We start from the raw sequence: 113,044 nt of genomic DNA on the forward strand, positions 1-113,044 counted from the left end.
CACCGTGGATGCTGTACGGGCCTTTCTGTTCGATCAGGCGGATGCCCTGGTCCTTGACGTTGCCGGCAACGATGCCGGAGAACGCCCGGCGCAGGTTGGCTGCCAGTTCGTGGGGCGCCAAGGCATGGCTCAGTTGCAGGCTGGCCATGTTCTCGTGGGTCGGATCGAAGGGGCGCTGGAAGCCCTCGTCGATTTTCAGCAGCCAGTTGAAGTGGAAGGCGTCGTTGCGTTCGCGGCGGAACTGCTTGACGGTCTTCAGCCCTTCGGTCATCTGCCGGGCCACTTCTGCCGGGTTGTCGATGATGATCTGGTAGTGCTTCTGCGCTGCTTCGCCCAGGGTCGCCAGGACAAAGGCGTTGAGCTGCTCCAGGTAGGGCGCTGCGCTCTTGGGACCGGTAAGGATCACCGGGAACGGCAGTTCGTGGTTGTCCGGGTGCATCAGGATGCCCAGCAGGTAGAGGAATTCCTCTGCAGTGCCGGCGCCTCCCGGGAAGATGATGATGCCGTGGCCGACACGGACAAAGGCCTCCAGGCGCTTCTCGATGTCCGGCAGGATCACCAGTTCGTTGACGATGGGGTTCGGCGCTTCGGCGGCGATGATCCCCGGCTCGGTCAGGCCTAGGTAGCGACCGCCGCTCATGCGCTGCTTGGCGTGGGCGATGGTGGCGCCTTTCATCGGGCCCTTCATCACGCCCGGGCCGCAGCCGGTGCAGATGTCCAGCTTGCGCAGGCCCAGCTCGTGGCCGACCTTCTTGGTGTACTTGTATTCCTCGGTATTGATCGAGTGGCCACCCCAGCACACCACCATCTTCGGCTCCACGCCGGGGCGCAGGGTGCGGGCGTTGCGCAGCAGGTGGAAGACGTAGTCGGTGATGCCCTGGGAGCTGTCCAGGTCGATGCGCTGGCTGTCCAGTTCGTTCTCGGTGTAGACGATGTCGCGCAGGGCGCTGAAGAGCATTTCCCGGGTGCTGGCAATCATCTCGCCATCGACGAAGGCGTCGGCCGGTGCGTTCAGCAACTCCAGGCGCACGCCCCGGTCTTGCTGGTGAATGCGCACTTCGAAATCGTGGTAGGCGTCAAGGATGGTCTTGGCGTTGTCGACGTGGGCGCCGGTGTTGAGGATCGCCAGGGCGCACTGGCGGAACAGCGTGTAGATGCTGCCGGAACCGGCGGCGCTGAGTTGTTGCACTTCACGTTGCGAGAGGGTCTCCAGGCTGCCTTTCGGGCTCACCGAAGCATTGATCACTTGTCTTTGCGGCATTAATCCATTTCCTGAAATCGGCGCCACCGCGCCATGTGCGGTCAGTGGCGAAAAAACGGCGGGGCAGTGAACAGAGCCACCGGTACGGGGCTTGGTTTCCAGCGGCAGGGCAAGAAAGCAAACGTCGTCGCGAGATTGTTCGCTGTCTGAATCTACCTCAAGCGGGCCCGCTGTGGCTGGAAAAATGACGATCCGTCACGGTCGCGGTGATTTTTCATCGAGCCTTAGCAGACGCTGGCCCGTGCCGGATCCATCACCGGCGAGGCTGCGGCCAGGGTCAGGCGTTCCTGCAGGGCCGGATAACCCGTGCTCTGGCCCCAGGCGTGTTCGTCCAGGGTCAGGCCGACGATCTGCAGGAATTCGAAGCGTCCGCTAAGCAACTGCCGGGGCCCGGCAAAAGCCGGCGCGGGGATGAACAGCAATGCCTGCAACAGACTGTCGTTGCCGTCGATGGGTTGCCCGGTACGCATGCGGTCCCATTCGCCCAGAGGCTGCTGCTCGCCGAAACGGCCGGCGGCCAGTAGCAGTTGATAGGCGCAGAATTTACGCAGCAGGTGCAGGGCCCAGGGTGACTGTTCGCGGGATTCCAGCAGCAGTTCCTGGCCCATCCCGGACCAGCCATCGGCTTCGGGTTGCGCATCTTCCCAGGCATTGGACAGCCCTGAAGTGACGTACAGCCAACTGCTGCGCGTGGTAGTAGGCGGTGATTCGAAGACTCCGTGGCTGAGCCAGCGCGGGTCGATTTCGGTCTGACCGAAGACCTCGCTGAACAGCGCCATGTCCAGGGGGTAGATGCCTGGGCCCAGGTCGCCGAACAGCGCCGGGTAGAGTTGTTCTTCACGTTGTGCCCAGGCGGCTTCAAACCATGAAGAGTCGGGGGATTGCAGCATGTGAAAGCGTCCTTGAGCAGAAACGGTGGCTCGGCTTGAGCCGCCAGAAAATCAGGCAAAGGCCTGGCGCAGCAGTTGCGGCAGAATCTGTCCGGCCTTGCCCACCAGGCTGTATTCCTCTGGCTCAGTACAGGCCTGGGGCTGCGGGTTGATGTGCACCACGCAGGCACCTTGCTGCAGCGCCAGTTGGGGGATCTGCGCCGCCGGTTGCACCAGGCCCGAGGTGCCCACCGACAACAGCAGGTCGCATTCGCCTGCCGCTTTGAACGCCTCCTTGAGGATCTGCGGTGGCAGGGCTTCACCGAACCACACCACCCCGGGGCGGATCTTGCCATTGCAGCCGGTGCAGCGGGGGGGCTCCAGGCTGCAACCCTGTTCCGGCAATACGAGTTCTGGCAGTTCCCCGCTGAAGGGGCGATTGCAGGCGAAGCACTTGGGGTGGTGCAGGCTGCCGTGCAGGTGCAGCACCGCGGGGCTGCCGGCGCGCTCGTGCAGGTCATCGACATTCTGGGTGATCAGGGTCAGGCGCGGTACGCGTCGGGCCAGTTCGGCAATCGCCAGGTGGGCCGGGTTGGGTCGGGCCTGGAGCACTTTCATGCGGCGCCATTCGTACCAGCCCCAGACCAGCGCCGGGTCCTCGCGAAAGGCTTGGGGCGTGGCCAGCCGCGCCGGGTCGAAGTTCTCCCACAACCCGGTCAGGGCATCACGAAAGGTCGGGATGGCGCTTTCGGCCGAGACGCCGGCACCAGTGAACACCACCAGGTGGCGGGCCTGGGCCAGGCGTTGGGGAGCGAATTCCATGGAGGACCTGTCTGCGTTGTTGCGCTGATATCGGAGTGGCATTATCGCCAGTCGGTTCGGACCTGTCCTAAAAAAACACAGTGAGCGCATCGGGAATGAATTTATCGTCAAGCCGCCGCTCATAACTCTTGTCAGCGGTCTTGTCCGTAGAGTTCTCAAACCCTCAGGGAGTGTTACCCCATGTGCCCAGCCTCGTCCGTTAACCCAGATGCCACCTCCCGCTTGATTCTGGTGGTGGAGGATGAGCCGACGGTGCTGGAGTTCCTGTGCGAGATCCTGGAGGACGAGGGCTTTGTCACTGAAGCCCGAGAGAGCGCCGATCAGGCCTGGGAGTTCTTGCAGGAGGAGGCGACGCAGGTGGCGCTGCTGCTGACCGATATCACCATGCCCGGCCGGCTCAATGGCGCCAGCCTGAGCAACCTGTGCGGTGAGCACTGGCCGTCGTTGCCCGTTGTGGTCATGTCGGGTTTCGAGACCCCCGAGAGTTCCGGGGTGCGTTATCCGGTGTCCTTCATTCGCAAGCCCTGGACCATCGGGCAGATCCTCGACTGCGTGGAAGGCGCGCTGAAATCGGCCCAGGGTTGAGGCGTTGCGCCTCACCCCGGCCAATCGCCGGTGTTACTCCTTGACGCTCATGAACTCCTTGGCCCAGACGATGTAGTCCTCGGGCTGGGTGTAGGTATGAGCCAGTTCGGTGGCACTCAGGTCCGAGGCCTGGGTGAAGATCTGCCGCTGTTCCCGCAGGCAGTCGTAAGTGGCCTTGATCGCGGCGAAGTAGGCGGCGTGGCCGTCCACTGCGATTTTCACCCCCAGCTCCGCCAGGCGCGCATCATCCCGTAGCGCCGGGTTGCCGTAGGTCACCAGCATCAGCGGCACGTTCAGGTGCTCGGAGATCTGTTCCAGTTGCTCGAAATCACGGATGCCGACCATGCAGATGGCGTCGGCGCCGGCGCGCTCGTATTGCTGGGTGCGGCTGATGATCTCCTGCACCGGGAGGATGCCGGCGTTGGTCCGGGCGATGATCGCCAGTTCCGGATCAACCCGGGCTTCCAGGGCGGCGCGGATCTTGCCGACGCCTTCGGCCACCGAAATCAGGTCGGTGGATTTGCGCCCGAACTGGGCGGGCAGCAGGGTGTCTTCGATGGTCAGCGCGGCAATGCCGGCGCGTTCCAGTTCGACCACGGTGCGCATTACGTTCAGCGCGTTTCCGTAGCCATGGTCGGCGTCGGCGATCACCGGCAACTGGGCCACGCGGCCGATGCGGGTGGCCTGTTCGGCGAATTCGCTGAGGGTGATCAGGGCGAAATCGGGGGCCGCCAGCACTTGCAGCGAGGCCACGGAGCCACCCAGGATGCCCACTTCGAAACCCAGGTCGGCGGCGATACGGGCGGACATCGGGTCGAATACGGAAGCGGTGTGGTAGCAGGAGTTTGAAGCGATCAGTTCACGGAAACCGCGGCGCAAATCTTGATGGGAAAGCCTGGACATAACAGCTCCGAGATAGGATCGAGATATCGACCTCGAGGTCGAGTCAAATTTTGCAATCAGTTCCCTTGGCGAGCCGATGGTTGAAAGGCTCACAGCGAAACGTTAGTTGGGCAGATGAAGGTGAACAAAGGGGGGTAGCAAGGCGTCTTTATCCCACTCGGTTGCGCGAACCGGCAGGTTTATTATGCGAGGCCGACATAGCAGGACGAGGCTATCACGCTCCAAGGCCCGAGTTGATGAGGAATTTGCATAGCATTATGCCGGACCGGCATTGGCAATTTTTTTCTAACTGAATATTACAAGTGCCTGCCGAGGGTGGTTCCGGCGCTGGTTGAAGCTGTTCGGGTACTTGTCGAACACTGGCAAATCAACCAAGCTGCCGCGCCTCGAATGGCTGCTTGGCAGCTGCGCAATGGCTTGGTTCAAGGATGCAGGTAATGACACTCAGGGTGTTGGTGGTCGGTGGTTATGGCAATTTCGGCAGCATCGTCTGCCGCTATCTGATCCATACGCCCGGAGTGCATCTGCTGATTTCCGGGCGTGACCCGCGCAAGCTCGCGGCCAAGGTTCTGGCGCTGCAAGCCGAGGGTGGACAGCCCTGCGAAGGCTGGTGCGGCGATGCCATGGGGCCGCAATGGGCGCCGGCGCTCAAGGCCCTGGACGTGCACTGGGTGATCCATACCGGCGGGCCGTTCCAGGGTCAGTCCTATGCGGTGGCCCAGGGCTGCATCGAGGCCGGAGTCAACTATTGCGACTTGGCCGACTGCCGTCAGTTCGTGCGCGGCATTGGCACTTTAGATGAGGCGGCCCGGGCCGCAGGGGTGACGCTGCTCAGCGGTTGCAGTTCGGTGCCGACTCTGTCGGCGGCGATCATCGATGAGCACCGTGAGCGTTTTTCCCGTATCGATCGGATCGAGCACGGTATTTCCTCGTCGGCGAAAATGCCCGGCCTGTCCACCATCCAGGGCGTGCTGGCCTACGCCGGTCGGCCGATCCTGCAACTCAAGGACGGCCAGCCGCTCCCGGTGATCGGCTGGCAGGGGCTGACCTTGCGTAAATTGCCCAGGTTGGGGACGCGGCTGGTGGCCAACGTCGATGTGCCGGACCTGGACCTGTTCGCCGAGCGTTATGGCGCCCATACCCTGAGCTTCAAGGCCGGTGCCGGGCTGAAGATTGCCGGGCTGGCCAACGCCCTGCTGGCCCAGGCGGTGAAGCTCGGGCTGATCGCCGACCCGGCGCCCTGGGCGGCGCGCCTGCATCGCTGCGGCACCTGGTTCGAAGGTTGCGGTGATGGCCTCAGCGCCATGTACGTCGATGTTCACGGCCTGGGCCAGGATGGCCAGCCGCTGTCGATGTACGCGCAGTTGACCGCCACCCACGACCATGGCCCGGAGATCCCCAGCTGCGCCGCGGTGGCCGTGGTGCACAAGCTGCTCGCCGGCCATGTGCCGGCCCCGGGGGCACGCTCCAGTGCCGGCGAGGTCAGTGTCGAGGAGTACCTGCGGGCGATCGACGACGCGGATCACCTGCAGATGCAGGTGAGTTTCTCGCGCCCGCCGGTTTAACGCCGTCTTACCACAGCAGGGGCTTGGTGAAGTCCTTCCAGAACAGCCAGCGCTGCAGTTCGTGGTGCTCGCCGGTGCCGATCTGCCAGTCCGGTCGTCCGCCATCCAGGGCGATCTTGACGATGATCCCGGCATAAGTCGCGGCCACCAGGGTCTTGCCATCGGGGCTGATGTCCATGGCGGTCAGGGTCGAGCCGATGTAGTGCTGCCAGCGCTCCTCGCCGGTTTCACTGACGGCTCGCAGGTAACCGTAGGCATCGCCGATGATGAATTCGTCGCCCCGTGAAGCAGCGGCATACACCCGAGCGCCTTCCTGCAGCACCGGGGTGCGCGGGTCGTCGCTATAGAAGTCAGTGCTCAGCCCCGGCAGGTCGGCGACCGCCACCCCCAGGCTGGCGCCGCCATAGAAGTGGCAGGCGTTGAGCAGCAGGCGGTCGCCGACCTGGTTGAAGTGAGCGAAGTGCGGGTACTCGCTGGCAGGGCCGATCTGCGCGACCTGCTGCAACCTAGCATCGAACACCAGGTGCATCCCGCTTTGCTCGCCCACGGCGATCCATTGGCCATCGGGCGACACCGCGCCATGTTCCATGCTCAGGCCTATGCTCAGGTCCTCGGCGGCGACGCCTTCGTCCAGGTCCTGCTGGATGTCCTCAAGGCTGCGCAGCAGGCGGGTGGCGCCATCGGCAGCCAGGACGAAGATGCCGTCGGCACTCACCAGTAGCACCCGGCCCCCGTCGGGGAAGGGGATCAGGCTGGTGGGAGAGGGGCGCCCGGTGTCTTCAAGCTCCAGGCCTGCAGGCAGGCCGGCATGAGGGGCGGGCCAGGGAAAGCTTGCCACCTGAGGCCCGTTCCAGCCGTCGGTGACCTGGATGCCATCGGCCCGGCCCCAGGCGAAGTAACGCCGCTGGGGGCACATGCCGAAGCACTCCACTTGCTCCAGGGTCTCGATCCGCGCGTCGTCGATATGCACCACGAAGCCGGCCTCGAAGGGCGCGCCGATGCGTGCCAGCAGGCTGCCGTCCGGCAACAGGGCCAGGGTCGGAATCATCCGTCCCTGGCTTTCCAGGCGCGGCGACAGTGGGAAGTGTGCCGGTGGCCAGTCCTGGCGAAAGGCCTGGCGCTGCACTGCGTCGTAGAGACCTTGGTTGCTCGCTTGCAGAGCCGCCTGCCAGTCTTCCAACAGATGCTCGGTATCGGGCATGTTCGGCTCCTTCAAGCCCTTCCAGCCCTCGCGGGTGCCGGTTTCGACATAGTGGTTGATGTCGCGGGCATAGGTCAGCACGGCTTTTTGCCATTGCTCTTGCGGGGAGAGGTTCGAATTCGACTGGGACATGCGCGCAGGACTCCTTGTGGCGCTGGAAAAGGCGTAACAGACCGGGGATGGACCGGAAAAGCGCGCAGTTTATCCCTTGGGCCCGGTCTTTTTACAAGTTTCCCCTGCGCTACTGTTCAAGGTGCGTAGGTGCTGACCCGATTGCGTCCGGCGTGCTTGGAGGCGTACAGCGCCTGGTCCGCCCACTCGATCAGGCAGCGGTGGTCCCGGGCCGGGCGATCGAGGCAGGCGATGCCCAGGCTGATGGTGAAGGCAATGGCCTGGCCGTTGTGGATCACCTCTTGTTCTTGCACCGATTGGCGCAGGCGTTCGGCCAGGGTGTGGGCGCCGGCCAGATCGGTGTGGGGCAGGAGGATGGCGAACTCTTCGCCGCCGTAACGCCCGGCCACATCGCTGTCGCGCACATGCTCGTGGATCAGTTGCGACACGCGTTTGATCACGGCATCGCCGGCCTGATGCCCGTAGCGATCGTTGATCGACTTGAAGTGGTCGATGTCCAGCATCAGCAGGGCAATGGCGTTGCCGTGGTGGCTGTATTCGAACGCCAGGCGCTGTTCCCAGTGACCACGGTTGAACAACTGGGTCAGGTGATCGACGCGTGACAGGTGCTGCAACTGCTGGTTGGCCTTCTGCAGCGCCAGGCTGTTGATCGCCACGTCGGTGAGGTCGTAGATCACCAGGCAGACATGATGGATCTCGCTGTTGGAGGAGCGCAGTGGCAGCAACGTGGTGTTCTGGTACATGAACTCGCCCTGGCCGGTGATTGGCTGGTAATTGTTGAAGTGCACCAGATACGGCCGCTGCTTCCAGATGGTGAAGGCCGGCGTGCCCAGGGCCACCACACGCCCGACCTTGCGGCTGAACCAGGGCCGCTCCACCTCAGGGAACAGTTCGAAGAACGATTGATCGATGGCCTGCTTGGACGGCACCCCGGAGCGGTTCTCCATAAAGCTGTTCCACACCTGGACCCGGCACTCCAGATCGAGCACCACTATCCCCACATCGATGCTCTGGACCACCGCCAGCAACCAGTGCAGTTCACTGAAATCCATTCGTTTGGGCATGGCTCAATTCATCAGGTAGGCGAGTTTCTGTTCCAGCAAGGCCATGGAGCCCTCAGTGAACAACAGCAACAGGTCGAAGTGGATGTTCTGTTCTTCCAGGCTGTAGCTGATCTCCACCGCTTGGGTCTTGTTCCAGCGTTGCTGGTTGAGCACGATCAATTCGTCGATGGTGGTGTGCTCGCCCAGCACCTGGGGATGGCCCACGGAAAAGAACACATCCAACTGGTCGGCAATGCTGCTCAAGCAGGCACCGATCAACACGCTGGACAGGTCGATCAGCACTTCCATTTCCTGATAGGGGTCGGTGCCCTGTTCCATCAACTGGGCGATGTCGGCCACTTCCGAGTCGTAGAACATCAGCAGTGCTTCGCCGGCAATGCCGCTGCCGATATAGCTCTGGCAGATGGCGGTCAGCTGCCGGGCGCGATTGGCATCGGCCAGGAGCATCTGCAGTTCGCCGGCCTCCAGCACATTGACGTGAGGGATCGGCAGGTGCACGAACACATCCAGGACCTTGGCGATCAGCGCCGCCGCGTAGCCCATGGAGACATTGACGGTTTCTCGGAACGCGTCGCGAAAGGTCACCAGGGGCGGCGGCGACAGGGCGGCAGCAGGGAGCGCCCCCGGGCTGTCCAGCAGCTGCAGTTCGTTGAGCAGTGCACGCAACAGGGCGGCAGCAGGGAGCGCCCCCGGGCTGTCCAGCAGCTGCAGTTCGTTGAGCAGTGCACGCAACTGCTGGGGATCGAAGGGCTTCTTGAGGAAGGCTCGGGCCCCCAGTTCGCGGGTACGACGTACCGCTTCCTCCTGGACGTCCCCGGAGATGACGATGATCTGCGCGTCGATGCCTTCTTCCTGCACCGCGCTCAAAACCTGATAACCGTCCATGACCGGCATGGTCAGGTCCAGCAACGCCACCTTGCCCAGCCCCCGACGCAGGGCTTCCAGGCCTTCGCGGCCGTTGCAGGCCTGGGTCACGGACACCCGCCACTCGCTGGGCAAGGTCCGTAGCACCTGCTTGCGGGCCATGCTCGAGTCATCGCAGACGAGAAGAGGGATCATCGGGATCGGACGCTCATTCGAAAAAATCCGCAGCTGGATAACGTTCAGGAATGTAACGAGTTGCCGCGCAATAAGGGTGTTGTAACGGGCTGTCCGTGCCGCGCCGCACTATAGTTCGGTCGGCAATGGAAGAACAAGTAGGCGTTCATTGAGTTATTTGTTCCAGATCATTGTTCAGTGCATTCAACTGCAGAGCGACTTGCAACTTTCGACTGATATCGGTCTGCGTCCTGATGCGTTGTTCTGTTTGTATTGCTGGGTGAATTCATCGAGATGCTGGAGGGGCGAAAGTCCCGAGATAGAAAGGGTTGTTCATGGTGAATGGGCAATTGCGCCTGTTTTCTGGCGTTTGAAAAATGACACTTTGCAAACAACTTTAAAGTTCTGCCGTTCGATACGGTTGATGTACGAGTTGCTCAGGGAAGATTGTATGAAAAACGCCATATTCTGGTGCCGAGGGAAGGGAGGGTGAAAGTTTCAGGGAACCTCTGCTGCGATATTCCGTACAGCCCGCTTATATGCAACAAAACCTTACCGCGAGATGCATTCCGATGACCGCTGAAAGCTCTGTATCCCTTGTTTTACACCGCCTGTGGACTACGAGGCGCAGGCCCGGCCAGCCGGACAAAAAAATGTCAGATTTTGAGTCCCGGCCTGGACCTTTTCCCGCAATGCGCAATCATTACTGCGTGGAAAACATAAGGAGAGACGCATGTTCATTCGGTCATTGACCTTCGCTACTCTGCTCGCTGTCGCCGGCCCGCTCCTGGCGGCCGACAACGATGGCCCATTGGCTCAGGACCTGGGCAAGTCACGGCCTTTGATCGTGATCGCCCCCAGCACCGTGGACCCGACCCTGGTGAGCCTGAAGAAGTCCCTGGAAGAGCCGGCCACCCGTCAAGCCTTCAACGAACGCAACATGGTCCTTTACACGGTGATCAACACCATCGGCCAGCGCGATGGCAAGGACATCGATCCGCAATCCACCATGGCCCTGATCCGCAGCCTCAAGCTGGGGGCGGGGGCCCAGACCAAGGTGATCCTGGTGGGCAAGGACGGCGAGAAAAAGCTCGAGCACTCAGGGGCCATCGAGCTCAAGGAAGTCTTCGGCGCGGTCGACCAGTTGCCGGCGGCGGAGAAGCAGGCCGCGGCCCCAGCGCCGGCCCCCGAGCCGGAAGCCAAACCGGCCAGTGCCAAGGCCGGCAAGGCGGCCAAGCCTGCGGCGGCGCCCAAGGCGCTGGACGACTGAAATGCATAGCCGGCCAGCCCGGGGCAGGTGCTGAGCGCCGCGGAACTTGCCCAGCGTCATCGCGTCAGCCTTGGCGCGGTTACAGCGTTTCGAGGGTCTGGCGCAGCCCGTCGACGATCATCTCCACTTCCGCCGCATCGATCACCAGAGGTGGCAGCAGGCGGATGGTCGTGCCCCGGGTGACATTGATCAGCAGGCCATGATCACGGGCGGCGATCTGCACCAACTGCCGGGCCGGCTGCCCCAGCTCGATACCCACCATCAGCCCCAGTCCGCGAATTTCCCGCACTGCCGGATGCCCCGCAAGCGCCTCCCGCAGCCGACCTAGCAGCTGGGCGCCGCGCTGCTCGGCGTTGCTCAGCAACTGCTGTTCCTCGATGATGTCCAGCACGGTGCAGGCCGCCCGGCAGGCCAGGGGATTGCCGCCGAACGTACTGCCATGGCTGCCTGGGGTGAACAGTTCGGCGGCCTTGCCCCGGGCCAGGCAGGCACCGATGGGAACGCCGTTGCCCAGGCCCTTGGCCAGGGTCATCACGTCCGGCACCACGCCCTCGTGCTGGCACGCGAACCAGCGCCCGGTACGACCGATGCCGCTCTGGATCTCGTCGAGCATCAGCAGCCAGTTGCGCCGGGTGCACAGCTCACGCACGGCCTTGAGGTAGCCGGGCGCAGCCAGCTGGATGCCGCCTTCACCCTGGATCGGCTCCATCAGCACCGCACTGATGCGCGGACCGTGCTGGGCAGCCAGCGACTCCAGGGCGGCCAGATCGCCGAACGGCACCTTGAGAAAACCTTCCGGTAACTGGCCATAACCCAGGCGCACTGCCGGGCCATCGCTGGCGGAAAGGGTGGCCAGGGTACGGCCGTGGAAAGCGTTGTGCATGACCACCACCAGGGGCTGTTCGATGCCCTTGTGCCAAGCGTGAAGGCGCGCCAGCTTGAGCGCGGTTTCATTGGCCTCGGCCCCGGAATTGTTGAAGAACGCCCGCTCCATGCCACTCAGCTGGGTCAGTTTGGCGGCCAGTTGCTGCTGCCAGTGGATGTCATAGAGATTGGAACTGTGTAGCAGCAGGCCGGCCTGTTCGCGGATGGCGCTGACCAGGCGCGGATGAGAGTGGCCGATACCGGTCACTGCGACTCCGGCGATGGCGTCCAGGTACTCACGCCCGCTCTGGTCCCAGAGGCGGCTGCCCAGGCCCTTGCAGAAGCTCAGGGCAAGGGGCTGGTAGGTGCTCATCAGGCAGGCGGCGGTCATGGCGGGCGACTCCATCTCAGGGGGTGTGCTGCCAGTATCGTTAGCCATTCAGGCTAGATAAACTCGCCATTTCTTTAATCATCTTGAAGTCAGGGTTGATAATGGATCTGTTCCAGGCGATGTCGGTGTACGTCAAGGTGGTGGAAGCGGGAAACATGACCGCCGCTGCCCGGGAATGCGGCATGTCCACCACCATGGTGGGCAATCACCTGCGTGCCCTGGAGCAGCGCCTCGGGGTGCGCCTGCTCAATCGCACGACGCGCCGCCAGCGCCTTACCGAGTTCGGCACCGAGTACTACCAGCGCTGCCTGGCGGTGCTGGGCCTGGTAGCGGACTCCGAGCGCCTGGCGGAGCAGGCCCAGGGCGAGCCCTCCGGCACCTTGCGCATCACCGCGCCGCTGACCTTCGGCACCGAGCGCCTGGCGCCGGCCTTGAGCGAGTTCCAGCAGCGCTGTCCCCTGGTCAAGGTGGAGCTGACCCTGGCCAATCAGCGTTTCGACTTGAGCGACGGCGCCTTCGATGTGGCCGTGCGCCTGGGCAACCTGGATAACTCCTCGCTGATTGCCCGGCCGCTGCAGGATTACACCCTGACCATCTGCGCCGCTCCGGAGTACCTGGAGCGTTGCGGCACCCCGCAGGTTCCCGAGGATCTGCAGCAGCACAACTGCCTGGCATTTGCCTACCCAGCCGGTGACGAGTGGAGCTCCACCGCCACGCAATGGCCGTTGCGCGGGCCCGAGGGGGATGTGCTGGTTCCGGTGTCCGGCTCGCTGCTGACCAACACGTCGTCCGGCCTGCACCGGGCGGCGCGGGGTGGGCTGGGGCTGGTGATGATGCCCGATGCGCTGGTGGAGGAAGACCTGCAGCAGGGCCGTCTGGTGCCGGTGCTGCAGGATTATCAGTTGCCCTTCCGGACGATGCATCTGCTCTATGCCCAGGACCGCTATCGCTTGCCCAAGCTGCGCAGCTTTGTCGACTTCGCCCTGGAGAAGTGGGGGCGTCAGGCTGACTCGCTGGCCAGCAGCATCATCGCTGCCGACAGGGTGTGACCGTCGGTGATCTGGCCGGCAGCGACCATCGCCAGCAACTCCTGGCGGCTGACCCACAGCAGGTGGTCCACCTCGCCATCGGTGGCGGTGGTCTGCTGTTCGGCGATCTCCACCTGACACACCGCCACCGCGCTGGCGATCAGCGAGGTGTTGCTGTGCAGCAAGCCCAGTTGGCGGACTTGCGATGCCTGCCAGCCGGTCTCTTCCAGCAGTTCCCGGGCCGCCGCGTCACAGGCGCTTTCCCCGGCATCGATGGCGCCCCGGGGAAACTCGATGGACTGGCCGCCAATGGCTCGGCGCTTGAGGTCCACCAGCATCAGCCGGCCATCGGCCAGGGTCGGTACGGCCACCACGCCGTTCACCGCCTGGGCTTCCTTGATGATGAAGTAGCCGTTTTCGCGGACCACCTTGAAGTACGGGGTTTCCAGCAGGCACTGGCTTTCGATGACGGAACTCATGGGCGGTATTACTCCAGAAAACAACGATCGAACAGGTACAACTCGGTGGGCTTGAGGGTTTCCACTGTGGCCTGAGGGCGGCCGCCATCCCCGCTTTTCTTGCGTCCGGTTTCCTGCAGGTAGCCGGCTTCGCTCATCTTCAGCAGGCGCTGGCGAATGCTGGTCTTGAGCACTGGCCGTTGCAGCACCAGGGAGAAGATGCTCACCGCCTCCGGGGCGCTGAACTCGTTGCCGAGAAACATCAGCGGCAGGCTGCTGTACAGGGACTTGGAAAACAGCCGCTCCTGCACCTGGGCCACCAGCGCGTTGTGGTCGAAGGGCAGCTTGAAGGCGCCGCTGGCGACCTCGCCCAGAGCAAAGAACCCCTGATGCGCAGCGGGCTCCACCGGCTCGCTGACGATCCCCAGGTAGAAGGTCGAGGACGACCAGCAGCGCGGGTCGCGAAAGGCGTCGCCTACGGTGCCCACCTGTTCCAGCCAGGCCAGGGGCATGTCCACCTTGCTTGAACGGCGCAGGCGTTCCACTGCGTCATTCAGGCTGCGGTCCTCGACATCGCCGTTGACCACGATGCCCGGCAGCGCCCAGTGCCCGGTGAAAGGCTCGCTGTCGCGTTGATGGAGAAGGATTTCCAGCTCGCAGCGCTCGCGGTTGTAGCGCAGCAGGCACAGGTCGATGGTGTGCAAGTAGGCGCTGGGGAGGGTGGTGCGGTCGTGCATATCAACTTCCGTGGACGGCGTAGAGGCCGTAGTTTAGCGGATTCATGCCCGGTGCCAGCCATTGGCTGGGCGGTGTTTCGCCCCGGGCCAGGCACTGGCGCAATACGCTGCTGCGGACCCCGGGCTGTTCCTCGATGCAGAGGATGGAAAAGCGTTGCAGCAATTCCTCGCCGCGGTGGAACCTGGGCAACCGACAAGCGACGTCTTCACCCACCACCAGGGCGATGCGCTTGCCGTCCAGGGCCAGGTCGTCGGCCAGGCGTTGCAGCAGGGTGAAGCTGTAGACCGGACCCGGATCGGCCAGGGCCAGTTGGCGCTCCAGGCGGCTGACCGCCAGCTCGGCCTGGCACTCGGGCTGCAGGTGCGTGGTGATCGTCTGCAACCAGCTGGCCCGTTGCTCGAAATCGGCCATGCGCTTGCCATCCGGATGGCAAAAGCTCGGGACTACTAGTACCCGGCGGGCGTGGCGAGCGGCTTCGAGCATCACCTGGGCGTGTCCGGCGTGGGGCGGGTTGAAGGCGCCGCCATAGAGGGCCAGTTCAAACATCTGCTTCTCCTCGTTAGGTACATGACGTGTACCTTAGCATCGCTTTTGTCGGCGGAGAATCTACTTTTTCAGCTTATTTGTTCGGTTTGATTGAAGTGCGATTGAGAAAAATAAAATCCAGAGAGGGCTTGCCATGAAAGTACATGACATGTACTTTGTGCTCCATGCAGAGGAGAGACCCAGCATGAACAGCCAAACGATGAAGACCGCTTCCTTCGATGTCGATGCACAAAAGAGCTTTACCCCGCTGTGCCCGGACGAGTTGCCCGTGACCGAAGGCGATCGCATCGGCGGCGAGCTGAATTTCATGGCGACCCTGGCCAGCCTGCGCATCGGCAGCAAGGACGCCCACAGTCCCCGAGCCCCCTGGGTGGTGGCCGGGCACGACCAGATGCTCCAGCCCACTGGCCTGGCGCACGCCGACCTGACCTGGGTCAGCCACTGCGTGCCGGGCACCGAGGGTTTTACCCTGCTGGACGAGCTGCCCACGCCTTATGACTACGACTACTTCGTGTGGAAGGGCGTGGAACCGGACCTGCACCCCTATGGCGCCTGCTACCACGACTTGCACGGCAAGCTCTCCACCGGCGCCATCGAGTACCTCAACAGCCAGGGCGTGGAGCAGGTCATCGTCGGCGGCCTGGCCCTGGATTTCTGCGTCAAGACCACCGCCCTGCAACTGGCCGCCGCCGGCTTCAAGGTGATCATTCACCTGCCGGCCTGTCGCGCCATCAGCGCCGAGGGTGCTACCCAGGCGATCGACGATATGCAACGAGCGGGCATCGCGGTTGCCGCGACCCGCGAAGAAACCGCCAGACTGGCCAAGGCTTGAGGAGTCATCATGGAAAGTGCATTCGACCGTAACAACGGCGTGATTCAGAGCCTGCTGGACACCGACTACTACACCTTCACCATGATGCAGGCGGTGCTGCACCAGCACCCCAATGTCGATGTGGAGTACCAGTTCATCGTTCGCTCCAAAGAGTCCCTGGTGCACCTGATCCCCGAGATCCGCCAGGAACTGGAAAAGCTCGCCGGCCTGCAGATGCGCGAAGGCGAACAGCGCTTTTTGTTCAACAAGCGTTTTCGTGAGTACCTGACCCCGGACTTCGAGCAGTTTCTCGGTCTGTTCCGCTTCAACCTGCGCTACATCCACGTGGCGGCGGTCGACGGCCAACTGAGCATTCGCGTCCGCGGCCCGATGTTGCACTGCATCATGTTCGAGCAGCCGGTGCTGGCCATGGTCAGCGAATTGCGCAACCGCGATAAGTACCCCGAAGTGGAGCTTGAGGATGTCACTCGCCGGCTCTATCAGAAGTTTGAATGGCTGGAGAAAAACGCCAGTCGCGACGAGCTTGCCGAGTTCCGCGTCTCGGATTTTTCCACCCGCCGGCGCCTGTCGTTCAAGGCCCAGCGCGAAGTGGTGAAGATCATGCGCAGCGATTTCCCCGGGGTCTTTGTCGGCACCAGCAATGCGCACCTGGCCTACGAGTTCGACCTGCCGCTGATCGGCACCATGGCCCACCAATGGCTGATGGTGCACCAGCAACTGGGGCGGCTGCGCGAGAGCCAGAATGCGGCCCTGGAGAATTGGGTGCACGAGTATCGCGGACGCCTCGGCATCGCCCTGACCGACTGCATCAGCACCGATTTTTTCCTCAAGGATTTCGACCTGTACTTCGCCAAGCTCTACGACGGCCTGCGCCAGGATTCCGGGGACCCGATCCTCTGGGCCGACAAGGTCCTGGCCCGCTACCGTGAGCTGGGCATCGATCCTCGGACCAAGGACCTGATGTTCTCCGATGGCCTGAACTTCGAGAAATGCCTGCCGATCCTGCGCCACGTGCGTGGCCAGGCCCGGTTCGGTTTTGGCATGGGCACCAGCCTGGCCTGCGATGTCGAAGGTGTCGAGCCGCTGAGCATCGTGATGAAGCTGGTGCGAGTCCACGGTGAACCGGTGGTGAAGTTCTCCGACGACCCGATCAAGAACGTCTGCGAAGACCCGTCGTTCCTTCGGTACGCCGCCCAGGTGTTCAACGTCAACCTTGCCAACTCGCCTCTGGAGGCCTGATATGAGCAGTCCAACCCAAGAACGCATTGCCCGGGAACTGGGCATCGACCGGCAACTGGTGCCTGGTGGCGAAGCCCTGGAAATCGCCCGGCGAGTGGCCTTCATCCAGCAAGTGCTGCGCGAGTCCGGCTGCACGACCCTGGTGCTGGGCATCAGTGGCGGAGTCGACTCCCTGACGGCCGGCCGCTTGTGTCAACTGGCGGTGGAGCAACTGCGCGGGGCAGGGCAGGAGGCGCGATTTATCGCCATGCGCCTGCCCTATAAAAGCCAGGCGGATGAAAGCGATGCCCAGGCGTCCCTGGACTTCATTCGCCCGGATAGCATCAGCACCTGCAACATTGCCGACAGCGTCGATGGAATGATGAATCAGCTGCGGATCGAAGGCTTGCAGCCCTCGGCGGCCCTCAGCGATTTCGCCAAGGGCAACGTCAAGGCCCGGGCGCGGATGATCGCTCAGTACGCCGTGGCCAACTTCAGCAACGGCCTGGTGGTGGGCACCGACCACGGCGCTGAAGCCCTGATGGGCTTCTTCACCAAATACGGCGACGGCGCCTGCGACCTGGCCCCGTTGTCGGGCCTGACCAAGACCCAGGTGCGGCTGCTGGCCGATGCCCTCGGCGCTCCCGCCCAACTGGTGCACAAGGCGCCCACGGCGGACCTGGAAGAACTGGCCCCGGGCAAGTTGGACGAAACGGCTTACGGCTGCAGCTACGAAGAAATCGATGCCTACCTGATGGGCGAGCCCGTCACCGACGCGGTGCGTCACCTGATCGAGCGTGCCTACCTGCGCACTGCTCACAAACGCGCCTTGCCACGGACCCCCGCGACAGCCGGCCTCTAGCAACGGACTTGCGTTGTCCGTCGGATCGCCTTCGCCGGCAAGCCGGCTCCTACAGACCGCGCCACCCCGAATACCGTAGGAGCTGGCTTGCCAGCGAAGGGGCCCGTACGATCGCCTTCGCCGGCAAGCCGGCTCCTACAGACCGCGCCACCCTGAATACCGTAGGAGCTGGCTTGCCAGCGAAAGGGCCCGTACGATCGCCTTCGCCGGCAAGCCGGCTCCTACAGATCGCGCTGCCCTGAATACCGTAGGAGCTGGCTTGCCAGCGAAGAGGCCCGCAGAGTCATCGCCATTCGCCGGCGGTCAGAGTCAGCGGTTTTCGCCTCCATGCCACCAGCGGGGGCGCTGGCCCTTGAACGAATGGCGGGTCGGTGCCAGTGCCTTGCGGTTGTTGCTGTCGAAGGCACCCAGCAGCAAGGCAACGGTCGGCTCATCATCGATGGCCCCCAATGAACTGCCGCAATGTGGGCAGAACGCCCTGCTGGAATAGTCCGATGACCTGAAAGTCGCCGGTGCGCCGCCAGGGCCAGTCCAGGTCACCCGTTCCCGGGGGAATTCGACCCACGCCAGCGTCAGCGCGCCGCTGTGGCGCTGGCACAGTTTGCACGAGCAGGTATGGGGATTGGCGGCAGGCCCCCGGGCCTCGAAGCGAATCTGCCCGCACAGGCAGCCGCCCTGGTACAGGCTGGCAGTCATCAGCGTGGGTTCTCCTGAGGAATCAAACGGTCCTTTTCCAAGTCATGCAGCAGCTCATCGAGCATCTCTCTGCGGCTTTCGATCTGCACCGGCGGAACATACCAGGCCGCCACACTATAGCCTTCACGACGGTAGTCGTAGGTCTTGAGCAGTTGGCCGTCCTTGAGCAGGCTGCCGCGCAAGTTGCTCTGGTAGGAGTAGGGCAGGGGGAAGGTCAGCAGGGTGATGGCATTCAGCGCGCCAAGCAACCCCGCGCTCTTGCCGCCTGGCTCGCTGATCAGCAGGCGGTAGCCGCTGCGGCTGTAGCCACCATCGAGAAAGGAGAAGGCTCCGGTTTGACGCAGGGCGGCGATGGTTTCCCGTTGCTCCTGTTCGTCGAAGCGACTTTTCACCGGGCCCAGGTCCAGGGTCAGCGGTACATAGGGATGTTGACTGCGGTAGTCCAGCGGCGCCATTTGGGTGCCACAACCGGTGATGGTCAGTGCGCCGCACAGCAGGGCAGTCAAACCTATGGGGTTCATTGGGCCTGACTCGCGCTTGGCAACAGTTGATCCTGACGCAGGTCGCCGGCAAAGGCGCGGGCGATGCGCTGGATATTCTGCTCTTGCATTTCACCGCCCTGATCCAGCAGCCAAGTGTATTTATGCGTCAGGTTGCGATAGCTGTATTGCTTGAGCACCTTGCCCTCGTGCAGCAGGGTGATGTCGGTGCGGGTATCGATGCCATTGGACAGCGGCATCAGGAACAGGGTGGCGGCACTGAGGAAGATCAGCGGCATCGGCGGGATCTCGCGGTCGGACTTGAATTGAATCCGAGCGCTGTAGTCGCCAGGTTCGCCGGCGCCGGTCTGGACATTCTCGAACACTCCGGTGGCACGCAGGGCGTTGCGCAATTCGGCGGCGCGCAATGGGTCATCGACCATCACATGCAGGGGCATCAAATAGGCTTGGCCATCCGTCAACGGACGGTCCGGCAAGGTGTCGGTTGCCGCGCAGCCCGCGAGCAGCAGAAGGGCGCAAAGGCTCAGGCAGGATTTCATGGATGAATCTCCGCAGTGGCGTTGGCTGGGCTGGTTTGCTTGTCGACGGGAAGGATGAAGGGCTTGGCCTTGTCCAGATCCAGCGGCATCCATTGCAGGTCCGGCAGCCCCGGCACCTGGCGCTGGGCAATCACGGCGTCACGGGGCATTTGATTGCTCCAGGCAAAGAAGCACTGGGTCACTTGGCTGCAGACCGAGCGAAACTCGCCGATGTAATACGCCTTGCCCGCCTCCAGGCGCAGCGGCAGTACGAACTCTTCGCGCGCTTCCTGGGATTGCAGGCGTGAGCCGAGCCCCGGGGTGTAGACCATGGACCAGAACTGGAAGTTGTAGAACTCGTAATCACCCGGTTTGAGCGGCATGACAAATACACTGCCGGCGGCGCGGGGTTCATGGATGTCCTCAGGCGTTGGTCGTGGGTCGCCCTCCCAGAGTGCCGCGGCGCCATTGATTGAGCCGCGTTTGCGAATCAGCAGGCGCAGGTTGGTGGCGGCACCGCCGCCGCCCAGGTACTGCGGGCCAATAGCGCCCACCAGATAGGTCGTGGGTTCGTTGGCTGCGGGTTGCAGAGGGGCGCTGACGATGGCGGCGGGTTGGCTGATGCAGCCAGAAACAATGCTGGTGGCCAGCAGCAAGGACGAAGCCTTGATTACGCGGAACATGGGGAACCCTGAAAATGACTTTGGACAAGGCGCAGGCAGGGAGGCATGAGTGTCTGTACATGGCCTTCCCTGGCGCCGCTCGTGAGCGGCGCGATGGTACGAGAACCTTAGGGCTTTGTGTAGCGCGTTACCCGGAATGACCTGCCCGGCGGCGCTATTGACCGAACCCCGGCGCTGCCTCTTCGACCTTTCTTTTGTACTGCACCTTGGCCTGGTCGGGGTTGCAGGACAGCAGGGCATCGACTTGGACAAAGCCCTTGCGCAGCACCAGCCTTGCTCGCCACTGATTGCCGCACGCACCAAAGAGCCCGGCGCTGAGCAGCCAGCCCAGGGCGAACCAAGGGTAGCCGGCGCCTGTATCGGGGATCAGCAGGGTCAGGCCCAGGGCGGCCAGGGTGAGGACGGTTACCCCGTGCAGGCCGGCGCAGAACGACCAGAGCACGGTGAAAAAGCACGCGGCAAAATTGAAACCCAGGGCCACCGCCTCCAGTTCGCCCTGGGGGTTGCGGTAGAGGCGGTACAGGCGTGTCTGCTGCTCCTTGAGGTGCTGTTTGATCCGTCTCTCACGCTTGGCAACCTGGATTTTCTCCTCGGCGCTGAGGTCGCTGTCATCGAAGATTTCCTGGAAAGTTTCTTCCAGCAGGTAATAGCCGGTGTAGTCGCTGCAGCGGCCGATGAGGTACAGGGCGTCGACGCGATAGCGGCGGTTGAGCTTCAACTGGGTATCACCACTGAAGAAGCTGTTGGCCGAGGTCTGGATGTGCAGGCAATGCTTGCCAAAGCTGTATTCGATATAGGGCTTGCCGGCAGTCTGAACCCGGCGGCGGTCAAAGTAGCCTTCCAGTTGCTCCACCTTCACTCCCGTGACGTCAGCCCTGGGTTGCGCCTGGGCGTTGAGCCACTTGGCGGTGCTCCAGCCACCGACCATCAGGCAGAGGAAGCCGCACAGGATGACCTTGGCGAACAGCGGGCCATCCAGCAGGCCGATGAGGATGAGGCAGGGGAGCAACACAATGCCCGACAGGATGCAGGTGGTTTCAACATCAGCCTTCCAGGCGCGGGTCAGGTCTTGATTGATACGGTCGATTCTTTCCTGGTCGAGGACTCGGATAACGGCGGTCTCGCTGGGCCCAAGCCTCGGGCTTGGGCGGGTCTGGACAAGACGAAGCACAGGGACCGCCCGCGGGTTCGGGGCGGTCCATGCCTTCGAGGGGCGGGCAGACTACTGAACAAAGGGCCGGCTCATCAAGCTTTGCCGGCGCCTGGGTTGGCGCCCGACTCGCGCCGGGCCCTCAGCGCAGTTTCTCCAGCATCTGGTAGTACCACATGCCTGCCGCCAGCATCGGGTTGCCCAACTGGTCGCCAAAGGGCACGCGGATGTGCTGGCAGGCGGCGAAGGTGTCGTAGTGGCCGAGGTGGCCGGTCAGGGCCTCGGCCATGATCTCGCCCATGATGTGGCTGGTGGCCACGCCGTGCCCGGAGTAGCCCTGGCAGTACCAGACGTTGTCCGAGAGCTTGCCCAGTTGCGGGATGCGGTTGATCACGATGCCCATGGCGCAGCTCCACTGGAAGTCGATGGCCACGCCCTTGAGCGCCGGGAAGGTGCGCTCGATGCAGGGACGCAGTTCGCCGGCGATGTCCCGCGAGTCCTTGCCGCTGTAGTTGGCGCCGCCGCCGAACAGCAGGCGGCCGTCGGCGGTCATGCGGTAGTAGTCGAGCACGAAGCGACAGTCGTAGACCGCCAGGTCCTCGGGGTTGAGGCGCTTGGCCAACTCGCCCAACGGCTCGGTGGTGACGATGCCGCCCATGGCCGGGAAGATCTTGCCCTTGAGCTTTTTCGGCTCCAGCTTGTGGTAGACGTCGCCGGCCAGCAGCACCTGCTTGGCGTCGATCCGGCCCTGGGCGGTGATCACCGCCGGGCGTTCGCCGTGGACGATCTCCAGCACTTGGCTGTGCTCGAAGATCAGCGCTCCCAGGCTTTCGGCAGCCCGGGCTTCGCCGATGCACAGGTTCAGCGGGTGCAGGTGCAGGTTGCGGGTGTTCTTGATCGCGCCGTGATAGAGGTCGCTTTCCAGCAGGCCGCGCACCTGGGCCCGGTCCAGCAGGCTGACTTCGTCGCCCATGCCGCGGTGCACCGCTTCTTCGTAGTCGGCCCGCAGGCCCGGCAGGTGGCTGGGCTTGTAGGCCGCGTGCAGGTGGCCGTGCTTGAGGTCGCAGGCGATGGCGTATTTCTCCACCCGCTGCTGGATGATCCGGTGCCCGCGCCAGCGCAGGTTCCAGATGAAGTCATCGACTTCCTTGCCGAGGCTGCGGCCCATCTGTTTGCGCATGGCCTCGTCGCCCGAGAGACTGCCGGTGACCTGGCCACCGTTGCGCCCGGTGGCGCCCCAGCCGATCTTGTGGCTTTCGACGATGGCGACTTTCAGGCCGCGTTCGGCCAGTTCCAGCGCGCTGGCAACGCCGGTGAAGCCGCCGCCGATGATCACCACATCCACCTGATGGGTGCCTTGCAGAGTCGGGTAATGGGTTTCCTGGTTCAGGGTGGCGCTGTAGTAGCTGGGGCAGCGTTCGGCTGCCGGGGTCCGCGGATCGAAGGCGGCTGTCATGGAACAATCCTCGTAGAAAAATCAACCGGGCGGCTGCGTGTAGGGCAGCCGCCAGCGCTTCAGGAGCTGTCGATGATCTGCCGGGCGCAGCTCGGGTCAGGCAAAGTGGTTGCAGGCCGCCTTGCCCATGAGCCCTGCGCCGCAGATCGTTACTGCGGCTCAGGCCTGGGTCAGGTACCAGCGCCAGTCCTGCTCGCCGACTTCGGCCATGAACTGGCGGTACTCGGCACGCTTGACCGCCAGGTACACCCCGAGGAATTCACTGCCCAGGGCGTCCCGGGCCCAGGCCGATTGCTCCAGGGCGATCAGCGAGGTCAGCCAGTCGGTGGGCAGCAGCTCGGTGGCCTGGGCATAGCCGTTGCCTTGCACTGGGTCGCCCGGATCGAGGTGTTCGCGCAGGCCGCGATGCACGCCGGCGAGGATCGCCGCCGCCGCGAGATAGGGGTTGGCGTCGGCGCCGCAGATGCGGTGTTCGATGTGCCGACTGTTGGCCGGGCCACCGGGCACCCGCAGGCTCACGGTGCGGTTGTCGACGCCCCAGGTCGGCGCCAGGGGCGCGTAGCTGTTGGCCTGGAAGCGCCGGTAGGAGTTGGCGTTGGGGCAGAACAGCAGCAGCGATTCCAGCAGGGAAGCGAGCATGCCGCCCACTGCCTGGCGCAGTAGCGGGGTGCCGGCCGGGTCCTCGGAGGCAAACAGGTTGCGGCCCGCGGGGTCGGCAATGCTCACGTGCATGTGCATGCCGGTGCCGGCCAGGTGATCGAAGGGCTTGGCCATGAAGGTGGCCTGCATCCCGTGCTTGTGGGCCACGGCCTTGACCAGGCGCTTGTAGCGCACCGCCTGGTCCATGGCCTCCAGGGCATCGCCGTGTTCCAGGGTGATTTCCACCTGGCCTGGGGCGTACTCGGAGATCGCCGTGCGCGCCGGAATGCCCTGCAGTTTGCAGGCGGCGTAGAGGTCGGCGAGGAAGGGTTCGATCTGCTCCAGCTCCCTCAGACCATAGACCTGGGTGCTGCGCGGACGACCGCCATCGGCGTCAAGTGCCGGTTGCGGGCGGCCATTGCCGTCGCGCTTGGCGTCCAGCAGGTAGAACTCCAGCTCGCAGGCCATCACCGGGTGGTAACCCTCGGCCTTGAGGCTGTCGATGACCTTGATCAGCAGGTGGCGCGGATCGGCGATACTGGCGGGCAGGCCCTCCTGCGGGTGCATGCTGACCTGCACGGCGGCCGTGGGGATCTGCCGCCAGGGCAGGCGCACCAGACTGCCGGCCAACGGGTAGGCACGGCAGTCGATATCGCCCACGTCCCACACCAGCCCGGAATTCTCCACGTCGTCGCCGTTGAGGGTCAGGCCGAGGATGGTGCTGGGCAGGGGGCGACCGCTTTCATACACCGCCAGCAGTTCTTCGCGGTGCAGCAGCTTGCCCCGGGGCACGCCGTTGGCGTCGAGGATGAACAGCTCGATCATGTCGATATCGGGGTGGGCGGCCAGGAAGTCACGGGCTTCGTCGAGGGCTGCAAATTTCATGAGGAGTCTCGCTTGCGCCATCAAGGCGCACAGGTTTTCAGGTCCTGCAACGACGCCGCGCACGGTGCGGTTGCAAGGGTAGAAATCAGGTCTGGGAGCGGCACGCGCAGGAGGGCGCGATCAGGCCAGAAGCGAGTGATCCGGAGGACGTGAGGAGTGGCGCAGACGGGAACGGCACAGGGCCATGGGCAGGTTGACCAGAAGCTTCATGGGCAGGGCCTGTCCAGGAAGTACACACCGATGACGGCAGCGCGGTCCTCATGGACCTCATGGAGCGCAGGAGCGTGGCAGCGGCAGGACAGTGAGAACCGAGCGTCGACAAGCGCACCGCGGCCACTGTGCAGGGGCGCGGGAGCTGATCTGTCGAATCCGTGAAACGGGCTCAGGGGATGCATCGGCCGGGTGATCTCGCTGTCGAGTTCGTTGTGATTATTCTTTATGTGAACCGGGCGCTGGTGGGGCGGATCAATGGGTCCGTCTCCCCAGGGCGGATCAATACTGCAAGAATCCGCCAGCCAATGTAAGGGGGGTAAAAGGCTCAAGTCCCCTGGCGAGCGTCCTTCGAACAGAGGGAGAGGTGCGTGCTAGAGCGGTGCAGTCCTGATGTCAGGAGTGTCTGATTTTTTTTACAGAACCTCAGTAGACCCCGGGCAGCAGGCGCCAGCTGTGGGCGCAATAGTCGTCGTACTCCTGGCCGAAATGGCTGCGCAACAAGGCTTCTTCGGCATGAATTCGCGCGATCAGCGGGATCAGGGTCAGGGCCGCCAGCAGCAGCCCCAGCCCGGAGCGAAAGGCCAGGGCCCAGCCCACGGCGTTCACCAGCAGACCGAGGTAGCTGGGGTTGCGCAGGTGGCGATACAGGCCGTCCACCACCAGCCTGTGCCCGCTCTGGATCGCCACCAGTCCACTGAAGCGTCGGCCGAGGATGAACACGGGCCACAGGCGCAGTACGCCGCCGAGGGTGAACAGCAAGGCACCCAGCCAGCGCAGGCCTTCGTCGCCAAAGGTCCAGAAGTCGATGCGGTCGCTGTAGGCCGGAACGAAGCCGCTCAGCAGGCCGATCACGGCGAAGGCCCCAAGCACCCAGCGGTTGCCCTGGTCCTCCTGCACGCCGCTGCTGAGGTTGACCTCGCTGTACAGCGAGGCCACCACCATCAGCAAGGTGACGATGACGATCAGGTTCAGGGGCGGGTGGGCGAAGAACGCCGTGAAACCGCCGAGGCCCCAGATTGCCAGGCCCAGGTAGGCAAGGGCGCCGAGCACGCTGGAAACGGCCAGTCGAGGAGAGATGTTCATGTTGATCGCCCAGGGTGAGGAGCCTCCCCTGAGTGTAGGAGTCCGCTTGCGGGCGAATGCGCTCGTTCGTCCGCCAGCGCGCCTCAGGCCGATCAGGCGCTCGTCCTTTGCGTCAGGTGGCTCACCAGGAAATCGATGAAGGCCCGGGTCTTCTGTGGCACGCGCCGGGCCGAGGGATAGACCACGTTGACGCTGATGGGCGGCGCCTGCCATTCACACAGCACCGGCACCAGGCGTCCGGCGGCCAACGCATCCTCGACGATGAAATCCGGCAACAGGGCGATGCCCATGCCGGCCTCGGCGGCCTGGGCCAGCAGGTCGCCATTGTTGGCGTGCAACGGTCCGGTGACGTGTACCCGCTGGGTGTCGCTGCCGTGGCTCAATTGCAGGCTGACCCCGCTTTGCAGGTAGCCATAGTTGAGGCACTGGTGGCTGCTCAGCTCCTTGGGGTGGCCAGGCACTCCGGCCCGAGCCAGGTAGCTGGGCGCGGCCACCATGATCCGCGGCGCCGGTGCCAGTTGGCGGGCCACCATGGATGAATCCGGCAGGCTGGCGATGCGCAGGGTGACATCGAAACCGCCGCGCACCGGGTCCACTTGCTGGTCGCTGAGCACCAGTTGCAACTCGATCAGCGGGTGCTGCTCATGGAACAGCGGCACCAGCGGCCCGAGCCGACGCAGACCGAAGGACATCGGTGCATTGACCCGCAACACCCCGCGCAATTCGGCGATGCCGTCCCGGGCCCGCTGCTCGGCTTCGTCCACGGTCGCCAGCACTTCCCGGGCACTTTCGTAGTACTCGGCACCGGCCTCGGTCAAATGCAGGCTGCGGGTGGTGCGCTGCAGCAGTTGCACGCCGATGGCTTCTTCCAGAGCCTGGATCTGTTTGCTGACCTTGGAGCGGGGTACGTCCATTGCCCGGGCAGCGGCGGCAAAACCGTTCTCGTCAACGGTGACGACAAAGGCGCGCATGCATTGGATGCGGTCCATGATTGTCCCTTATTTGGAATCAATGATTCTCGATTTTAGGGAATTGTCGCTGTTTCAGCCATCCCCTAAATTAGCCACCAAGCCGGACGCAAAGGGGCGCAGCAGCGCCATCAGCCGGTCATGTTCGACCCTCACTCTCTGACTGCAAAAGGAACGCGCCATGTCCATTCGTGAATTGCTGAACCCGGCCAACTCGGCCCTGATTCTCATCGACCACCAGCCACAGATGGCTTTCGGCGTGCAGTCGATCGACCGCCAGACCCTGAAGAACAACACCGTGGCCCTGGCCAAGGCGGCAAAGATCTTTAACGTGCCGAGCATTCTCACCTCGGTGGAGACCCAGAGCTTCAGCGGCTACATCTGGCCGGAATTGCTGGCAGTGTTTCCTGATCAGCAGCCTATCGAACGCACCTCCATGAACTCCTGGGAAGACCGCAAGCTGGTGGAGGCGGTGAAGGCCACCGGGCGCAAGAAATTGGTGATGGCGGCACTCTGGACTGAGGTCTGCCTGACCTTCCCGGCCCTGGAAGCCCTGGCCGAAGGCTACGAGGTGTACATCGTCACCGACGCCTCCGGCGGCACCAGCCAGGAAGCCCACGACATGGCTGTGCAGCGGATGATCCAGGCCGGTGCGGTACCGGTGACCTGGCAACAGGTGCTGCTGGAATACCAGCGTGACTGGGCGCACAAGGACACCTACGACGCGGTCATGGGCCTGGTGCTGGAGCACAGCGGCGCCTACGGCATGGGCGTGGACTATGCCTACAGCATGGTGCACAAGGCGCCGCAACGTCAGCTGTAGGAGGTGGCTGGCCGGCCAACGCGATCCTGCGGGGCGCTTCGCTGGCAAGCCGGCTGCTACGGGCCTTAACTGTGAAGCGCGGGTGCAGCCCTGCTGCATCCGGCGCGATCTCCTTCCCGACGCTGGAGCCTTGTGATGAATATCGAACTCACCGACGGTGTGGTGACCTTGCTGGTGCGCCACCGGATCAAGCACGGCCAGGAGCAGGCCTATGAAACCTGGCTGCGGCAGATCATCGCCAAGGCCCGCAGCTACCCGGGGCATCTGGGCATCGACGTGGTCCGTGGCCACAGTGGCGGTCTGGGGCTGTTCACCAGCGTGCTGCGCTTTGCCAGCACCGAGCAGTTGCAGCACTGGCTGGATTCCGCCGACCGCCGCGAGCTGGTGCAACAGGCGCAGCATTTGCTGGCCGATGGCGACCAGACCGAAATCAATGCTGACCGTGAGTTCTGGTTCACCCCTCAGGACGCTGCTGCGCCAACCCCGCCACCGCGCTGGAAGCAGGCCTGCGTGACCTTCCTGGTGATCCTGCCGCTGAGCTTTCTGGTGCCTCAGTTATGGAAGCCGGTGTTTGCCCAACTGCCTTGGCTCGGCGCTTATGTGCCAGCCACGGTGCTGATTACCCTGAGCATCGTGCTGCTGGTGGTCTACGTCTTCATGCCCCGGGTCACGCGTCTGTTTCGCCGCTGGTTGCAACCGCGCAGCGCGGCTTGATTCCCCACGACTTTCATCTGGAGCAATGCCATGCAACCCCAAGCAATTGCCGACCTGATTCTGTTCAACGGCCGCCTGCACACCGTGGACCGGGCCAAGCCCCGGGCCAGCGCGGTAGCGATCAAGGACGGTCGCTTCATCGCCGTGGGCAACGACGCCCAGGCCATGGCCCTGCGCGGCGCCGGCACCCAGGTCATCGACCTGATGGGCCGCACGGTGATCCCCGGGCTCAACGACTCGCACCTGCACCTGATCCGCGGCGGACTCAACTACAACCTGGAACTGCGCTGGGAAGGCGTGCCGTCCCTGGCCGATGCCCTGCGCCTGCTCAAGGAACAGGCCCTGCGCACCCCGGCGCCGCAGTGGGTGCGGGTGGTGGGCGGCTGGAACGAATTCCAGTTCGCCGAGAAACGCATGCCGACCTTGGAAGAACTGAACCAGGCGGCCCCGGACACTCCGGTGTTCGTGCTGCACTTGTATGACCGGGCCTTGCTCAATCGTGCTGCGCTGCGGGTGGTGGGCTACGACCGCAACACCCCGAACCCGCCCGGTGGCGAGATTGTCCGCGATGGCAATGGCAATCCCACTGGCATGCTGATCGCCCGGCCCAACGCGATGATCCTTTACTCGACCCTGGCTAAGGGGCCCAAGCTGCCCCTGGAATACCAGGTCAACTCGACCCGCCAGTTCATGCGCGAGCTCAATCGCCTCGGGGTGACCAGCGCCATCGATGCCGGCGGCGGCTTCCAGAACTACCCGGACGACTATCAGGTGATCAACGAACTGGCGGCCAAACAGCAACTGACCGTGCGCATCGCCTACAACCTGTTCACCCAGAAACCCAAGGAAGAACTGACCGACTTCAAGCACTGGACCGCCAGCGTCACCTACGGCCAGGGCGACGACTTCCTGCGGCACAACGGGGCAGGGGAGATGCTGGTGTTCTCCGCCGCCGACTTCGAGGACTTCCTCGAACCGCGCCCCGATCTGCCGCAGACCATGGAGCAGGAGCTGGAACCGGTGGTGCGCCACCTGGTGGAGCAGCGCTGGCCGTTCCGCCTGCACGCCACCTACGACGAATCCATCTCGCGGATGCTCGATGTGTTCGAAAAGGTCGACCGCGACATCCCCTTCAACGGCCTGCCGTGGTTTTTCGATCACGCAGAAACCATCAGCCCGAAAAACATCGAGCGGGTGCGGGCCCTGGGCGGCGGCATCGCCATCCAGGATCGCATGGCCTTCCAGGGAGAGTATTTTGTCGAGCGCTACGGGGCCAAGGCTGCCGAGATGACCCCGCCGATCCAGCGCATGCTCGCCGAAGGCATTCCGGTGGGCGCCGGCACCGACGCCACCCGAGTCTCCAGCTACAACCCCTGGACCTCGCTGTACTGGATGGTCAGCGGCAAGACCGTCGGCGGCCTGGAGCTGTATCCCCAGGGCTTGAGCCGTGACACCGCGCTGGAGCTCTATACCCACGGCAGCGCCTGGTTCTCTTCGGAACAGGGCAAGAAAGGCCAGATCAAGGTCGGGCAACTGGCGGACCTGGTGGCCCTGTCGGCGGACTACTTCAGTGTCGAGGAAGAGGCGATCAAGTGGATCGAATCCTTGCTCACCGTGGTGGACGGCAAGGTGGTCCACGCCGCCGGCGACTTCGCCAAACTGGCCCCACCGAGCCTGCCAGTGACCCCGGACTGGTCGCCGGTGGTCAAGGTGCCGGGGCATTGGAAACCCGGTGCACCGTTGCAGAACCAGGTGCACCAGTGCAGCGGCCCGTGCGCGGTGCATGCCCATGGACACCAGAAGGCACGGCTGTCGAATGTGCCGGTGAGTGACTTCCAGGGGTTCTGGGGGGCGTTTGGGTGTTCGTGTTTTGCGTTCTGAAGCAAGCCAGTAAAAAGGCGACAGGACGGTAGATCGTCCTGTTGCCTGTTTTTTTGGTCAATCTCCCGGCCGCTCGAGGGATAGAAAGCCTGTCAGTCGATACCGGGAGGCGTGTACGCCTGTTCGATATGGCCGATGTTCTTGTTCAAGATAGGCTTGGAGATTCTGAGGATCAGCGACTCAACGTGTTTGGGGAAATCCATCCAATCGGAGCTGCCAACATCGTAGGCGGAGATGTAGCGAACGATTTCGTAGCGTTTATCGGGCTTCTTCTTGATTCCCGCGGGGAACTGGATGTCCACATCCCGGCGAATAGCCGAGTAGGCTTCTTTCAACAGATTGGTGGCTTTGCCGAGGTAGATGAGGTTGGCCATCGAGTCATAGAAGGCGTAGATGCCTGCCCGCTCTTCGTGGCCCTTGAACAGGGTTTTCAACTGCGCCATCACTGGCTGGTCCTGCTTGAACTCGGCGAACTCCACCACTGACTGGAATTCAGGCGTAAAGGCGCGGTGAATGAAGTACTCGACCGTGATGTGCTGCGGCTGGCATTGGCCAGAACACCAGTCCTCGATCTGCTTGCTGCTGTACCCGGTATGGGCACAGGCAGTTTCTATGTCCCCCGAGTAATACCGTTCAATGATGTAACGCAAAACGCCGCTGCGATCAGTCACAAAAAAATCCTTTTCTCCAGGTTGGACTCGGCTATCGAGTATCCCGCGTGATGGTTGTAGTGGGTCTTCAACAAGGGGCTTGAGCTCCGTGTGCCGACCTTCAGGTCGGTTTGAGCGGGAGCAATGCTACTAATTGGCCATTATTCTGTCCAACCGTCAGATGATGAAGTTCTTGACCTGATCCCGGTGTGCGGGAAAAGTTACTCAGGTTTATTGCAGACAATAAAAAGGGGCGCTGAAAGTTCAGCGCCCCTTGTTGGCTTATATCCGGTTTTAACTTGTCTCAGCAAAACCGATCAATAACCCGAACTTCCGACTTGTCCCGCAGCGACTGCCATTCGGCTTTCAGGGTCTCCAGTACCCGGCCGATGAAGTCCTTGTCGGCGGCGGCTTTCTTGCCGACGTAGCCCTGGCCGCGGCGGTACATCTTCAGGCGGGCCGCCAGGTCCCGGTTGTTCTGGTCGAACTCTGCTTCATGGCTATGGGGCGACAGGCAGTCGATATGCACTTGGCCCGACTTGGCAATCCACAGGATGTGGCTGTCGTGGCTGTCTTTCTGTGCGGCGAACATACGTGCCAATTCATCAATAGTGGGTTGATTATTAAGATTCATTTGTAGCCCCCTTGACCATTTATCGATCTATCTAAGTTGATTCGCTAATTCATCTTGCTACGTCGGTAAGTTGAACCCTGATACCGGAAACAGGGCGACAGAGGGTGTCTGTCGGATACAGATAAGGCCCAGAGCCTGATGCGTGTAGTTGCCTTGATTAACTGCTACGCAATAGCGTCACAACGAAGAGAAGCAGCGTAAACCTGGATGAAGCTGCCGACATTCCCATCATCGGCCACAAGCATCTTGAGGAGTTTTCGCCGGCTTCCCGTCTTGGTATTGGACGGTCAATGCCAGGTCAGTTTCATCAATCTGCCTTGTGGGCAGTACACATCCGGGTCACAGCTCGGCGGTCAGACGAGCTTGCTCATAACACCTTTGCCTCGTCCCCCGATCGGGGGGACGTCTGCATCATGCAAGGGCGAAATCCTCTCGTCAACGGTTTTGTAGTGAAAATTTTCAAGCACTACATCTTGTCTGGCAAAAGCCGCAAAGCCATCATCCAGACACCCTATCGGCGACCAGGACAGGTAGAATCGGCGCCTTGAAACAGCTCTGAGGTTGCAGCGGTGGATGTACAACAAGGCTTCGTCCTGACTCGGCACTGGCGCGATACGCCGGCGGGCACGGAAGTCGAATTCTGGTTGGCCACCGACCAGGGCCCGCGCCGGATCCGCTTGCCGTTGCAGACTTCCGTGGCCTTTGTCCCGGCGGTGCAGCGTCCTCAGGCCGAGCGCTTGCTGGCCGACGACCCGGATGTCGAGCTGCGTCCCCTGCAGTTGCGCGACTTCCACCAGCGCCCGGTGCTGGGCATGTATTGCCCGCAGCACAATCAGTTGATGCGTCTGGACAAGACCCTGCGCCGCGCCGGTGTCGAGGTGTTCGAGGGCGACGTTCGCCCGCCCGAGCGCTACCTGATGGAACGTTTCATTACTGCGCCGGTATCCTTTGGCGGCCAGCCAGGGCCCGACGGCCTGTTACTCGAGGCGCAGATGAAGCCGGCGCCGGATTACCGGCCCGCACTCAAGCTGGCGTCCCTGGACATTGAAACCAGCGAGCGCGGCGAGCTGTACTCCATTGCGCTGGAGGGCTGTGGCCAGCGCCAGGTGTACATGCTCGGCAAGGCCCGGGAGGACGATAGCCCCGTGGACTTCGACCTGGAGTTCTGCGCCAGCCGCGAGCAGTTGCTGGAGAAACTCAACCAGTGGCTAGCCCGGCACGACCCCGACGCGATCATTGGCTGGAATCTGGTGCAGTTCGACCTGCGGGTGCTGCATGAGCATGCCCGGCGCCTGGCGGTGCCCCTGCGCCTGGGGCGTGGTGGCGAGGAGATGCAATGGCGCGAGCACGGCAGCCGCACTCATTACTTCGCCTCGGCCGCCGGACGCTTGATCATCGACGGCATCGAAGCCCTGCGTTCGGCGACCTGGAGCTTCCCGTCCTTCAGCCTGGAAAACGTCGCCCAGACCCTGTTGGGGGAGGGCAAGTCGATCGACAACCCGTACCAGCGCATGGACGAAATCAACCGCATGTTCGCCGAGGACAAGCCGGCCCTGGCCCGCTACAACCTCAAGGACTGCGAGCTGGTGACGCGGATTTTCGCCAAGACCGAGCTGCTGACCTTCCTCCTGGAGCGGGCCACAGTCACTGGCCTGCCCGCTGACCGCAGCGGCGGCTCGGTGGCGGCTTTCACTCACCTGTACATGCCGCTGATGCATCGCCAGGGCTTTGTTGCCCCCAACCTCGGCGAGCTGCCGCCCCAGGCCAGCCCTGGCGGTTTTGTCATGGATTCGCGCCCCGGCCTCTATGAGTCGGTGCTGGTGCTGGACTACAAGAGCCTGTACCCGTCGATCATCCGCAGTTTCCTGATCGACCCGGTGGGGCTGGTGGAAGGCCTGCGCCAGCCGGATGACCAGCACTCGGTCGCGGGCTTTCGCGGTGCGCGCTTCTCCCGCACCCGACATTGCCTGCCAGCGATCGTGACCCGGGTCGCCGAGGGCCGTGAAGTGGCCAAGCGCGAGCACAACGCGCCGCTGTCCCAGGCCCTGAAGATCATCATGAACGCCTTCTACGGCGTGCTCGGATCCAGCGGTTGCCGCTTCTTCGACCCACGCCTGGCTTCATCCATCACCCTGCGTGGCCACGAGATCATGGCGCGTACCCGGCAGTTGATCGAAGCCCAGGGCCATCAAGTGATCTATGGCGATACCGACTCCACGTTCGTCTGGCTCGGCAGCCTGCATGACGAGGAGCAGGCGGCGCTGATCGGGCGCGGCCTGGTGGCCCACGTCAACCAGTGGTGGCGCGAACATCTGCAGCAGCAATATGGCCTGGAAAGCGCCTTGGAGTTGCAGTTCGAAACCCACTACAAACGTTTTCTGATGCCCACCATCCGCGGCGCCGAGGAGGGCAGCAAGAAGCGTTATGCCGGGCTGATGCAGCGCGCCGATGGCCGTCAGGAGATGGTCTACAAGGGCCTGGAGACCGTGCGCACCGACTGGTCGCCCCTGGCCCGGGAATTCCAGCAGGAGCTGTACCAGCGGATCTTCCATCGCCAGCCCTACCAGGACTATGTGCGCGACTACGTGCAACGCACCCTGGCCGGGCAACTGGATGATTGGCTGATCTACCGCAAGCGCCTGCGCCGTCCCCTGGACGACTACGAGCGCAACGTGCCACCCCATGTTCGCGCCGCGCGCCTGGCGGATGAATACAACCGTGAGCAGGGCCGGCCGTTGCAGTACCAGAACGGTGGCTGGATCAGCTACGTGATCACCCTGGCCGGCCCCGAGCCCTTGGAAAACCGCCGCGCGGCCATCGACTACGAGCACTACCTGACCCGGCAGCTGCAGCCGGTGGCAGATGCCATCCTGCCGTTCGTGCAGGACGACTTCAGCACCCTGGTGGGCGGGCAGATGGGCTTGTTCTGAGAGGCCTCAGTCGTCCACGGCCTCGCACAGACCACTGGCACCGTGTTTGTCGCTGTACTTCACGGTCACCGAATCGTCGTCCTCGACGCTGATGGCCAGGTTTGTTTCCGGTGTCTTGACCTGGAAATGCCGGTCATCCACCACACTGCTCTTGACCACTTTGCCGTTGATGTAAATCGGTCCGCCCTGGTCGGCGCTGACGGCCAGATTGCCGGGGCAGGAAACGTTGAACAGCGGTACACCTTCGGCGTGGGCGGCGCCGGTGAAAATCATCAAAGTGCCCAGCAGCAGGATTTTGCGCATCGCGGACTCCTCTTGGAACAGCCGTGGGGCAGAGGCTTGAGTGGCCGATTGCAGCCCCGGATTGGTGCTTAGCCTATCCGCTGCCAGAGCCGTGTGCGAGTGGAATATTTACCCCGGGCCAGAGCGTTTTTCGGGCTTTTGTCGGACAAAAAAAACCGTGGACTCGCGGTTGACGAGTGTGTCAGGTTTCTTGCGCCTCAATGGGCGAGTGATAGGACGATCTCGCAGGCGGGGTCGTTGCTGTTCTATCGGAAATTTTTTGTCTGGAACAAGGACGTAACAATGTCAAACGCACTATCCAAAGCACTCCCTGAAACCATCGGCTACGGGATCGACCCGATCGCCGCACTGAGCACTGCCTACCAGCAGGTACACGCCTTCAGCCATCTGTATGACCGCGGTGGCAGCGAGCTGGTGAACGGCAAGCCATCGTTCACCGCCGACCAGGCCGCCGACTCGATCCTGCGCAAGGGCCTGTCCTGGCATGACCAGAATGGCGACGGCAAGATCGACCTGAGCTACAGCTTCCTCACGGACAAACCGGCCAACTACAATCCGGCCCTGGGCAGCTTCAGCGAGTTCAGCGCGCTGCAGAAGGCTCAGGCCCAGCTGTCCCTGCAGTCCTGGTCGGACGTGGCCAACATCACCTTCACCGAGTCCGCCAAGGGCGGCGACGGCCACCTGAGCTTCGGCAACTACAACGTCAGCACCGGCGGCGCGGCCTTTGCCTACTTGCCGTCCGGCAGCAGCTATGACGGCCAGTCCTGGTACCTGATCAACGACCAGTACCGGGTCAACGAAACACCGGGCAACGGCAACTATGGCCGCCAGACCCTGACCCACGAAATTGGCCACAGCCTGGGCCTGTCCCATCCGGGCGTGTACAACGCCGGCAGCGGCAGCCCCACCTACAACGACGTCACCTACGCCCAGGACACCCGTGGCTACAGCCTGATGAGCTACTGGAGCGAGAGCCACACCGGGCAGGACTTCAGCAAGGACGGCGGCGGTGCCTACGCCTCGGCGCCGTTGCTGGACGATATCGTCGCCGTGCAGAAGCTCTATGGCGCCAACCACGAGACCCGTGCCGACAACACTGTCTATGGCTTCAACTCCAACACCGGGCGGGATTTCTACAGCGCCCAGAGCGCCTCCGACAAGCTGGTGTTTGCGGTCTGGGACGGCGGCGGCAACGATACCCTGGACTTCTCCGGCTTCACCCAGGACCAGAAGATCAACCTCAACGAGGGTGGTTTCTCCGATGTCGGCGGCCTGGTGGGCAACGTCTCCATCGCCCACGGCGTGACCGTGGAAAACGCCATCGGCGGTTCGGGCAATGACCTGCTGATCGGCAACGCTGCGGCGAACATCCTCGAAGGCGGTGCCGGCAACGACATCCTCTACGGCGGTGGCGGTGGCGATACGCTGTGGGGCGGGGCAGGGGCCGACACCTTCGTGTTCGGCGCAGCTTCAGATTCGACCTTCGACGCCCCGGACTGGATCATGGATTTCGCCAGTGGCGAGGACAAGATCGACCTCAGCGGCCTGTTTGCCTCCACCGGCGCCACCCTGAACTTCGTCAGCGGCTTCACTGGCCACGCCGGCGATGCGATCCTCACCTACTTTGTCGAAACCAACCAGACCAGCCTGATGATCGACCTGACCGGTCATGGCGCGGTGGACTTCGCCGTGGGCACCGTGGGCCAGGCGGCTGTCACCGACATCATCGCCTGATTGATCGGAAACAGTGGAGCGGCGCGCGATGCGCCGCTTCCACATCACTCTTCCCCTTGTTTTCCCCGGTCCTGGGCAGGTTTGATCGAGGCAGGCATTGGCTGGCCGTCGATAGTCGTGGATGTCGACTTGACGCGCAGAGCAGCTGATAGCCTTCCGGCAGGGGCCGTATACAGGGCTTTTGCGGTTTTCCTGCACTTTGATTATCTTCGCCGCATGAACCTCCTTACTCCGAACATAGAGCCGTTTTTCAGAGATGCCGGGTGGGCCCCTGGCAGGGCCGTTGTGGTTGATAGTCACGTACCCCGCGCACATCCGGCATTTCGCATCCTGCAAGCATTTGGCGAATTGACCGTAGGGCATACCGGCGCGGGGGCGGAGTGTGCCTCTAGTGACATAGAGTTTGGGTGTCCTGCGTGCCCCGATGAACAAGTACATGGCTGGCAAGAAGCGCTGCACACCCACTTTGTTTGCCTGGGTGATGTACATCATGGTCATGCACAGCTCTGGCTGGATAGCCAAGGCCGTTTGTTCTCGAACGGATTGGTCGCGCCCATAATGCTTTTTGTTGGGCATGATTTTGCTCAAGGCGTCGAGGCCCTGCTCAAAGGGTATCGATTACGCCCCATGCTGTTGCCGTCGCAAGAAGAAGTCATGGTATGGGGCGAGCGTTTTCGGACTGGCGATCCGCTTGTTCTAACGCCCGGTTTTTTTCACGCCCGCGCGCTCTGATGTGGGTGCTGGGCATCGCGCCCAGCCCGTGTGCCTGTGTCGGTTTCGCTCAACGCTCAGGCAAGCCTCCTGGTTTGCGCCCGCGCCAGGCAAATCACAGCGCCAGGACATTGCCTCGGCCACCTGGCTGTCGGTGGCGCTGGCCCACGGGTGATCAGTCGCCGCCCCCGCCGCCACAACCGCCGCCCCCGCAACCGCTGCTGTCGCCCCCGCCGCCATCGCTGCCGCCACTGTCTGCGTCACCGCCAAAACGCGAGCTGTCGCTGTCGGCGCTGCTGCTGGAGGAATCGCTGTCGAAGGAGCTGCTGTGCAGGTCGCTGCCGCAGTGGACCACTGTGGCCGTGCCGCCGTTTTCCGTCAGGCGCCGCAGGGACTGGCAGTCAGCGACGTAGTGAAAGCCCCGAGCGATTTTCAGCTTGGCATCCAGGGCGAACAGCAGCGGCAGGCGGCTGGGCTGGGCAGGGTTGATGTTTTCTTCCAGGCAGGCCAGACGCCAGACCCGACGCAGGCCGTTGTCGCTTTTGCGCGCAGCGTTCTGGCCGAGCACCGCGGCGGGAGTGTGATGGAGGAACTGGCCGAAGGCCTTGTCGCAGAACTGCTGATAATCCCGGGTATGCAGGATGAACTCGTGCCACAGATCGTCCACCACCTGGGACGGCATCGACACGTAGTGCTGGCCGCCCTTGAGGTAGGCCAGGAAGAACTGACGCAAGCCCTGAGCCACCAGTTGGCAGTCCTTGAGGCGCAGGTGCGGATGCTGGGTGCGCAGGGGTTCGAACAGCCGTGGTGGCAAGGTGAAATCGCGGATATAGGCTTCCCGGCGCAACGCGGTGAGGGTGTTCTGACGGCGCCATAACACCAGGATCAAGGCCAGGGCCACCACTGCGGGAAGGATCAACAGCATGTTCGGTCTCCGCCGGAAAAAGTGCCGAGACAGTGGCGCAAAGCAGCGCTTTATTCAAGCCGCCCCCTCGTAGGGGTCGGCTTGCCAGCGCAGAGGCCGGCAAGCCGGGCGCCTGCCTTGCGGATGCCTTCGCCGGCAAGTCCTGCTTGCCAGGCAAAGGCCTCGTCAGACGTGGTCGATATCGATATTCCGGGTCTCACGCAAACACAGCAAACCCACCACCAGGCTGACCCCGGTAATCAGCACCGGGTACCACAGGCCATAAAAGATATCGCCGGTGTAGACCACCAGGGCAAAGGACACCGTCGGCAGGAATCCGCCAAACCAGCCGTTGCCAATGTGGTAGGGCAGGGACATCGAGGTGTAGCGGATACGGGTCGGGAACAGTTCGACCATCAGCGCTGCCAGCGGGCCGTAGCACATGGCGGCAATCAGGATCAGCGCCACGATCAGCAGCACCACCATGGGTTTGTTGACGTTCTGCGTGTCCGCCTGCTGCGGATAGCCGGCCAGGGTCACCGCGCCACGCAGGGCCGCTTCGTCGAAGCCGTTGATCTTCACGTCACCGACGCTGACCTGCACCGGGCTGCCGGCGGGGGCGGCGATGCTGCTGTACGGCAGGCCCTGTTTCACCAGGAAGGTCTTGACCTTGTCGCAGGGGCTGTCGAAGCGCGCCTTGCCCACCGGGTCGAACTGGAAGGTGCAGGTGGCCGGGTCGGCGGTGACGCTGATGGGCGCCTGGCGGCTGGCTTGGTCGATGGCCGGGTTGGCGTAGTGGGCAAGGGCCTTGAAGATCGGGAAGTACAGCACCGTGGCCAGCAACAGGCCGAGCATCAACACCGGCTTGCGGCCGATCTTGTCCGAGAGCCAGCCGAAGAAGATGAACATCGGTGCGCCGATTACCACGCTGATGATCAGCAGGCTGTTGGCCAGGGCCGGGTCCATCTTGAGGAACTGGGTGAGGAAGAACAAAACGTAGAACTGCGCGGCATAGAAGGTCACTGCCTGCCCGGCGTTAATGCTGAACAGGGCGATCAGCACCACCTTGAGGTTTTCCCATTTGCCGAAGGACTCGCGGATCGGCGCCTTGCTGGCGTGGCCTTCTTCTTTCATTTTCAGGAAGGCCGGCGACTCGTGCAGGCTCATGCGGATCCAGGTGGAGATGCCCAGCAGGACGATGGACAGCAGGAACGGCAGGCGCCAGCCCCAGACCTCGAACTGATCGCCGGTGAAATAGCGGCAAGCCAGTACCACCAGCAGCGACAGCAGCAGGCCGAGGGTCGCAGTGGACTGGATCCAGCTGGTGTGGAAACCGCGCTTGCCCTGTGGCGCGTGCTCGGCCACATAGGTGGCGGCACCGCCGTATTCACCCCCCAGGGCCAGGCCCTGGAGCATGCGCAGGGCCACCAGAATGATCGGCGCGGCGATGCCGATGCTGGCGTAGTTGGGCAGCAGGCCCACGGCGAAGGTCGCCACCCCCATGAGGATGATGGTGGCGAGGAAGGTGTACTTGCGGCCGATCATGTCCCCCAGGCGGCCGAACACCAGCGCGCCGAAGGGGCGCACCACGAAGCCGGCGGCAAAGGCCATGAGGGCGAAGATGAACGCCGTGGTGTCGTTGACCCCGGCGAAGAACTGCTTGCTGATCACCGCCGCGAGGGCGCCATAGAGAAAGAAGTCATACCACTCGAACACCGTGCCGAGTGACGAGGCGAAGATCACCTTCTGACTGCCCTTGGCAGCGGAGTCGTCCAGAGGCGCATTGAGAGACTGAGCGTGTTCTGACATAGGGGGCTTCCTTACAGTGATTATTGTTGTTGTTCCACTGCCGGCGCCGTAATCGGCGCCGTTGTTGCGATTCATCGCTAGCGTGCGATGAACCCTCGTTTACCTCCCGACCGTAGGAGCAGGCTTGCCAGCGAAGAGGCCCTTGAGCCAGGTGCCGACCTTGGAGGCGCCTTCGCCGGCAAGCCGACTCATACGGTCATGCCGGGGTGGCGGGTTGCTTGTGCTGGACGGTACTCCTGGGGACTGTGGCAAGAATCAGTTCGGCAGCCTTCTCGGCGATCATCAGGGTCGGCGAGCAGGTGTTGCCGGAGGTAATGCGCGGCATGATCGAGGCATCGGCAATCCGCAGTCCGGGAATGCCATGCACCCGCAATTGCGCATCCACTACCGCCTGGGCGTCGTGGCCCATGCGGCAGGTGCCCACCGGATGGAAGATGGTGGTGCCGATGCGGGCCGCCGCTTCATGCAGTTGTTCCTCACTCTGCAGTTGCGGCCCGGGCAGGTATTCGCTGGGCTTGAAGGGTTGCAGGGCCGGAGCGCCGACGATACGCCGGGTCAGGCGGATGGCATCGGCAGCGACGCGCAGATCCTCGGGATGGCTCAGGTAGTTGGGCTGGATCAGCGGCGCATCCCCGGGCTCCACGGAACGTATCTCTATCCGGCCACGGCTTTGCGGGCGCAGGTCGCAGACCGAGGCCGTGAAGGCCGGGAAGCTGTGCAAGGGCTCACCGAAGCGCTCCAGTGACAGCGGCTGCACGTGGTATTCGAGGTTGGCGCTGGACTGCTCCGGTCCCGAGCGGGCAAAGGCGCCCAACTGACTCGGGGCCATGGACAGCGGGCCGCTGCGGTCATACAGGTAGCGCAGGCCCATGCCCATCTTGCCCCACAGGCTGCCGGCGATCTGGTTCAGGGTGCGGGCGTTTTCCAGCTTGTAGATCAAGCGCAGTTGCAGGTGGTCCTGGAGGTTGCTGCCGACCCCGGGCAGGGCATGGCTGACCCCGATCCCCAAGCGCTGCAGGAGTGGTGCCGGGCCGATGCCCGAGCGCTGCAGGATGCTCGGCGAGCCGACGGAGCCGGCGCACAGAATGATCTCCCGGCGTGCCTTGAAATTCTGCTGGCGGCCCTGGCTGATGGCCCGCACTGCGGTGGCGCGGCCGTCCTCGAGAATCAGCCGCTGCACCTCGACATCGGTCAGCACCACCAGGTTGGGGCGATTGGCGATGGGCTTGAGAAAGGCTTTGGCCGCATTCCAGCGCACCCCGGCCTTCTGGTTGACCTGGAAGTAGCCGCAGCCTTCGTTATCGCCACCGTTGAAATCGTCGATGTTGCGGATGCCGCTCTGCTGCGCAGCCGTACGGAAGGCATCGAGGATCGGCCATGACAGGCGCTGGCGTTCGACCCGCCATTCGCCGGCGGCGCCGTGCAGCTCATTGCCTCCGGCAAAATGGTTTTCGCTTTTCTTGAACAGCGGCAGTACATCCTCCCAGCTCCAGCCGGGGTTGCCGGCGGCGGCCCAGCCATCGTAGTCGGCGGCCTGGCCGCGCATGTAGATCATGCCGTTGATCGAGGAGCAGCCGCCCAGCACCTTGCCCCGTGGATAGCTCAGGCTGCGGCCCTGCAGGCCGGGTTCGGCCTCGGTCTTGAAGCACCAGTCGGTGCGCGGGTTACCGATGCAGAACAGGTAGCCCACGGGAATGTGGATCCAGGGGTAGTTGTCGCGGCCACCGGCTTCCAGCAGCAGCACCCGGTGCTGGGGGTTGGCGGACAGGCGATTGGCCAGCAGACAGCCGGCGGGACCGGCGCCGACCACAATGTAGTCGTAGGCGTCAAAGGCAGGGAGCATCCGTGACCTCATTTTTCTGTTCTTATTGGTCCTCATCCTAGTTGTTAGCTTTCGTCAAAAGAATGTTAGTTTTTACCCACCTGCTGTGCGTTTTCTAACAGCATCCCTCTTCGACATTGACCAGGATTTCCATGTTCGACTGGAACGATCTGCGCTACTTCCTCGAGCTGCAACGCAGCGGGCGCCTGCTCACCGCGGCGCGGCGGCTGAACACTACCCACGCGACGGTGGCCCGGCATATCGAGGCGGTGGAGATGGCCCTGGGCACTGCGCTGTTCGTCCAGCACGCCCAGGGCTACGAACTGACCCCGGCCGGCGAGGCGCTGCTCAAGCACGCCGAAGCCATGGAAAACGTTGCCTTGCTGGTGCAGGAGGAAATCACCCAGTCCAGTGCGCCCCTGGGCAAGATTCGTGTCGGGGTCACCGAGGGCCTGGGGGTCAAGTTTCTCGCCAGCCGCATGTATGGCCTGTTCGAACGTTATCCGGGGCTGGAGGTGGAGCTGGTGGCGGTGCCGCGCTTTGTCAGCATCCTCAATCGCGAGGCGGAGATCAGCATCCATCTGGAGCGTCCCAGCGCCGACATGCTGGTGACCCGCAAACTCACCGACTACCGCCTGGCGCTGTACGCCAGTCAGGCCTACCTGGACCGCGCGCCGCCCCTGCGCAGCCGCGAGGACCTGGGGCGCCACGCCTGGATCGGTTATGTCGACGACCTCTTGTTCAGCCAGGAACTGATGTTCCTCAACAGCTTCTGCCGCAACCCCCAGGTGGTGTTCCACAGCACCAGCGTCATCGCCCAGCAGGAAGCGGCCCGCTCAGGTCTGGGGATCGCCGTGCTGCCGTGCTACATGGCTGCCGCCGATCCGCAACTGGTACCGCTGCTGCCGGCGGAAAGCATCCAGCGCGCCTACTGGATCAGCACCCGCCGTGAGCTGCACAAATCGGTGCGGCTGCGGGTGGTCTGGGACTATCTGGTGGAGCAGTGCGCGGCGCAGCAGCAGGTGTTGCTGGGGCCCGAGATCTAGCCTGGGTCAGAGAATCGGCCCGCAATGGACCGAGCTGCGGATCGGTGCCCCGGGCTTGATATCGACGAAACGCGAGCCGTAGGACTGCGGGTTCAGCGGGCCGCCGTCCAGGCCCATACCCAGGCCGCCGGCGCTGCGGGTTTCGCCTTCCTGCATCAGTGGATCAAGGCAGGCCCGCCAGTCCAGCAGGCGTAAGGTCACGGCCTGGCGGCGTTCCAGGTCGCCGGCCAGCAAGGGGCTGGAGCGGTGCCACAGGTACTTGCTGAACAGCAGGGCGTCGCCGGGATCGAAGGCCTCTTCGATGCGCTGCTGCTCGAAGCTGTCGGTGAGCATCCCGGGTGTGCAGTAGGTGTGGTGCAGGTGAGCGGAAAACTCGGCCACCGTCTCGCCCCGTGCCAGTTTCCCTGCCAGCAGGCGCGAGAACTGGAAGTTCTCCTGGGCCGAGAACAGCGACAGGGGCACCCAGGCCATGCCGCCACCTTGCAGTTGGGGGCGGATCGGCTGCAACGGCATCCACAGGCTGAAGGCCGGGTCCTGGGGGCGGATGTAGCGAAAGTTCAGCGAGTCGTAGTGCCAGGCAAAGCCTGAGCGTCCCACCCCCAGCTCGAAACTCTGGGCCTCGCTCATGATCAGGCGGCAGCCGGTGAGGCGGGTCAGCACCTGGGCGAAGGCCGGTTGCCGGTAGAGGCGTTCGAGGATGCCGACCTGGGTCACCCGATGAGTCAGGCGGCTGAAGCCGTCGCCATGAGCCGAAGTGCCCGAGGGGGCCGGGCGCAGTTGGCTGTTGGCCAGTTCGCGCAGTTGCAGGACAGCCGCTGGCGTCAACAGACTGCGCAGCTTGATGAAGCCACGCTCCTTGAAATGCCGCAGATCGTCCTGATCCAGGCGTAGCGGGTTGACCAGGGCAGGGGCGGTGTCAGGCAGGACCGGTGGCAGGTTCACAGGGGTATTCCATTACCAGGGACAAGGCCCTTGAGTATGGACAGCGCGCGCTGGGTCGGCAGGCTGGATTCGACCTCGAACAACGCCTTTGCGACATCGGGCAGGGAGGGCGGCGCTTTAGCCGTCAGGCCGGATATAGCGGTCCTGGGTCTGGATGAAGGCATCGAAGGCCCGGGAGTTGTAGACCTCAAGGCAAGCATGCAAGACCACCTTGTTGCGGCTGTACTTGCTGCTTCCCGAGGCCTGCTCGTAGGCTTGTTCCACGTAGTCGGTGGCGGCGGTGTAGGGGTTGTGCAGGGTTTCCAGGGTGTCTTCGTTCTGCAGCACGTTGTACAGACCTATCCCCAGCACGCCGTACATGCCGGCGGCGTGGCCGACGTCCTGACGCATGGCCGAGGGTTCCGGGAAACGCTCGGCCAGGCAGTTGGCCAGGCCGTAGTTCTTCAGGGACTGGCGGGCAGCGTCGACCTCACTCGTGGCCTGGGCCGCGCTGCATGCAGCGGCCAGCGATAACAGCAGTGCGCTCATCCTTTTCACCCTTGCCACTCCTCGATCCAGGCATCCGCCCGTGCTGGCGGCGGCAGATGGTCGGTGGTGCTGCTGAGGTTGTCAACGAGCCGACCTGCCGTCGGGGCTAGCTACAGGACTCGGTGGCAGGTTCGTGGACCGGCTGCTGGCGAGTTCCCAGCAGCACTCCCATGGCCAGCAGGCTGACGCATCCGGCCAGGGCCATGGCCAGACGAAAGCCGCTGGTCATGGCGGCGCCATAGAGTTCAGCGAACAACGGGTCGTGCAGCGGCAGGCGGTGTTCGTTCACTGCCTGGCGCGCCAGTTCGGCGGCGCCATTGATGCCGGTCGCCGCAGCAGTCTCGCTGAGCACCTGCACCGCCTGGGCGCTCATCAGGCTGCCGAGCAGGGCGATGCCGACGCTCATGCCGGTCTGGCGCAGGGCGTTCATGCTGGCCGAGGCGATTCCGGCACGCTCCGCTGGCGCACAGGCCATCACCACCAGCCCGGTGGCCGGTACCGCCAGGCCCATGCCCAGGCCCAGCAGGCCGAACAGCGAGCCCACCAGCCAGTAGGGCGTGTGGGCGTCGAAGCCGGCCATGGCGCTCAGGGCCAGGCCCACCAGGCCATAGCCGCCGACCATCAGCCAGGGCAGGGGGAGGCGCTGGTGCAACCGGCCGAAGAGCATCGATACAACGCCTGTGACCACGAACTGCGGGAGCATGCGCAGGCCGGTGTCGGCGGCGGACCAGCCCTGGATCTGCTGCAGGAAGATCGAGAAGAAAAACAGGCTGCTGTAGCAGGAGAAACCAAGGATGAACGATGCCAGGTTGGCCACTGCGAAGGGGCGCTGGCGGAACAGCGCGAGTGGCACCAGGGGCCGCTGCACTCGACGCTCCACCTGAATCAGAGCCAGCAGCGCCAGGGTCGACAACAGCAAGAAGGTGAGCGCCCCGGGGCTACCGAATCCGTCTTCGCCGGCGACGATCAGCCCATAGGTCAGGGCCCCGAGCCAGAGCACGCAGAGGACCTGGCCCAGGGGATCGAGTGCGGCGTGCCGGGGATGCTTGCGTTCGCTGATGCCCCAGCACCCCAGGACCAGGGCCAGCAGGCCGATGGGCAGGTTGATCAGGAAAATGCTCTGCCAGCCCAGGTGCTCCAGCAGCAGGCCACCCAGCAGCGGGCCGAGGATCAGCGCCAGGGCGCTGAAGGCCGACCAGCCGCCGATCACATGGGCCCGTTGCCGGGGTTCGGGAAAGGCATGGCTGAGGATCGGCATCGCCCCGGGAATCAGCAGGGCCCCGGCCAGCCCTTGCACCGCGCGCCCGGCCAGCAGCAGCGAGAGTTCCTGGGCCAGGGCACAGAGCGCCGAGCCGAGGCAGAACAGCAGCACCCCGATCAGCCAGCAGCGCTTGTGGCCGAAGCGGTCCCCCAGTGGCCCCGCTGACAGCATGAACGCCGAGAGGCAGATGGCGTAGGCATTGACCACCCACTGCAGGCCGCTGAGGTCTGTGGCCAGAGCGTGTTGCAAGGTCGGCAGGGCGACGTTGACGATGCTGATGTCCAGGGACGCGAGAAAGGTCCCGAGGTAGGCGGCGGCCACCAGGGCAGGGCGGCGATAGCGATTCATGAGGCGTCTCCCGCAGGTTCTGGAATGGGCTTTCGGGGCGAGCATAGTATTTCGACTGACCGTCGGTCAATGGAAAATGACACGCGTTCTCAACTCTCTTTTTCCCGGAAATTCCCCTAGACTGTCGGCCTTTGTCGATCAGCCCGGATTCGTTCATGAGTGTCAAAACCTCCCCGGTTGCCAAGCGCGCCGCCCCGCCGCGGCCGCGTACCAAGCCGGCTGAAGTGCGCCTGGAAGAGCTGATGGCCGCCGCCGAAGCCTTGTTCCTCAGCCAGGGCGTGGAAGCCACCACCATCAGTGAAATCGTCCAGCACGCCGAGGTGGCCAAGGGCACCTTCTATCACTACTTCGATTCCAAGAACGACATGCTGATGGCCCTGGGGCAGCGCTATACCCAGCGCTTCCTGGAGCGTCTGGAGGAGGCGGTGAATGCCTGCCCCGAGGATGACTGGGTGGCGAAGGTTTCCAGCTGGATCGGCACCAGCGTGCAGGCCTATCTCGACACTTACCGCCTGCATGACATCGTCTACCCCAACCACCATCACCACGACCGTGGCAATCCGCAAAAGAACGCGATCCTTGCGCAGCTGCAGGGCATCCTCGAAGGCGGCCAGCACGCCGGCTGCTGGTCCCTGGCCCAGCCGGGGGTGATTGCGTCGCTGATCTACGCCGGCGTGCATGGCGCCACCGACGATGTAATCGCCGCTGGCGAGGACGATGGTCGGGCCCTGGCCGAGGCCATTGTCCAGGCCTGTTTGCGCATGCTGGGCCTGCCACCCTCTTGACGTTTCCACGGGTAAAAGGAACGACCCCCCGATGAAAAAAATCAAACCCATTCTGGGCGTCGCACTGGCGGTGTTCCTGGCGTACCAGGCCTATGGCTCGTTCTACTACGGCAAGCCGTATGAGGCGCGTCGCTACAGTCCGGATCAGGCCTTCTACTACCAGAGGTACCGACTATTCAGCTGGCGCGCCTGGATTCCCACCATGACCATGCCCGGTGATGGCGACAGCTCGCGCTACAGCGTTGGCGGCTACCTGCGGGTGTTCAAGGCCGACGGCACGCTGCTGGGGCAGTCCTATGACGGCTGCATTGCGGTGGTGGAAGTGTTCTGGTACGACGATGCGGTGGGCGGTTTCGGCTGCAGCGAGCACTTGATCGCGCTGTCCGGGAAGGCCACCCCGGACTGAGCGTCCCGTCCCGGCGCCAGCCCATGGGTTATTGCTCGCGATGCGGCATCCAGGCGCTGCTCAGTCGTAGTTCGCAGCTCCTGTCGGTCGCTTCAGGACCTGGCTTTCCACAGGCCGAACTTGCCCGCCAGATCCAGCTTGGGATCACGCACCCGGGTCAGGTTGATCGCGGCGCCGGACCAGCCGCCCTCCATCTCTTCACTCAGGTGGTATTTCAACAGGTTGTACTGGATCGCCGTCCCTCCCAGTTGCTGGTAGCCGATGCGTGAGGTCACCGCCTCCAGCAAGCTGGAAATCAGGTATTGCAGCGGTGTTTCGTAGGCCTTGATGGCGATGCCGTAGTCGAAGCTCTCAGCGTTGCTTTCGCGAAAGCAACCGAAGAATTCCTGCTTGCTCATGCTGCTGGACATGGCCGTGTTGTAGCTCTGGCGACAGGCCTCCAGGTCAGCGGCGCCGGGCCGGGGCAGGGCCAGGTGGTTGTTGAGGTTCTTCAGGGTCACACAGCCCTGGGTGGCGATGACCTCGGGCATCAGGGTCACGTCCAGTTCGCCGGCACGGTCGGGGATGTTGTGCCAGGCGTTCAGGCTGTTGCGCAGCGGCTCCAGGCTGGCGCCGGGATAGCCTCGATAGCCGTACACATACGCCGGCGGCAGCACCAGGCCCATGACCGAATTCATCTGCGAGACCGTCAGGTTCTGATAGTCGCGGTCATAGATGCGCGCGCTGTATTCGTCGAGGGAATGGCGCAGCACCGAGGGCTTGAGGTTGCGCACCGACTTGCCGTTCTCCAGGGCCTCGAACAGGCTCTTTTCGTTGAGTTGGGACTTGACCTCCACAGTGGCGATCACCCCTTCGATCAGGTAAACGTCCGCCGAGCCGAAAGTGCGCAGCGTGGGGAAATCGTTGCGATAGATGATCAGGTCGATCTGCTTGGAGATGCCTCCTTCGGAGTCGATGATCTGCCCGGCACCGATGCTGATGTTGCTCGGCAGAAATCGCTTGAGGACGTCACGGATGAAACTCTCCCGGGCGTCGCCGAGGACGCCGGAGTGGCTGGCGATGGTGCTGCTGACGCTGAAGCTGAAGCTGCTTTCCAGGACCCGGGCGATGGATTTCGCCCATTTGCTGATGATTGCCACGAGGTCTTCCTTGAAGGTCAGGGGATGAGCAAGTCGAAATGGCTGGCGGCCAGGCGCTCGCCGTTGACCAGCAACTGCACGCCATGGCGTCCGGGATAGTGACGGCGGGTGGTCAGTTCGCGGATCTGCTGGTTGCGGCCCAGTTCCACCCGGGCCAGGCCTTGCAGGGTGAAGGTCTTGAGCTTGAACACCTTGCTCGCTGTGGCGCCTGAAGCCTTGACGTAGTCGATGGCGTAATCCACCACCAGGCGCTGGTTGCGGGGGCTGGTGGAGACCAGGGTCAGGGACAGGTTGAGGCTGTCTCCCAGGCGCAGTTGCCCGGGAGCCACCTGGAAGCGGTCGACCTCGACCTCGGGCCGGGCCCCGGCCCCGATGATCGCCAGGGCCCGACGGTCGCCCTGCTTGATCAGGCTGCGCAAGGCATGACGGGCGATCCAGGCGCTGTGGGGCTGCTCCAGGGGCCAGCCTTCCAGGCGCTGCAGGACCCACTGCGGATGGTCCTTGGTGATGTCGTTGAGGTGATTGGCCACGGATTTGCGCACGTACAGGCTGGGGTCGTTGCGCAGGTGTTCGAGGATCGGCGCCGCCAGCTGCGGGTCGGCCTGCAGCTGTTCCAGGCGAAACGACCAGGGCAGGCGCGGGCGGCTGCCCTCGCTGGCCAGGCGGCGTACGTGTTCATCCGGGTCGTCGGCCCATTGCTCCATCAGGGCCAGGCTGCGGGTGCAATCCTGGCGCAGGAAATGCCGCACGGCGAATTCCGAGGAGCCGAAGCGGGTGAAATACTTCAAGGCCGCCATCGACAGTTCGAAGTCATGCAGACCGTAGCTGGCCACGTAGTGCGGGAGGAAGATGCACACGAAGCGATTGTTCAGGCGGGGTGCCAGGGCGTGCAGCAACTCCAGGCTGGTGGGGTAGTCCAACTCCAGCACCTGGTGCAGGCTCTGACTGACCCGCGCCAGACGCTGCATCAACGACAGCTCGGCGAGGTTGTGGCTGGCTTGTTGCACAAAGCGTTGACGGTCGAAGGCCGGATACACCGCGAGCATGGCGTCGGCGATATGTTCCAGGCGTTGCTGGTTGAAGATTTCCTTGAGGGCCGGGGCGTTCTCTGGGGTCGAGCTCATCGGGCGTATCCATTCAAAGGCGAGGCGGCGCTCACTTTACACAAGCGCTCCTGACAGAACCTGACGGTAGTCGCTCAAGCGCACCGCGTGATTCAAAGCACTTTCCGGCGCCCTCACGACCGCCTTCGCCGGCAAGCCGGCTCCTACAGCGAAATGCGGTGTTTGGGCCTCCGTAGGAGCTGGCTTGCCAGCGAAGGGTACACCACGGCCCTCAGATCATTCCCCGGCGTCCTTGAGACCGCCTTCGCCGGCAAGCCGACTCCTGCGAGGTGGCGCAGGGCCGGCGGCTCAGCGCATCGGCGGCAGGGGGCTCTCGATCTGCTCGTCCTGCTCGTCGGCGGCGAACAGTCGGGCCAGTTCGGCGCGGGCTTCCTGGGCGGTCTGCAGCACTTTGGCCGCGTCGTCGTACACCGCGTGCTGGGCCGCCAGCAGTTGTTCGTCATGCTCGGTAAAGCGCTGGATTCGCGAGTCGGCCTGGGCCTGGCTGAGCCCCAGGCCCACCAGGGTGCGGCGGCTCATTTCCAGACTGGAGTAGTAGGTTTCCCGCACGGCCTGGGCCTCCAGGTCCACCAGCCGGTGCACGTGCTGGCGGTTGCGCGCCCGGGCGATGATCTTCAGGTGCGGGTAGAGCTTGCGTACCTGTTCGGCGGTCTTGATGTTGGTTTCCGGATCATCGGTGGCGATGACGAAGTATTCCGCTGTGCCGACCTTGGCCGCGCTGAGGATCTCCGGGCGCATGGGGTCGCCGTAGAACACCGGCATGCCACCGAAGCTGCGGATCAGTTCGATGGTGTCCACCGAGGTGTCCAGGGCGACGAAGGGGATTTTCTGCGCCCGCAGGATACGCGCCACGATCTGTCCCATGCGGCCCATGCCGGCGATCACCACCCGCGGGCTGTCGGCGTCGATCTGACGGTATTCGGCGGGCATTTCCACGGGCTTGGCCTTGGGTTTGAGCCAGCGCGAGCAGGCCAGCAACAGCAGCGGCGTCAGGGCCATGGACAGGGTGATGGTGAGCACCAGCAGGTCATGCAGGCGGGCCTCGAACAGGCCCTGGTCGCGACCGATCTTGAACACCACGAAGGCGAACTCGCCACCGGCCGCCAGCACCACGCCAAGGCGCACCGCGCTCTCGCGATTGAGGTCGCCGGCCAGGCGCCCGACCGCGTACAGCAGCGGCAGCTTGAGGCCGATCAGCAGCAGGGTCAGGCCCAGCACCGCAATGGGCGCGCTGAGCAGCAGGCTGATATTGGCGCCCATGCCGACGCTGATGAAGAACAGCCCCAACAGTAGGCCCTTGAAGGGCTCGATCTGCGCTTCCAGTTCATGGCGGTATTCCGAGTCCGCCAGCAGCAGGCCGGCGAGGAAGGCGCCCAGGGCCATGGACACGCCCACCAGATCCATCAGCCAGGCCGTGCCGATCACCACCAGCAGGGCGGTAGCGGTGGACACTTCCGGCAAGCGGGTGCGGGCGACAATGCGAAACACCGGGCGCAACAGGTAGCGTCCGCCCACCACCACCACGGCGATGCTGCCCAGCACTTGCAGGCCATGACGCAGATCCTCGGCGCTGCTGGTGTGGTGATCGCTGCCGGCCAGCACCGGGACCATGGCGATCAAGGGAATGGCGGCAATGTCCTGGAACAGCAGGATGGCGAAGGCCATGCGCCCGTGGGGGCTGTTCAGCTCCTTGCGTTCGGCCAGGCTTTGCAGGCCCAGAGCGGTGGACGACAGCGCCAGGCCCAGGCCCAGGACAATGGCGCTGTTCAGCGATTGGCCGAAGAGGAACAGGGCCACCACGCCGATCACTGTGCCGGTCAACAGCACCTGGGCCAGCCCCACACCGAACACTGCCTTGCGCATCACCCACAGGCGCTTGGGGGAAAGCTCCAGGCCGATGATGAACAGCAGCAGCACCACCCCCAGCTCGGAGATGTGACTGACGCTTTGCGGGTTACCCACCAGCCCCAGCACCGACGGGCCGATCAGCACCCCGGCCAGCAGGTAGCCGAGCACGGCCCCCAGTTGCAGGCGCTTGGCCAGGGGCACGATGAGCACGGCGGCGCAGAGGAACACGACGGCGGCTTGTAGCAGGTTGCCTTCATGGGGCATCGGGGGGACTCCAGGGAGAACGGGGCGCAGGTGATGATAAAGGCTCGCCGGTGACGATGAGCGCATGGGTGTTGCCAGTCTGCGCCCGGATAAAAACGGCGGGGATGTTCTGAGACTGGCGGTGCGCCCTTCAAGGCACGTCGGTGTGTAGGGCGCGCGGGAGGGGCGCGCGGGTCAGTGCGGCCACTGCTCCAGCAGGATCGCCACGAATTTTTCCGCGGCCGGCGACAGCGATGCACCGCGGCGGTACACCAGGCCCAGGGTGCGATTGACCACAGGCTCGGTCAGCGGAACGCTGACCAGGGTTGGGTGATCGGCGGCGGGCATGGCCAGGCTCGGCATCGCCGACACCCCGAGGCCAGCCTCCACCATGCCCAGTGACGTGGACAGGTGCTGCACTTCGTAGAACCACTGGGGACGCCAGCTCAAGCCGGACAGGGCATGGTCCAGCAGCATGCGGTTGCCGCTCAGGCGACCGACGCCGATCAAGCGATAGTCGCTCAGTTCCGACCAGGTCACCGAGCTGCGCTCGGCCAGTTCGTGGTCGCGCCGGCAGGCCAGGACAAAGGGCTCGTTGACCAGTGGCACGAACTCGATGTCCGGGTGCTGACCGCTCATCATGTTGATGCCGAAGTCCGCTTCGCCGCGCAGCACCGCTTCAAGGCCTTCGTTGGCACTGAGGTCGAGCAGACGGATGCGGATTTTCGGGTAGCGCTGGTTGTACAGGCGGATCACCGACGGCAGGAAGTAGAAAGCCGCCGTGGGGATGCAGGCCAGGGTCACCTGACCGATCTGCCGTTCTGCCAGCTCACGGATGTTGAGGATCGAGTCGTCGAAGTCGTCCAGCAGGCGTCGGGCCTTGGGCAGAAAGTCGCGACCGACGCTGGTCAGGCTGACCTTGCGCGTGGTGCGGTCGAGGAGGGCGGTGCCCAGGCCCTCTTCCAGCTTCTTCATGCGCCGGCTCAGGGCGGGTTGGGACAGGTGCAAGGCGTCGGCCGCTTCGTGAAAACTCCCCAGTTCGGCGATTTTCACGAAAGATCTTATGTCCTGGAGCTCATATTCCATGCTGGTTTCTCAAGGCGGGGAGGCGGGTGGAACGCTGCCGGACACGATATTTAATTCATGCGTGTAACGCAATAATCTCTCTGATCTTTGCATTGGAAACACTTTTTAATCCCTGACACTCTTGTGTCCAGAACATCAATTACCTCGATTGATTAACAAGAGTCAGTGTTCATGCAACGAATTCCTTGTGTGTTGATGCGCGGCGGCACCTCCAAAGGGCCGTTTTTTCTGGCCTGGGATCTGCCGGTGGCGGTGTCCGAGCGTGATGAGCTGTTGCTCAACCTGATGGGCTCCGGCCACGAGCTGGAAATCGACGGTATCGGCGGCGGCAGCCCGCAAACCAGCAAGGTGGCGATCGTCAGTCCGTCGCTGCACCCGGATGCCGATGTGGACTACCTGTTCGTTCAGGTCATGGTGTCCCAGCGTCGGGTCGATACCGCGCCCAACTGCGGCAACATGCTGTGCGCTGTCGGGCCTTTCGCGATCGAGCAGGGGCTGGTCAAGGCCACGGGCGCACAGACTCAGGTGCGGATTCGCAACCTCAACACCGGCACCTTGGTCAATGCCCAGGTGCAGACTCCCGATGGCAAGGTCAGCTACGAAGGCGACACCACCATTGACGGCGTGCCGGGCAGCGCGGCGCCGGTGGCCCTGACCTTTCTCGATGCTGCCGGCAGCAAGACCGGCCAGTTGTTCCCCACGGGCCAGCCCCAGGATTTGATCGACGGCATTGCCGTGACGTGCATCGACATGGCCATGCCCATGGTGCTGGTGCAGGCGGCTTGTCTGGGCAAGCGCGGCGATGAAACGCCGACCGAACTGGACGCCGATGCGGACTTTCTCCAGCGCCTGGAAAGCCTGCGCCTGAAGGCCGGCCTGGCCATGGGCCTGGGGGATGTCAGCGACAAAGTGATCCCCAAGCCGGTCCTGGTGTCCCAGGCCCGGCTGGGGGGCACTCTCGCGGTGCGCTATTTCATGCCCCACAACTGCCATCGGGCCCTGGCCATCACCGGCTCCATCGGCCTGGCTACCGCCTGTGTCACCGCCGGTAGCGTGGTGGCCGAGATGCTGGGCGGGGGCCACGAACCGCGTTTGCAAAAGGTCCGTATCGAGCACCCCAGCGGGGCAATAGATGTCGTATTGTCCTACAGCGGAAAAAACCCTGAGACCATCCGCGCCTCGGTGGTTCGCACTGCCCGCCGGTTGTTCTCCGGGTTTGTCTACGCGCCGGCTTCACAGCGCCTGGCCGGTTAGTCGTTGCTGTCAATCCGCGTTGCATCCACACAATTCTAAAAATGGGTGATGCCATGAAAGTTGTTAAATCGCTCTACTTCCAGATCCTCTGCGCCGTGTTCCTCGGGGTTCTGGTGGGGCACTTCTGGGCCGCGCAGGCCATTGCCCTCAAGCCTCTGGGAGATGCCTTCATCAAGCTGATCAAGATGATGATCGCCCCCGTGGTGTTCTGCACCATCGTCACCGGCATTGCCGGCATGAGCGACAAGCGTTCCCTGGGACGCCTGTTGAGCAAGACGATGCTGCTGTTCCTGGGCCTGACGCTGATCAGCCTGTTCATCGGTCTGGGGGCGGTTTACCTGTTCCAGCCTGGCGCGGGAATGAACATCGATCCCACCCGGTTGAACACCCAGGGGCTGTCCCAGTACACCGATTCAGCAGCCAAGCTGGGGGTGGTGGAGTTCTTCATGCACATCATTCCCGAGACCTTTGTCGGCGCCTTCAACAAAGGCGAGGTACTGCCGGTGCTGTTTATCGCGGTGCTGTGCGGGTTTGCCCTGTCGTCCCTGGGCGAGCGCGGCAAGCCGGTGCTGGAGGTGCTGGAGTCGGCCTCGCACATGGTGTTCAAGATTTTCTCCTACCTGATGCGTTTCGCCCCCGTCGGCGCCTTCGGGGCCCTGGCCTTTACCGTGGGCCAGTACGGCATCACTTCCCTGGGCGCCCTGGCCAAGCTGATCATGACCCTCTATGTTGCCTGCGGCTTCTTTGTCTGCGTGGTCCTGGGCGGCATTTGTCGGGCAAATGGCTTCAGCCTGTGGAAGCTGTTGCGCTACCTGCGTGAAGAGTTCCTGGTGGTGCTCGGCACCTCGTCCACGGAGCCGGTGATGCCGCGCATGCTGGAAAAACTCCAGGCCCTGGGCTGCCGCAAAAGCGTGGTGGGGCTGGTGCTGCCTACCGGCTATTCGTTCAATCTCGACGGTACGGCGATCTACCTGTCCCTGGCGGCGATCTTCATTGCCCAGGCGTGCAACATCGAGCTGAGTGCCGGCCAGGTCGTCACTATGCTGGCGATCATGCTGCTGTCGTCCAAGGGCGCCGCCGGCGTGACCGGCAGCGGTTTCGTGGCGCTGGCCTCGACCCTGACGGTGATTCATGACATTCCCCTGGCCGGCCTGGCGTTGCTGATCGGCATCGATCGCTTCATGTCCGAGGCCCGGGCCTTGACCAGCCTGGCCAGTAACGCCGTGGCGACGGTGGTGATCGCCCTCTCGGAGCAGGCGTGCGACCGCCAGGTGCTGATGCGCACGCTCAACGGCGAGCCGGCCCCGGCCCAGAGTGTCGAGCAAACCCCGCCCGCCACGCTGGCCAGCAAGCTCAGCTAGACCTGCAAGGCAACACTACCAACCCCCCATTTATTGCCTGTGCCGGGCGCCTTGATCGGGCCGCCCGGCGCCCAGGTGGCCGTGCGCCTGCGTGCCGGCCACGTTCATCATAAAAACAAGAGAATCGACATATGCTCGCTTTGCTCGGCCTCGCCATGGTGGTGGTCTTTACCGTCCTGATTATGACCAAGCGCCTGTCGCCCATCGTGGCCTTGACGGTGGTGCCCATTGTCTTTGCAGTGCTCGGCGGATTTGCCGGCAGCACCGGCAAGATGATGCTCGACGGCCTGAAAATGGTTGCGCCGTCGGCGGCGCTGTTGCTGTTTGCCATTCTGTTTTTCGGCTTGATGATCGATTCGGGGCTGTTCGATCCGCTGATCCGCAAGATTCTCAAGCGGGTCAATGGCGACCCGACAAAGATCGCCATCGGCACCGCTCTGCTATCGCTGGTGGTGGCCCTGGACGGTGACGGCACCACCACCTACATGATTACCTGCGCGGCGATGCTGCCGCTGTACAAGCGCATCGGCATGAACCCGATGATCCTCGCCACCATCTCCATGTTGTCCCTGAGCATCATGAGCGGCATGACCCCGTGGGGCGGACCGGCAACGCGCGCCATCGCCGCCCTTGGCCTGGATGCCGGCGAGTACTTCGTGCCGCTGTTGCCGACCATGATCGGCGGCGCCGCCTGGGTGGTGTTTACCGCCTACCTGTTGGGACGAGCCGAGCGCAAGCGTATCGGCAATACCCAACTGCAAAGCGGTGGCGGTGACTGCTACATCAAGGCGATTCTGGAAGACACCCCGCACAAGCGGCCCAAGCTGGCCTACGTCAACCTGCTGCTGGTGGTGGCGGTAATGACCGCGTTGGTGCTGGGCCTGATGCACTCGGCGGTGCTGTTCCTGATCGGTTTTGTCCTGGCGCTGATGATCAACTACCCGCAACTGGATATTCAGAAAGAGCGCATTCTCGCCCACTCGGGCAACGCCATGACCGTGGTGCTGCTGGTGTTCGCCGCGGGGATCTTCGCCGGTATTTTCTCCGGCACCAAGATGGTCGACGCCCTGGCACAGACCCTGGTGGACTGGATTCCGCCATCCTGGGGCCACCTGTTCCCGCTGGTGGTGGCGCTGACCAGCATGCCGTTGACCTTCGTCCTGTCCAACGATGCCTACTACTTCGGCGTGGTGCCGATTTTGGCCAACGCGGCGGCGGCCTATGGCATTTCTCCCCTGGAAATAGCCCGGGCCTCGATCCTCGGTCAGCCGGTGCACCTGATGAGTCCGCTAGTGGCCTCGACCCTGCTGCTGGTGGGCATGGTGGACCGTGATATAGGCGACTTCCAGAAAGCCACGGTGAAGTGGGCCGTGCTGACCTCTCTGGTCATTACCGCCCTGGCCTTGCTGACAGGCGCCCTGACCCTGTTCGTCTGATTCGTTCAAAACCCTCTTTCGTTGCCTGGCGCGCCTGCTTGCGGGGCGCTTGGCGAACTGCGCCTTGAATAACAACAACGAGAAGTACGACATGAGCCATTTGCTGATTCGCGCAACGGTATTTTCCTGCTTGAGCCTGCCGCCGGTGGCGGGGCTCCAGGCCGCTGACTTCATCGACGACAGCAGCCTCAAGCTGCAATTGCGCAACGTCTATTTCAACGAAAACTTCCGCGACGAACACGGCCTCAGCGCCAAGGCTGCGCGCACCGCCAAGAGCGAGCGCACCGAATGGGCCCAGGGTTTCCTGCTCGATTATCAGTCCGGATTCACCCCCGGCACCCTGGGGTTCGGGGTCGATGCCCTGGGGCTGCTGGGGGTTCGGCTCGATTCCGGCAAGGGGCGCAGTGGAACCGGGCTGCTGCCGGTGCATGACGACGGTCGCGCCGCCGGCGAATTTGCCAGTGCCGGCGCCACGGCCAAGGTGCGGCTGGCCAAGACCACGCTCAAGTACGGCACCCTGCTGCCCAAGACCCCGGTGCTGGTTTACAACGATGCCCGTCTGCTGCCGCAGACCTATCAGGGGACCCAGCTCAGCAGCACGGATATCGACGGCTTGAGTTTGACGGGCGGTTATCTGCAGCGCTTCAAACTGCGGGACTCCACCGACAGCGTGGGGCTGGTGCCCGACGGCTACAGCGGCGGCCAGTCCGGGGACTTCCGTTACGGCGGGGCCGAATACAAGTGGAGCAAGAACCTGCGCCTGAGCTATTTCCATGGCCAGCTTGAGAACTTCTATCGACAGGACTTTGTCGGTCTTCAGCACGACCTGGCGCTGGGGCAGGGGACGTTGACCAGCGATCTGCGCTACTTCCGCAGCGCCGACTCAGGCGCGGCCTTTGACGGCAAGATCGCCAACCGCATGCTCAGCGGCCAACTGACCTACGCGATCGCCGGGCATTCCCTCGGCGGTGGCTATCAGCGCCTCAGTGGCGATGCCGGCTTGCCGTATATCAGCGGCGCCACGGTCTACTCCTTCAGTAACGCCGGCATCGGCAAGTTCATCGAGGAGGGCGAGAAGACCTGGATGCTCGGCTATGGCTACAACTTCGCCAGCCTGGGTGTCCCCGGCCTGACCTTCAGCTCGCGCTACCTGAGCGGCAATGACGGCAAGTCCAAGACCCGCGTCGATGAATGGGAGCGCGACAGCGAACTGGCCTATGTGCTCCAGCAAGGCTCGCTCAAGGGGCTGGGGGTGAAGCTGCGCAATTATGTGTATCGCTCCGACTACTCTCGTGGACGCGACAGCAACCGCCTCTACATCACTTACGACATTGCCCTCTGGTAGCGCATTTACAGCGGCTTGAAGCGCCCATCCCACTGCGGGTCCAGGCGCTGGATGCGCGCGGCCAGCGGCGGGTGGGTGGCCATCAGGCGCTCCAGGCGCAGTTTCACCCCCTGATGGAAATACAGATGGCTGTACTGGGCGGCGGCGAAGGCGCGCAGGCGTGAACCGGCGCTGCTGCCGCCGATCTTTTTCAGGGCGCCGGCAATGCCCTGGGGGTTGCGGGTGAACTGCACCGCCGAGGCGTCGGCGAGAAACTCGCGCTGGCGGCAGATGGCGGCCTTGATCAGGTTGCCCAGCAGGCTGCCCAGGGAGCCGAAGATCAGCAGGGCCAGGCCCAGCACGGCGAACACGATCTGCCAGAAGAAGCGGTGGCGGTCGCTGCCCAGGTGCTGCTTTTCGGCCTGGCGCAGCACCGCGATGCCGGCGAGGCTGAACACCAGCAGGCCGTGGATCACCGCCAGCAAGTGGGTGTTGAGGCGCATGTCGCCGTTGTGAATGTGGCTGAACTCATGGGCGACCATGCCCTGCAACTCGTCGCGGTCCAGGTGGATAAGGGCACCGCGAGTGATTCCGAGCACCGCCTGCTGCGGCGTCAGCCCGGCGGCGAAGGCATTGATTGCGTCTTCCGGCAGTACATACACGGCCGGCATCGAGGCGCCGGAGGCCAGGGCCATTTCCTCGACGATATTGAGCAGTCGCTGTTCCTCGCTGCCCCGCGGTGAGTCATTGATCAGGCGCCCGCCCAGATGCTCGGCGATCACCTTGCCGCCGGCCCGCAGGCGCCAGGTCTTGTACCAACTGCCCAGCACCACCACCAGCAGCATGAGCAGTGCCACGACCGCGACGACGGTCCAGTTCAGCACCTTGGGCTGGCCGTACTCCTGGCTCAGCTCGCGCCACAACAAGCCCAGCCCGAGGCTGCTGAGGCTGACCAGGGTGGTCACCGCCAGGGTCATCAACAGCAGCAGTTTGAGGGTGTGGCGCCGGGCGCGGGCCTGGTGTTGAAAGAACTTCATGCAAGCTTCCGGGGGCAGGCGGCGGGGTTACTGGAACGATACTTTGCTGGCGTCTTGAATTTGCGCGCTGTCGGCGAATTGCAGCAGGGCGGCGTCGGCCCGGTGGCCGAACAGCCCGGCGAAAAACAGCGCCGGCACCTGCTGTTTGCACAGGTTGTAGTCGGTCACGGCGTCGTTGAAGGCCTGGCGGGCGTAGGCGACCTTGTTCTCGGTGCTGGTGAGCTCTTCGCTGAGCTGCGCCATGTTCTGCGAGGCCTTGAGTTCAGGATAGGCCTCCAGGCTCAGGTGCAGGCGGTCGAGAACCTGATCCAGGGCGCTCTGGTCCTGGCCCAGGCGGGCGATGCGTGCGCTGTCGCCGGGTTGCGCGGCGGCCGCTTGCAGACTGTCCCGGGCACTGTTGCGCGCCTCGGCCAGGGCGGTCAGGGTCTGGCGCTCGTGCTGCAGGTAGCCTTTGACGGTTTCCAACAGGTTGGGAATCAGGTCGTAGCGGCGCTTGAGTTGCACTTCGATCTGGGCGAAGGCATTGCGCAAGCGGTTGCGCCGGGTCGTCAGTCGGTTGTAGAGGCTGACCAGGTACAGCGCCAGCAAGGCGAGCAGCACCAGGGTGACGATATCGGCGGTGGCCATGGGATGTCCTTATCGGGGTGGGGCGTGGGGGCGGCAATGGTAACGGAAACTTCCCGGGCAGCGACAGACCTTTGCCCGAGCGCGATTCAAGGATTGCCACGGGCCGGCAATTCTGCGAAAAAGCGCTCGGCGTTCGCCGGCCTCAAGCTCGGCCGGGCGCTTTTTATTCAATGAACCAGGGACAGGTGATGGACAAGATCATGCTCAGGTTGACCGTGGTCGACGACTATCCGCCGGCAGCCAGCGAAGGTGTCTGGGCGCAGCAGCAGCCAGATGGCCTGTACCGTATCGCCAATATTCCCTTCTATTCCCCGGATGTCTGTTACGAGGACGACGTAGCAGTCCAGGTGCAGGCCGATGGCTTGAAGTGGTTCAAGCACATCGCGCGCAGCAGTGGCAACAGCACGCTGCGCCTGGTGTTTTTTGAAACCGGCCGGGCCCGGGCACCCGAGGTGCTGGAACGGATCAATGCCCTGGGCTGCCGTTGGGAGGGCATGAGCAAGGCCTTCTACTCAATCAATGTGCCTGCCTCGGTGCTGCTGGACAGCGTGCTGGACTACCTGCAGGCATGCTTTGAACAGGGTTGGCTGGACTATGAGTCCGGGTTGTTGCGCCAGTGAACGGTATAAGGAGTAAAGGCTGATGAGCTTCAAGTTTCATGCAACCACCTACAGTGCCTGCACTGAGGACGAAGTCCAGATCCTGGGCTTTGCCGATGATGGGCAACAGCCAGGGCACTACCTGCTGCTGCAGCGTGCCGAATGCGTTGACGAGCAGGATCGGCAACTGGGCATGGACACTTACTATGTAGAGCTGGGCGGGCAGGACGTGGCCGGCTACGGCGGCATCGAGCGGCTGCAATTGGCGCCGGGGCGCTTGACCCTGCATTTTTCCCGCACCCTGGCCTGGTGCCGGGCCTTGCCCAGCCTTGAAGTCAGCTGGGATGCAGGGCTGGCCAGCGTCGAGGAGGTCGAGGCGGCGTTCGGCGAGATGTTTGTCGGCACCGACACCGGTATCCAGGTCCAGCACGGGCCGGGCGCAGCGCAGTGATTGCCAGGCAGCGGCAATTTTGCGAAAAAGCCCGCCGCGGTCCCGTGACGGGGCAATGTTTGAACGGGAGTGAAGCATGAGCGACGAATTGCAGGTGATCGATATCCAGCCGGGCGATGGCAAGGCCGTGGTCAAGGGGGCTTTGATCACCACCCAGTACCGGGGTTTTCTGGAGGACGGCAGCAGCTTCGATTCCTCCTATGATCGCGGCAAGCCGTTCCAGTGCGTGATCGGCACTGGGCGGGTGATCAAGGGTTGGGACCAGGGCCTGATGGGCATGCAAGTGGGCGGCAAGCGCAAACTGCTGGTGCCGGCGCACCTGGGCTACGGCGAGCGCAGCATGGGCGCGATCCCGCCCAATTCCAACCTGATCTTCGAGATCGAGTTGCTGGAAGTGCTGACCCGGGATGATTGAGGCTGAGGCCCGAACCTCAGGAGAAAGGCCGATGCCTGCCAACAAGGCTTGTGCGGTACTGCTGCGCCACACCACTGAGCTTGAGGTCTTGGCTTTTCGCCACCCGCTGGCGGGTCTGCAACTGGTCAAGGGCACGGTGGAGGCGGGAGAGTCGACGGCCGCCGCGGCGGTCCGCGAGCTGGCGGAAGAGGCTGGCGTCCAGGCCGAGGAAAGCCGCTTTCTGGGGCTATGGCACTCGGGTTTTTCCGCTCAGGTGTGGGCCTTTCATGAGTGTCGGGTGGGGGCGCAATTGCCAGAGTGCTGGACGCATTTCACCGAGGATGATGGCGGCCATCACTTCGAGTTTTTCTGGCATCCCCTGGCCAGCCCGCCGTCGGCCCAATGGCACCCGCTGTTTCAAGCGGCCCTGGGCTTTCTGCATGAGCGGTTGCTCGGCGCGGGTCGCGAGGCCTAGACCCGGCTGCCGGGTATTACTGCCCCAGGCGGTATTGGTTGTTGCCACTGCGCTTGGCTTCGTACATCGCCAGGTCGGCGACGTGCAGCAACTGGTCCATGCGCCCGGCATGGTCGGGAAACACCGCCACGCCCAGGCTGCTGCCGATGCTGTGGCGATGGCTGTCCACCTCCACCGGGGGCGACAGTTGATTGAAGATCTTTTCGCCGATGCGCCGGGCTTCTTCTTCCAGGTCGAGCCCCGGGGACAGGCCCTCCAGAATCACTACGAATTCGTCGCCGCCGATCCGCGCCACGGTGTCGCTGGTGCGCAGGATGCCTTGCAGACGTTGGGCCGTGGCGCTCAGGACCCGGTCTCCGGCGGCGTGGCCGTACTGGTCGTTGATCGCCTTGAAACCGTTGAGGTCAACGAATACCAGGGCCACTCGGGTCTGGTTGTGACGTGCCTGCTCCAGGGCCCGGGACAGGCGCTGTTCCAGCATCAGGCGATTGGGCAGGCCGGTCAGCGGATCGAAGTGCGCCAGTTGCTGCAGCTGGCTGGTGGAGACTTTTTCATCGGTAATATCCCGTACCACCCCCATCATCTTGATGGTGGTGTCGTGCACGTTTTTCACCACGTTGCCGGTTTCCCGCAGCCAGTGGATGCTGCCGTCGGGCCACACCACGCGGTATTCCTCATCATGGTTCTCGCCGGTTTCCAGGCAGCGCAACTCGCCGGCGCGGACCCGTTCGCGATCGTCCGGATGCACGCAGGAGCAGAAGAGTTCGTAGGAGGGCACCACTTCACCGACCTTGAAACCGAACATGCCGTAGATGGCTTCCGACCAGTACAGCCGCTGGGTGTCCACTTCCCAATCCCAGGTGCCGATGCGCGCGAAGTACTGGCTGCGCTTGAAGCGCTCGGCGTCGTCGGGCAAGCCTTCGGCGAGTGTGCGATAGGCCCGCAACTGGGCCTGGGCGCGGCGTTCGCGGCGCAGCAGCCACAACGCCAGCAGGGCCAGCAACAGGGTCAGACACAGTAGGGACCAGACAGCAATCATCGGATTCTGGACAGCATGGAAGGGGGTGGTCCTGAGGGGTGGATAGCGCTTGGCTATGTTAATTCATGGCGTGCTTCCCACAGGAGATTTTTATCGGCTGGCGGGCGGTTTTTCCGCAATGTTTCCATGAACTACGAATGTCCGGGGCAAAGCCACGCGTCATCGCTGGGCGCCGGCATTGCACAACTCCAGCACGGCGTAGCCCAGGCCCAGCAGTGCCACCAGTAATAGCGCCAGGCTGGAGAGGCCGGTCACCAGGCGTTTGTACTTCAGCGAGAAACCCTGGCGCGCCACCAGGATGTAAGCCCCCAGCACGGCAAAATCCACCACTATCCAGACCAGCGTCAGCAGCAGCGCACTGTGCTGCAAGGAGCGGGTGACTTGGATGAACTGGGGGAAGAAGGAGGCAAAGAAAATGATGTCCTTGGGGTTGCCGATCCCCACCAGGAAACCGCTGGCCAGGCCCTGGCGGCCCTTGTTGGTGCGTGGCGGCGCGGGTGCGGGGGCTGGGCCAAACACCTCCCGCAGCCCCTGCAAGGCCAGCCAGCCGATGAAGCAACAGCCCAGCAGGCTGACCCAGCCGATCAGGCGTGGGTCCAGCGCCAGGCCGGTGGTCAGCATCAGCACCGCCAACAGTGCCAGCAGCAGCGACGCGGCATTGGTGCCCAGGGCGGTCAACACGGCCTGGCGCGGCCCGGCGTTCATGCTGGTGTTGACGATCAGGGCCACCACTGGCCCCGGGGTGGCCACCAGCATCAGTACGCTGAGTGCATAGGCCAACAATAACGACAGGTTCAGGTCCACGAGTAACGCCTTTGAAGTCATGTGCAAGGCCTCAGCTTGGGGGCTTTGTCGTGCATTGAAAAACGCAAAAAGCTATGACCTACTATGAGTATTAATCATTATTGGTGCTCATCGATGGTCGAATCCCTGCCACCGCTCTACGCGCTGCGGGCCTTTGAAGTGGCCGCCCGCTCCAGCTCCTTTACCCGAGCCGCCGAGGAGCTGTCCCTGACCCAAAGCGCCATCAGCCGGCATATCCGCACCCTGGAAAGTCAGTTCGGCTGTCGTTTGTTCGAGCGTCACGGACCCAGGCTGGTGCTCACCGAAGCCGGACAGCGCCTGGCCCGGGAGCTCAAGGTGGGCTTCCGGATCATCGAGGATGCCTGCCTGCCGCTGCGGGCCAACACCGGACAGTTGCGCCTCAAGGCGCCTTCGACCCTGACCATGCGCTGGCTGCTGCGGGTCCTGGAGCAGCTCAAGGGGCAACAGCCGGCGCTGGCGGTGCAACTGGCCAGTGTCTGGATGGACTTCGACCATGTGGATTTCTACGCCGAGCCCTACGACTGCGCGATTCTCTTGGGCAACGGGCACTTTGGCGCCGGGGTCGAGGCCTGCAAGCTGTTTGATGAATGGCTGATTCCCATCGGTCCACCCGAGGCCGCGGACGCGCCGCCCTGGACCCTGGAGCGGCTCAAGGATGCCGAACTGATCCATCCTTCGGCGGACCGTCGTGACTGGCGACGCTGGTTGCAGGCGCAACGGCTCAAGGACAGGGACCTGCTGCAACAGGTACGACTGGAGCGGGGCAATGTCTTCGACACCCTGGACCAGGCGATCTCTGCGGCGATGGCCGGGCACGGCCTGTCCATTGGTGATCTGCACCTGGTGGTGGGGGACATTCGTCGAGGGCGGGTCAGCCTGCCATTCCCCTGCGCCGTGGCGTCGGGGGACGGTTATTACCTGGTGTGGCTGCGAGACAGCGTGCGCCGGGAATCCATCGCTCGGCTGCGGGAGTTTCTACTGAGTCAGGTCGCGGACATCAGCGATCTTGAACTGGACTACCTGAGCTCCTAGAAGCACAGGGTCCGGACATTGGCTTCGCTGACCGTCAGCGCCCTGTGCTGCACGAGCATGAAACGGCATGCTTGCCTCCTCTCTGAAAAAAGCGGTGTACATGGCAAATGCTCTATGGCCTGTTCGCCGGCAAGCCGGCGTCTATCAGGTCAGCCCAGAATGATGTAGTCGTTTTGCTGCACGATGCCCCGGTGCGGGCCGGGCACCAGATGCACATAACGGCCTTCCAGCAGGTCGATCGGCAGGCAGTCGTCCACGTCCAGCAGGGCATCGGTGTGGGACTTGTGCCAGTGGGCAAGCATCTGCCGCTTGCCCTTGGCCTTGGCTTCGGCCTTGTCCCGGGCCACCACCAGCAGGTAGCGGTGGGCCTCGCCAAAGGCCGTCGCTTCGTAGCCGCCCAGGTTCAGGAAGTACAGGCGCGGTGCACCCGGCAATGGGGCCAGGGGGCTGAGTTCGATCTTGTAGTCCTCGACCCCGTCGACCTGCATCCAGGAGTCGATGTGCAAGCCCGCCGGGCTGCCGAACCAGCCTTCGCGCAGTTGCGGGTAGGCCGCTTCGAGACGGTCGGCGACCACGAACTGGACATCGTGGACTTCAATTTTCGCTCTGGGGTGTTTTCCCCCCAGCATCACCACAAACAGCATTGTTGTTCCTTTTCCCGTATCGGCCTTGGCAGTAGGGGCACGTTTTACCTCAAGCGTCCGGGGACTGCCAGCGCGCTTGCCGGCTATCCGACGGCATCGGTGAACAGGGGAATACGGCCGTTGACTGAGTCCTGGTAGTGCCAGTCCAGCGCCAGGGCGCTCAGCCCCGGCGAGCGCAGCAGGAGCTGCAGCAAACGCTGGACGATATTCAATGCCAGGCCCTGGCCGGGACAGCGGTGCGCTCCGCTGCCGAAACTGAATCCCTGGTACGCCGGATTGCTGCCGGTGACCGCGGTCAGGGCCGGGTCGTGGTTGGCCGCCGCCAGCAGCACCAGCACCGTATCGCCGGCTTGCAGGTCCACCCCCAGCAGGGTGCAGGCCTGGACGACGAACCGCCGGGTGTTCTGCACCGGCGGGTCCAGGCGCTGGCGTTGCAGCAGCCAGGCACTGAGCAGGTCCGGATCACTGGACAGGTGCTGGCACAGAGACGGTTGCGCCAGCAGGGCGATCAGGCTGTTGCCGATCAATCCGGCACAGGCGTCGTGGGTTTGCGCCAGCAGGCCCAGCAGATTGGCCAGCAGATCCGCTGGGGCCAGGCCGTTGCTGCGCTCAAGGATCGCCGTCAGGAGTGGGCTGTGTTGTGGGGCATCGAGCAACGCCTGCATCTGTTGGAGCAGGTGTTGCGCCGCGCAATCGGCAGCCTGCAGCTGTTCTGCATTGCTCAGGGGGGAGAGGCAGGCAACGAATTCGCCGGTGCGCCGGGCAAGGTCTTCGCGCCGTTCGGCGGCTATTCCCAGCAGTCCTGCCAGCAGCGCCACTGGCAGGCGCCACTGCCAGCGTTGCAGATCGCTGGCACCTTGCGGTGCACTCAGGACAGGGCGCCATTGTGCCAGCAAGGGCATAAGGTCGATGGCGCCCAGTTGCTGCAGAGGCGTCGCCATAGCGGCACGGGGACAGCTGTGGCGCGGGCCATCGTTCATCCGCATCAGGCGTGCAAACACGTCCCCGGCAGGCCGGTCGGCGATGGCCTTGGGCACCGGCTCCTGGGGCGGTCGGACCTGGCAGGCGGGGTGGTTCAGCACTGCCGCCACCGCGGCGGCGCTGCTGGCGACCCACAGGCCCAGCGCTGAATCGTAGGTCAGGCCGCCCCGAGCACGCAGGCGGGCGTAGTAGAAATCGTAGGGGTCGAAATGGGTGACAGCACTGATCGGGTCCATGATTCGTCTCTTTGTCGGGCAGATATTCAGGTTGCTACTATCCTGATCTTTTCGAAGACACGATTCGTCATGGAGCGAAATATGAATGTAGTGCAGAACGACCTGGGGGTATCCAACGTGGCGGCGGCCATCGCCGAGCCGGCCCGCACCCGGATGCTCTGTGCGCTGATGGATGGCCACGCCCGTACCAGCACCGAACTGGCGGCGATTGCCGAAGTCAGCACGTCGACCGCCAGCGCCCATCTGGCCAAGCTCAGGGACTCCGGCCTGTTGCAGGTACAGGTCCAGGGACGGCACCGTTACTACTGCCTCGGCGATCCGCTGGTGGCCCAGGCCCTGGAGGCGCTGATGGTGATCGGCCAGGGCAGCACCTTCACCCCGCGTACCCCGGACCGCCTGCAATTTGCCCGCACTTGCTACGACCACCTGGCAGGCACCCTGGGGGTGCAGTTGCACGACCGGATGTTCGAGGCCGGTTGGTTGCTGATGGGGGAAGAGGGCAAGGCGGGAAAAAGAGGCAAAGGGGGCAAAGGAGGCAAAAGGGGCAGGGATTATCGGGTCAGTGAAAGTGGTGTCGAGTTCTTCCGCGGCCTGGGCATCGACGTGGCCGAGTTGCGCAGGTTGCGCCGCAGCCTGGCCTGTCCATGCCTGGACTGGAGCATGCGTTGCCCGCACCTGGGAGGTGCTTTGGGGGCGGCGTTGCTGCGTGTCCTGTTGCAGCGCAAATGGCTGAGACAGGATGTGGACAGCCGCGCCCTGACCCTGACCGGCACCGGCGGGCGCTACATCAGCAGGCGTTTCGGCATCGCCCTGATTCAGCCATCCAAACCGCTGTCGGCATCGGCCAGTCTGGAGCTGCAAAGCCTGGGGGCCTGAGCCTCGGCGGTTTCGCAGTTCTGGTGCTTCGGTGCTGCGGCGAGCATGCGATGAGGTGATGCCAGGGCCGCTCAATCGGGCACCTGGAACTCCAGCAAGTCGCGATCCAATCCAACCATGGCCTGCTCCAATCGCGTCAATGCGGTCTTGATCTGGCCGGCATTCGCGCCTTCGCGGCAGGCCCTCTCCAGGTATTCGCATTCATCGATCAGGGCCTGGGCGTTGATGATCCGCGCTGCACCGCGGATACGGTGAGCCAGGTCAGTCACGCCTTTATTGTCGGGGCTGGCCAGCAGTTCGCGGATCTGCTTCAAGTCCTGCTGGTTACTCTGGTGCAAGCCCTTGAGTACCCGCTGGATGGATTCGGGGTTGCCGCCGGTGAGGTGGTCCAGTTGCTGGATGTCGTAGCGCTCACTGCTGGCCTTGAGTTGCAACCGGGGCAGGGCGGGCAGTTGCCGCAGGCGGCGGTCCAGTTCAGGCAGGGCAATGGGTTTGAAGATGCAGCCATTCATGCCGGCGTCCCGGCAACGCTGTTCCTCTTCGGGATGGACGTTGGCGGTAAAGCCGAAGATCTGCACTGGCGGCCGGCCCTGGGTCTGTTCGGCAACGCGGATCTGTCGGGTCAGTTCGTAACCGTTCAGCACCGGCATGTTGCAGTCGGTGATCACCACATCGAAGGTTTCCCGCTGCCAGACCTTGTAGGCTTCGGCACCGTTCTGCGCCTGGCTCAATGAATAGTCGAGGAAGCGCAACTGCTCGCACAGCAGTTGGCGATTGGCCTGGCTGTCGTCCACCACCAGGATATGCAGCGGCCCCCGGGCAGCGACGGTCAGGGTTTCCTCCGCTACCGGAGGCGGGGCATCGGGCAGCGGGTCGAGACGACTCAACTGCACCTGCACCCGCGCCAGGGTGCCGACGCCGGGCTGGCTCTCCAGGCGCAGTTGACCGCCCATCATTTCGCACAGCGTGCGGCAGATCACCAGGCCCAGCCCGGTTCCCGAGCGGGCGTTCTGATGTTGCCCGGGCACCTGGCTGAAGGGCTGGAACAGCCGTTGCTGGTCGTCGGGCTCGATGCCGATCCCGGTGTCCTTGACGGTCAGCAGCAAGGGCAGCAATTGCGCATCGTCACCCTCGGCCTGCAAGCGGATCTGCACCCCGCCGTGTTCGGTGAACTTGATCGCATTGCTGAGCAGATTCGACAGAATCTGCTTGAAGCGCAGCGGGTCCACCAACACGTCGCCATTGACGCTGCTGTCCAGGTCCAGCTCCAGGCGCAGGCCCTTTTGCCGGGCCAGGCCATCGAAGACCCGGAACACCGACTCCACCAGATCCCGCAGGTTGGCCCGCTCGGGGCTCAGGCTCAGGCGTCCGCTTTCGATCCGGGCGATGTCCAGGATGTCGCCGATCAACTCCAACAGGCCCTGGGCCGAACCGTAGGCCACCTCGATCGAGCTGCGGTCGAGCTGGCCCTGATCCGCGCGCTTGAGGGCCAGCTCCAGCATGCCGATGACCGCGCTCATGGGGGTGCGGATTTCATGGCTCATGGTGGCCAGGAAGGTGGTCTTGGCCCGGTTGGCCTTGTCGGCATCGTTCTTGGCCTGGGTCAGTTCTTCCAGCAGTTGTTGGCGATCGCTGATGTCGAGCCAGCCACCGATGATGCCCTGGATCTCACCCTGGGCATTCCGGTAGGGCAGCATCCAGTGGTAGATGTTCAGGCGTTGGCCGCGGATGTGTACTTCGCGGTCGATCAGCAAGGGTTGGCCGCCGGCAAGGATGGTCTTGAAGTCTTCGGCAAACTGCGGGGCCTCGGGCACCGCCAGCTGGTCGAGGCTGGTGCCCAGCATGCTTTGGCGATCGGTGCCCATGGCCTTGAGGTAGCTGTCGTTGCAGATCACCAGGCGGCGGTTCAGGTCGCGCACATAGATCGGGTTGGGCGTGCCGTTGATCAGCGCGTCCATGAAGCGCATCTGATCGTTGAGGGCATGTTCGGCACGTTCGCGCTGGCTGACCTGGCGCCGCATGGCGTAGCCCCAGGCCAGGGCGATCAGCAGCAACAGCAGCGCGCCGGCACCTGCCATATAGAGGGTGGTGCGATAGTCGCGCCAGGAGGGCGGCACAACCGCCGCCTTGGAACGCCAGCGGTTGTTCAGCTCGGTGAGGGCGTCGGGCGCGATGCTGCGCAGGGACTTGTCGATGATGCTGAACAGTTCCAGCTGGTCGCGGCGGATGCCGAAGGACTCGTTGAGCAGGGGCAGGTTGAGGGCTGAGTTGACCTTGAGCCCGTCCTCCTTGATGCGCGGCAGGTTGAAGCTGACGGCGATCTCCGCTTGCACCGCGCCATCGGCCTGATGCTCGCGCAGCAGGGTCAGGGCTTCGAAGTTGGTCTGCACTTCCTTGATGCGAATCTGTGGATAGCGCTGGCGCAGCAGTGGCACCAGCGAATGGCCGCTGCCGATCAGCAGTGTCTTGCCAGCCATCTCTTCCAGGGATTTCGGCGCATCGGGGGTGTCGCGGGTGATCAGCATGTAGGGCCCGACCAGGTAAGGCCGGGTGAATTGCAGGTAGCCTTCGCGCTCAGGGTTGCGGGCCCGATCGGCAACCATCTGCACCCGGCCCTCGCGCACGGCGACGTTGAGGTCCGTGAAGCTGGGCAGGGCGTCGATCTCGAAACTCAGCCCGGTCTTGGCCTCCAGCATGGTCAGCAGGTCGGAGGTAATCCCCAGGTAATTGCCGTCGGCGTCGAAGTAGGACATCGGTGGCAGATAGCGGTGAATGCCGATGCGCACCACGGGGTTCTTTTCGATCCAGCGTTGCTCATCGGCAGTCAGATCGGTTTTTTCCATGCTCAGCAGCAGGCGGTCGCCCCAACGATTGCGGATGCTGATGTCCTGCTCTTTATGGATCGCTTGCAGTGCGGCGTCGAGCAAGCGCTGCAACTGGTGGTTGTGCGGATTCACCGCGAAGGCGAAACCCGAGAGGCTGGCCGGGCCGCTGTAGATGATTCGCAGGTAGTCACTGTAGTTGCGCGAGATCAGGAACTGCGCCGAGACCGCGTCGCTGAACAACACATCGGCGTCACCGAAGGCCACGGCGGCCATGGCCGCATCCGTACTGGCGTAGCTTTCGATCCGGGCCTTGGGGTACAGGGCCTGGGCGGCGGGCAGCGTGATGGTGTCCAGGGAGATGGCCAGGTTGCGTCCCTGCAAACCGTTTTTCAGCGACGGAGAATCCCCCAGGCGGGCCACCAGAGCCGGGCGATTGACCAGGTAGTTCTGGCTGCGTAGCAGGGGGTGTTTCTGGGCCTCGCTCAAGGTGACGCCGCCGATGAAATCGACCTCGCCCTTGGCCATGGCCTCGTAGACTTGCTCGCGGGTGTCGTAGGCACGGACAGCGACCTTCACCCCCAGGGAGTCGGCCAGCAGACCGATGTAGTCCGCGGTGATGCCTTCGTATTCCCGGGACTCGTTGACCATCTCCAGCGGTGGCAGGTTCTGCTGCGAGGTGCCCAGCACCAGCTCGCGCTTGTTGCGCAGCCATAGCCAGTCATCGTTGGCCAGGGACAACTCATGGTGATGGGGTGATTCGTAGTTGAGCAGCTGCAAGGGAGTCGCGGTGTCGCCCAGGGCAGGAAGGCATGCCAGCCATATCAGCGTTGGCAGGAGGAAACGAGGCATCGAGGCTCCTGATCGAATAACGGCACAAGAATGAGTCGAGGAGGAAAGTGTCGGGCGGCGTGGCCAGCCGCACAAGGGCTTGGCGCCAATGCTGAAAACAAATATAGATCAAGGGTGGGTGCGAAATGGGCTTATTTTCCTGAGTCGCGCGGGCTCGGGCAAGTCCACCGAGGCTGGCAGACCGAAGGTATTGTCGGCACCTTGACCCGCTTGCGGTTAGCGATACGCTTGTGTCTATCTGCACTCTCTCAATGCTCCTGTCGGTTGGTGCCCCAGAAGGGCCAGCTGATCCGTTATCGGGTCCCCCTCGGCAGTCGCCGCTCACCCTGGAGCCGCGCGTGAATACCCTGAAGATATTGGTTCTTGAAGACCATCCGGTGCAGCAACTGCTGGCTCTGGAGCAGTTGCGGCGCCTGGGTGTAGCTCAGCCGTTGGCGGCGTCCGACGGGGCCAGTGCCCTGCACCTGCTGCGTGAACGCGGTGCGGCGGACATCGTTCTCTGTGACTTGCAGATGCCCGGCATGGACGGCCTGGAATTCTTGCGGCGCGCCAGTGGGGAGCAACTGGTGCGGGCGGTGATTCTCTACAGCCTGATTGAATCCGACCTGCGTCGCGCGGTGCTGCAGATGATCAGCTTGCACGGGCTGATCGTCCTGGGGGATGTGGGCAAGCCGGCGGAACTGGCGACCCTGCACGCGATGCTTGAACTCTATCAACTGCGCCATCAGCAACAGGTTCCGGCAGCGCCCCGGCACTTTGTTCCAGTGAGCCGGGAAGACCTGCAGCGGGGCGTCGAACAGGGCCAGTTCGTTTCCTACTACCAGCCCAAGTTCGATCTGCAACACGCCAGTTGCCGTGGCGCCGAAGTGCTGATGCGCTGGCGTCATCCCGAACACGGGGTGCTGGCCCCGGCAGCCTTTCTCGATGAGCTGGAGGCCGCGGGCCTGTTGGACGAGGTGCTGCACCAGCAGCTTGACCAGAGCATGGCCCTGCAGCGCCGACTGCTGGACCAGGGTGAAGAACTGGAGCTGGCGTTCAACCTGCTGCCCCGGCAGTTGGCTTGCGGTGACATCGTCAGGCATATCCGTCAGGCCATCGACCGGCATCAGGTGCCGCCGCGGTTACTGACCTTTGAAATCACCGAGGTGGGCCTGGTACAGGCCCCGGCCATCAGCCTGGAAAATCTGGTGCGCCTGCGGATGATGGAGTGCAACCTGGCCATCGACGACTTCGGCGCCGGCTACTCCTCCTTGCAGCGCCTGTGCGAACTGCCGTTCAACCAGATCAAGCTCGATGCTCATTTCGTTCGTGAGCTGGTGCGTCAGCCGCGCTGTCGCGCGGTGGTCGTTGCCTCTCTGGCATTAGCCAGCAACCTGGAAATGTGCCTGGTGGTGGAGGGGGTGGAAACCCAGCTCGAACGACGTCTGTTGCTGGAGATGGGCTGCGTCATGGCCCAGGGCTATTGGTACGCCCGGCCGATGTCGGAAAGCGAACTGTTGTCCTGGCCGCGAAGCGTCCCGGCCGAGCAGTCTGCAGCGTTTCCCTGACCCCGTTCTGCTGTGCCGGGCTGTGCTGCACTGGACGCCGACGGTCATTGCGTTGAAGCTGGCGCTCCACCGTTCCAGCCAGGGCCATGCATGCTCATCGTATTCAGCGGATTGCCGGGTTCCGGCAAAACCACCATCGCTCGCACCCTGGCTCCCCACCTGGGAGCCACCTACCTGCGCATCGACAGCATCGAGCAGGGCTTGCGCGATGCCGGCCTGCCAGAGGTCGGCAAGGCCGGCTACCAGATCGCCCTGCAACTGGCCGAGGCCAATCTGGCCCTGGGCAACCCGGTGCTGGCCGATTGCGTCAATCCCGTGGCCGAAAGCCGTCAGGCCTGGAGCGATCTGGCGCAGCGACTGGATGTGCCGCTGCTGGATGTCGAGGTGATCTGTTGCGACCCCCGCGAACATCGACGGCGGGTCGAGACCCGGCAATTGGATGTGCCGGGCCTGCAAGCGCCCAGTTGGCAGTCGGTGCTTGATCACGACTACGAGGTCTGGACGTCGGCGCCCTTGCGCCTGGACAGTGCGAGCCTGTCGCCGGAGCAGGCGGTGGCGTTGATCCTGGCTCGGTTGCCGGTGCGCAACTGACGGCAAACCGGCCAATCCCTGTCGCGGCCAGTCAATGCCTTGAACCTCGATGGTGCGTGGGCGGTCAGTGCTCAGGGGCCGCTGCCGGCCAGTGCACGCCGTACTGCCCGGAAAACTCCCGATAACGGGGCAAAAAAATCCTCTCCGGGGCTTTATGCACCGATTCAGCCCGTGTCGGTTGGCCGTGATTCAAGCTGAGTCCCCATGGGCGTCCCCAAGACAGGTTCCTGTTGGGGAGGTGCGTCTCTTTTTTGAATGTATTTGTCGCTTTTTGCTGGTTTTTCAGACCGTATGCCGCCGTGACGGTTGTTTGGGCATTTGCGGCATAGCGTTTGCTACCACTCTGTGAGACGGGCGGCAGGGGCCGTCCGATCATGAGCCCAGGAGGTGCTCGCACACAGGGGAACGATCATCCCTTCAAGGTCAAAGCCGGGTCACGCACACACAGGGTTCAAATAAAAAGCCGTTCGCATCACGGCAAGGAGTTGGCTATGTCCCGCGCTTTTTTCGATGAAATGTACGCTGCCAGCGGCACCTGTCGACCCCATTACCAAGCGTTCGCCCGTTGGCTGGCGGACACCCCCATTGAGCTGTTGGACCAGCGGCGGCGCGAGGCCGACCTGCTGTTCCATCGCGCCGGGATCACCTTCACCCTGTACGGCGACGAACAGGGCACTGAACGCCTGATTCCCTTCGACATCATTCCCCGCAGCATCAAGGCCAGCGAGTGGCGCACGGTGGAGCGCGGTTGCGTGCAGCGGGTTCAGGCGCTGAACCTGTTCCTGGCGGATATCTATCACGGCCAGCGGATCATCAAGGAAGGCATCATTCCCGCCGAGCAGGTGCTGGCCAACGAAGGCTATCAGGTGGCCATGCAGGGCCTGGACCTGCACCGGGGCACCTACGCCCATATCGCCGGGGTGGACCTGGTGCGCGACGGCGATGGCAGCTATTACGTACTGGAAGACAACCTGCGCACCCCCAGTGGCGTGAGCTACATGCTCGAAGACCGCAAGATGATGATGCGCCTGTTTCCCGAGCTGTTTGCCGCTCAGCGCATTGCCCCCATCGACCATTATCCCAACCTGTTGCTGGACACCCTGAAGAGCTCCAGCCCCCTGGACAACCCGACGGTGGTGGTGCTGACCCCGGGGCGCTTCAACAGCGCCTATTTCGAGCACGCCTTCCTCGCCCGGGAAATGGGCGTGGAACTGGTGGAGGGCGCCGACCTGTTCGTTCGTGACGATCGGGTGTTCATGCGCACCACGGCCGGCGCCCAGGCGGTGGACGTGATCTACCGTCGGCTGGACGATGCCTACCTCGACCCGCTGTCGTTCAATCCGGACTCCATGCTCGGGGTGCCCGGGCTGATCGCCGCCTATCGCTCGGGCAATGTGGTGCTGGCCAACGCCGTGGGCACCGGGGTCGCGGACGACAAGTCGATCTATCCCTATGTGGACGAAATGATCCGCTTCTACCTCAGCGAAGAGCCGATCCTCAAGAACGTGCCCACCTGGCAGTGCCGCAAACCTGCCGAACTGTCCCATGTGCTGGCCAACCTGCCAGACCTGGTGGTCAAGGAAACCCAGGGCTCCGGCGGCTACGGCATGCTCGTGGGCCCGGCGGCCACGGCGGCGGAGATCGAGGATTTCCGCGCCCGGCTCAAGGCCCGCCCCGAGGCCTACATCGCCCAGCCGACCCTGTCGCTGTCCACGTGCCCGACCTTTGTCGAAAGCGGCATTGCCCCGCGGCACATCGACCTGCGCCCATTCGTACTCTCAGGCAGTGAAACCCGCCTGGTGCCTGGCGGCCTGACCCGCGTGGCCCTGCGCGAAGGCTCGCTGGTGGTGAACTCGTCCCAGGGCGGCGGCACCAAAGACACCTGGGTAGTGGAGGACTGACACATGCTTTCAAGAACCGCTGCGGACCTGTACTGGATGTCCCGCTACCTGGAGCGCGCCGAGAACCTGGCACGCATGCTCGAGGTCAGTTATTCGCTGTCGCTGATGCCCCAGGCCGGGCGCAGTGACGGCCATGCCGAACTGGCCATGTCGTTGCTGGCGGCCGGCACCCTGGATGACTACAACCAGCGCTACGGTGAGCTCAACACCGAGCGCATGCTGCATTTCTTCGCCCTCGACGAGACCAACCCGGGGAGCATCTACTGCTGCCTGCGGGCGGCCCGCAGCAATGCCCACGCGGTGCGCGGGCGGATCACCGCGGACATGTGGGAGAACATCAACGCCACTTGGCTGGAGATGCGCAACATCGCCCGCAACGGCCTGGGGCGCTACGGCATCAGCCAGTTCTGCGAGTGGGTCAAGGAGCGTTCGCACCTGTTCCGCGGCGCCACCGCCGGCACCATCATGCGCAACGATGCCTATCGCTTTATCCGCCTGGGGACCTTTCTCGAGCGCGCCGACAACACCCTGCGCCTGCTGGACGCGCGCTATGAAATGTTCGGCGAGGAGTCCGAGGAAGTCAGCGACAACTCGGCCCGGGGCTATTACCAGTGGAGCGCCTTGCTCCGGGCCTTGTCGTCCTTCGAGGCGTTCAACGAGATCTACCGCAACGCCCCGGGGGCCGAGCAGGTGTCCGAGATGCTGCTGCTGCGCGCCGATGTGCCGCGCTCCCTGCATGCCTGTGTCGAGGAGCTGGACCAGCTCCTGGCCACCTTGCCGGGGGACAACGGACGCCCGGCCCAGCGCCTGGCCGCCGAACTGAACGCGCGCCTGCGCTACACCGGGATCAACGAGATTCTCGATTCCGGCCTGCACCAGTGGCTGACCGATTGCATCGGCCAGATCCGCCACCTGGGGCAGACCGTGCATGAGTCCTATCTGGAGGTGGTATGAAACTGTCCATTCGTCACGACACGACCTACAGCTACGCCGATGAAGTCTGCACCAGCATCCAGTTCCTGCGGTTGACGCCCCAGAACAGCCAGCGCCAGCAGATCCTCCAATGGCACCTGGAGCTGCCACGGCAGGTGCGCGCCCAGCGCGATCCCTATGGCAACATCCTGCATGTCATGACCCTCGACGAGCCCCACGGCGCCATTGTCCTCACGGCCTTTGGTGAAGTGCAGATCGATGGCTCGCGGGAAGTGGAGGGCGACAGCCAGTCGCCGCTGCCGTTCCTGCGTTGCAGCCACCTGAGCAAGGCGGACTCGGCCCTCTGCGACTTTGCCCGGCGCCATTGCGGCGAGCGCCGTGATCGCGCCGCGCTGATCGAGCTGATGCAGGCCCTGGCCGAGCACATGCCCTATAGCCCGGGCGCCACCGGGGTCGGCAGTACCGCAGCCGAGGCCTTTGCCGGCGCGGCCGGGGTCTGTCAGGACCATACCCATGCTTTCTTGGCGTGCGCCCGCAGCCTGGGGATTCCTGCACGCTACGTCTCCGGCTACCTGTGCACCGAAGACCAAAGTCACCTGGCCAGCCATGCCTGGGCCGAAGCCTGGCTCGACGACGGCTGGTACAGCTTCGATGTGACCAACCGCCTGGCGCGACCCGAACGCCACCTGAAACTGGCGGTGGGCCTGGACTACCTGGATGCCTGCCCGGTGCGTGGCATGCGTCGCGGGGGAGGGGCCGAACAGATGCAGGCCCGGGTCCAGGTCAGTTCCATGGTGCAGGTCCAGCATCAGTAGTTCCGAGCAGCGTCGCGGCCCATGCACCGGCTGGGGCGCGGCGCTACAGGCCGATGGTTGCCTGGGGCCGCGGCCACAGCTGAGGCGTTTCGGATAGGCAGGTAGATGTTATAAAGTAACGGGGGATTTGCCGGTCGCGAGACCGGTACCGACCCTTCGAACCTGACGCTGCGATCCCTCCTTATGAGCTCTTTATCCAACCCTCCCGCGAGCCTCGGCACCCGGCTGCTGAGCATCGATGCCCTGCGTGGCCTGGTGATGCTGTTCATGCTTCTGGACCATGTTCGGGAAACCTTCTTCCTGCACCGGCAGGTGAGCGATCCCATGGACGTGGCCACTACCGAGCCCGGGTTATTTGTCAGCCGCACCCTGGCACACCTGTGCGCTCCGGTGTTTGTCCTGCTCACCGGGCTCTCGGCTTATCTGTTTGCCCAGAAGCACGCTCATCGGGCAGATGCCAGCGCCTTCCTGTTCAAGCGTGGGTTGTTCCTGGTGGTGCTGGAACTGACCCTGGTGAACTTCGCCTGGACCGGGCAGATTCCGCCGACGCTGATCTACCTGCAGGTGATCTGGGTCATCGGCCTGAGCATGCTGGCGCTGTCGGCATTGTTGTGGCTGCCCCGGGCGCTGTTGTTGGGCCTGAGCCTGCTGCTGATCGGCGGGCACAACCTGCTGGATGGGCTGCACTTCGCCCCGGGCGAGGCGCTGCACGTGCCTTGGGCGATCCTCCATGATCGCGGCTGGATCGAATGGGGCGAGGGGCTGCGCCTGCGGACCTCCTATCCACTGCTGCCATGGATCGGCGTGATCGGCCTGGGTTATGCCCTGGGCCCCTGGTTCGCTCGCGAAGCCGAGGCTGCTCAGCGGCAGCGGCGTCTGTTGCTGTGGGGGCTGGCGGCGCTGGTGGGGTTCATCGGGCTGCGGCTGTTCAACGGTTATGGCGAGCGGCCCTGGGTCAATGGCGATACCTGGGTGCAAACCCTGATGAGCTTTTTCAATATCACCAAATACCCGCCGTCGCTGCTGTTCATTGCCCTGACCCTGGGCGCCGGGCTGCTTGTGCTGCGGGCCCTGGAGCGGCCTCAGGACAGCCGTTTGATACGGGTGCTCGGGGTGTTTGGCGCAGCGCCGATGTTCTTCTACCTGTTGCACTTGTATGTACTCAAGGGCCTGTATCTGCTGGCAGTGGCGCTGCTGGGACGTAACCACGGGGCCTATTTTGGCTTCGATTCGCTGGGGTGGCTGTGGCTGATCACGCTGCTCTTGGCCGTGGCACTGTACCCACCGGTGCGGGCCTTCGCCCGACTCAAGGCTCGGCGCCGGGACCTGGCCTGGCTGAAGTATTTCTAAGGGATCGTTCGCCGGCACGTCTCCCGCAGGAGCTGGCTGGCCGGCGCAAGCATCCCCCGATCGCGGTCAGGGCCGCGCCGCCCGAATGGCCTCGCGGATCTCTTCCTGCAACTGTCGAGCCCCGCTGCAGGCCGGGTCGGCGGGGCCGTACTTGCAGGATTTATCCAGCACCTTCAGCGCCAGATCGGCGTCGGGCGCTACGCCTATGCCCCGGCTCAGGTGGAAGCCGTACATGGTGCAGGCCCAGGGATCATTCAGTTCACAGGCCTTGTTGAAGGTCTGCACCGCACAGTGCCGGGTGGCCTGGTTGTCGGCGTCGGCGGTGAGCATACCGGCGGCGCGGTTGGTGCAGCCGGAGACCAGGCCCAGGCTGCAAGCGCGCTGGTACAGCGGTTCATAGCCTGCGGCGGGCCCTTTGGCCTGTTGCAGGGTGGTTGCCAGCCAGTAGCAATCGTTGCCGTCGCCGGTTTCGCAGCGCTGCAGGCAGGCCCCCAGCTGCTCCGGGGTTTCGCAGCGGTTGGCCTGCGTGGCCCGTGTCGCGGTCCTGGCCGGCATGTTGTCGCTGGGGCATTGCCTGGCCTGGGCTTGCCAGTCCTGCCGGGCCTGGACTTTGGCGTACAGGGCGTCGATCAGTTCCTGGTCGGTGGGCGCGGCATTGGCGGCAAGGCTCGACAGCAGGGCCATGCCGAACAGGCAGAAACGGTAGAGACGAGGCATGGGGCAGAGTCCTTTCCAGAGGTCATGGGCGCGTGCGTATCTTAAGGATTTTCACCAATAGCTCCAGGCTGCCGATGGGGTGGCGAGAGGTTTTTTTCATTTTGCCTCCGGCCACTCTCTTGTGGTCCCGGGCTTTTACTCTGTACTGTATATAAAAACAGTATTCGAGCCTCGCCATGCAATTGATCGACAAGCTGAGCATCCTCGCCGACGCCGCCAAGTACGACGCTTCCTGCGCCAGCAGCGGCGCGCCCAAGCGCAGCTCGGAAGGCAAGGGCGGATTGGGCTCGAGCAACGGCATGGGCATCTGCCACAGCTATACCCCGGACGGACGCTGCGTTTCGCTGCTCAAGGTGCTGTTGACCAACTTCTGCCTCTACGACTGCCAGTACTGCGTCAATCGCCGTTCCAGCGATGTGCCCCGGGCGCGCTTCAGCCCCGAGGAAGTGGTGCGCCTGACCCTGGATTTCTATCGGCGCAATTGTGTCAGCGGGCTGTTCCTCAGCTCCGGGATCATCCGCTCGGCGGACTACACCATGGAGCAGTTGGTGCAGGTGGCGAGGCTATTGCGTGAAGAGCACGAGTTCCGCGGCTACATCCATCTCAAGACCATTCCCGACGCCGACCCGCTGCTGATCGAGGCCGCCGGGCGTTATGCCGATCGTCTCAGCGTCAATGTCGAACTGCCTACGGATGAGGGTCTGAAGACCCTGGCCCCGGAAAAACAGCTGGGCTCGATCAAACGGGCCATGGGCACCATCTATACCGGCGAGCAGACGGTGCGCAACGAGCCTCGGGCCCCGCGCTTCGCCCCGGCGGGGCAGAGCACGCAGATGATCATCGGCGCCGACGACACCGATGACAGCACCATCCTCCATAGTGCCGAGGCCCTGTATGGCGACTTTCGCCTGCGGCGGGTCTATTACTCGGCGTTCAGTCCCATTCCCAACAGCCCGAAAAGCGTACCCCTGGCCGCGCCGCCGCTGATGCGCGAGCACCGTCTGTACCAGGCGGACTTCCTGTTGCGGGGCTATGGCTTCAGTGCCAATGAACTGTTTCAGGGCCCCGGGCACCTGGCCCTGGACATCGACCCCAAGCTGGCCTGGGCCCTGGCTAACCGCAGCGTGTTTCCCCTGGACCTGAACCGCGCCGAGCCCACCTTGATCGCGCGCATTCCGGGGATCGGCCTGCGTACCACCCAGCGCTTGGTGGAGCTGCGTCGCGAGCGCCGCATCCGCTATGAGGACCTGGCGCGCATGCGCTGTGTGCTGAGCAAGGCCAAGCCGTTCTTCATCACCAGCGACTACCACCCCCAGCAGGCCGAAAGCAGCAGCGCCTTGCTCTACCAGCAACTGCGGGACCGTCCCCAACCGCAGCAGATGGGGCTCTGGGGATGATCAGCCTGGACTGCGACGACTGGTTCGACACCTGGCGCCAGCAGGCTCGCTGGCTGCTCAGTCATTCCGTCGATCCGAGCCGGGTCAACTGGTCCGGCCCCCGGGTAACCGATCTGTTTGCCAGTGATGAGGAGCTGCCTCTGGAAGCCGGGCCGTTCCAGGCGCGGATTCCCCTGGCGCTGCTGCAACAGCTGGAGCGGGCGGCGGCCTATCGCGGCGAGCAGCGCTGGAACCTGTTGTACGAGGTGCTGTGGCGGGTCAGCCACGGCGACCGCACCGCCATGCTCAGCGGCGATCAACTGGGCAGCGAGTTGCAGCGGCGGATCAAGCAGGTGGACCGCGAGGCTCATCACCTGCATGCCTTCGTACGATTCGTGCGCCTGGCCGAAGGGCGTTCGAGCCTGGCGCAACAGCCGGAGTTCGTCGCCTGGCACGAGCCGGCCCACGACATCCTGGCCAGCGCCAGCCAGCACTTTATCGGGCGCATGGGGTGCCACCGCTGGATGATCGCCACGCCCCGGGACGGGGTGTATTTCGATGGCCGGGACCTGCTCTATCAACGTCAGTGCCCCATTGCCTGGCAGCAACTTGCACAGCCTGTCGAAGACCCCGGAGGCGACCTGTGGCTGGCCTACTACAGTCACATCTTCAACCCGGCGCGACTCAATCCCAAGGTCATGCAGGGGCACCTGCCGGCCCGCTTCTGGAAACACCTGCCGGAAGGGCCGCTGATTCCGGCGCTGATCAGCGAGGCTCGCCATGGCAAGCAGCGCGATGGCCAGGCCAGCCCGGTGGCGGCGCGGCGTGGCAAGCGCGTTGGCGAGGCTCGCAGCCCGGGCACTGGGCAGTGACCGCTGCGCTAGATGACAATGCACGGCTTTGCACCACGAGGCAGATGCTCAATGGATGAAGGCATGGATGACGGCAAGGGGATTACCGAGGAGTTCTGGTCGAAGGGGGTGACTGACGACGCCAAGATGCTATGGCGATTAGGGAGTCGCGGGATGACGTTCCTGGCGGCGTTACTGTTGCCCAGGACGGGCTTCAAGGGGGTGGATATTGCGGTCGGGGTACTGACTATGCTGATCCCCTTGCTGGTGATTGAAACGCAGCGGGCTTACTCGAAGTTTTCTCCAGGCTTTCTCGCCCGGGTGATCCGCGCCTGTGTCTTCAGCAGTGGCCTCGCCATGGCCTGCCTGGGGCTGCTGATCTACTTCGGCATCGTGCTGCCACTGGTTTCGGGGATTGGTCTGCATTTTTTTCAGCAGAGCCTCAGCCTCAACCAGGGTCAGCACAATACCGTGCAGTTCATGATGTTCTGGTGGATGGCCGGGGTGACCGTGGTGGCCCTGGTGTACAGCGTGGTCAGCAACTTTCGCGAGACGAAGATTTTCCAGATCGTCTATCACCTTCCACGCAACAAGGTGCAAGAGCTGATGCGCGGGCGGCCCTTGCGTGCCAGCAACTGGCCGATGTTCGTCTGGTTCGAGCTCTCGGTGCTGGTGGTCAGTTGTCTCTATACCTTCATGGCTGCGCAGACGGCGCTTCTGGTCGTCAATGGCTGGCAACAGGTGCTGGAGCTGCTGGATAGCCGGCTCTAGCCTGGCAGTCCCGCCTTCGCCGGGGCGAAGGCGGGACTGCAGTATGACCACTCAACGTGCCTGGGGCCGGGCCGGCCTCAGAAGCTGTACTTGAAACTGGTCATCAGGTTGCGCGGTGCGCCGTAGTTACCGTACAGGCCGGCGTTGCTGTAGTACTCGCGGTCGAACAGGTTGTTCAGATTGAGCGAGGCGCTGAGGTTGCGGCTGATGTCGTAGCGGGCCATCAGGTTGGTCACCGCGTAACTGCCCTGGGTGAAGGTGTGCAGGTCGTTGCCGACCTTGCTCTGCCAGTTGATCCCGCCACCGACGGTCAGCTTGTCCAGCGGGCCGTGCAGGCGGTAGCTGCTGAAGGTCTTGAAGCTGTTGCGCGGCAGGCCGGTGTTGATCCGCTGGTTGTCGGCGTTGGTGGTGACCGAGTAGGTGTAGCCGGCGGACGCCTGCCAGCCTTCGGCCAGTTCGCCGTTGAACTCCAGTTCCACGCCCTTGGACGTAGTGTCCTGTTCGGCGCTGTAGACGTTGTCGTGCTTCCAGATTGCCAGGTTGTCCTGCTGCAGCTTGTACAGGGCCAGGCTGGAATTCAGGCGACCGTCGAAGTGGCTGCCCTTGATCCCGACCTCGTAGCCCTTGCCCTCCATCGGGTCCAGGGGCTTGTTGTCTTCGCTGCGCACCCAGGAGGCCTGGGGGTTGAAGATGCTGGTGTAGCTGGCATACACCGACCAGATCTCGTCCAGGTCGTAGACCACCCCGGCGTAGGGAATGAACACGCCGTTTTCAGCGCGATTGACCTCGCTTTCGGCACCGCCGTAGGGGCGCTCGTGGGTGTCGCGTTTCCAGTTGATGACCCGGCTGCCGAGGATCAGGGACAGATCGTCGGTCAGGCTCAGGCGCGAGGTCAGGTAGGCCGCGTACTGGTTTTCATCGATCGACGATTTGCCGCTGACGTTGAAGTCCGGTTTCGGCGAATGGCCGTCCCAGCCGTCCAGGTCGTCGATGACCCCGGCCGGGGACGCGGCGTAGTCGTAGCGCCAGCTGCCCCAGCCGGGGGTGCGTTCCTTGTACTGGGACAGGGTCATGCCGCCGATCAGTTCGTGCTCGCGGCCCAACAGGTTGAAGGGGCCGGTGAGGTACAGGTCGAGGTTGTCCTGGCGCGGTGTGCCGGAGAAGCGTACTGGCAACTGAGTGGTGCCGCTGCCGTCCTTGTGCACCTGGCCCATGGCGAAGTTGAACACCTCGTCGAACTGGTTTTCGGCGTGGGTGTACTCGATCTTGCCGCTCCAGCCGTTGCCCAGTTGTTGCTCGATGGAGGCGAAGTAGCTGGTCTGTTGGTGATCGTTGTAGGACCAGTCCGGCGCGGTGTTGGTGGAGCGCTTGAAGTGAGTGCGCTCGCCACTGCTGAAGCGTGTGGGCAGGCCGGTACGCAGCGGTGAATCGACGTCGGTGCGTTGGTAACTGAAACCCAGGGTCAGCAGGGTGTCTTCGCTGAGGTCGAACTCGGTGATGCCGTACATCAGCTGGGTCTGCTGCTTGAAGCGGTCGACCCAGGCGCTTTCGGTCTTGTAGTCGGCCACCAGGCGCCCGCGGACATTGCCGCTGTCGGTGAGCGGGCCGGAAACGTCGACTCCACCGCCGTAGCGGTCCCAGGTTCCGGCCTGGCCGGTGATGCTGGCCTGGGCTTCGCTGGTGGGGCGCTTGCGGATCAGGTTGATGGTGGCGGCCGGGTTGCCCATGCCACTGATCAGGCCCGTGGCGCCACGCACCACTTCCACCCGGTCGTACATGGCCATGCTCTGGGAGTAGTTGTCCAGGCGGGTGTTGGTGGGGACGCCGTCGATCTCGTAGTTCTGGATGGCGAAGCCCCGGGACCAGTAGCTGTCGGTTTCCGCCCCCAGGCCGTCGCGGGTGACGATGATCCCCGGGGTGGCTTCCAGGGTGTCAGTCAAGGTACTGAGGTTCTGGTCGTCGATGCGCTGGCGGGTCATCACCGTGATGGACTGCGGGGTTTCCCGAGGCGTCAGGTTGAGCCGGGTCGAGCTGCTGGAGGAGTAGGTGGTGTATTCGCCGGTGCCCTCGGTGGTGGAACCGGGGGCCTTGCCGGAGATCGAGACCGGGCTCAACTCCAGGCTGGTGCCGCTGCTGCGGGCTTCCAGGGAATAGTTGCCATTGGCGCCGCGCACCGCTTGCAGGCCGGTGCCGCCGAGCAGCAGTGTCAGGCCGCTGTCGACATCATGCCGGCCCTTGAGGCCGGGGCTGCTGCGGCCCTCGGTCAGGCTCGCCGGGTAGGACAGGAGGATGTGCGCGGTCTGGCCGAAGCGGGCGAGGGCGCCGGTCAGGTTGCCCGGGGCGATGTCGAACTCCACCTGGGTCTGTTGCGCCGCCTGGGCCCAGGCCGGCAGCAGTGCAGCGCCAGTGCCGCCGGTCAGGCAGACCAGGCCCTGGGCGATGGCGCCCGCCAGGTTCTGCTTGAGTGAAAAGGCTTTGTGGCGGCGCAGCTTTACGGCGAATGACATGTGTTGCTCCCCATACAAATGAATGTTCTGGGGGTTAAGTCTCGCGAGCGCGAAAAACAGACCACCTGCATGAGATATTTTTTATCCCAGCGTGGCGCGGGGTTTGAGGGTCACCCAATAGCGGGTGAACTGGCGCACTTCCAGGTGCAGGGTGTCGGCCACGGCGGCCAGCACGCGGTCGGTATCGGCCAGGGGAAAGGTGCCGGATACCGGCAGGTGCGCCAGACGCGGATCGCAGGCCAGATGACCGTGGCGATAGCGTCCCAGCTCTTCGAGAAATTCCCCCAGGGGTTGGCCCTGGGCCACCAGCATGCCTTGGCTCCAGGCCGGTTGCAGGGCGTTTTGCGCCTGGCGCAGCAGCAGGCCGTGGCGGTTGAAACGCGCCTGTTCGCCGGCCGCCAGGGACAGCGTCTGCTGCCCGCCGTCACGGGGGCGCAGGGTCAGGCTGCCTTGGTAGACCGCCAGCTCGGTACGGCCGGCCTGCTGGCGCACGCTGAAGCGAGCGGCCGTGGCCTCGATCCAGCCCTCGGCGGTTTCCACCTGCAAGGGCTGGAGCGAGGATTGCCGAGCCAGGGTCAGGAGCATTTCACCGCGCAGCAGGGTCAGGCGTCGTTGCTGCTGGTCGAAGCGCACGGCAATCGCGGAGTCGGTATTGAGTTGCACCTGGGTCTGGTCCGCCAGGGTGAAACGACGCTGTTGCCCGACCCGAGTGCTGTAGTCGGCGCTCCAGTCCTGCACCAGAGCGGTGTCTCGTGCGGCCCAGGCGCCGGCGCCGGCCACCAGCAGCAGGCCCAGGTGCTTGAGGGCGCGGCGGCGTGCAAGGTTCGGTGCCAGGGTGGCGCGAGCCAGTTCGCTGTGGCCCTGGCTGCGTACCTGTTGCAGGCGCTGGGTCAGGGCCTCGGCCCGTTGCCAGGCCTTTTCATGCAGCGGATGGGCCTGGCGCCAGCGTTGCCAGGCGGCCAGGGTAGCGGGGCTGACGTCAGGCTCTTGCAGGTCGAGCTGCCATTGCATGGCCTGTTCGGCCATCTCCAGGTCGATGCTCAGGGCATGGCTGTTTCCAGCGTTGCTGCCGATGCTGTTCTGAGACGAGTTCATGAAAGGTCCTGGCGGTCGTCGAGGAGGATGCACTGGGCACCGGCCTTGACGATGTAGCGCTTGACCGTGGTGACCGAGACTTGCAGCCGTTCGGCGATCTGCTCATGGCCCAGGCCATCCAGTTGCCACCAGAGAAACGCCTGGCGCACCGGCCGCTCCAGGCGTTCGAGCACCGCGTCCAGCTGCATCAGGGTTTCCAGGAGGATGGCCTGGGTTTCCAGGTCCGGCACCACGTGCGCGGGGACGTGCTGCAAGGCTTCCAGGTAGGCCCGCTCCAGCTTCTGACGCCGGTAGTGATTGCTCAATACGCTCTGCGCCACCTTGGCCAGGAAGCTGCGCGGTGCCTGGATCTGTACCGGCTCGGGTTTTGCCAGCAGGCGCAGGAAGGTGTCCTGGGCCAGGTCGGCGGCGCTGTGGGAGCAGTTCAGGCGCAGGCGCAGCCAGTTTTTCAGCCACTGGTGCTGCTGGCTATACAGCTGGGTCAGATCGCAGGCACTGGCTTGAACGGGTAAAGACATGGCGAGACATTACCGTGGCAGAGAGGTTGCAAATGATAACGCTTATCATATAGATCGCTGCTCGGCCTCGGCAAGAAAAGTCTCAACGGAGTAGGGAATAAGTCGACGAAGCAAATCGCCGGCATGAAAAAGCCCGCCCCTGGCAAGCAGGGGCGGGCTGGGTTGCAGCCGGGGCGAATCAGACCTTGACGATCCAGCCCGCTGGCGCTTCCACGTCGCCGGTCTGCACGCCGGTCAGCTCTTTATAGAGCTTCTGGGTGACAGGGCCGACGTCCTTTTCGCTGTAGAACACGTGCAGCTTGTCCTGGTACTGGATGCCGCCGATCGGGGTGATCACGGCCGCGGTACCGCAGGCGCCGGCTTCCTTGAAGTCCGCCAGCTTGTCGATGAACACGTCGCCTTCCACCACTTCCAGGCCCAGACGGGTCTTGGCCAGCTCGATCAGCGACAGGCGGGTGATCCCCGGCAGTACCGACGGCGAGTTCGGGGTGACGAATTTATCGTCGTGAGTGATGCCGAAGAAGTTGGCCGAGCCTACTTCCTCGATCTTGCTGTGGGTCAGCGGGTCCAGGTAGATGCAGTCGGCGAAGCTGGCCTTCTTGGCCTGGGAGCCGGGCATCAGGCTGGCGGCGTAGTTGCCGCCGACCTTGGCGGCGCCGGTGCCTTGTGGCGCGGCGCGGTCGTAGCTGGAGATCAGGAAATTGTGCGGAGTCAGGCCGCCCTTGAAGTAGGCGCCGACCGGGATGCAGAAGATCGAGAAGATGAACTCGGGAGCGGTGCGCACGCCGATGTTGTCACCCACGCCGATCACGAACGGACGCAAGTACAGCGCGCCGCCGGTGCCGTATGGCGGAATGAAGCGCTCGTTGGCACGGACCACTTCCTTGCAGGCCTCGATGAACTGCTCGGTGGACACCTGTGGCATCAGCAGGCGGGCGCAGCTGCGTTGCATGCGCGCGGCGTTCTGGTCGGGACGGAACAGGTTGATCGAGCCGTCCTTGCAGCGGTAGGCCTTCAGGCCTTCGAAGCATTGCTGGCCATAGTGCAGGGCAGTGGAGCCCTCGCTGATGTGCAGCACGTTGTCTTCAGTCAGGGTGCCTGCGTCCCACTCGCCGTTACGCCAGTGCGACAGATAGCGCTTGTCTGTCTTGATGTAGTCAAAACCCAGCTTGTCCCAATTGATGCTTTCGTTACCCATGACACCCTCTATCGCTTAACAACCGTCGCAACGGCTCAAGGCTTCTGACGTTTTTTTGGATGGGCACAACAATACTGCATTCCGGGGGCGTACCGCATCCCGGACGATGGGAGGGTGCGCAAAAAACTTGGCCTGCTCATGAAGCGTTCCTCCCTGCAACAGCCCCCGTAACACCCCCGGTAGGAGCGAGCTTGCTCGCGAAGGCCACGGCGCGAACGCTTGGCGATCCCTGCCGGCCCTTTCGGGCCAGCCGCGCTCCTACCTGGGCACTGTCCTGTGTGCCCCTTGAATGGTTACAGATGCAAGGCGTGGCCCAATGCCCGCAGCGCCGCTTCCTGGACCGCCTCGCCCAGGGTCGGGTGGGCGTGGATGGTGCCGCCGATGTCTTCCAGGCGCGCGCCCATTTCCAGGGATTGGCCGAACGCCGTGGACAATTCGGACACCCCGACCCCCACGGCCTGCCAGCCGACAATCAGGTGATTGTCACTTCGGGCCACCACCCGCACGAAACCGCTTTTCGATTCCAGGGTCATGGCCCGGCCATTGGCCGCGAACGGGAAGCTGCTGACGATGCAATCCAGGCCGGCAGCGCAGGCCTCGTCCGGGGTCTTGCCCACCACCACCAGTTCCGGGTCGGTGAAGCACACCGCGGGAATCGCCGCCGGGTTGAATTCGCGCTGCTTGCCGGCGATCAACTCGGCCACCATCTCGCCCTGGGCCATGGCCCGGTGGGCCAGCATCGGCTCGCCGCTCAGGTCGCCGATGGCCCAGACATTGCGCATGCTGGTCTGGCAACGGTTGTCGATTCTGATCGCCGCGCCGTTCATGTCCAGGTTCAGGCTTTCCAGGTTCCAGCCCTGGGTGTTGGGCTTGCGACCCACGGCCACCAGCACCTGCTCGGTGGCCAGGTTCAGGGTGTCACCGTTGGGCTCGCGCACCTGCAGGCTGCTGCTGGCGGCATCGAAGCCCAGCACGCTGTGCTTGAGGTAGAGCTTGATCCCCAACTGCTTCACCGATTCGAGCACCGGCTGGGTCAGCTCGGCGTCGTAGGCCGGGAGAATGCGTTCCTGGGCTTCCACCACGCTGACCTCGACCCCGAGCTTGCGATAGGCGATGCCCAGCTCCAGGCCGATATAGCCGCCGCCGACCACGGTCAGGCGCTTGGGCAGGGTCTTGGGCGCCAGGGCTTCGGTGGAGGAGATGATCGGCCCGCCGAGGGGCAGCATCGGCAGGTTGACGCTTTTCGAGCCGGTGGCCAGCAGCAGGTGCTCGCACTGGATGCGCGTGTCCGAGCCTTCGATCTCCACGGTCTTGCCGTCGATCACCTTGGCCCAGCCATGGATCACCTGGACCTTGTGTTTCTTCAGCAGTGCGGCGACTCCGGTGGTCAGGCGGTCGACGATGCCGTCTTTCCATTCCACGCTCTTGCCGATGTTCAGGGTCGGCGCTGCCACTTCGATGCCCAGGGCCGAGCCCTGGCTGTGGTGGCGAGTCTGGTGAAACTGCTCGGCGACGTGGATCAGCGCCTTGGACGGGATGCAGCCGATGTTCAGGCAGGTACCGCCCAGGGACTGGCCTTCCACCAGAATGGTGGAAATGCCCAGCTGGCCGGCGCGGATCGCCGCCACGTAACCGCCAGGGCCGCCGCCGATGATCAGCAGTTGAGTATTGAGAGTCTGTTGCATGCCTGCTCCTCTGATGATCAGTCCACAAACAGCGTGGCGGGTTGTTCGAGCAGACCGCGAATGGCCTGAATGAATTGCGCAGCGTCCATGCCGTCGACCACCCGGTGATCGAAGGAGCTGGAAAGGTTCATCATCTTGCGGATCACGATCTGGCCCTTGATCACCATCGGCCGTTCGACGATGCGGTTGACCCCGACAATCGCCACTTCCGGCAGGTTCAGCACCGGCGTGCTGACAATCCCGCCCAGAGCGCCGAGGCTGGTGAGGGTGATGGTGGAACCGGACAGTTCATCCCGGGCTGCCTTGCCGCTGCGGGCGGCCTTGGCCAGGCGCGAAATTTCCTCGGCATTGCCCCACAGGCTGCGGGCTTCGGCGTGACGCACCACCGGCACCATCAGGCCGACGTCGCTCTGGGTGGCGACCCCGACGTGCACCGCGCCGAGGCGGGTGATGACCTGGGCCTCGTCGTCATAGCGGGCGTTGATCTGCGGGAAGTCGCGCAGGGCGACGACCATGGCTCGCACCAGGAACGGCAGCAGGGTCAGCTTGCCGCGGGTGGCGCCGTGTTTTTCATTGAGGTGGATGCGCAGCTCTTCCAGGGCGGTGACGTCCACTTCCTCGACGTAGCTGAAGTGCGCGGCGCGATGCTTGGATTCCTGCATGCGCTGGGCGATCTTGCGGCGCATGCCGATCACCTGGATCTGCTCTTCGTCGTGGCGTTCGGCATAACCGGCGCCCGGCGCCGAGTAACCCTTGAGCGGCTGGCTGTCCTGGGCCAGGTAGGCGTCCAGGTCTTCGTGCAGGATGCGCCCGGCCGGGCCGCTGCCTTGCACCAGGCGCAGCTGGATGCCCAGGTCCAGGGCGTGCTTGCGCACCGCCGGCGAGGCCAGCGGACGCTCGTCGGCTTCCCGGGCCACCGGTGCCTTGAGCGCTGCGCGGCAGGCGGTTTGGCTGACGACGGCTTTTTCCACCTTCGGCGCTTCGACCACTGGCGCGGCAGCCGCTGGCTTATTAATAGCTGCCGGCTCTTTTGCCGCCGGTGCGGCTGCCTGGGCGGATTCCTTGAGGTTACCCGCGCCTTCGACTTCGATGCTGATGAGGATGCTGCCCACCGCCATCACTTCACCGGGCTCACCGCCCAGGGAAATGACCGTGCCGTGCACCGGGGAAGGGATGTCCACCATCGCCTTGTCGGTCATCACGTCCGCCAGGACCTGATCTTCCACTACCTGGTCGCCGACTTTTACGTGCCACTGCGCCAGTTCTACTTCCGCGATGCCTTCGCCGATGTCCGGCATCTTGATAACGTGCGTGCCCATTCAGACCTCCATGACCCGTTGCAGCGCCGCGCCCACTCGGGACGGCCCTGGGAAATATGCCCACTCCTGCGCGTGGGGATACGGCGTATCCCAACCCGTGACGCGCTCGATCGGGGCTTCCAGGTGGTGGAAGCAGTGTTCCTGCACCAGCGATACCAGCTCGGCGCCGAACCCGCAGGTACGGGTGGCTTCATGCACCACCACGCAACGGCCGGTCTTCTTCACCGACTTGACGATGGTGTCCAGGTCCAGGGGCCACAGGCTGCGCAGGTCGATGACCTCGGCGTCGATGCCGGTTTCCTCGGCCGCCACTTGCGACACATAGACGGTGGTGCCGTAGGTGAGGACGGTGACGTCCTTGCCCGGACGGGTGATGGCGGCCACATCCAGCGGCACCTTGTAGTAGCCGTCCGGCACCTGGGCCGCCGGGTGTTTCGACCAGGGGGTTACCGGGCGGTCGTGGTGGCCGTCGAACGGGCCGTTGTACAGGCGCTTGGGTTCGAGAAAAATCACCGGGTCGTCGTTTTCGATGGAGGCGATCAGCAGGCCCTTGGCGTCGTAGGGGTTGGACGGCATCACGGTGCGCAGGCCGCAGACTTGGGTGAACATCGCCTCGATGCTCTGGCTGTGGGTCTGGCCGCCGTAGATGCCGCCGCCGCAGGGCATGCGCAGGGTCATGGGCGCGGTGAACTGGCCGGCGGAGCGATAGCGCAGGCGCGCGGCTTCGGAAATGATCTGGTCCGAGGCGGGGTAGACGTAGTCGGCGAACTGGATTTCCGCCACCGGGCGCAGGCCGTAGGCGCCCATGCCGATGGCCGCGCCGACGATGCCGCTTTCCGAGATCGGTGCATCGAAGACCCGCGAGGTGCCGTACTTGGCCTGCAGGCCTTCGGTGCAGCGGAACACGCCGCCGAAGTAGCCCACGTCCTGGCCGAACACCACGACGTTGTCGTCACGCTCGAGCATCACATCCATGGCCGAGCGCAGGGCCTGGATCATGGTCATGGTGGTGGTGGTCATGGCGGTTTCCAGCTGGATATTGTTGTTGTGATCGTTCATCTCAGATCCCCAGTTCCTGGCGTTGGCGTTTCAGGTGCTCGGGCATGTCCTTGTAGACATCCTCGAACATGGTCGCGGCGCTGGGGATCTGGCCGCCGGCGAGGGTGCCGAACTGCTCGGCTTCCTTCTGTGCGGCGATGACCTGGGCTTCGAGCTCGGCACTGACCGCGGCGTGTTCCTCTTCGGACCACTGGCCGATCTTGATCATGTGCTGCTTGAGGCGGGCAATCGGATCGCCCAGGGGGAAGTGGCTCCAGTCGTCGGCCGGTCGGTATTTCGACGGGTCGTCGGAGGTGGAGTGGGGGCCGGCGCGGTAGGTGACCCACTCGATCAGGGTCGGGCCGAGGTTGCGACGGGCGCGTTCGGCGGCCCAGCGCGAGGCGGCGTAGACCGCGATGAAATCGTTGCCGTCGACCCGCAGGGAAGCGATGCCGCAGCCCACGCCGCGTCCGGCGAAGGTGGTGGCTTCACCCCCGGCAATGGCCTGGAAGGTGGAGATTGCCCACTGGTTGTTGACCACGTTGAGGATCACCGGCGCCCGGTACACGTGGGCGAAGGTCAGGGCGGTATGGAAGTCCGATTCGGCGGTGGCGCCGTCGCCGATCCAGGCCGAGGCGATCTTGGTATCGCCCTTGATAGCCGAGGCCATGCCCCAGCCCACACCCTGGACGAACTGGGTCGCCAGGTTGCCGGAGATGGTGAAGAACCCGGATTCCTTCACCGAGTACATGATCGGCAACTGGCGCCCCTTGAGCGGATCGCGCTCGTTGGACAGCAGCTGGCAGATCATTTCCACCAGGGGCACTTCCCGGGCCATCAGGATGCTTTGCTGGCGGTAGGTGGGGAAGCACATGTCGTCGATGTTCAGGGCCAGGGCCTGGGCGCTGCCGATGGCTTCTTCCCCCAGGCTCTGCATGTAGAAGGACATCTTCTTCTGGCGCTGGGCGACCACCATGCGGTTGTCGAAGATCCGCGTCTTGAGCATGGCGCGCATGCCCTGGCGGAGGATCTCCAGCGGCACCTCGTCGGCCCATTCGCCCAGGGCGTTGCCCTGATCGTCGAGCACACGGATCAGGCCGCGGGCCAGGTCGGCGCAGTCGGCAGGTTCGATATCGATAGGGGGTTTGCGGGCCAGGCCGGCGTCGTTCAGACGCAGGTAGGTGAAGTCGGTCTTGCAGCCGGGACGGCCCGAGGGTTCGGGAACGTGCAGGCGTAGCGGTGCATACGCTGTGGTCATGGCTTTCTACGCTCGATCTTGTGGATTTCTTGTAATTGGGCGCGCTAGCTGACAGTCATTCTTTGGATAAAAGAAATCTTGTCCTACAAACATCATAGGCCGGGCGTAGGAGAATATTTATCTCTGTTTCATTGCGCTGGAAGTTATTTGCAGATAAAAAATCTGCATAAACATAAAAAACAGGTTGTTTTGTCTCATGCGCAAACTGGACCGTACCGACATCGGCATTCTCAACAGTCTTCAGGAGAATGCCCGCATCACCAACGCCGACCTCGCCCGTTCGGTGAACCTTTCTCCCACGCCCTGCTTCAACCGGGTCAAGGCCATGGAGGAGCTGGGGCTGATCCGCGAGCAGGTGACCCTGCTGGACGCCGACCTCCTGGGGCTGCACGTCAACGTGTTCATTCACGTCAGCCTGGAGAAGCAGGTGGAAGAGGCCTTGCAGCACTTCGAGGAGGCCATTGCCGATCGCCCGGAGGTCATGGAGTGCTACCTGATGGCCGGTGATCCGGACTACCTGATCCGGGTGCTGGTGCCCACCATCCAGGCCCTGGAGCGCTTCATGATGGACTTTTTGACCAAGGTGCCGGGGGTGGCCAATATCCGCTCCAGCTTCGCCCTCAAGCAGGTGCGCTACAAGACCGCGCTGCCGCTGCCGGCCAACGGCCTGACCCTGGGCACCTGAGGCTCAGGCGGGGATTTCGCTCCACAATTGATCGAGCTGCTTGAAGTCCCAGTCTTCCGGGGCTTCACGGCCGACGATGCGCTCCTGGCCCTGGAGCCGAGACAGATCCAGGACCCGTTGTGGCAGGGGCATTTTCGAGCGGGTGGAGAAGAACACCTTGACCTTGGGCGCCAGCAGCGAGTCCGGGTGCTGCTCCAGGACCACTGCCAGTTTCCCGCTGTGCAGGCGCACCAGGGAACCCACGGGATAGATGCCGACGCTTTTCACCAGGGCCTGGAACACCCGGGGCGCGAAATGCCCGGTCCAGCCGGACATGCGCTGCAGCGCTTCGGCCGGGTCCCAGCCACGGTTGTAGGGGCGAGTCGAGGTCACCGCGTCATACACATCGCAGACCGCGCCCATCTGCGCGAACAGGCTGATCTGTTCGCCTGCCAGACGGTGGGGATAACCGCTGCCGTCGATCTTTTCGTGATGATGCAGGCACACGTCCAGCACCAGCGCATCCAGCTGCGGGTGCTGGCGCAGGATCGCGCCCCCGGCGGTGGGGTGCTGCTTGACCCGTTCGAATTCCTCGGCGGAGAGTTTGCCCGGCTTGTTGAGGATGCTGTCGGGAACCGTCAGCTTGCCGATGTCGTGCAGCAGCCCGGCGACCCCGGCCTGATGCACCTGGGTCACCGGCAACTCCAGTTGCCGGGCCACCGCCACCATCAGCGCGCATACCGCCACCGAGTGCATGTAGGTGTAATCGTCGGCAGTCTTGAGCCGGGCCAGGCTGATCAATACATCGGGATGGCGCAGCAGGGAGGTGGAGATGTCGTGCACCAGATCGTCCACCTGCACCAGCTCGATGGCCCTGCCCATGCGCACCTCCTGGAACATGCTCATGACGGCCTGTTTCGAGTGGGCGCAGAGCTTGAGTGCGCGCTGGATTTCGTCGGCTCGTTCGACCCGCAGCGGTGCATCGCTGCGAAACAGCGGCTCGGCAACGGCCGTAGCGGGCGGATGCTCCTCCGGCAGATCGCGGCCCTTGTCCGAGTCGATCCACAGGCTATCGATATTGGATTGACGCAAGCGTTGCAAATCGCTTGTGCTCTTGAGCACAAAGCCTGCCTTCCAGAAGGAGTGGTCCAGCCAGGAACCACAGAATTGATGGATGTACATGCCCATCTGCAGCTGATGGATCGAAATCAGTTTGAGCATCAACAGCACTCCCTTTCAGGGCAGTCGGCCATCGCCAGTCAGCCGGCTCCTACAGACCCGTGTAGGAGCCGGCTGGCCGGCGAACAGCGCCACCGCTTTTTCTACCTGACGTCTTACCGGGCCTCGGCCCGTCTCACAGGGAGAAGCGTGCCACCAGCTTGTTCAGACTCACCGCCAGGGACGACAGTTCACTGCTGGCGATGGAAGTCTGGCTGGCGGCGGAGGAGCTTTGCAGCGACAGGTCGCGGATGCTCATCAGGTTCTGGTCCACCGAGCGCGCCACCTGGGCCTGTTCCTCCGAGGCGGTGGCGATCATCAGGTTGCGTTCGTTGATCTCGCTGATGGCCTGGGCGATATGGCCGATGGCGGCGCCGGCCTCGTGGGCGATGGCCAGGGTCTGGCTGGCATCCTCGCTGCTTTGCTGCATCGACAGCATGGCCTTGCTCGAACCGTTCTGGATGCCCTGGATCATCTGCTCGATTTCCTGGGTCGAGAGCTGGGTACGGTGGGCCAGGGCCCGCACTTCATCGGCTACCACGGCAAACCCGCGGCCTTGCTCGCCGGCCCGGGCAGCCTCGATGGCGGCGTTGAGCGCCAGCAGGTTGGTCTGCTCGGCAATGGCGCGGATCACGTCCAGGACCTTGGTGATGTCCTGGGCCTGTTGGGCCAGGCCGGCCATTTCCACCCGGGTGTTCTCCACGGTCCCGGTGAGTTTTTCGATGGAGTGGATGGTCTGCTCGACCCGCTCCTTGCCCAGCCCGGCGGAACGCTCCGAGGCCTGGGTCGACTGCGAAGCGGACACCGCGTTGCGTGCCACTTCCTCCACCGCGGCGGTCATTTCGTTGACCGCGGTGGCGGCCTGGTCGGTCTCCATGCTCTGTTGCTGGATGCCGGCGTTGGATTCGCGGGTGATGGCGCTCATTTCCTCGGCGGCGGAGGCCAGTTGGGTGGAGGAGTCGGCAATATGGCGGATGGTCGACTTCAGGCTGTCGAGCATGGACTGGGTGGATTTCTGCAGGTCGGTGAGTTCGTCCTGGCCGCTGACTTCCACTTGGGCGCGCAGGTCGCCCTCGGCGATTTTCTGCGTGGTGGCCAGCAGCGATTGCACCGGGCGGGTGATGCTGCGGGTGAACAGGGTGGCGATGAGCATGGTCAGGACAATCGCCAGGACGATGATCAGCGAGGTCAGGGTCAGGCCGCTGTCGAATTGCTCGCCGGCCACGGTCGCCGAGTGTGCGGCACCGCTCTCGTTGATCTTGATCAGGGCCTCGATGGCGCTTTGCAGGGTATTGGCCAGGGGCACGGTGACCTGATTGATGTAGTCGCTGCTCTGTTGCGCGGTGTTGGTCTTGCTCGCATCGATCAGCACCGCCAGCTTGTCCAGGTAGTCCTGGGCGCCGCGCTTGACCTGTTCAAAGGTGGTTTTTTCCTCGGCGCTGGAGACCAGCGGCTCGTAGTCCTTGATGGCCTGGGCCAGGATGGTTTTCAGGCTAGCCAGCTTGTCCAGGGATGCGCCTTTCTGGGCTTCGCTTTCAGTGGCGTAGTGCAGGGCCTCCAGGCGCACACGCAAGGTGGAAGATTCGATTTTCGTGGCTTGCCTGACGCTGGGCAGCCAATTGGTTTGCAGGTCCAGTGCAGCGTCGTGAATCTGTCCCATTTTCCACAGCGCCAGTCCCCCCAGACCAATCAGTAGTACACAGATAGCGCCAAAACTCAGGAGCGCCCTGGAAGTCAGTTTCAAGTTTCTTGTCACCATAAAGGCACCTTGCAGGTTGGAGTGATACCGCCAATTTCTTTTCGACTCCTTGTCGCCTTGATAGCACTGTGACTCCAAAGAGATGAAAAATCTGTAGAGATGTAAAAAAATATTTCTTTGCGTGTGTGTGGCTTCAACCCAGAGCCAGATCAACGGCGGGCAACTGCGCAGGCTTGACCTTTATCAACGCGCTTTTGGCGGTTTTGTAGCAAGCTGGGCGCTCTCCAATTGAAAAGGAAAAGGCCCATGACTACGCCTCTGACAACGGCGCCCGCGGCCAAGGCTGTATTACCGATTGGATTGCTGATCGCCGTACTGGCCATGGTCGGGGTGCTGCTTCTGCCACTGCCCGCCGACCTGCCGGTGGCCGGCCACCGGATGCTGGCGATCCTGGCGTTTGCCGTGGTGGTGTGGATCAGTGAAGCGGTGTCTTACGAGGCCAGCGCGATCATGATCACAGCGCTGATGGCGTTCTTGATTGGCACCGCGCCAACCCTGCAGGACCCGACCCAGGTCTATGGCAGCTCGGCAGCCATCAGCCTGGCCCTGACCGGGTTCTCCAACTCGGCCCTGGCCCTGGTGGCCGGTGCCTTGTTCATCGCCGCCGCCATGACCCACACCGGCCTCGACCGGCGCATCGCCCTGGTGACCCTGACCCGGGTCGGCACCAGTACCCGGCGCATCCTCATCGGCGCCATTGCCGTGACCATCCTGCTCAGCCTGCTGGTGCCCAGCGCCACGGCCCGCAGTGCCTGCGTGGTGCCGATCATGATGGGCGTGATCGCCGCGTTCGGCGTCGACAAGCGCTCCAATATCGCCGCTGGGCTGATGATCGTGGTCGCCCAGGGCACCAGCATCTGGAACGTCGGCATCCAGACCGCCGCGGCGCAGAACCTGCTGACCGTGGGCTTCATGGACAAGATGCTCGGCCAGCGTGTGGCCTGGCTCGACTGGCTGATCGCCGGCGCGCCCTGGGCGGTGATCATGTCCCTGGTGCTGCTGTGGCTGGTGCTGAAACTGCTGCCCCCGGAAACCGACAGCATCCCCGGCGGCAAGGAAGCGGTGGCCCAGTCCCTGGTGGACATCGGCCCCATGACCGGGCCGCAGAAGCGCCTGCTGGCGGTGTCGGTGCTGCTGCTCCTGGCCTGGTCCACCGAAGGCAAACTGCACCCCTTCGACACCACGACCACCACCTACGCCGGGCTGGTGATCCTGTTGCTGCCACGGATCGGCATCATGACCTGGAAGGATGTGCAGTCGCGCATTCCCTGGGGCACGGTGATTGTCTTCGGGGTCGGCATCAGCCTGGGTTCGGCGCTGCTCAGCACCCAGGCCGGGCAGTGGCTGGGAGGGCAGGTGGTGGCCCATACCGGCCTGGATCAGGTCGGGCCTTTGGCGGTGTTCGCCATTCTTGCGGCGTTCCTGATTCTCATCCACCTCGGGTTCGCCAGCGCCACGGCCCTGACTTCGGCCTTGCTGCCGATCCTGATCGCGGTGTTGCAGACCTTGCCTGGGGAGTTCAGCCGGCTGGGCATGACCATGCTCCTGGGCTTTGTCGTCAGCTACGGCTTTATCCTGCCGATCAACGCGCCGCAGAACATGGTCTGCCTGGGTACCGAGACCTTCAATGCCCGGCAGTTCGCCAAGGTCGGGCTGCTGGTGACGCTGATCGGCTACCTGCTGATGCTGGTGTTCGCCATGACCTGGTGGAAATGGCTGGGCTGGATGTAGCGAAAACCCACCCCTTCACACTGACCCGCTGAACACCCGGGTCACGCTGCCGGCCAGGCGCACCTTGCCCTGGCCGTCCCAGCTCACCGTCACCGGGCCACCGTCGCACAGCACCCGCACCGGGCTGTCCAGCAAGCCACGACGGATGCCGTTGACCGCCGCCCCGCAGGAGCAGGAACCGGAGCCCAGGGGGATCGCGCCATTGCGCTCCCAGATGCGCAGGCGGATGGTCTGGCGGTCCAGCACCTGGATGAAGTGCACGTTGGTCTTGTGCGGAAACAGCGGGTCGCTCTCGATCTTTGGGCCCAGCGCGGCAATGTCCAGCTGTTCCAGATCGTCGACGAAAAAGCTGCAATGGGGGTTGCCCATGCTGCACGCCGCCGGTGTTCCCGGCAGCGGCAGGTGCAGGCTGTCCAACGCTTGAGCCAGGGGGATGGCCTGCCAGTCGAACGACGGCAGGCCCATTTCCACGGACAGCGACTGATCCTCAAGGCGCAGGCATTGCTGCAGGCCGCGAGCGGTTTTCACCTGCACCTCGGTGGCGCCGCTTTCCTGCATCAGCAGGTCGGCGGCGCCGCGGGTGGCGCTGCCGCAGGTATCCAGGCTGGAACCATCGGCGTTGAAGAAGGTCAGTTGCGCCGCACTCTCGTGGCAATCGCCGAGCACCACCAACTGATTGAAACCGATGCCGCGCTGGCGATCTCCCAGGGCCCTGGCCCGCTCAGCGGTGATCGGGTTGGCGCGACCACGGGCATCGATCAGCACGAAATCGTCGCCATTGGCGTGCATCTTCACAAAGTTCAGCGGCATTCGGGCTCCGACAGGCGAGGGCAGGCAACCGGTGCTACGACCACCAGCGAACGCAGGATTGCGAAAAAAAGCCACCGGCGCCAGCGCCTTAAAATAAAATTCATCCTGCAAGCCCGGGCATTGCCTGGACGGCGGGATTTTCCGGCACACTGCCGGACCACCGGGAACATCGCCAACCGCTGCAACAGCGGCCGGCACAGCACAAGGTCACGGCATGGATCATTACGCCCCGCGCAACTGGCAGCCCCACGAAAAGCCCAGCTTGCCCGGTTCCCCCTCGACACCGCTGCACCCCACTCACAAGCGCCTGGCCTATGCGCTGGTGGGCTTGCTGGTGGCGATCACCGGCGGCCTGGGCAACTCGCTGGTGATCGCCAATCTGCCGTACCTGCAAGGGGCACTGGGGGCAACCACGGCGGAAATGGCCTGGCTGCCGGCCGCCTACGTGATGACCAACGTGTCGATGAACCTGCTGCTGGTGAAGTTTCGCCAGCAGTTCGGCCTGCGGGCCTTCACCGAAGTGTTTCTGGTGCTCTATGCCCTGGTGACCTTCGGCCACCTGTTCGTCAACGACCTGAGCTCGGCCATTGCCGTGCGGGCGGCCCACGGCATGGTCGGCGCGGCGCTCAGTTCCCTGGGGCTGTACTACATGGTCCAGGCCTTCCCGGCGAAATGGCGGCTCAAGGCCCTGGTGCTGGGGCTGGGTACCTCGCAGTTGGCCTTGCCCCTGGCCCGGCTGTTTTCCGAAGACCTGCTGCAGATTGCCGAGTGGCGTGGCCTGTACCTGTTCGAACTGGGCCTGGCGCTGACCTCCTTGGGCTGCGTGTTCATGCTCAAGCTGCCGCCGGGGGACCGTTTTCGCACCTTCGAGAAACTCGACTTCCTGACCTTCGCCCTGCTGGCCACAGGCGTTGCCCTGCTGTGCGCGGTGCTGTCCCTGGGGCGCATTGACTGGTGGCTGGAGGCGCCGTGGATCGGCTACGCCAGCGCCGGCTCCATCGTGCTGATCCTGGCCGGGCTGTGCATCGAACATAACCGCCGCAACCCGATGCTGATGACCCGCTGGCTGGGCAGTGGGGCGATGATCCGCCTGGCCCTGGCGGTGATCCTGATCCGCATGGTGCTGTCCGAGCAGTCCACCGGCGCCGTGGGTTTTCTCCAAGCGCTGAACATGAGCAGCCAGCAGATGCGCCTGCTCTACGGGGTGATGCTACTGGGCAGCATCGCCGGCTTGGCCACCAGCGCCCTGACCATCAACCCGGCGCACCTGTTGATGCCGCTGATCATTTCCCTGGCGCTGATGGCCGTGGGCTCGGTGATGGACAGTTTCTCCAGCAACCTCACGCGCCCGGCCAACATGTACCTCAGCCAGTTCCTCCTGGCCTTTGGCGGCACCTTTTTCCTCGGCCCGACCATGGTCCTGGGCACCCGCAATGTGCTGACCAATCCGCGCAATCTGGTGAGCTTCTCGGTGCTGTTCGGCATCTGCCAGAACCTCGGCGGGCTGATCGGCTCGGCCTTGCTCGGGACCTTCCAGATCGTGCGCGAGAAATACCACTCCAGCCATATCGTCGAGCAACTGACCCTGCTCGATCCTCAGGTCCTGGCCCGGGTGCAGAGTGGCGGGGCGGCCTACGGCAAGGTGATTGCCGACCCCGATCTGCGCACCCTGCAAGGCATTCGCAGCCTGGCCAGCGCGGCCACCCGCGAGGCCAACGTGCTGGCCTATAACGATGTATTCATGCTGATTGCAGTGATTGCCGTACTCACCATGATCTGGATATTCATTCGCAGCCTGTGGCTGATGAGCACGACCCAAGCAGTCGCGCCCGCGGCTCCCGTTCAACCCAGTGGTGCCCCAAGTTCATGAGCGAAACCGTCAACCCCACCACCAACGCCATTGCCTCGACTCCCGAGCCCAACGGCCCGCCGAGTATTCCCGCCACCGAGCCACGGCCGTTGGCGGTGCGCATCCTCTCGTCCCTGGGCTTTGCCGCCATCGCCATTGTCGGCGTGCTGATCGTGCTCTACGCCTGGCAACTGCCGCCGTTTTCCAGCGCCATCGAAAGCACCGAGAACGCCCTGGTACGCGGGCAGGTGACCATCATCGGCCCGCAACTCAGCGGCTATGTGTTTGAGGTGCCGGTGCAGGATTTCCAGCAGGTCAAGGCCGGCGATCTGCTGGTGCGCCTCGACGACCGCATCTACCAGCAGCGTCTGGACCAGTCCCAGGCTCAGTTGGCAGTGCAGAAGGCCGCCTTGGCCAATGCCCTGCAACAGCGCAACAGCGCTGAAGCCACGATCAAACTGCGCCAGGCCGCCCTGGCCGACAGCCAGGCCCAGGCCCGCAAGAGCGCGGCCGATTTGCAGCGCAACGAAGCGCTGATTGCCGATGGCTCGGTGTCCAAGCGCGAGCTGGACGTGACCCGTGCGGCCAATGCCCAGACCGTGGCCGCGGTGGCCCAGGCCCAGGCGCAACTGGAAATAGCCCGCCAGGACCTGCAGACCGTGATCGTCAATCGCGGCTCCCTGGAGGCTGCGGTGGCCAATGCCCAAGCAGCGGTGGAACTGGCGCGGATCGACCTGTCCAACACCCGCATCCTCGCCCCCCGGGATGGTCAGCTGGGGCAGATCGGTGTGCGCCTGGGGGCCTACGTCAACTCTGGCGCACAGTTGATGGCGCTGGTGCCGAACCAGCTGTGGGTGATTGCCAACCTGAAGGAAACCCAGATGGACAATGTGCGGGTCGGGCAGCCGGTGAGCTTTAGCGTGGATGCCCTGAGCCACCGCAAATTCAGCGGCAAGGTGCAACGGATTTCCCCGGCCACCGGTTCCGAGTTCGCCTTGTTGCAGGCCGACAACGCCACCGGCAACTTCGTCAAGATTGCCCAGCGCGTACCGGTGCGGATCACCGTCGACCCGGATCAGCCGGAGCTTGAACGCCTGCGTCCCGGATTGTCGGTGGTGGTCAGCATCGATACCCGCCAATAGCCGACACACCACCTCACGTAGGAGCCGGCTTGCCGGCGCAGAGGCCGGCAAGATTTGCAGCGATGCTGCAAACGCCTTCGCTGGCAAGCCAGCTCCTACAACGGGTCTGTGTTTTACCCGCGTCCGATGCTTTTCGTAGGAGCCGGCTTGCCGGCGCAGAGGCCGGCAAGATTTGCACCGATGCTGCAAACGCCTTCGCTGGCAAGCCAGCTCCTACAACGGGTCTGTGTTTTACCCGCGTCCGATGCTTTTCGTAGGAGCCGGCTTGCCGGCGAAGAGGCCCGTAAGATTTGCAGCGATGCTGCCGACGCTTTCGCTGGCAAGCCAGCTCCTACAGGCTGAGGTTTACGCCGCCTGCATCGGTGGCAAGGTGCCCAGCAGCGAGACCGCGGCCACTGCCGCCACCCCCAGCAGCCACTCCATTTGCACGCTGTTGCGCAGGCTCGACAGGCGCTGGTCGCAGTCGCGGATTCGCAGGCGGTTGAACAACGCCAGCCCGAGCATGCCGGCCACCAGCAGCACCTTGATCAGCAGGATCAGGGCAAAACCACTGAACAATGGAGTCGGCCACCATTGCCCGGTGAGCACCCGCACGTTGATCAGGCCGGTTAGCAGCAAGCCGGTTACCAGGCCATAACCCACGCCGCTGAAGCGCTTTAACAAGGGCTCGACAGACAGCCCCGCGGGTTGCCGCAACACCAGCAACAACACCAGCAAGCCCCCCAACCAGATGGCGACACAGCTTAAATGCACGATCTGATTGAGGATCAGCATCTGCCCCTGCACCCCATCGAGCATGGCGCCGTGACCCACCGGAGCCAGGGTTGCCAGGAGCAGGGCGCCCAACCCCAGTTGCAGCGGCAGGCGCCGGCCCAGCGGGGTCAGCAGCAGCCCCAGCAACAGCAGATTGAGCAGCAGGTGCCAGGTCCAGACCTGGCCGAAGAAGGTCTTGCCCAGCACCAATTGCACGGTCGCCGGGTCCAGCGCCGCCGACCAGGAGCCGGCCATGCTGGCGGTGATCAGCAGTAGCCAGCACAGGCCGCTGCCCAGGCCGATCAGCGTCAACCAGCGGCTGAGCCGATCGAGCTGTCGATGCACGGCGCCCTGGCCGTTCTGTGCTGAATCACGGCCCAGCAACAGCGGGAGAAATACCCAGGCCCCGACCAGGATCAGCACCACCGCAAAGTGCACGAAGCGGCACAGCACCAGCCATGACGCCATGGATTACGGGCTCACCTTGAAGCTGTAGCTGCCTTCGCTCTTGTGGGTGTCCACCGACACCGCGTGCCATTCCACCTTGTATTCGCCGGCGCGCAGTGGCGTGGCGGCCGGGGTGACGATCAGTGTCTTCTTGTCCGCACCTTCGGTGGCCAGGCCTTTCACCTCGAGAGGGGCGCCGTCCTTGCTGATCTTCACTTGGGTGAAGGCCGCTTCCACGCCTTCGGTGAACACCAGGCGCAGTTCGTTGGGCGCAACCACGCTGCTGTCGGCCGCCGGGGTCGAGCCTTTCAGGTGGGCGTGGGCCCATACCGAGGAGGCGGCGAGCATCGAGGCGAGCAGGGCGGTGGCATTGAGCAGATTTTTCAGTGACATGGTCAGGTACCTGATGAACATTGGAGGGCGATAAGCCACGACTGGCGGCGACTAAAAAGGCCCGGGGCGGACTTTCGGCCCCGGCCCAATCCTTGGGCGGCGCCAGTGTACATCGAAGCCGCCGCGGATCAGGAAGCTCGTGGCGGATCGGCGTCGAGCAAGCCGAGGATCTGGCTGTCCCACTCCAGGCAGCGAAAGTCCCGGCCGGCATCCCGGTAATCCCGTTGCAATTGCGACAGGTACTGCTTGCGGTACTCGCTGGGCGTCAGGGCGCAGTGGTTGCGAAATGCCGCGATCAACTGCTTGTGCTCGCTGAAGCCGCAGCTGTAGCAGATTTCGGTGATCGGCAACTGGGTGTTTTTCAGCAGGAAGCGCGCGCGGTTGACCCGCACCTGCGCCAGGTAGTCCTTGAAGTTGCAGCCGTTGACCTTCTTGAACAGCTTGGAGAAGTGGTGGTAACTGAGGTTGGCCTGGGCGGCGACTTCCGCCAGGGGTAGTTCCCGTTGGTAATGGCGGTTGATGTAGTCGATGCAGTGCCTGATCAACTGCTGGTCCTTGCTGCGCAGGTTCAGCCGTGCCGGTTGCCGGGGCGCGTCATTGGCCTGGTGCAGGCTGGACAGCAGCAGGTAGATCAACGCGGTACGGCGCAAGGCATCACCCTCGGCGCCGTCCAGGTCATGCGCCACCAGTTGCCTGAGGGCCGCCTTGATCTGGCGGTCGCGCGGGCGGTACTGGCTGGCATCCGGCACTTGATAGTCGATGTGCAGGCCGGGCTGCAGTTGCTCGAACAGGTGCGGTGAGAATTGCACCGTGAGCAACTGGCTATCGGCTTCCAGGGCCTGCAGTTCATGGCTGCGTTCGGGGTTGATGTAGAGCATGCCGCCGGGGCCCAGGTGCTGGCTGTGCGGGTCGACGCTGATCAGAAAGCGGCCCTTGAGCACGCAGATCAGTTCGGCGGCGGCATGCCAGTGGGCCTCGCAGCGTTGCACCTGGGCGGCAAACAGGTTGATCTGCTGCCGGTCGAACTCCACCAGCTCATGCCCGGGGCCGGCACTCGGGGCAGGACGGGTCATGGAAAATGGCAGCATCGGGTATCCTCGAATCAGCAGCGTCGGTTTGCGAACTGTATCCGAACCGGCGCCGGGTCATGCCGGGGCGTCCACTTCCAGGGCCGCCGCCAGTTCTTCACGGGAGATGTCCAGTTCGAGCATTTCCGTCAGGGTGATCAGCAAGCCGCAGAACAGCTCCGGGGCGATCTTGCGCAGCTTTTCCTGTACCTGTTGCTCCGCCAGTCCGCTCTTGTGCGCCACCAGCCGCGCCACCTGCTGGAACAGCACCGGGTTGTCCAGCAGTTGCACCAGGGAGCTGTGAATGTTGAGCGGCGGATACAGGGTTGGCGCCTGCACCTGGACCTCGGCCAACAGCTCGATGTGCCGCGAGGACCCGCCAACCCGCAGCTGGTATTCGCCGCTGTCCACCACCCAGCGGGCCAGGGCCGGGTCGTAGTAGGCGAAATCGTCCCAGTCCAGATGCAGTTCGACCCAGGCGCTCTGACCCGGCTCCAGGGCCACCTTGGTAAATGCCTTGAGGGCCTGGACTTCCCGGGGCAGGCGACAGGTCGGCGGGGCCAGGTACAGCTGCACCACTTCCTTGCCGAAGCGCTCGCCCTGGTTGGCGATCTCCACGCTGACCGTCAGCTGCTGCCCGGGTGTCAGGCTGCTGCTGGAAAGGCGGATTGCCCGGTACTCGAAACAGGTGTAGCTGAGGCCGAAGCCGAACGGGAACAGCGGCTCCAGGCGGCGCTTGTCGTAGTAGCGGTAACCGACGAACAGGCCTTCGCTGTAGCGCTGCTGCAGGTTCTCGCCGGGGTAGGTGAGGAACGCCGGGGTTTCTTCCAGGCTATTGGGCACGCTGACGGTGAGCTTGCCGCTGGGGTTGATCACCCCGAACAGTGCCTGGGCCACGGCGCGCCCCATGCCCTGGCCGGCAAAAAAGGTTTCCAGTACGGCCTTGGCCTGATCCAGCCAGGGCATGACCACGGCGTCGCTGTTGGCCAGGACCACGACAATGTTGGCCTGAACCTTGGCCACTTCGCCGATCAGCCGCTCGTGACTGGGGAGAATGCCCAGGTGCTGGCGGTCGCCGTTTTCTCCGTCTTCGCCCACCGCGGTACTGACGAACAGGATCGCCACATCGGCGCTGCGGGCGGTATCCAGGGCCTGGGCCAGGTCGGTGGGGTCCAGTTGCTGGTCGTGCGCTGCGCCCACCGCGTAGCGGATCTCGAAGGCCTCGGCCCCCAGTTCGAAGATTTCGTCCAGGGGCCGGTCCAGCAGGTAGGGGCGAGTGGTAGCACACCCCGAGCCCTGGATCACCGGTTCCTGGGCCGGCTTGCCCAGCACCGCGATACGCGGGGTTTTCCGCGGGCACAGGGGCAGCAACCGGTCCTGGTTCTTCAGCAGCACCAGGGATTCGGCCGCCAGGGTCTGGGCCAGTTGGTGATGGGCCTTGAAGTCGGCCCGGGTCTCGGGCTTGCGGCCACGGTGAACCTTGTCGATCAGGTCCAGCATGCGCCGACAGGAACGGTCGAGGACATCGCTGGGGATCTGCCCCTGTTCGATGGCGTGCAGCAGCTCGCGCTGGTCGCGGCGGCTCTCGGGCATGGCCAGGTCGTTACCGGCCAGCAGCGCTGCCGGACGGTCCTTGATGCCGTACCAGTCGGACATCACCAGCCCCGGGTACTGCCACTCATGGCGCAGCACCTGGGTCAGTAGCCATTGATGCTGAGAAGTCTGCACACCGTTGAGGCGGTTATAGGACGACATCAGGGTCCATGGCTGGGCCCGGTCGATGGCACGCTTGTAACCGGCCAGGTAGATCTCCCGCAGCGCGCGTTCGTCCACCACCGAGTCCATTTCCGTGCGCCGGTACTCCGAGTTGTTGCAGGCGAAATGCTTGAGGCTGGCGCCCACGCCCTGATCCTGCAGGCCGTTGATCAGGGCCCCGGCCAGTTCGCCGCTGAGGATCGGGTCCTCGGAATAGTATTCATAGCCGCGCCCGGCCAGGGGCGTGCGGCGGATATTGATTCCCGGCCCCAGCAGCAGGCCGACGCCGAAGTGCTGGCACTCCACCCCGAGGGCCTGGCCCATGCGATACAGCAGGTGCAGGTCCCAGGAGCAGGCCAGGCTGGAGCCGTTGGGAAAGCAGGTGGCGGGTTTCGACGGGCTGAACAGCGCTTCGGAACCGCTGGCCGGTGACGGCTGCGCGGGCATTTCGCCGCAGTTCTGGTTCACCACCTGGATAAAGTCCTCGAAACTCCAGCTGGCGCCGTCCTCGATCTGCCGTGTGCTGTAGCGCACGCCGTAGGTACCGTCGGTCATGATGAAGTCATCGATGCCCAGGTGTTCCAGGCGCGCGCTACGCCACAGGCCCTGGCCGCTGAGCAGCCTGACCTTGTCGGCGGCGCTCATCCGGGCCAGCAACTGGGAGTGAGAATCGGGCATGGGGCAGGCTCCTTGAGGTCAGCGGGCTAGGGCTGTTTGCTTGCGTTGTTCAATACGCTGCAGCAGGTTGCGGTAGGTCTGTTCGTCCAGGGGGTAGAACAGCACGAAGACCAAACCCAGGGCGAACATCAGTGCCGGCACCAGGGTCATCATCAGGGTAATGGCGTTGATCGCCTGGGCATCCACCTGGGCCGCCGAGTAGCCCGAAAGCTGCAGCAGCAGGCCGGCCAGGCCGCCGCCCAGGGCCATGGCGATCTTGGTCACGAAGTTGAAGAAGCCATAAATGGCGCCCTCGGCCCGGCGGCCGTTCTTCCACTCGGCGTACTCCACGGTGTCGGCGATCATTGACCACATGGCGACGAACCCGGCGCCCAGGGTGATGCTGTACAGAGCGATGCAGAACAGGGTCAGCGGCAGGTTGCCGGCGGCGAAGCCGTACTGCGTCAGCAGCCCGCCGATCCCCAGCAGCAACACCCCGAGGGTCATTTTCTTCTTCCCCAGCACGGCGATGAGTTTTTCCGAAAGCACGGTGCCGAGGATGTAGGCGGCGGTCTGCAGGGCGAAGAACATCGGGCTGAACCCCTCATCGCCGATCACGTACTTGATGAAGTACACGGCAATGGCCATCCACAGGGTGTAGGCGATGTAGAAAAACAGGGTGAACAGTGACAAGTGAAACAGCGGTGGGTTGTCGAATACCGCCCGCAGCATCTCGCGGATCGACGGCGTCGGGCTGTCCTGGCGCGGGTCCACGCGTTCGCGGGTCATGCCGAAGCAGGCGATGAAGCAGAAGGTGGCCAGCAGGGCGAACAGGCTCACCGCGAAGACGTAGCCGTCCCTGGGATCGGTGAACAGCGCCACCAGACGCTCGGCACTGGTGGCCACGATCAGGTAGCCGATCACCGCCAGGACAAAGCGATACACCGACAGCGAGGCCCGCGAGCCTTCGTGCTGGGTCATGCGGTTGGTCAGCGCCGAGTAGGGCGTGTTGACCGTGGTATAGGCCAGGCAATAGAGGGTGTAGCTGACCAGCGCGTAGGTGAATTTAAGCTCGATGTCCCAAGCGCTGAAACACAGGATGCTCAGGCCTGCCAGGGGCAGGGCGCCGTACAGCAAGTAGGGACGCAGCTTGCCGTGGCGGCTGCGGGTGCGGTCCACCCCGTAGCCGATGAGGAGGTTGAACAGCGCGTCGATCACTCGGGCGATGACGAACACCAGGCTCGCCTCGGCGGCGGACAAGCCATAGATATCGGTATAGAAATACAGCAGGAACAGCGAGACGAAACCGAAGGACAGGTTGCTGGCCAGATCGCCCAGCCCGTAGCCGATCTTCTCCTTGGCACCCAGGACCACGTAGCTCGCACAGATCCTGGCGGTTGGCGTATTCATTGTTGTTATCCGCGACAAGAGGAGTCGTGATTCTAAGAATTCCGCTCGCCGGACACTTGTCGTTATTTGTGCGAATGCTGGGGCTTATTTGTGCGGTTGCCGGGGGAGGGCTACTCCCCCGGCAAGGGGCGGTCAGGTGTTTTTCAGTTGCAGGTGGATGATCGGAAACGGTCGTCCTTCGCCGTCGGTTTCCGAGCGACCGCAGTCGACGAAGCCGTAGTGACGATAGAAGCCGTGGGCCTGAGGGTTCTGTTCGTTGACGTCGACCTTGAGGCCGGGACGGCGTACGTGATCCAGAAGCTTTCGACCGATGCCCTGGCCCCGTTGGGCCGGTTCGATGAACAGCATTTGTACCGTGTTGCCGCTGGTGGCGATAAAACCGCCGGGGCTGGCGTCGGGGTTCTCCCAGACCCAGGCCTCAAGGGCCGGCAGGTAGCTGTCGCGTACCAGCGGGTACAGGCGCTGGATATCATCTTCAGCGATAAAGTCATGGGTGGCGCGGACCGAACGCTCCCAGAGCGCGGTCAGCAGGGCGTCGTCCGCAGCGACGCGAGGGCGAATCTTCATGGGGGTATTCCATCAGTATCAGGACAGATGGCCGGCGATGGGGCAGGGCCGGCATTCGGGCAGAGACCTGTATGCCCGTGTCGCGAATTAACGCCTGGACGGAGCACCGCAGTGACTGCTGCAAATGAGCGGGAGGCCGATCCTACCCAATACCGCCGGGTGGCGAAAGACCCATGCCGGCCGGCAATGTCGCAGGCCTGACAGCTCCCCGCGGTGCGCGGGCGGATGCTAGTCTTGGCGCAGACTGTTTTCGTAGGAGCCCTCATGGGCAATCACAAGATCGAGATTCGTCGCAGCAACGTTGAAAAGATCCTCCTGGCTGCCGAGAAAGTCTTCGCCGAAAAAGGTTATGCCGGGACCGCCATGGCCGACATCGCCGAAGAAGTGCAACTGCCGCGTTCCAACCTGCATTACTACTTCAGCACCAAGAACGAGCTTTACAGCGCCGTGCTCCTGGACCTGCTGGACGTGTGGAAACAGGACGCCCTGTGCTTCGAGATGTTCGACGACCCGCGCGTGGTGCTCAGCAGCTACATCCGCGCCAAGATGCAGCATTCACGCAGCCGGCCTTATGGCTCCAAGGTCTGGGCCAACGAGATCATCCATGGTGCGCCGACCCTGGGCGAGACCCTGGATGCCAGCCTGTACGACTGGGCGAAGATGAAGGAAGCGAAGATCCGCCAATGGGTCGAGGCTGGACGGATCTTGCCGGTGGAACCGTCGAGCCTGCTGTACATGATCTGGGCCTCGACCCAGCATTACGCCGACTTCGACCATCAGGTGATGATCCTCAACGACCATCAACCGTTGTCGGATTTGCAATTCGAACGCGCAGTCCAGACCGTCACCCGCGTCATCCTGCGGGGCATCGGCCTCGAACCCTGAACCTGCATCGCCGCTTCCCGTAGGAGCTGGCTTGCCAGCGAAGAGGCCCGCAAGATCGCCTTCGCCGGCAAGCCGGCTCCTACAGAACCTCCCGCGATCTCTCTGCCAGCCGTAGGAGCTGGCTTGCCAGCGAAGGGGTCCGCAAGACCACCTTCGCCGGCAAGAGCAGGCCTCTCTCAAACAGCTTCGCGGTAGGGATTGCGCGGGTCGTGCAGCCAGTCGAGGAACGGCTTGCCGGTTTCCTGGGGCACCATCTCGATGCAGTCCTGCACCGGGCAGGTGATCTGGCACAGGTTGCAGCCCACGCATTCGTCGTCGATCACTTCATATACATGGGTGCCGTCGGCTTGCCGGAGGCTGGCAATCGCCTGGTGCGAGGTGTCTTCGCAGGCGATATGGCAGCGGCCACAACCGATGCACGCCTCCTGGTCGATCTTGGCGATCACCTGATAGTTGATGTCCAGGTACTTCCAGTCGGTGGTGTTGCCCACCGCGCGCCCGGAGAAGTCTTGCAGGCTGTGGTAGCCCTGGCTGTCCATCCACCGCGACAGGCCGTCTTTCATCTCGTCGACGATGCGAAAGCCATGCAGCATCGCCGCCGTACACACTTGCACCGCGCCGCAGCCCAGGGCGACGAACTCCGCGGCATCGCGCCAGTTGCCGATGCCGCCAATGCCGCAGATCGGCAGGCCGCGGGTCTGCGGGTCACGAGCAATCTCGGCCACCATGTTCAGGGCGATCGGCTTGACCGCCGAGCCGCAGTAACCGCCGTGGGTGCTCTGGCTGCCCACCATCGGGTGAGCCACCATGCGCTCCAGGTCGACGCTAGTGATGGAGTTGATGGTGTTGATCAGCGACACCGCGTCCGCCCCGCCACGATGGGCAGCGCGGGCGGCCATGCGGATGTCGGTGATGTTCGGCGTCAGCTTGACGATCACCGGCAGCGAGCAATAGGTCTTGCACCAGCGAGTCACCTGCTCCACGTACTCCGGCACCTGGCCCACCGCCGCGCCCATGCCCCGTTCCGGCATGCCGTGGGGGCAGCCGAAGTTCAGTTCGATGCCGTCGCAGCCGGTGGCTTCCACCAGGGGCAGGATGGCTTTCCAGGATTCCTCGACGCAGGGCACCATCAGCGAGACGATCAGCGCCCGATCCGGCCAGTCCTTCTTCACCTGGGTGATTTCCCTGAGGTTGATCTCCAGGGAGCGATCGGTGATCAGCTCGATGTTGTTGATGCCCATGACCTCGCGGTTGGGCCCGAAGTGCGCCGAGTAGCGCGACGAGACGTTGACCGCCGCCGGGTCCTCGCCGAGGGTTTTCCAGACCACGCCACCCCAGCCGGCCTCGAACGCCCGGACCACGTTGTAGGCCTTGTCGGTGGGCGGCGCGGAGGCCAGCCAGAACGGGTTGGGGGCTTTGATACCGGCGAAGACAATCGACAGATCGGCCATTTACGCAGCCTCCACATTGAGCATGAGTTGGGCATGCATGGCTTCTGCGGCCAGCTTGCCGTGTTGCACCGCCTGCACGGTCAGGTCCTGGCCGAGGCTGACGCAGTCGCCACCGGCGTAGACCCCGGGGATGCTGGTGCGCAGTTGTTCGTCGACCTGGATACGTTCCCCGCAGCGCTGCAGTTCCCGAGCCAGTGGATCGGCCAGGGCGCCGCCGTCGAACGACTGGCCGATGGCCTTGAAGATGGCATCGGCGGCCAGCTCGAAGGTTTCGCCGGTGTTCTGCAAACGTCCCTCCAGCATTCGGGTGCGAGCGAAGCGCATACCGCGTACCCGGCCCCGGTCATCCAGCAGCACTTCTTGCGGTGCGGCCCAGGTCAGCAGGCGCACCTGATTGGCCTTGGCGATGTCCTGCTCGTGCCCGGTGGCACCCATGTCCTCGACGCCCCGGCGGTACACCAGATTGACGTCGCGGGCGCCGAGGCGGGCCATTTGCACCGCCATGTCGATGGCGGTGTTGCCGGCCCCGAGAACGATGCAGCGGTCCGCCAGGGGCAATTGGCTGAGGTCGTCGGCCTGGCGCAGTTCGCGGATGTAGTCGGTGGCGGCCAGCATTCCGGGGGCCTCTTCATGCTCCAGCCCCAGCTGCTTGCTGGCGGCCAGTCCGAGGCCGAGGAACAGCGCATCGAACTCCTGATGCAGTTGGGTCAGGCTCAGGTTGTCGCCGAGCTTGTGCCCGTGGCGGATCTCGATGCCGCCAATGGCCAGCAGGAACTCCAGCTCCCGCTGAGCGAAGTCATCCACCAGCTTGTACTTGGCGATTCCGTATTCGTTGAGGCCACCGGCCTTTTCCCGGGCTTCGAAAATCACCACCTCATGGCCGTGCAGGGCGCTGCGGTGGGCGCAGGACAAACCGGCCGGGCCGGCGCCGACCACGGCAATGCGCTTGCCGGTGGGTGCGGCACGCTGGAACGGGTGTTCAGTGAAATGGGCATTGTCCAGGGCGTAGCGTTGCAGCAGGCCGATCAGCACTGGCGCGCACTCCTGGGCGTTGTTGCGCACGCAGGCCTGCTGGCAGAGGATCTCGGTGGGGCAGACCCGGGCGCAACTGCCGCCGAGGATGTTGGCCGAGAGAATCTTCTGCGCCGCGCCCTGGACGTTGTCGGTGTGGATATTGCGGATGAACGAAGGAATGTCGATCTCGCTGGGGCAGGCGTTGACGCAGGGCGCGTCGTAGCAGTACAGGCAGCGCGAAGCTTCAAGATGGGCCTGGCGGGCGTTGAGCGGTGGCGCCAGATCGCTGAAATGGCCGGCCAGGGTGGCGCCGTCCAGGGTCGGGTGGGGCAAGTGGTTCAAGGTCTTGATCACGGTATTGGCCTCACGGTTTTTTTAGCGGCTGCCTCTGACGGGCATGTTTTCCAACTCCACGTAGGAGCCGGCTTGCCGGCGAAGAGGGCCTTGGGCCTGGTGGTGCCCTTGAGGACGCCTTCGCTGGCAAGCCAGCTCCTACACAAGCCAGCTCCTGCGATGGAGGAGGAGTGGGGTCAGCGTTTGACGGCGCTCGGCTTGTTCCGCTCGGCGCGCTTGCTCAAGAGGTCGAACACCGCCGGGTAGGCCGGGCGTTCGATGTAGCGCCCGGCGCCGCGTTCGGCCCGCAGGTCGCCGTCGGCCCACACCAGCTTGCCCTGGCTGATGGTGTGGCTGGGCACGCCGCGCACGGTCTTGCCTTCGAAGATGTTGAAGTCCACCTGCTGGTGGTGGGTCTTGGCGGAGATGGTGCGGCTGCCTTGTGGGTCCCAGAGCACCAGGTCGGCATCGGCGCCGACGCGGATCGCGCCCTTGCGCGGGTAGAGGTTGAAGATCTTCGCGGTGTTGGTGGAGGTCAGGGCGACGAACGCCTGCATCGACAGGCGTCCGCTATTGACCCCTTCATCCCAGAGCACCGCCATGCGGTCTTCGATACCGGCGGTGCCGTTGGGGATCTTGCTGAAGTCGTCGCGGCCGGCGGCTTTCTGTTCGGCGCAGAAGCAGCAGTGGTCGGTGGCGGTGGTGTGCAGGTTGCCCGATTGCAGGCCACGCCACAGTGCTTCCTGATGGCCGCGAGGGCGGAAGGGCGGGCTCATCACGTAGCCGGCGGCGGTCTGCCAGTCCGGGTCGCGGTAGACGCTGTCGTCCAGCAGCAGGTGCCCGGCCAGGACCTCGCCATACACCGGTTGGCCCTTGCCCCGGGCGTAGCTGATTTCGTCCAGGGCTTCCTGGGTCGACACGTGCACCAGGTACAGCGGTGTGCCCAGGGTTTCGGCGATGCGGATCGCCCGGCTGGCGGCTTCGCCTTCCACTTGCGAAGGCCGCGACAGCGGGTGGGCTTCGGGGCCGGTGATGCCCTGGGCCAACAGCTTGCGTTGCAGGTGATACACCAGCTCGCCGTTTTCCGCATGCACCGTGGGCACCGCGCCCAGTTCCAGGCAGCGCTCAAAGCTCGCCACCAGGGTGTCGTCGGCGGCCATGATGGCGTTCTTGTAGGCCATGAAATGCTTGAAGCTGTTGATGCCGTGGTGCTGCACCAGCTCGGCCATTTCCTCGCGCACCTGCTCGCTCCACCAGGTGATGGCCACGTGGAAACCGTAGTCGCTGGCGGATTT

General features: G+C 63.8%; 101 protein-coding genes (2 of these 101 cut by a window edge). 40 read left to right on the forward strand and 61 right to left on the reverse strand.

The window, feature by feature from the left end; genetic code table 11:
- From ppnN to P7C00_RS13395, 3 genes are all read right to left on the reverse strand, one after another.
- Window positions 1–1,261, reverse strand: the 5' portion of a protein-coding gene (gene ppnN, locus P7C00_RS13385; protein ID WP_346635749.1) for a nucleotide 5'-monophosphate nucleosidase PpnN. 113 nt of this gene lie to the left of the window's left edge; the window shows 1,261 of its 1,374 coding nt (coding positions 1–1,261); its start codon is at window positions 1,259–1,261; its stop codon lies beyond the left edge, outside the window.
- Window positions 1,262–1,485: 224 nt separating this feature from the next.
- On the reverse strand, window positions 1,486–2,151 hold the full coding sequence (locus P7C00_RS13390) for a suppressor of fused domain protein (RefSeq protein ID WP_404939419.1): 666 nt from the start codon (window positions 2,149–2,151) through the stop codon (window positions 1,486–1,488).
- Between the two features lie 51 nt (window positions 2,152–2,202).
- On the reverse strand, window positions 2,203–2,952 hold the full coding sequence (locus P7C00_RS13395) for an SIR2 family NAD-dependent protein deacylase (RefSeq protein WP_404939421.1): 750 nt from the start codon (window positions 2,950–2,952) through the stop codon (window positions 2,203–2,205).
- A gap of 180 nt (window positions 2,953–3,132) precedes the next feature.
- Here P7C00_RS13395 and P7C00_RS13400 point away from each other — a divergent pair, with 180 nt between their 5' ends.
- Window positions 3,133–3,537, forward strand: coding sequence for a response regulator (locus P7C00_RS13400; RefSeq protein ID WP_346635752.1), 405 nt, complete (start codon window positions 3,133–3,135; stop codon window positions 3,535–3,537).
- 33 nt (window positions 3,538–3,570) lie between these two features.
- On the opposite strand, the gene P7C00_RS13405 is transcribed toward P7C00_RS13400, so the two are convergent.
- Window positions 3,571–4,440, reverse strand: coding sequence for an oxaloacetate decarboxylase (locus P7C00_RS13405; protein ID WP_346635753.1), 870 nt, complete (start codon window positions 4,438–4,440; stop codon window positions 3,571–3,573).
- A 437-nt stretch (window positions 4,441–4,877) separates the two neighbouring features.
- Here P7C00_RS13405 and P7C00_RS13410 point away from each other — a divergent pair, with 437 nt between their 5' ends.
- Complete coding sequence (locus P7C00_RS13410; protein ID WP_404939423.1) at window positions 4,878–6,005, forward strand: saccharopine dehydrogenase family protein; 1,128 nt, start codon at window positions 4,878–4,880, stop codon at window positions 6,003–6,005.
- Between the two features lie 7 nt (window positions 6,006–6,012).
- On the opposite strand, the gene P7C00_RS13415 is transcribed toward P7C00_RS13410, so the two are convergent.
- From P7C00_RS13415 to P7C00_RS13425, 3 genes are all read right to left on the reverse strand, one after another.
- Window positions 6,013–7,338, reverse strand: a complete 1,326-nt coding sequence (locus tag P7C00_RS13415) for a YncE family protein (protein WP_404939425.1) — start codon at window positions 7,336–7,338, stop codon at window positions 6,013–6,015.
- A 116-nt stretch (window positions 7,339–7,454) separates the two neighbouring features.
- Window positions 7,455–8,402, reverse strand: a complete 948-nt coding sequence (locus tag P7C00_RS13420; protein WP_404939427.1) for a diguanylate cyclase — start codon at window positions 8,400–8,402, stop codon at window positions 7,455–7,457.
- A gap of 3 nt (window positions 8,403–8,405) precedes the next feature.
- The gene (locus tag P7C00_RS13425; RefSeq protein WP_404939429.1) at window positions 8,406–9,461 is read right to left on the reverse strand and encodes a response regulator; all 1,056 of its coding nucleotides are present in this window, start codon (window positions 9,459–9,461) and stop codon (window positions 8,406–8,408) included.
- Window positions 9,462–10,173: 712 nt separating this feature from the next.
- On the opposite strand from P7C00_RS13425, the gene P7C00_RS13430 reads away from it, so the two are divergent.
- The gene (locus P7C00_RS13430; RefSeq protein WP_404939431.1) at window positions 10,174–10,710 is read left to right on the forward strand and encodes a DUF4174 domain-containing protein; all 537 of its coding nucleotides are present in this window, start codon (window positions 10,174–10,176) and stop codon (window positions 10,708–10,710) included.
- A gap of 79 nt (window positions 10,711–10,789) precedes the next feature.
- Here the strand turns inward: P7C00_RS13430 and P7C00_RS13435 are convergent, their stop codons facing one another.
- A complete protein-coding gene (locus tag P7C00_RS13435; protein WP_404939433.1) occupies window positions 10,790–11,965 on the reverse strand; it encodes an aspartate aminotransferase family protein in 1,176 nt (391 codons plus the stop codon).
- Window positions 11,966–12,066: 101 nt separating this feature from the next.
- On the opposite strand from P7C00_RS13435, the gene P7C00_RS13440 reads away from it, so the two are divergent.
- On the forward strand, window positions 12,067–13,014 hold the full coding sequence (locus tag P7C00_RS13440; protein ID WP_404939435.1) for a LysR family transcriptional regulator: 948 nt from the start codon (window positions 12,067–12,069) through the stop codon (window positions 13,012–13,014).
- Here P7C00_RS13440 and P7C00_RS13445 read toward each other — a convergent pair.
- The 3 genes from P7C00_RS13445 to P7C00_RS13455 are packed head-to-tail and all read right to left on the reverse strand — an operon-like array spanning window position 12,966 to window position 14,735.
- Entirely contained in the window at window positions 12,966–13,472 is a 507-nt protein-coding gene (locus P7C00_RS13445; protein ID WP_404939437.1) for an NUDIX hydrolase, read from the reverse strand. The two genes, P7C00_RS13440 and P7C00_RS13445, sit on opposite strands and share 49 nt — an antisense overlap.
- Window positions 13,473–13,480: 8 nt before the next feature.
- Window positions 13,481–14,188, reverse strand: coding sequence for an NUDIX hydrolase (locus tag P7C00_RS13450; protein ID WP_404939439.1), 708 nt, complete (start codon window positions 14,186–14,188; stop codon window positions 13,481–13,483).
- Window position 14,189: 1 nt separating this feature from the next.
- Window positions 14,190–14,735, reverse strand: a complete 546-nt coding sequence (locus P7C00_RS13455; protein ID WP_346635763.1) for an adenylyltransferase/cytidyltransferase family protein — start codon at window positions 14,733–14,735, stop codon at window positions 14,190–14,192.
- A gap of 184 nt (window positions 14,736–14,919) precedes the next feature.
- On the opposite strand from P7C00_RS13455, the gene P7C00_RS13460 reads away from it, so the two are divergent.
- Genes P7C00_RS13460 through nadE form a run of 3 tightly spaced genes read left to right on the forward strand, consistent with a single transcriptional unit; the run spans window position 14,920 to window position 17,647 of the window.
- Window positions 14,920–15,567 (forward strand): nicotinamidase, encoded by a 648-nt coding sequence (locus tag P7C00_RS13460; protein WP_346635764.1) that lies wholly within the window; start codon window positions 14,920–14,922, stop codon window positions 15,565–15,567.
- Window positions 15,568–15,576: 9 nt separating this feature from the next.
- Window positions 15,577–16,806, forward strand: coding sequence for a nicotinate phosphoribosyltransferase (gene pncB / locus P7C00_RS13465; protein WP_346635765.1), 1,230 nt, complete (start codon window positions 15,577–15,579; stop codon window positions 16,804–16,806).
- A gap of 1 nt (window position 16,807) precedes the next feature.
- The gene (gene nadE / locus P7C00_RS13470) at window positions 16,808–17,647 is read left to right on the forward strand and encodes an ammonia-dependent NAD(+) synthetase (protein ID WP_404939441.1); all 840 of its coding nucleotides are present in this window, start codon (window positions 16,808–16,810) and stop codon (window positions 17,645–17,647) included.
- 309 nt (window positions 17,648–17,956) lie between these two features.
- Here nadE and P7C00_RS13475 read toward each other — a convergent pair whose 3' ends face one another.
- From P7C00_RS13475 to P7C00_RS13515, 9 genes are all read right to left on the reverse strand, one after another.
- Window positions 17,957–18,343 (reverse strand): GFA family protein, encoded by a 387-nt coding sequence (locus P7C00_RS13475; RefSeq protein ID WP_404939443.1) that lies wholly within the window; start codon window positions 18,341–18,343, stop codon window positions 17,957–17,959.
- Window positions 18,343–18,864 carry a hypothetical protein gene (locus tag P7C00_RS13480; protein WP_346635768.1) on the reverse strand — a complete coding sequence of 174 codons (522 nt, stop codon included), beginning with the start codon at window positions 18,862–18,864 and terminating at the stop codon, window positions 18,343–18,345. The genes P7C00_RS13475 and P7C00_RS13480 overlap by 1 nt, the downstream gene beginning before the upstream one ends.
- On the reverse strand, window positions 18,861–19,382 hold the full coding sequence (locus P7C00_RS13485) for a hypothetical protein (RefSeq protein WP_346635769.1): 522 nt from the start codon (window positions 19,380–19,382) through the stop codon (window positions 18,861–18,863). Before P7C00_RS13485 ends, P7C00_RS13480 begins: the two co-directional genes overlap by 4 nt.
- Window positions 19,379–20,044: a hypothetical protein gene (locus P7C00_RS13490; protein WP_053150851.1), complete on the reverse strand. Its 666-nt coding sequence runs from the start codon at window positions 20,042–20,044 to the stop codon at window positions 19,379–19,381. Before P7C00_RS13490 ends, P7C00_RS13485 begins: the two co-directional genes overlap by 4 nt.
- 154 nt (window positions 20,045–20,198) lie before the next feature.
- On the reverse strand, window positions 20,199–21,215 hold the full coding sequence (locus P7C00_RS13495) for a DUF2628 domain-containing protein (RefSeq protein ID WP_404939445.1): 1,017 nt from the start codon (window positions 21,213–21,215) through the stop codon (window positions 20,199–20,201).
- Between the two features lie 121 nt (window positions 21,216–21,336).
- Entirely contained in the window at window positions 21,337–22,650 is a 1,314-nt protein-coding gene (locus P7C00_RS13500) for an NAD(P)/FAD-dependent oxidoreductase (protein WP_404939447.1), read from the reverse strand.
- A gap of 159 nt (window positions 22,651–22,809) precedes the next feature.
- A complete protein-coding gene (locus P7C00_RS13505; protein WP_404939449.1) occupies window positions 22,810–24,174 on the reverse strand; it encodes a glutamine synthetase family protein in 1,365 nt (454 codons plus the stop codon).
- A gap of 636 nt (window positions 24,175–24,810) precedes the next feature.
- Window positions 24,811–25,470: an isoprenylcysteine carboxylmethyltransferase family protein gene (locus tag P7C00_RS13510; protein WP_346635773.1), complete on the reverse strand. Its 660-nt coding sequence runs from the start codon at window positions 25,468–25,470 to the stop codon at window positions 24,811–24,813.
- Window positions 25,471–25,562: 92 nt separating this feature from the next.
- Window positions 25,563–26,459 carry a LysR substrate-binding domain-containing protein gene (locus tag P7C00_RS13515; RefSeq protein ID WP_404939451.1) on the reverse strand — a complete coding sequence of 299 codons (897 nt, stop codon included), beginning with the start codon at window positions 26,457–26,459 and terminating at the stop codon, window positions 25,563–25,565.
- A 160-nt stretch (window positions 26,460–26,619) separates the two neighbouring features.
- Between P7C00_RS13515 and P7C00_RS13520 the strand changes: the two genes are divergently transcribed.
- The 3 genes from P7C00_RS13520 to P7C00_RS13530 all read left to right on the forward strand — a co-directional run bounded on the left by P7C00_RS13520 (window position 26,620) and on the right by P7C00_RS13530 (window position 29,856).
- Window positions 26,620–27,261 carry a hydrolase gene (locus P7C00_RS13520; RefSeq protein ID WP_346635775.1) on the forward strand — a complete coding sequence of 214 codons (642 nt, stop codon included), beginning with the start codon at window positions 26,620–26,622 and terminating at the stop codon, window positions 27,259–27,261.
- Window positions 27,262–27,396: 135 nt separating this feature from the next.
- Complete coding sequence (locus tag P7C00_RS13525; RefSeq protein WP_404939453.1) at window positions 27,397–27,975, forward strand: antibiotic biosynthesis monooxygenase; 579 nt, start codon at window positions 27,397–27,399, stop codon at window positions 27,973–27,975.
- Between the two features lie 30 nt (window positions 27,976–28,005).
- The gene (locus tag P7C00_RS13530) at window positions 28,006–29,856 is read left to right on the forward strand and encodes an amidohydrolase (RefSeq protein WP_346635777.1); all 1,851 of its coding nucleotides are present in this window, start codon (window positions 28,006–28,008) and stop codon (window positions 29,854–29,856) included.
- Between the two features lie 92 nt (window positions 29,857–29,948).
- Here P7C00_RS13530 and P7C00_RS13535 read toward each other — a convergent pair whose 3' ends face one another.
- Both P7C00_RS13535 and P7C00_RS13540 read right to left on the reverse strand, forming a co-directional pair.
- On the reverse strand, window positions 29,949–30,527 hold the full coding sequence (locus P7C00_RS13535; RefSeq protein ID WP_346635778.1) for a hypothetical protein: 579 nt from the start codon (window positions 30,525–30,527) through the stop codon (window positions 29,949–29,951).
- 283 nt (window positions 30,528–30,810) lie between these two features.
- A complete protein-coding gene (locus P7C00_RS13540; RefSeq protein WP_011060776.1) occupies window positions 30,811–31,140 on the reverse strand; it encodes a hypothetical protein in 330 nt (109 codons plus the stop codon).
- 569 nt (window positions 31,141–31,709) lie between these two features.
- Here P7C00_RS13540 and P7C00_RS13545 point away from each other — a divergent pair.
- The gene (locus tag P7C00_RS13545; RefSeq protein ID WP_404939455.1) at window positions 31,710–34,070 is read left to right on the forward strand and encodes a DNA polymerase II; all 2,361 of its coding nucleotides are present in this window, start codon (window positions 31,710–31,712) and stop codon (window positions 34,068–34,070) included.
- Between the two features lie 6 nt (window positions 34,071–34,076).
- Here the strand turns inward: P7C00_RS13545 and P7C00_RS13550 are convergent, their stop codons facing one another.
- Window positions 34,077–34,373, reverse strand: a complete 297-nt coding sequence (locus P7C00_RS13550; protein ID WP_404939457.1) for a hypothetical protein — start codon at window positions 34,371–34,373, stop codon at window positions 34,077–34,079.
- A gap of 282 nt (window positions 34,374–34,655) precedes the next feature.
- Here P7C00_RS13550 and P7C00_RS13555 point away from each other — a divergent pair, with 282 nt between their 5' ends.
- Entirely contained in the window at window positions 34,656–36,107 is a 1,452-nt protein-coding gene (locus P7C00_RS13555; RefSeq protein WP_404939459.1) for a serralysin family metalloprotease, read from the forward strand.
- 129 nt (window positions 36,108–36,236) lie between these two features.
- Window positions 36,237–36,839, forward strand: coding sequence for an SUKH-3 domain-containing protein (locus P7C00_RS13560; protein ID WP_129405577.1), 603 nt, complete (start codon window positions 36,237–36,239; stop codon window positions 36,837–36,839).
- A gap of 154 nt (window positions 36,840–36,993) precedes the next feature.
- On the opposite strand, the gene P7C00_RS13565 is transcribed toward P7C00_RS13560, so the two are convergent.
- The 3 genes from P7C00_RS13565 to P7C00_RS13575 form a co-directional block, all read right to left on the reverse strand.
- Window positions 36,994–37,743 (reverse strand): glycine-rich domain-containing protein, encoded by a 750-nt coding sequence (locus P7C00_RS13565; protein WP_404939461.1) that lies wholly within the window; start codon window positions 37,741–37,743, stop codon window positions 36,994–36,996.
- A 165-nt stretch (window positions 37,744–37,908) separates the two neighbouring features.
- Window positions 37,909–39,531 (reverse strand): MFS transporter, encoded by a 1,623-nt coding sequence (locus P7C00_RS13570; protein WP_404939463.1) that lies wholly within the window; start codon window positions 39,529–39,531, stop codon window positions 37,909–37,911.
- Window positions 39,532–39,727: 196 nt separating this feature from the next.
- A complete protein-coding gene (locus P7C00_RS13575) occupies window positions 39,728–41,374 on the reverse strand; it encodes a GMC family oxidoreductase (RefSeq protein ID WP_404939465.1) in 1,647 nt (548 codons plus the stop codon).
- A gap of 131 nt (window positions 41,375–41,505) precedes the next feature.
- Between P7C00_RS13575 and P7C00_RS13580 the strand changes: the two genes are divergently transcribed.
- Window positions 41,506–42,399: a LysR family transcriptional regulator gene (locus P7C00_RS13580; RefSeq protein ID WP_404939467.1), complete on the forward strand. Its 894-nt coding sequence runs from the start codon at window positions 41,506–41,508 to the stop codon at window positions 42,397–42,399.
- A gap of 6 nt (window positions 42,400–42,405) precedes the next feature.
- Here P7C00_RS13580 and P7C00_RS13585 read toward each other — a convergent pair whose 3' ends face one another.
- The 3 genes from P7C00_RS13585 to P7C00_RS13595 form a co-directional block, all read right to left on the reverse strand.
- Window positions 42,406–43,341 (reverse strand): phytanoyl-CoA dioxygenase family protein, encoded by a 936-nt coding sequence (locus P7C00_RS13585; protein WP_404939469.1) that lies wholly within the window; start codon window positions 43,339–43,341, stop codon window positions 42,406–42,408.
- Window positions 43,342–43,458: 117 nt separating this feature from the next.
- On the reverse strand, window positions 43,459–43,869 hold the full coding sequence (locus P7C00_RS13590; RefSeq protein WP_404939471.1) for a hypothetical protein: 411 nt from the start codon (window positions 43,867–43,869) through the stop codon (window positions 43,459–43,461).
- Between the two features lie 106 nt (window positions 43,870–43,975).
- Window positions 43,976–45,478, reverse strand: coding sequence for an MFS transporter (locus P7C00_RS13595; RefSeq protein WP_404939473.1), 1,503 nt, complete (start codon window positions 45,476–45,478; stop codon window positions 43,976–43,978).
- A 155-nt stretch (window positions 45,479–45,633) separates the two neighbouring features.
- Between P7C00_RS13595 and P7C00_RS13600 the strand changes: the two genes are divergently transcribed.
- Window positions 45,634–46,263, forward strand: coding sequence for a TetR/AcrR family transcriptional regulator (locus P7C00_RS13600; RefSeq protein WP_404939475.1), 630 nt, complete (start codon window positions 45,634–45,636; stop codon window positions 46,261–46,263).
- A 31-nt stretch (window positions 46,264–46,294) separates the two neighbouring features.
- Window positions 46,295–46,669 (forward strand): hypothetical protein, encoded by a 375-nt coding sequence (locus P7C00_RS13605; protein WP_404939477.1) that lies wholly within the window; start codon window positions 46,295–46,297, stop codon window positions 46,667–46,669.
- A 92-nt stretch (window positions 46,670–46,761) separates the two neighbouring features.
- Here the strand turns inward: P7C00_RS13605 and P7C00_RS13610 are convergent, their stop codons facing one another.
- The 4 genes from P7C00_RS13610 to P7C00_RS13625 form a co-directional block, all read right to left on the reverse strand.
- On the reverse strand, window positions 46,762–47,808 hold the full coding sequence (locus tag P7C00_RS13610) for a DUF6602 domain-containing protein (RefSeq protein WP_404939479.1): 1,047 nt from the start codon (window positions 47,806–47,808) through the stop codon (window positions 46,762–46,764).
- 17 nt (window positions 47,809–47,825) lie between these two features.
- Window positions 47,826–48,932: a DNA alkylation repair protein gene (locus tag P7C00_RS13615; RefSeq protein ID WP_346635799.1), complete on the reverse strand. Its 1,107-nt coding sequence runs from the start codon at window positions 48,930–48,932 to the stop codon at window positions 47,826–47,828.
- Window positions 48,933–49,220: 288 nt separating this feature from the next.
- On the reverse strand, window positions 49,221–51,044 hold the full coding sequence (locus P7C00_RS13620) for a monovalent cation:proton antiporter-2 (CPA2) family protein (RefSeq protein WP_346635800.1): 1,824 nt from the start codon (window positions 51,042–51,044) through the stop codon (window positions 49,221–49,223).
- 174 nt (window positions 51,045–51,218) lie between these two features.
- Window positions 51,219–52,109, reverse strand: coding sequence for a LysR family transcriptional regulator (locus P7C00_RS13625; protein WP_016966118.1), 891 nt, complete (start codon window positions 52,107–52,109; stop codon window positions 51,219–51,221).
- A 171-nt stretch (window positions 52,110–52,280) separates the two neighbouring features.
- Between P7C00_RS13625 and P7C00_RS13630 the strand changes: the two genes are divergently transcribed.
- The 4 genes from P7C00_RS13630 (at window position 52,281) to P7C00_RS13645 (ending at window position 57,505) form a co-directional block, all read left to right on the forward strand.
- Window positions 52,281–53,363 (forward strand): 4-oxalomesaconate tautomerase, encoded by a 1,083-nt coding sequence (locus P7C00_RS13630; RefSeq protein ID WP_346635801.1) that lies wholly within the window; start codon window positions 52,281–52,283, stop codon window positions 53,361–53,363.
- Window positions 53,364–53,404: 41 nt separating this feature from the next.
- Window positions 53,405–54,724, forward strand: coding sequence for a C4-dicarboxylate transporter DctA (dctA, locus tag P7C00_RS13635; RefSeq protein WP_346635802.1), 1,320 nt, complete (start codon window positions 53,405–53,407; stop codon window positions 54,722–54,724).
- Window positions 54,725–54,855: 131 nt separating this feature from the next.
- Window positions 54,856–56,160: a citrate:proton symporter gene (locus P7C00_RS13640; RefSeq protein ID WP_346635803.1), complete on the forward strand. Its 1,305-nt coding sequence runs from the start codon at window positions 54,856–54,858 to the stop codon at window positions 56,158–56,160.
- 91 nt (window positions 56,161–56,251) lie between these two features.
- Window positions 56,252–57,505 carry an OprD family porin gene (locus P7C00_RS13645; protein ID WP_346635835.1) on the forward strand — a complete coding sequence of 418 codons (1,254 nt, stop codon included), beginning with the start codon at window positions 56,252–56,254 and terminating at the stop codon, window positions 57,503–57,505.
- Between the two features lie 5 nt (window positions 57,506–57,510).
- On the opposite strand, the gene P7C00_RS13650 is transcribed toward P7C00_RS13645, so the two are convergent.
- A complete protein-coding gene (locus tag P7C00_RS13650) occupies window positions 57,511–58,521 on the reverse strand; it encodes a M48 family metallopeptidase (protein ID WP_346635804.1) in 1,011 nt (336 codons plus the stop codon).
- A 27-nt stretch (window positions 58,522–58,548) separates the two neighbouring features.
- The gene (locus tag P7C00_RS13655) at window positions 58,549–59,148 is read right to left on the reverse strand and encodes a LemA family protein (protein WP_346635805.1); all 600 of its coding nucleotides are present in this window, start codon (window positions 59,146–59,148) and stop codon (window positions 58,549–58,551) included.
- 170 nt (window positions 59,149–59,318) lie between these two features.
- Here P7C00_RS13655 and P7C00_RS13660 point away from each other — a divergent pair, with 170 nt between their 5' ends.
- The 4 genes from P7C00_RS13660 to P7C00_RS13675 all read left to right on the forward strand — a co-directional run bounded on the left by P7C00_RS13660 (window position 59,319) and on the right by P7C00_RS13675 (window position 61,067).
- Entirely contained in the window at window positions 59,319–59,768 is a 450-nt protein-coding gene (locus P7C00_RS13660; RefSeq protein WP_404939481.1) for a DUF4265 domain-containing protein, read from the forward strand.
- A 22-nt stretch (window positions 59,769–59,790) separates the two neighbouring features.
- Window positions 59,791–60,198 carry an Imm10 family immunity protein gene (locus P7C00_RS13665; RefSeq protein ID WP_346635807.1) on the forward strand — a complete coding sequence of 136 codons (408 nt, stop codon included), beginning with the start codon at window positions 59,791–59,793 and terminating at the stop codon, window positions 60,196–60,198.
- 76 nt (window positions 60,199–60,274) lie between these two features.
- Window positions 60,275–60,613, forward strand: a complete 339-nt coding sequence (locus P7C00_RS13670; protein WP_011060802.1) for an FKBP-type peptidyl-prolyl cis-trans isomerase — start codon at window positions 60,275–60,277, stop codon at window positions 60,611–60,613.
- Between the two features lie 31 nt (window positions 60,614–60,644).
- Window positions 60,645–61,067: an NUDIX domain-containing protein gene (locus P7C00_RS13675; RefSeq protein WP_346635818.1), complete on the forward strand. Its 423-nt coding sequence runs from the start codon at window positions 60,645–60,647 to the stop codon at window positions 61,065–61,067.
- 16 nt (window positions 61,068–61,083) lie between these two features.
- Here P7C00_RS13675 and P7C00_RS13680 read toward each other — a convergent pair whose 3' ends face one another.
- Together P7C00_RS13680 and P7C00_RS13685 are read right to left on the reverse strand one after the other, a co-directional pair.
- Window positions 61,084–62,106, reverse strand: coding sequence for a diguanylate cyclase domain-containing protein (locus P7C00_RS13680; protein WP_404939483.1), 1,023 nt, complete (start codon window positions 62,104–62,106; stop codon window positions 61,084–61,086).
- A 159-nt stretch (window positions 62,107–62,265) separates the two neighbouring features.
- Window positions 62,266–62,904, reverse strand: coding sequence for a LysE family translocator (locus P7C00_RS13685; RefSeq protein WP_404939982.1), 639 nt, complete (start codon window positions 62,902–62,904; stop codon window positions 62,266–62,268).
- A gap of 120 nt (window positions 62,905–63,024) precedes the next feature.
- Here P7C00_RS13685 and P7C00_RS13690 point away from each other — a divergent pair, with 120 nt between their 5' ends.
- Window positions 63,025–63,963 carry a LysR substrate-binding domain-containing protein gene (locus tag P7C00_RS13690; protein ID WP_346635837.1) on the forward strand — a complete coding sequence of 313 codons (939 nt, stop codon included), beginning with the start codon at window positions 63,025–63,027 and terminating at the stop codon, window positions 63,961–63,963.
- Between the two features lie 149 nt (window positions 63,964–64,112).
- On the opposite strand, the gene P7C00_RS13695 is transcribed toward P7C00_RS13690, so the two are convergent.
- A complete protein-coding gene (locus P7C00_RS13695) occupies window positions 64,113–64,607 on the reverse strand; it encodes a DUF1543 domain-containing protein (RefSeq protein ID WP_346635820.1) in 495 nt (164 codons plus the stop codon).
- Window positions 64,608–64,690: 83 nt separating this feature from the next.
- Window positions 64,691–65,824, reverse strand: a complete 1,134-nt coding sequence (locus P7C00_RS13700; RefSeq protein ID WP_346635821.1) for a cytochrome P450 — start codon at window positions 65,822–65,824, stop codon at window positions 64,691–64,693.
- 81 nt (window positions 65,825–65,905) lie between these two features.
- Here P7C00_RS13700 and P7C00_RS13705 point away from each other — a divergent pair, with 81 nt between their 5' ends.
- The gene (locus P7C00_RS13705) at window positions 65,906–66,700 is read left to right on the forward strand and encodes a metalloregulator ArsR/SmtB family transcription factor (protein WP_346635822.1); all 795 of its coding nucleotides are present in this window, start codon (window positions 65,906–65,908) and stop codon (window positions 66,698–66,700) included.
- Window positions 66,701–66,771: 71 nt separating this feature from the next.
- Here the strand turns inward: P7C00_RS13705 and P7C00_RS13710 are convergent, their stop codons facing one another.
- Complete coding sequence (locus P7C00_RS13710; RefSeq protein WP_346635823.1) at window positions 66,772–70,374, reverse strand: transporter substrate-binding domain-containing protein; 3,603 nt, start codon at window positions 70,372–70,374, stop codon at window positions 66,772–66,774.
- A 338-nt stretch (window positions 70,375–70,712) separates the two neighbouring features.
- Between P7C00_RS13710 and P7C00_RS13715 the strand changes: the two genes are divergently transcribed.
- The 6 genes from P7C00_RS13715 (at window position 70,713) to P7C00_RS13740 (ending at window position 77,511) form a co-directional block, all read left to right on the forward strand.
- Window positions 70,713–71,921 carry an EAL domain-containing protein gene (locus P7C00_RS13715; protein WP_404939485.1) on the forward strand — a complete coding sequence of 403 codons (1,209 nt, stop codon included), beginning with the start codon at window positions 70,713–70,715 and terminating at the stop codon, window positions 71,919–71,921.
- A gap of 90 nt (window positions 71,922–72,011) precedes the next feature.
- Entirely contained in the window at window positions 72,012–72,512 is a 501-nt protein-coding gene (locus P7C00_RS13720) for an ATP-binding protein (RefSeq protein WP_346635825.1), read from the forward strand.
- A gap of 491 nt (window positions 72,513–73,003) precedes the next feature.
- Complete coding sequence (locus P7C00_RS13725; RefSeq protein WP_402888369.1) at window positions 73,004–74,413, forward strand: circularly permuted type 2 ATP-grasp protein; 1,410 nt, start codon at window positions 73,004–73,006, stop codon at window positions 74,411–74,413.
- Between the two features lie 3 nt (window positions 74,414–74,416).
- Window positions 74,417–75,367 carry an alpha-E domain-containing protein gene (locus tag P7C00_RS13730; protein ID WP_346635827.1) on the forward strand — a complete coding sequence of 317 codons (951 nt, stop codon included), beginning with the start codon at window positions 74,417–74,419 and terminating at the stop codon, window positions 75,365–75,367.
- Window positions 75,364–76,161, forward strand: coding sequence for a transglutaminase family protein (locus P7C00_RS13735; RefSeq protein ID WP_346635828.1), 798 nt, complete (start codon window positions 75,364–75,366; stop codon window positions 76,159–76,161). The genes P7C00_RS13730 and P7C00_RS13735 overlap by 4 nt, the downstream gene beginning before the upstream one ends.
- Window positions 76,162–76,344: 183 nt before the next feature.
- On the forward strand, window positions 76,345–77,511 hold the full coding sequence (locus tag P7C00_RS13740; protein ID WP_404939487.1) for a DUF1624 domain-containing protein: 1,167 nt from the start codon (window positions 76,345–76,347) through the stop codon (window positions 77,509–77,511).
- A 66-nt stretch (window positions 77,512–77,577) separates the two neighbouring features.
- On the opposite strand, the gene P7C00_RS13745 is transcribed toward P7C00_RS13740, so the two are convergent.
- Window positions 77,578–78,228, reverse strand: coding sequence for a sel1 repeat family protein (locus P7C00_RS13745; RefSeq protein WP_404939489.1), 651 nt, complete (start codon window positions 78,226–78,228; stop codon window positions 77,578–77,580).
- A gap of 176 nt (window positions 78,229–78,404) precedes the next feature.
- On the opposite strand from P7C00_RS13745, the gene P7C00_RS13750 reads away from it, so the two are divergent.
- The 3 genes from P7C00_RS13750 to P7C00_RS13760 all read left to right on the forward strand — a co-directional run bounded on the left by P7C00_RS13750 (window position 78,405) and on the right by P7C00_RS13760 (window position 81,226).
- Entirely contained in the window at window positions 78,405–79,625 is a 1,221-nt protein-coding gene (locus P7C00_RS13750) for a putative DNA modification/repair radical SAM protein (RefSeq protein WP_402888377.1), read from the forward strand.
- Window positions 79,622–80,476, forward strand: a complete 855-nt coding sequence (locus P7C00_RS13755; protein WP_404939491.1) for a TIGR03915 family putative DNA repair protein — start codon at window positions 79,622–79,624, stop codon at window positions 80,474–80,476. Before P7C00_RS13750 ends, P7C00_RS13755 begins: the two co-directional genes overlap by 4 nt.
- Before the next feature lie 63 nt (window positions 80,477–80,539).
- Window positions 80,540–81,226 (forward strand): hypothetical protein, encoded by a 687-nt coding sequence (locus tag P7C00_RS13760; protein WP_346635833.1) that lies wholly within the window; start codon window positions 80,540–80,542, stop codon window positions 81,224–81,226.
- A 77-nt stretch (window positions 81,227–81,303) separates the two neighbouring features.
- On the opposite strand, the gene P7C00_RS13765 is transcribed toward P7C00_RS13760, so the two are convergent.
- From P7C00_RS13765 to P7C00_RS13800, 8 genes are all read right to left on the reverse strand, one after another.
- Window positions 81,304–83,733, reverse strand: a complete 2,430-nt coding sequence (locus P7C00_RS13765) for a TonB-dependent siderophore receptor (protein ID WP_404939493.1) — start codon at window positions 83,731–83,733, stop codon at window positions 81,304–81,306.
- Window positions 83,734–83,814: 81 nt separating this feature from the next.
- Window positions 83,815–84,828, reverse strand: a complete 1,014-nt coding sequence (locus tag P7C00_RS13770; RefSeq protein WP_404939495.1) for a FecR domain-containing protein — start codon at window positions 84,826–84,828, stop codon at window positions 83,815–83,817.
- Window positions 84,825–85,346, reverse strand: a complete 522-nt coding sequence (locus tag P7C00_RS13775; protein WP_346632577.1) for a sigma-70 family RNA polymerase sigma factor — start codon at window positions 85,344–85,346, stop codon at window positions 84,825–84,827. Before P7C00_RS13775 ends, P7C00_RS13770 begins: the two co-directional genes overlap by 4 nt.
- A 178-nt stretch (window positions 85,347–85,524) precedes the next feature.
- On the reverse strand, window positions 85,525–86,544 hold the full coding sequence (locus tag P7C00_RS13780) for a branched-chain amino acid aminotransferase (RefSeq protein ID WP_123725670.1): 1,020 nt from the start codon (window positions 86,542–86,544) through the stop codon (window positions 85,525–85,527).
- Between the two features lie 293 nt (window positions 86,545–86,837).
- Window positions 86,838–88,229 carry a dihydrolipoyl dehydrogenase gene (lpdA, locus tag P7C00_RS13785; protein WP_404939497.1) on the reverse strand — a complete coding sequence of 464 codons (1,392 nt, stop codon included), beginning with the start codon at window positions 88,227–88,229 and terminating at the stop codon, window positions 86,838–86,840.
- 17 nt (window positions 88,230–88,246) lie between these two features.
- Window positions 88,247–89,548, reverse strand: a complete 1,302-nt coding sequence (locus P7C00_RS13790; RefSeq protein WP_404939499.1) for a dihydrolipoamide acetyltransferase family protein — start codon at window positions 89,546–89,548, stop codon at window positions 88,247–88,249.
- Window positions 89,549–90,607, reverse strand: coding sequence for an alpha-ketoacid dehydrogenase subunit beta (locus P7C00_RS13795; RefSeq protein ID WP_123725672.1), 1,059 nt, complete (start codon window positions 90,605–90,607; stop codon window positions 89,549–89,551).
- 1 nt (window position 90,608) lies between these two features.
- The gene (locus P7C00_RS13800) at window positions 90,609–91,844 is read right to left on the reverse strand and encodes a 3-methyl-2-oxobutanoate dehydrogenase (2-methylpropanoyl-transferring) subunit alpha (RefSeq protein ID WP_346632580.1); all 1,236 of its coding nucleotides are present in this window, start codon (window positions 91,842–91,844) and stop codon (window positions 90,609–90,611) included.
- A 196-nt stretch (window positions 91,845–92,040) separates the two neighbouring features.
- Between P7C00_RS13800 and bkdR the strand changes: the two genes are divergently transcribed.
- A complete protein-coding gene (bkdR, locus tag P7C00_RS13805; RefSeq protein ID WP_016963011.1) occupies window positions 92,041–92,529 on the forward strand; it encodes a Bkd operon transcriptional regulator BkdR in 489 nt (162 codons plus the stop codon).
- Window positions 92,530–92,532: 3 nt separating this feature from the next.
- Here bkdR and P7C00_RS13810 read toward each other — a convergent pair whose 3' ends face one another.
- Together P7C00_RS13810 and P7C00_RS13815 are read right to left on the reverse strand one after the other, a co-directional pair.
- Window positions 92,533–93,729 carry an HD-GYP domain-containing protein gene (locus tag P7C00_RS13810; protein WP_404939501.1) on the reverse strand — a complete coding sequence of 399 codons (1,197 nt, stop codon included), beginning with the start codon at window positions 93,727–93,729 and terminating at the stop codon, window positions 92,533–92,535.
- A gap of 133 nt (window positions 93,730–93,862) precedes the next feature.
- Window positions 93,863–95,485 carry a methyl-accepting chemotaxis protein gene (locus P7C00_RS13815; RefSeq protein ID WP_041117679.1) on the reverse strand — a complete coding sequence of 541 codons (1,623 nt, stop codon included), beginning with the start codon at window positions 95,483–95,485 and terminating at the stop codon, window positions 93,863–93,865.
- 246 nt (window positions 95,486–95,731) lie between these two features.
- Between P7C00_RS13815 and P7C00_RS13820 the strand changes: the two genes are divergently transcribed.
- A complete protein-coding gene (locus tag P7C00_RS13820) occupies window positions 95,732–97,216 on the forward strand; it encodes a DASS family sodium-coupled anion symporter (RefSeq protein ID WP_325985927.1) in 1,485 nt (494 codons plus the stop codon).
- A gap of 15 nt (window positions 97,217–97,231) precedes the next feature.
- On the opposite strand, the gene dapF is transcribed toward P7C00_RS13820, so the two are convergent.
- The gene (dapF, locus tag P7C00_RS13825) at window positions 97,232–98,026 is read right to left on the reverse strand and encodes a diaminopimelate epimerase (protein WP_346632583.1); all 795 of its coding nucleotides are present in this window, start codon (window positions 98,024–98,026) and stop codon (window positions 97,232–97,234) included.
- A 214-nt stretch (window positions 98,027–98,240) separates the two neighbouring features.
- Between dapF and P7C00_RS13830 the strand changes: the two genes are divergently transcribed.
- A complete protein-coding gene (locus tag P7C00_RS13830) occupies window positions 98,241–99,896 on the forward strand; it encodes an MFS transporter (RefSeq protein WP_346632584.1) in 1,656 nt (551 codons plus the stop codon).
- Window positions 99,893–101,017: an HlyD family secretion protein gene (locus P7C00_RS13835; RefSeq protein ID WP_404939503.1), complete on the forward strand. Its 1,125-nt coding sequence runs from the start codon at window positions 99,893–99,895 to the stop codon at window positions 101,015–101,017. The genes P7C00_RS13830 and P7C00_RS13835 overlap by 4 nt, the downstream gene beginning before the upstream one ends.
- A 345-nt stretch (window positions 101,018–101,362) precedes the next feature.
- Here the strand turns inward: P7C00_RS13835 and copD are convergent, their stop codons facing one another.
- The 6 genes from copD to P7C00_RS13865 all read right to left on the reverse strand — a co-directional run bounded on the left by copD (window position 101,363) and on the right by P7C00_RS13865 (window position 108,066).
- Window positions 101,363–102,238 (reverse strand): copper homeostasis membrane protein CopD, encoded by an 876-nt coding sequence (copD, locus tag P7C00_RS13840; RefSeq protein ID WP_404939505.1) that lies wholly within the window; start codon window positions 102,236–102,238, stop codon window positions 101,363–101,365.
- Between the two features lie 3 nt (window positions 102,239–102,241).
- A complete protein-coding gene (gene copC / locus P7C00_RS13845; protein ID WP_346632587.1) occupies window positions 102,242–102,610 on the reverse strand; it encodes a copper homeostasis periplasmic binding protein CopC in 369 nt (122 codons plus the stop codon).
- A gap of 128 nt (window positions 102,611–102,738) precedes the next feature.
- On the reverse strand, window positions 102,739–103,698 hold the full coding sequence (locus P7C00_RS13850) for a helix-turn-helix domain-containing protein (protein ID WP_404939507.1): 960 nt from the start codon (window positions 103,696–103,698) through the stop codon (window positions 102,739–102,741).
- 57 nt (window positions 103,699–103,755) lie between these two features.
- Window positions 103,756–106,110 (reverse strand): glycoside hydrolase family 3 C-terminal domain-containing protein, encoded by a 2,355-nt coding sequence (locus P7C00_RS13855; RefSeq protein ID WP_404939509.1) that lies wholly within the window; start codon window positions 106,108–106,110, stop codon window positions 103,756–103,758.
- 18 nt (window positions 106,111–106,128) lie between these two features.
- Window positions 106,129–107,499, reverse strand: a complete 1,371-nt coding sequence (locus P7C00_RS13860) for an MFS transporter (protein WP_404939511.1) — start codon at window positions 107,497–107,499, stop codon at window positions 106,129–106,131.
- A gap of 132 nt (window positions 107,500–107,631) precedes the next feature.
- Complete coding sequence (locus P7C00_RS13865; RefSeq protein ID WP_404939513.1) at window positions 107,632–108,066, reverse strand: GNAT family N-acetyltransferase; 435 nt, start codon at window positions 108,064–108,066, stop codon at window positions 107,632–107,634.
- A gap of 264 nt (window positions 108,067–108,330) precedes the next feature.
- On the opposite strand from P7C00_RS13865, the gene P7C00_RS13870 reads away from it, so the two are divergent.
- Window positions 108,331–108,951, forward strand: coding sequence for a TetR/AcrR family transcriptional regulator (locus tag P7C00_RS13870; protein WP_346632591.1), 621 nt, complete (start codon window positions 108,331–108,333; stop codon window positions 108,949–108,951).
- A gap of 176 nt (window positions 108,952–109,127) precedes the next feature.
- Here P7C00_RS13870 and preA read toward each other — a convergent pair whose 3' ends face one another.
- The 3 genes from preA to hydA all read right to left on the reverse strand — a co-directional run.
- On the reverse strand, window positions 109,128–110,402 hold the full coding sequence (preA, locus tag P7C00_RS13875; RefSeq protein ID WP_404939515.1) for an NAD-dependent dihydropyrimidine dehydrogenase subunit PreA: 1,275 nt from the start codon (window positions 110,400–110,402) through the stop codon (window positions 109,128–109,130).
- Window positions 110,403–111,770 carry an NAD(P)-dependent oxidoreductase gene (locus tag P7C00_RS13880; protein ID WP_404939517.1) on the reverse strand — a complete coding sequence of 456 codons (1,368 nt, stop codon included), beginning with the start codon at window positions 111,768–111,770 and terminating at the stop codon, window positions 110,403–110,405.
- Between the two features lie 176 nt (window positions 111,771–111,946).
- Window positions 111,947–113,044, reverse strand: partial view of a dihydropyrimidinase gene (gene hydA / locus P7C00_RS13885; protein ID WP_404939519.1) — the 3' portion only. Its footprint extends 342 nt past the window's final position; 1,098 of the gene's 1,440 nt are visible here — the last part of the coding sequence; its start codon lies beyond the right edge, outside the window; it ends in the stop codon at window positions 111,947–111,949.

The organism is Pseudomonas sp. JDS08PS003 (genome assembly GCF_045013505.1).
Lineage (GTDB): Bacteria > Pseudomonadota > Gammaproteobacteria > Pseudomonadales > Pseudomonadaceae > Aquipseudomonas > Aquipseudomonas protegens_B.

Coding starts and splice junctions, on each gene's coding strand:
- P7C00_RS13390 (WP_404939419.1), bottom strand. CDS start 2,151: ATGCTGCAATCCCCCGACTCTTCATGGTTTGAAGCCGCCTGGGCACAA.
- P7C00_RS13395 (WP_404939421.1), bottom strand. CDS start 2,952: ATGGAATTCGCTCCCCAACGCCTGGCCCAGGCCCGCCACCTGGTGGTG.
- P7C00_RS13400 (WP_346635752.1), top strand. CDS start 3,133: ATGTGCCCAGCCTCGTCCGTTAACCCAGATGCCACCTCCCGCTTGATT.
- P7C00_RS13405 (WP_346635753.1), bottom strand. CDS start 4,440: ATGTCCAGGCTTTCCCATCAAGATTTGCGCCGCGGTTTCCGTGAACTG.
- P7C00_RS13410 (WP_404939423.1), top strand. CDS start 4,878: ATGACACTCAGGGTGTTGGTGGTCGGTGGTTATGGCAATTTCGGCAGC.
- P7C00_RS13415 (WP_404939425.1), bottom strand. CDS start 7,338: ATGTCCCAGTCGAATTCGAACCTCTCCCCGCAAGAGCAATGGCAAAAA.
- P7C00_RS13420 (WP_404939427.1), bottom strand. CDS start 8,402: ATGCCCAAACGAATGGATTTCAGTGAACTGCACTGGTTGCTGGCGGTG.
- P7C00_RS13425 (WP_404939429.1), bottom strand. CDS start 9,461: ATGATCCCTCTTCTCGTCTGCGATGACTCGAGCATGGCCCGCAAGCAG.
- P7C00_RS13430 (WP_404939431.1), top strand. CDS start 10,174: ATGTTCATTCGGTCATTGACCTTCGCTACTCTGCTCGCTGTCGCCGGC.
- P7C00_RS13435 (WP_404939433.1), bottom strand. CDS start 11,965: ATGACCGCCGCCTGCCTGATGAGCACCTACCAGCCCCTTGCCCTGAGC.
- P7C00_RS13440 (WP_404939435.1), top strand. CDS start 12,067: ATGGATCTGTTCCAGGCGATGTCGGTGTACGTCAAGGTGGTGGAAGCG.
- P7C00_RS13445 (WP_404939437.1), bottom strand. CDS start 13,472: ATGAGTTCCGTCATCGAAAGCCAGTGCCTGCTGGAAACCCCGTACTTC.
- P7C00_RS13450 (WP_404939439.1), bottom strand. CDS start 14,188: ATGCACGACCGCACCACCCTCCCCAGCGCCTACTTGCACACCATCGAC.
- P7C00_RS13455 (WP_346635763.1), bottom strand. CDS start 14,735: ATGTTTGAACTGGCCCTCTATGGCGGCGCCTTCAACCCGCCCCACGCC.
- P7C00_RS13460 (WP_346635764.1), top strand. CDS start 14,920: ATGAACAGCCAAACGATGAAGACCGCTTCCTTCGATGTCGATGCACAA.
- pncB (WP_346635765.1), top strand. CDS start 15,577: ATGGAAAGTGCATTCGACCGTAACAACGGCGTGATTCAGAGCCTGCTG.
- nadE (WP_404939441.1), top strand. CDS start 16,808: ATGAGCAGTCCAACCCAAGAACGCATTGCCCGGGAACTGGGCATCGAC.
- P7C00_RS13475 (WP_404939443.1), bottom strand. CDS start 18,343: ATGACTGCCAGCCTGTACCAGGGCGGCTGCCTGTGCGGGCAGATTCGC.
- P7C00_RS13480 (WP_346635768.1), bottom strand. CDS start 18,864: ATGAACCCCATAGGTTTGACTGCCCTGCTGTGCGGCGCACTGACCATC.
- P7C00_RS13485 (WP_346635769.1), bottom strand. CDS start 19,382: ATGAAATCCTGCCTGAGCCTTTGCGCCCTTCTGCTGCTCGCGGGCTGC.
- P7C00_RS13490 (WP_053150851.1), bottom strand. CDS start 20,044: ATGTTCCGCGTAATCAAGGCTTCGTCCTTGCTGCTGGCCACCAGCATT.
- P7C00_RS13500 (WP_404939447.1), bottom strand. CDS start 22,650: ATGACAGCCGCCTTCGATCCGCGGACCCCGGCAGCCGAACGCTGCCCC.
- P7C00_RS13505 (WP_404939449.1), bottom strand. CDS start 24,174: ATGAAATTTGCAGCCCTCGACGAAGCCCGTGACTTCCTGGCCGCCCAC.
- P7C00_RS13510 (WP_346635773.1), bottom strand. CDS start 25,470: ATGAACATCTCTCCTCGACTGGCCGTTTCCAGCGTGCTCGGCGCCCTT.
- P7C00_RS13515 (WP_404939451.1), bottom strand. CDS start 26,459: ATGGACCGCATCCAATGCATGCGCGCCTTTGTCGTCACCGTTGACGAG.
- P7C00_RS13520 (WP_346635775.1), top strand. CDS start 26,620: ATGTCCATTCGTGAATTGCTGAACCCGGCCAACTCGGCCCTGATTCTC.
- P7C00_RS13525 (WP_404939453.1), top strand. CDS start 27,397: ATGAATATCGAACTCACCGACGGTGTGGTGACCTTGCTGGTGCGCCAC.
- P7C00_RS13530 (WP_346635777.1), top strand. CDS start 28,006: ATGCAACCCCAAGCAATTGCCGACCTGATTCTGTTCAACGGCCGCCTG.
- P7C00_RS13540 (WP_011060776.1), bottom strand. CDS start 31,140: ATGAATCTTAATAATCAACCCACTATTGATGAATTGGCACGTATGTTC.
- P7C00_RS13550 (WP_404939457.1), bottom strand. CDS start 34,373: ATGCGCAAAATCCTGCTGCTGGGCACTTTGATGATTTTCACCGGCGCC.
- P7C00_RS13555 (WP_404939459.1), top strand. CDS start 34,656: ATGTCAAACGCACTATCCAAAGCACTCCCTGAAACCATCGGCTACGGG.
- P7C00_RS13565 (WP_404939461.1), bottom strand. CDS start 37,743: ATGCTGTTGATCCTTCCCGCAGTGGTGGCCCTGGCCTTGATCCTGGTG.
- P7C00_RS13570 (WP_404939463.1), bottom strand. CDS start 39,531: ATGTCAGAACACGCTCAGTCTCTCAATGCGCCTCTGGACGACTCCGCT.
- P7C00_RS13575 (WP_404939465.1), bottom strand. CDS start 41,374: ATGCTCCCTGCCTTTGACGCCTACGACTACATTGTGGTCGGCGCCGGT.
- P7C00_RS13580 (WP_404939467.1), top strand. CDS start 41,506: ATGTTCGACTGGAACGATCTGCGCTACTTCCTCGAGCTGCAACGCAGC.
- P7C00_RS13590 (WP_404939471.1), bottom strand. CDS start 43,869: ATGAGCGCACTGCTGTTATCGCTGGCCGCTGCATGCAGCGCGGCCCAG.
- P7C00_RS13595 (WP_404939473.1), bottom strand. CDS start 45,478: ATGAATCGCTATCGCCGCCCTGCCCTGGTGGCCGCCGCCTACCTCGGG.
- P7C00_RS13600 (WP_404939475.1), top strand. CDS start 45,634: ATGAGTGTCAAAACCTCCCCGGTTGCCAAGCGCGCCGCCCCGCCGCGG.
- P7C00_RS13605 (WP_404939477.1), top strand. CDS start 46,295: ATGAAAAAAATCAAACCCATTCTGGGCGTCGCACTGGCGGTGTTCCTG.
- P7C00_RS13615 (WP_346635799.1), bottom strand. CDS start 48,932: ATGAGCTCGACCCCAGAGAACGCCCCGGCCCTCAAGGAAATCTTCAAC.
- P7C00_RS13620 (WP_346635800.1), bottom strand. CDS start 51,044: ATGCCCCATGAAGGCAACCTGCTACAAGCCGCCGTCGTGTTCCTCTGC.
- P7C00_RS13625 (WP_016966118.1), bottom strand. CDS start 52,109: ATGGAATATGAGCTCCAGGACATAAGATCTTTCGTGAAAATCGCCGAA.
- P7C00_RS13630 (WP_346635801.1), top strand. CDS start 52,281: ATGCAACGAATTCCTTGTGTGTTGATGCGCGGCGGCACCTCCAAAGGG.
- dctA (WP_346635802.1), top strand. CDS start 53,405: ATGGGTGATGCCATGAAAGTTGTTAAATCGCTCTACTTCCAGATCCTC.
- P7C00_RS13640 (WP_346635803.1), top strand. CDS start 54,856: ATGCTCGCTTTGCTCGGCCTCGCCATGGTGGTGGTCTTTACCGTCCTG.
- P7C00_RS13645 (WP_346635835.1), top strand. CDS start 56,252: ATGAGCCATTTGCTGATTCGCGCAACGGTATTTTCCTGCTTGAGCCTG.
- P7C00_RS13650 (WP_346635804.1), bottom strand. CDS start 58,521: ATGAAGTTCTTTCAACACCAGGCCCGCGCCCGGCGCCACACCCTCAAA.
- P7C00_RS13655 (WP_346635805.1), bottom strand. CDS start 59,148: ATGGCCACCGCCGATATCGTCACCCTGGTGCTGCTCGCCTTGCTGGCG.
- P7C00_RS13660 (WP_404939481.1), top strand. CDS start 59,319: ATGAACCAGGGACAGGTGATGGACAAGATCATGCTCAGGTTGACCGTG.
- P7C00_RS13665 (WP_346635807.1), top strand. CDS start 59,791: ATGAGCTTCAAGTTTCATGCAACCACCTACAGTGCCTGCACTGAGGAC.
- P7C00_RS13670 (WP_011060802.1), top strand. CDS start 60,275: ATGAGCGACGAATTGCAGGTGATCGATATCCAGCCGGGCGATGGCAAG.
- P7C00_RS13675 (WP_346635818.1), top strand. CDS start 60,645: ATGCCTGCCAACAAGGCTTGTGCGGTACTGCTGCGCCACACCACTGAG.
- P7C00_RS13680 (WP_404939483.1), bottom strand. CDS start 62,106: ATGATTGCTGTCTGGTCCCTACTGTGTCTGACCCTGTTGCTGGCCCTG.
- P7C00_RS13690 (WP_346635837.1), top strand. CDS start 63,025: ATGGTCGAATCCCTGCCACCGCTCTACGCGCTGCGGGCCTTTGAAGTG.
- P7C00_RS13695 (WP_346635820.1), bottom strand. CDS start 64,607: ATGCTGTTTGTGGTGATGCTGGGGGGAAAACACCCCAGAGCGAAAATT.
- P7C00_RS13700 (WP_346635821.1), bottom strand. CDS start 65,824: ATGGACCCGATCAGTGCTGTCACCCATTTCGACCCCTACGATTTCTAC.
- P7C00_RS13705 (WP_346635822.1), top strand. CDS start 65,906: ATGAATGTAGTGCAGAACGACCTGGGGGTATCCAACGTGGCGGCGGCC.
- P7C00_RS13710 (WP_346635823.1), bottom strand. CDS start 70,374: ATGCCTCGTTTCCTCCTGCCAACGCTGATATGGCTGGCATGCCTTCCT.
- P7C00_RS13720 (WP_346635825.1), top strand. CDS start 72,012: ATGCTCATCGTATTCAGCGGATTGCCGGGTTCCGGCAAAACCACCATC.
- P7C00_RS13725 (WP_402888369.1), top strand. CDS start 73,004: ATGTCCCGCGCTTTTTTCGATGAAATGTACGCTGCCAGCGGCACCTGT.
- P7C00_RS13730 (WP_346635827.1), top strand. CDS start 74,417: ATGCTTTCAAGAACCGCTGCGGACCTGTACTGGATGTCCCGCTACCTG.
- P7C00_RS13735 (WP_346635828.1), top strand. CDS start 75,364: ATGAAACTGTCCATTCGTCACGACACGACCTACAGCTACGCCGATGAA.
- P7C00_RS13740 (WP_404939487.1), top strand. CDS start 76,345: ATGAGCTCTTTATCCAACCCTCCCGCGAGCCTCGGCACCCGGCTGCTG.
- P7C00_RS13745 (WP_404939489.1), bottom strand. CDS start 78,228: ATGCCTCGTCTCTACCGTTTCTGCCTGTTCGGCATGGCCCTGCTGTCG.
- P7C00_RS13750 (WP_402888377.1), top strand. CDS start 78,405: ATGCAATTGATCGACAAGCTGAGCATCCTCGCCGACGCCGCCAAGTAC.
- P7C00_RS13755 (WP_404939491.1), top strand. CDS start 79,622: ATGATCAGCCTGGACTGCGACGACTGGTTCGACACCTGGCGCCAGCAG.
- P7C00_RS13760 (WP_346635833.1), top strand. CDS start 80,540: ATGGATGACGGCAAGGGGATTACCGAGGAGTTCTGGTCGAAGGGGGTG.
- P7C00_RS13765 (WP_404939493.1), bottom strand. CDS start 83,733: ATGTCATTCGCCGTAAAGCTGCGCCGCCACAAAGCCTTTTCACTCAAG.
- P7C00_RS13770 (WP_404939495.1), bottom strand. CDS start 84,828: ATGAACTCGTCTCAGAACAGCATCGGCAGCAACGCTGGAAACAGCCAT.
- P7C00_RS13775 (WP_346632577.1), bottom strand. CDS start 85,346: ATGTCTTTACCCGTTCAAGCCAGTGCCTGCGATCTGACCCAGCTGTAT.
- P7C00_RS13780 (WP_123725670.1), bottom strand. CDS start 86,544: ATGGGTAACGAAAGCATCAATTGGGACAAGCTGGGTTTTGACTACATC.
- lpdA (WP_404939497.1), bottom strand. CDS start 88,229: ATGCAACAGACTCTCAATACTCAACTGCTGATCATCGGCGGCGGCCCT.
- P7C00_RS13790 (WP_404939499.1), bottom strand. CDS start 89,548: ATGGGCACGCACGTTATCAAGATGCCGGACATCGGCGAAGGCATCGCG.
- P7C00_RS13795 (WP_123725672.1), bottom strand. CDS start 90,607: ATGAACGATCACAACAACAATATCCAGCTGGAAACCGCCATGACCACC.
- P7C00_RS13800 (WP_346632580.1), bottom strand. CDS start 91,844: ATGACCACAGCGTATGCACCGCTACGCCTGCACGTTCCCGAACCCTCG.
- bkdR (WP_016963011.1), top strand. CDS start 92,041: ATGCGCAAACTGGACCGTACCGACATCGGCATTCTCAACAGTCTTCAG.
- P7C00_RS13810 (WP_404939501.1), bottom strand. CDS start 93,729: ATGCTCAAACTGATTTCGATCCATCAGCTGCAGATGGGCATGTACATC.
- P7C00_RS13815 (WP_041117679.1), bottom strand. CDS start 95,485: ATGGTGACAAGAAACTTGAAACTGACTTCCAGGGCGCTCCTGAGTTTT.
- P7C00_RS13820 (WP_325985927.1), top strand. CDS start 95,732: ATGACTACGCCTCTGACAACGGCGCCCGCGGCCAAGGCTGTATTACCG.
- dapF (WP_346632583.1), bottom strand. CDS start 98,026: ATGCCGCTGAACTTTGTGAAGATGCACGCCAATGGCGACGATTTCGTG.
- P7C00_RS13830 (WP_346632584.1), top strand. CDS start 98,241: ATGGATCATTACGCCCCGCGCAACTGGCAGCCCCACGAAAAGCCCAGC.
- P7C00_RS13835 (WP_404939503.1), top strand. CDS start 99,893: ATGAGCGAAACCGTCAACCCCACCACCAACGCCATTGCCTCGACTCCC.
- copD (WP_404939505.1), bottom strand. CDS start 102,238: ATGGCGTCATGGCTGGTGCTGTGCCGCTTCGTGCACTTTGCGGTGGTG.
- copC (WP_346632587.1), bottom strand. CDS start 102,610: ATGTCACTGAAAAATCTGCTCAATGCCACCGCCCTGCTCGCCTCGATG.
- P7C00_RS13850 (WP_404939507.1), bottom strand. CDS start 103,698: ATGCTGCCATTTTCCATGACCCGTCCTGCCCCGAGTGCCGGCCCCGGG.
- P7C00_RS13855 (WP_404939509.1), bottom strand. CDS start 106,110: ATGCCCGATTCTCACTCCCAGTTGCTGGCCCGGATGAGCGCCGCCGAC.
- P7C00_RS13860 (WP_404939511.1), bottom strand. CDS start 107,499: ATGAATACGCCAACCGCCAGGATCTGTGCGAGCTACGTGGTCCTGGGT.
- P7C00_RS13865 (WP_404939513.1), bottom strand. CDS start 108,066: ATGAAGATTCGCCCTCGCGTCGCTGCGGACGACGCCCTGCTGACCGCG.
- P7C00_RS13870 (WP_346632591.1), top strand. CDS start 108,331: ATGGGCAATCACAAGATCGAGATTCGTCGCAGCAACGTTGAAAAGATC.
- preA (WP_404939515.1), bottom strand. CDS start 110,402: ATGGCCGATCTGTCGATTGTCTTCGCCGGTATCAAAGCCCCCAACCCG.